Raw genomic sequence first — 115,343 nt, 5'->3', positions numbered from 1 at the left:
TTCAAAACCATTCGTGCGCCGTTTTCGAGTCAGGATTGCAGAAGTAGCTTCCAGGTCAGTACTTCTTTCCCAATACTTCGTTGCAGTGAATAATGCGGTACGTACTGCCAAATCACCATCCATAAATAGCCATTTACTACCCAACTCAAAGGTTTTGCTACGCTCTGGATCTTGAGGAATAGCAGTCAATTGATACAAGTCTGCAGTAGGGCTAAAAGAGTCACTCCAGGTTGCATAATAATGTCGGTCAGGATTTGGCTGCCATGACAGGCCTGATCTGTAGCTATTTTCACCGTAACTTAATTTTGGTGAAGTGGCACTTTGATATGTTGCGTGAAGTTCATCGCGACGAACTCCTGCCAGAACAGTCCAGTTTGGAATGAACTCGATACTGTCCTGCACATATACAGCATAGTTATCAGCATTAAAGGATACAGGTATGCCAGTAATGCTGGCAAAATGCCGATTAAACCCGACACCGTTAGGATTATTCCTGATTGCAGTAGTCAATGCATTACCGGTTTGTGTGTAAATCGCCCCGGTGACTGGATCATATGGTTGTAGGCTATGTCTGTAAGAATCCTCTTTCAGGTATTCAATCCCAGTAACAACCGCATGCTTCATTCCAGCCAGGTCGAATTTGGTACTAAAATCAGACTGAAAATTAACCGTATCATATTCCAGCGTACGCGTTACATTCCCACCAACCCTGTCATTAGCTAACGGCAGTTCATCAGCTGGCGTTTTCGCCCAATATCCACGTTTGTAATTGCCATGACGCAATTGCGTTCTCAATTGAGTATCTTCCGCAAACTTGTGTGTAAAAATACCGGTTGTGACTCTGGTATCGCTATCATCAAAGTTGTTATTACTTCCCCAGAAGGTCCTATCTGTACGGCCATTTGCACTATTATTCAGTGGATGAGTTGCCACAAAACGAACACCAAAATCTGGCACATCACGAGTTTGCGTATAAATATGATTCAGAAAGAACTCATTCTCGGTGCCAATGCCAGCACCAAAACTAATAGCTACACCCTGACGGTCGAATTCCGGCCTGTCTCCCGTAGCCGGGTTTTTACGATAGGTTTCTTCATGCCTATCCATCAAGTTAATACGGACTGCCGCAGTTTCAGTCAATTGCTTGTTAAAGTCAGCTGTAAATTGATGATAGTCATATTCCCCCAAGCTACCAGTAACTACATTTTTGTCACGCAACTCAGCCATTTTAGAAACCTGGTTGATGACGCCCCCTGCTTGACCACGTCCAAATAACATAGCGGCAGAACCACGCAGAACATCAACTTGTTCCAGGTTAAAAGTTTCACGGTTATATTGCGCAGTATCGCGCATGTTATCGAGGTACATATCACCAAAAGTATAGAAACCACGCAGATTGAAGTTATCTCCGGCGCGGCCACCTTCAGCAGCATTGACCGATAAACCAACCACATTACGCAATGCCTCACGCAAGGATCCAATTTGCTGGTCGTGCAATAACTCTTTTGTTAACGTGGTCACTGCTTGAGGCACATCTTGCGGGTCTTGATAAGTTTTACCAACGCGTGTCTTAGAGGCCTGATAGCCCTTGTTTGGCAAATCTTGAATACGTTGTGATTTTACATTTACTTCAGACAGCGTCTGCGCTTTTTGGTCTTCACCTTCAGCATGCGCCATCTGCGCACCCAAGCTAAGCAAGCTGACCATCACTGCGATCGGTCGCATGCGTAGCAAATTATTTTTTATCATCTTATCCCTCTTCATTTTGCTATTTATCATTGCTAATGAGAATACTTCTCATAACCAGTCATGATAAATAAAACAACATTGGGATTTCGTGGGTATTTTGTGATTTTTTTGTGAAGTCTCTAAAAACTGATGGTAAATGTGGAACCTTGCCCAGGTCGCGAAAAGAAACTGAGCTGCCAGCCCTGGTTGTCACAGATGCGCTGTATCAAAGATAAGCCCAGACCTAAACCATCCAATGGCAGGTCATTGCTGCGCACAAAGGGTTGCAAAATCTGGCCCTGCTGTTCAAGAGCGATACCTACACCTGTATCGGTCACAGAAATAGACGTTTTATCGATGATGAGTTCCACCTGGCCATGATGGGTGTAGTTAAGCGCATTCTTAAGCAGGTTGGACAATGCGGTTAACAATAAATCGGCATTAAACAATCGGGAAGCCGGTGCTTGTTTAATAATCAGATTAAACGCTATATTTTTTGCCTGAAAACCGGACTGCCAGCGGTTAAATGCTTCTTTTGCAATTTGTTCGAGTGTTTGTGTGCTGGTTGGATTAGCAGCGGTATGTTCGGCACGGGCAACAATAATTAATGACTCGATCAACTGCTGCATTTCAGAACTCGCCCGCGCGATCCTCTCTATCCTCTCATAATCAGGATCATCCTGCGCTCTGGCCTGCATCAACAATTCACAACTTGATGAAATGACCATCAGCCCGCTACGAAACTCGTGGCTGACATCACTGGTAAATAATCTTTCCCGCCAAAGCGCATCTTTTAGCCTGCCATAGGCCTCCTCAAATGCCTGCGCGAGACTGCCAATTTCGTCATCGGGAAAAGCGTTGGCACTTGGAACTTCGTCCAATGCGCCTAGTTTTCGCTGAGAAAATGCGTTCGATAGTTTAATGATAGGAGAGATAATTTGCCGAGCCAGCAACCAGCCAACCAGCACGCCTAATAGCGTAGTTAATAAAAAACCTGACTTCAAGGCTAGAAATAAATTTCGCTCAAAGCCGTCCTCATACAAAGTTTCGTCCTGCAACAGAATATAGTCCTTTCCATGCAGTGATTGTCTATATATATAGTAACTGGCAGGCTTGTCTTCTACCTCAGTAAACCCGTACTTGAGATCAACCAGGTATTTAGCAATTTCAGGCTCTACCGCTGTGTCTGCAGTGTAAAGATGTAAACCAAGGTCATTCAAAGTCGTTTGCGGATAAGCAGGATTTGCAACGATAAGCTCGAGTTTTGCGTGCATCTCCTGCGAAAGCAACTCGGCTTCCATGGCATGGATGATTTTATAAATCGCCAGGGTAAAAGCGCCAGCGACAAAAAGTGTGATCAGAGTGAAAGCGATCACAATCCGCCACCGGATCGAGACCTTATTCATTCTCCATCCCGATGCGGTATCCGATGCCATGTATGGTGTGTACTAAGGGCACATCAAAGGGCTTATCGATTTCAGTGCGTAGTTGATGTATATGTGCGCGCAAATTATCACCGCGGGTCGCTGCATCGCCCCAGAACTGCTCTTCGAGGTCACTACGCTTAACAGTATGCGGACTATGCTGCATCAGGGTTTCCAGCAGCTTCAGACCCAAAGGCGGGATCTTTAAAATGACACCGGCTCTTCGTACAACCAGCCCCTTCATATCAAAAGTGAGGTCATGCACCATCAATATACTGCTGTTGATGCCTTTACTACGCCGGTAAATAGCCAGGGCACGCGCTTCTAATTCGGCAAGAGAAAATGGCTTTACCAGGTAATCATCAGAGCCGGATTCAAAACCTTTTAACCGGTCGGCTAAAGTATCACGTGCTGTGAGCATGATGATGGGGGTAAAGACATTACCATCGTTGCGCAATCGGCTGGTCAGTTGCAAACCATCTATGCCGGGCAGCATGACATCCAGAATAATCAGGTCAAACTCCTGCGTCACTGCCAAATGCAGGCCGGTCAGGCCGTCCTGAGCACAATCGACTTTGTGCTCTTTTGAAAAGTAATCAACGATATTCGCCAGAATATCCTTGTTGTCTTCAATCACCAGAATACGCATATTCGTTTTTCCTTCACTGGCGGCCTATTTGGTAAAACTTACTTTCCATATTTAAATAAACAGTGTTGAAATTGAATTATTGCATACCGGCATGCGAACCCACGACTGCATGCATGGCTATTGGGCAAGCCATTTCTTCAAGGCTGACCCAATATGACCAACTATGCAAAACCAACTAATGCGTATATCAATGCGAGATTGAACGCACGCGCCCAGGTGCCAGCACTTCTTGCACTATGGCGGAAGATACTTTCCTGGCTCTGCGCTTTTTCAGCCATAGATAGACGCCGGTGACCGAAAGCATGGCCACTACCAGGCCCATCACAGAAATCAGGATACGTCCGGGCACACCCAGGATGCGGCCGGAGTGCAGAGGGAACTGCGCCTGCACTATCACATCGCCCGCCGTGCCTTGCCAGGGGATACGCTTGTTGACGTAGTGTCCATCCAGACCGTCGTAGTACAAGCGCTTATGCCCGGCACCGGCAACGCCATGGTCGGCATCCGGGTAATAAAAATCGACATTAAACAGCTGAAACGCGGCGCTGTATGAAATACGTCCGGCAGGCTCCTGCCAGCCTTGCGCTTTGGCGTCATTGATCGCTAGTGCCAACACCTTGTCAAAATCGACTTTAGGCGGCTGTTGCTGCGCTGGCGACAAACGTGGTCGTAAGTCTGAAGGCGCAGGTGTGAGTGTGAATGCAGACTTCATCACCGGCATAAACACTTCGCGGCGCAGATTCAATGCCAGCGCAGAAAATGCGAGGATGATCAGTAATATCCACGTCCACAAGCCAAATGCTCTATGCATATCGAAATAGCGTTTATGGCTGCTGCTGTTCCATCGCATCTTCCATGCCGGCCACCAGCGTTGCCAGAACGAAGCCTGGTTCGCAGCATGCGTCGCTTGTGCTTTATGCAGGCGGGTCTGCGGTTTTCTGCTTGTTTTTGGCAGGGTCAGGTAAAAGCCGACAAAGCTATCGATCAGCCAAATGATCGCCACCCCACCCATCAGCCAGATACCCCAGCGGTCTATGCCCCACATTTCAGGCAGGTGCAAACTGTAGTGCAGCTTGTAGAGAAAAGAGATGACATTGGTACGGTCTACCGGCCAAACCGCTCCCCATTCGCGTTTGCCTAATTCCTGCCCGGTGACCGGGTCTACGAACACCTGGTTGAACTTGACCGGTGCCAAGCCATCAGGTGGGTTGGGCAAGGGCCTCACCCCTAATGACAGCGTATGGCCAGGCTCCACCGTCAGCGGGATAGAACTCACTTGCACCTGCGGGTAGCGCTCTGCGACCTGCTTAGCCAATACCAGACTGGATTGATGCAAGCCGCTAGACTCGCTATGCATCCATGCCGGGTTCAACAACTCATCGAGTTCGTGATCCCAGGAGATGATGGCACCGGTGAGTCCGGTGAGGAGTAAAAATATGGCACTGGCAAGACCCAGCCAACGATGACAGAGCAATAATGTTTTTCGCCATGAGCCGGTGGCCGCGTTTGATGACTGCATATGCTTTCCAGAGAACATTTAGAAATCGATTGTAGCTGACAATAATAACGTACGTGGCGCAGCGATCGTCAGGAATGTGCCACTTTGCAACCAATAATCCTTATCCAATACGTTTTCAAGGTTGGCGCGGAATACGATAGGCTTGCCAGCCGCCTTGGTTATATAACGGGCACCAATATCCAACCGAGTCCATCCTGGAACACTCACGGTATTGGCACTATCGTAATAGGCAGAGCTGGTACCTATGGCCCTGCTATTGAAACTCAGGCCTTCAACCCAGGGCGTATCCCAATCCAGCCCCAGATTGGCGGTAAAGTCAGGCACGCCGATCGCATCTTTACCATCACTGGTGGCAGAATTACTTTTCACTTTCGGATCGGTGAAAGTAGTGCTCGCCATCATACGCAAACCGCTGGTCACTTCACCATAGGCGGAAATTTCAAGCCCGCGGTTACGTTGTTCACCAGAGTATTCCCTGCGATTAGTCACCGCATCAGTCTCAAGATTAGGCCTTTCGATCTGGAAGACGCTCACTATCGTAGTGATGCGGCCAAAATCGACTTTAACACCCACTTCATTCTGAGTGGATTTATAAGGAGCAAGCGCTTGCCCTACATTCTGGAATCCGGCACCAATGACATCTCCTTGTGTTAGGCCTTTAGTGTGATTCGCGTACACAGAAACGTTGTCTAAAGGCTTGATCACTATCCCCGCCAAAGGCGATGCAGCGCTCTCGTCATAAGTGCCCGTTTTAACACCGCTGGTTGGGTCATAGCTTAGTTGCTCAACCTTTTGATCTCGCACACCCAAGGTGAGCAGCACTTTTTCATCAAGGAAAGACAAGGTATCTGTCAGCACATAGCTGGTAAGCGTCAGCTCCTGGCTTCTTTCAGGAGAGTTTCTGCTACCGGCGATAGGCGGCAATGCAGCCGGATTGCGGATATTGGATGCGACTGTGCCTGCAGACTGCGCATAAAAATACCCGGTTTCCTGATCTAAGCGATTGGCAGCCAACGTCAGCGTATGCCCCACATTGCCGGTCGCAAATTTAAACCGTGCCCCGGCATTGGAAACAAAAGTTTTGCTGTAAAAATCATAATTGGCATTACTTAAGGTGAAGTCGCCACCTGCGCCTATGCCACCGGCTGCCGATGGGAAATTCTGTTTATAGGAGAAATCGGTGTAACCAACTCCACCATAAAGAGTCACGTTCGAATTCACATCGTATTCCAGATTACTCAAAAACGTTTTACCGTTGTAATCCAGCTTGGTGCCGGGGTAAAAGTTTCTTCTAGCATCCGGTGCCGATGGAATTCGGCTCAGGCTACTCGAGATTGTCGCTTGTGGCCGGAATTCACGGATATCATCCGCTTGCACCAGGGCATCAAAAGACCAGCGCAATTTCTCACCCAGATAATCAAGCCCTAAACTCGCCAAACCTGTTTGCTGACTCCCTTTATCGATAGTGCCTTCACCGGAACGCTTCAAGGCATTCACGCGCACACCCCATTCATTGTTTTGGCCAAAACGGCGGCCTGCATCAATGTGCGCAGCGAATTGCGATTCACCCAGATAAGAAGTGGTCAACCTCGTCAGCGGGTCATTGCCTGCACGCTTGGTGACCAGATTCACCGAGCCACCTATGCTGCCACTGGGTGGAATACCATTGACAAAAGTACCCGGGCCTTTAAGCACTTGCACGCGCTCCACCATTTCGAGAGGGACGCGCGTGGTTGAAGTCAGGCCAAACAATCCATTCAAACCGGTATCTTCGTTACCAACGGTATAACCCCTGATCTGAAACTGATCACCGAAACCACCAGGTGCCGTGAGCGCCCGCACTGAAGCATCATTCACCACCACGTCAGCAACACTTCTGGCTTGTTGGTTCTGGATCAATTCAGAAGTGTAATTCACGGTACTGAAAGGCACGTCCATCACATCCTGATTACCTAACACACCCAAACTGCCGCCTTTAGCTACCTGACCACCGGCATAAGGTTTTGCCAGTGCATTATTATCCGCAGCAGATTTAACTTCTACTTCGCCCAAGGTTTCAGGGGTAGAAGAATCCACGGCATTCTTCTTTTCTTCAGCCATCACATGGCTGACACTCAGGGCAAGAAGGACGGCAACTGCAATTTTTTTCGGTGTAAACAACATCAACATACTCTCGTGAAATGACTTGATTAAAACAAAAGAAAAAGGCCGCTTTTGGATAGCAGCCTTTTGTAGATTTTACTTATAGATCAGCGTTTATATGATAATGATTATTATTAAACAATGCAATTCATTTTAGATATAAAAGTTATTCGCCAGCCATCTAGCGCTCATACTTGAACATTAAAAATCAAGTTGTGCACTGACAGTGACTGTGCGTGGTGCACCTAGGACCAGATAGCCAAAGTTAGCTGTATCACTTGCAGAGCCACCTGCTGAAGCCCAATAATCGCGGTCCGTTAGATTATCAATACGGCCACGAACAGTAACCAAATGACCTTTAATATCTGTTGCATATCGAGCGCCGATATCCAGCCTTGTCCAACCCGCTACGAGTTGCGTATTAGTACCATTCGCGTATACATGACCTGTAGTAATCACTCGAGCGTCAAAGGTTAACCCTGGCACCATGTAAGCATCCCACTCCAATCCTAAATTAGCTTGTCGATCCGGTATACCGATTGTTTGCTTATCTTCAGTAGCAGCACTGCCTGTATTTTTCTGTTTAGCATCTAACCAAGTAATACCTCCTAATATGCGCAGACTTGGCAAAAGCTGACCATAAGCCATGAGTTCAACACCCTGATTCTCTTCTTTTCCTTGTGATGTGAAAACATTGGCTGCATTTACAAAGCCACGTGGTTTATCAGTTGTGAAATAAGCAGTAGTAATACGTAACTTACCTAGGTCAAATTTAGCACCAACTTCTTTTTGTTTTGACTCATATGGTGCAAGAGTTTGCCCAACGTTAGCAGCATTTTGTGGTGCAGTTGCTCCTTGTGAGAGACCTTCAATATAATTTGCATACAGAGATATTCCATCCCATGGTTTTACCACTGCACCAAATACTGGGCTGACTTTACTTTTGTCATAACTATTCGTAAGCGCTCCATTATTGCCATCATAGACTGAAGCAATAATTTCCTGATGCCTTACTCCAAGTGTTACTAACAATTGATTGTTAAGCATGGACAAAGTATCGCCTAATGCAACACTTCTCAATATAGTCCTGCCAGTTCTTTTCGGATCACTTAAAACACCAGATCCGCCAGCAGTTGCTGGAGGTGGATCATAATAAACAGGTGCATATAAGTTGTTATTTAAGAAACTACCAAAAGCAAAAGCTGTGTTCTTGTCGTAGTGATATAAATTGGCATTTAAAACTACATCATGACCAATGGAGTCAGTATCAAATTTACCTTTTAACCCGACCTCACCAGTTCTCACTGAGTCTTCTCTTGTATTGTCGAATCTAAAGAAGTTTCCAGCACCGGTTGCAGAATCGTTGACAGTTAAGTTTGCAAGAGCATTTGCTTCATGTGACTCACGGAAACCACCAGCAAAATACGCTGTGACTTTTTCTGTCAAATCATATTCTCCACGGAAAGCTCCGAATGTGTCCCTCTCATTAGAATAAGACCATGGTTGTGCCCAATTTGAATCGCTTCGAGGGGCTCGTGGCACACCAGTTGCACCTAGAGAAACATTAGTTCGCGTTTGCTTCAAATGGTTATCTTGATAGCCTATATCACCGGATAATCGTAATTTTTCACCACGCCAGTCCAAGCCGATTGAGACCAAATCCACATCGGCGTGCTCTTTGTCAATAGCGGTCCCGCCATCCCGTTTGGACACATTTAATCGAATACCGGCGCTATCGTCTGGACCAAAGCGTCTCGCTAAATCGGCTGAATACAATTGCTGATTACCAGAGCTCCAACCAGCAGTAAATAGATTTAGTGGATCATTTGGCGCTCGCTTAGGTAGCAATGAAATCGAGCCACCAATTCCGTCTCCATTAGGGCTAGACCCATTTAAGAATGCGGAAGCACCGCGTAAAACTTCAACACGCTCAAAAAGCTCTGCTGCGATATATTGTCTAGGAAGTAATCCATACAATCCGTTGTAGGCAACGCTATCTGAATAGAGCTGAAAACCACGAATAAAATAAGATTCCTGGAAGTTACCAAAACCACGGGCCACACGCACAGAAGGATCATTCAACAATACATCGCCGACACTACGCGCCTGCTGGTTCTGAATAAGCGCATTAGTGTAAGCATTGATTGAAAACGGTGTATCCATAGCATCTTTATTACCCAACACCCCAACGCGACCACCTTTAGCCACCTGGCCACCGGCGTAAGGTTTCATCAACCCTTTTGCATTGGCGTCAGCAGATGCACTTACTTTTACCTCTTCCAGCTCCACGGTGCCTTCCTTTTCGGACTGCGCATCTTGAGCAAACACAGTGCCAGCTGCAAACGCCAGCATGACCGCGATTGCAGACTTTTTAGGTAACAGCTTGATTGTGGCGCTGCCAAATTTACTTGTTAAGATCATCAAATCTCTCATTATTTAATAAAAATGCACAGGCAATAAAGAAAGGCCACTGATCTCTCAGCAGCCTTTTATAGAAGCTTGGTTGTGCGGCTATAAACTTAAATGTAATGATAATAATTATCATTTATTTAAGCAAACTATTCTATAGAGAAATAGCTGCTTCGATAATCAATGTTGTAAAAATCCAACTCGGCGACACTTATCAATACTTCCATGTAAGCGTAGCTAGCCCATTTACAGGTGGCGCGTAATAGCCCTGACCGGAAGACGAATACCGCAAGCTCGACAAATATTTTTCATCTGTGACGTTATACAAATTAACAGCAACATCCCAATGATCGTCAATTTTGTATTGCGCCATTAAGTTGAGTATCGCGTAGCCATCCTGTGCATAACGCACCGTACCAATATCTACATGAACCGCGCTCTGCCAGTTAAGGCTGGCGCCTACTTTCAGATTTTCAATGTATGGCAGCTTGTATACCGCACTCACATGCGCCAGATGCTTGGGCGTAAAAGTGTTTACACTCTGGCCCTGATCACCTTTGATACTCATCAATCGCGTATATCCTGCATTCAGGCTCAGGCGATCAGTTAGTTCACCTGCTATATCGAATTCATAGCCTTTAGTGGTCGCTTCAATGCCTTTATTAATAGACCTGGTGCCGGAGGTTCCAATTTGCAGCGGTTGATTTTTTTGTTCTGTCCTGAACAGCGAGAATGTACTATTTAACTTTTGATCTAACCATTCGCTCTTCAAACCTATTTCATAGTTTTTGCCTTCAAGTGGTGCCAAAGCCTTCAAATCTACGCCAATGTCATTCTGGGGCATATAGATCTTAGAGTAGCTTGCGTAGACTGAATGCGCATTGTCCAGGTCATATACTGCGCCAATATAAGGAACGAAATTATTATTTTCCTTAGCATCTTGCGTGACTGTATAACTCTCTCCAGTTAACTTATAGCTGAATAAACTACCGCCCAAAGTGACTTTTAAGGCATCAATCGGGTTCAGCTTTGCGGCAGCGTATAAGTTACTAGCTCTTGTTCTGTAATCAGAACTTTTGCTTTCAGGACTAAACACGGGGTAAGGCACATCCCCTGCAGCATCAAAACTGGCGAGCGCTGTGGTCGCCGTCGAACGAGAAAACTCCCTCATAGCGACCCTGCTCATCGTGGCTCCTACTACCAACTCATGCTTGCGTCCAGCCAACTCAAATGGACCATTGGCATAAATATCCGCCACATAATCTTGCGTCTTAAAGGTATAAAAGAAAGGGTTGTTTGTTAAACCCAGACCAGTGATCCGGTTTTCGCTAGCATCTACATAATTGTGCGGGCCCGCTGAAGTCACTGCCTTTTGTGTGAGCTGACCTTTAATTTTCCAGTCATTATTAAAATAATGCGTCAACTCTGCAAAACTGATGTTGGTGTCAACATTTCGATAGCTCCAGCCTGGTGCCGTCGAATCAGATGCTTTGTAATGTCGTTTACTACCATCGGAATATAGCAAATTCAAGCCGCCAAACATGTTACTGCTAGCGTCATTTCTTTGATATGTATGACCGATAGCCAAACTGGTGTTCTCTGTAAGATCTGCTTCTATGATCCCGTACGCAACATCTCTTTCACTGCTATACCGGTCTAGATATGAATTCTTCTCCTGATGGGCCAACACCAGTCGGCCACGGATACTACCGTCCCCATTCAGCGACCCTGAAACATCTGCATCCAGCCGCCGGTTGTCCCAAGAGCCGATCGAAGCATTCGCTTTTGCTTGAAAATCTCGCGTGGTGCGCTTGCGAATGAAATTGATGGTGGCAGAGGGATTCCCAGGCCCAGTTAATAAGCCATTAGCACCGCGCAACACCTCGATACGGTCATAAAGCGCAATATCCAAATCGCCGTAGTTCGTGCCACTAAAGCTTATGGGCGTGCTCAAACCATCTATCTGAAAATTGGTGATGTTAAAGCCACGAGAAGTATATTGAGTACGCTCAGACTCAAACTGCTCAATCTTGATACCGGTTGCGTAAGACAACGCTTCATTCACAGTCAGAACGCGGAAATCATCCAACTGTTCGCGAGTAATCACTGAGATGGATTGTGGCGTCTCGCGTATGCTGGTATTCAAACGTGTAGCTGTTGAAGTAGATTCAACTGTGTAAGACTTTGTTTTTTCTGAAGGCTGATCTTTCTCAGCCTTGGAAGTCACTTTTACTTCGGGCAAAGAATCTACTTTCTCTTTATTGCCTGCTTCTTCTGCAAACAATGGTGCTGAGGGAAAAGCTAGAATTAAAGCGAGTGAGATCGTATTAATACGATGAGAGTGCATAAAGGCTCCGGTAAATATGGCTGCTAGCAGCTGCGTGTGGTGAACACACAGGCTAACAAAACTTAGAATTGATTTTAGATGATAATGATAACAATTATCATTAAATCACTCAAGAGTAGACGCATTGGGTAAAGTTGAGAATGCAAAGTTTTAACGGCTAGTTTTTAAACGTGACTTTGCCTGACGGCTGTGCTGCTTCGATATTCTGTTTGAGTCTTGCTAGGCGCAACAATGATTTCACCGCTGGCACTGACGGCGCTGATCAGGCTGACATCATAAAGGGCTTCTAATAACGGAATGGTCATTTGCTGGCTGCTATAGTCGCCAGTCATGCTGCCATTTTTAATGAATATCAGCCGCTCGAAGCCCTGCAATGCCTGGTTGATATCATGCAGGATAGCCAGAATGGCATGGCCGCGCTGGGCGGCAAAAGTATAAATAGAGTCCATCAGGCTGAATTGCAGGCCTGGGTCCAGCGCCGCTAGCGGTTCATCTACCAGCAACAGGCCTTTTTCAACGTCCCACAATTGTGCAAAAACTCTTGCCATTTGTACGCGTGCCTTTTCACCGCCAGAGAGGGTATCAAAGCGGCGTTCTAACAAATGCCCGGCGCATGCCAGCGCGGCTGACTGACGCACTATGTGCTTGATATCGGGGTCATAGGCACGGGCAACGCGGCCCAGGCCTATCACCAGTTCGACCGGCAAGCCAAAAGCGACTTCGTGTGATTGCGGCAAAATGGCCCGGTGTCGGCTTAAATCGACCAGCGACCATAGTTTGAGGTCACGCTGGCAGAAGGTTGCCTGACCACTGGCGGTGTTTAATTCACGGGCGAGTAATTTGAGCAGTGTCGATTTGCCTGCGCCGCTAGGGCCTAAGATGGCGACTCGTTCGCCGGCTTGAACCGATAGCGTAAACGGGCCGAAGCTGCGTTTGCCGAGGTTGACAGTGACATTGTGCAGGGCGAGCAAAGCCTGGTTAGCACTGGCCTGATTTGCAGTGTGAAGTGACATCAATCATGTTCCCTTGCGTATGCCGGCCAGCAGCACCAGAAAGAACGGTGCCCCCAGCAACGCGGTGAAGATGCCGACCGGGATCTCGGCCGGAATGGCCACAGTGCGCGCGGCGGTATCCGCAACCAGCAGGATGATGGCACCCACCAGCATTGCTAATGGAGCCAGGCGCCGCTGGTCAGGCCCTATCACCAGCCGCACGATATGCGGTGCTACCAGGCCGATAAAACCTATCATGCCGCACCAGGCGACGGCAAAGCCGCACAGTAGCGCGACCAGGATAATGACGCGTGCACGTAGATGACGTACATTGACGCCCACATGCGCCGCCGTGGCTTCGCCTAATGCCAGCGCATTCATCTCGTTCACCAGGCGGCGCACATACCAGATGGCAGCCAGCAGTAGCGCCATTAAGGCTAACAGCAGCGGCCAGCTGGCGCCAGCGAGTGAGCCCAAGGTCCAGAAGGTCAGGCTGCGCAGCTGTTCATCAGTCGCCAGGTAAGTACATAAGCCTATCACCGCGGTGGCCAGCGCATTGAGCGCGATGCCTGTAAGCAACAGCCCGGCGATGGAATCTGCAGTTAACCAGCGGGCGACAGTATCCAGCAGAAAACACACGCCTATCGCGCCGGTGAATGCTGCCAGCGGTAATATCCAGTAACGCAATGAAATAGGGATATCGATGCCACTGTTAGCCAGTAGCACTATGGTTAAAGCCGCGGCACACGCCGCACCGCTGGTGACGCCCAGCAGGCCGGGGTCAGCCAGCGGGTTGCGGAACAGACCTTGCGTCAGCGCTCCGGACAAGCCTAATGCAGCGCCTATCAGCGCGGCAAAAAAGATGCGTGGCAAACGCAGGTTCCACAGCACATAGGCGCCACCGGTCAACGGTTGATCAGTGCCTGAATGCAGCAATGCCAGCCAGTCGCCAGGCAATACCGACACCGCCCCTGCCCAAGCTGCGACCCAGATGCAGATGATCAGGGTCGCCCATAAAAACAAAGCTGGCCGAGACATCAAGCCAGCTGTTAAACGTGACGCCCATGGCGTCACGCTGATCGAAGCAGTCATCCGTTCATCGCTTTCACCAGTGCGTTATCCAGTGCAGCCACTGCCTGCGGCAGACGCGGGCCGAAACCCAGCATAAACATGGCTTCTAGCGAGGCGATGCGGCGTTTTTGTCCGGCCGGGGTTTGCGCCAGGCCAGGCAGTTTCAATGCGCCCTCTATGCCGCCGACTATGCCCAGGCCCTGGTCGGTAAACAACACCACATCCGGTTGTGCCGCGATCACCGCTTCCGGGGTCAATGGTTTAAAGCCGTCAAAACCCTGAATCGCATTGTGTGCGCCTACGTAGTGCATCATGGCTTCGGCACTGCTGCCTTTGCCGCCTACCATAATCTGGCCGGGGCTGTGTGAAAGCACGAACAGCACGCGTGGCATAGGTGTTTTGCGCGCCAGGATAGGCTCGCGCACCTTTTGCCAGTCGGCTTTCATTTTTTCAATTAACTGGCTGGCCTGTGACTGGCGTTCTATCAGTGCACCTATGCGGGTGATACGCTCCAGCACGCCTTCAAATTTATCATTGGCGGCCAGCACGGTGACTGGCACCCCCGCGGCATTGATCTGCCGCAACACGGCAGGCGGGCCGGCATCTTCAGTCGCCAGCACATGGTTAGGTGCCAACGCCAGTATGCCTTCGCTGGACAAGGTTCTGGCATATCCGACGCTAGGCAGCTTGGTTGCGGCTTCCGGGTACAGCGAGGTGGTGTCCACGCCGACCAGCTCGTTATGCGCGCCCAGCGCATAAATGATCTCGGTCAGGCCGCCACCGATACTGACGATGCGGCGTGCCGTTTTTTTCTGGCCTTCCGCCGCCCACAGCATGCTTTGCGGCAAACAGCTGGCAGCGGCCACAGCAGCAAGCTGCAACAGGAATTTACGCCGGGCAGCTGCGGATGCTAAATCCTGCATAGGGTTGTTTAATTCAGACATAGTTCGTGATCCTTGAGCAGGGTTTCTACCAGTGCTCGCCACTGGGCAAGTTCAGGCTTTCCGGGTTTGCGTTCACCAAACAGCATGGCGATCACATTGCCGTCAGCATCAAACAGCTCCAGCGAGGTGACCAGGCCGTTCACAGTTGGCTTACGCACTATCCAGGCACTGGCAATATGGTCTTCACGCAGATGCAGGTTAAAACCTGGGTCCAGCACATTGAGCCAGGGGCCCATCACCGCTACTTTGTGGATCAACCCGGAATGGATCTGCACCATGCCAGGGTTGGCGACAAAGATCATTAAAGCAACGCTGTCGCTGGCTGCCGTTTCAAGCAGTTGACGGGCACTGGCCAGAGCTACCTTCTGCACATACTGCGACTCTGCCAGGCGCATGCTTTGCAGACGTGAAACACCAAACTGCTTGAGTAAGGTAAAAAAGTCGTGCGTATCTTGCAGCGCGCGCCAGGCGGCCTGAAACCCGGCTACGTCAACCTGAGCATCTGCCAGCTCTGCTGGCAGTGCTGGCGCGGGCCTGGTCGTCATGCCCGGCTGCTGGTCTTGGGCTGCATAGTGCTCAACAAAGGCCTGATAAGCCTGGGCATTGCTTTGCGGCTTGATAAATACTTTGTGGATGGCGGTGCCTTGGGCATCAAAAAACTGCAGACTTTGCTGCACGCCTTTTTCAACCGTTCCTGACACAGCAAAGCCATGTGCCCATTGCCCGTAAAATGCGCGCAGATCGATATCGCCACCCAGCACCAGCCCGACATGGCCGGTATTGCTGACATTGCGGTAAACACCGGTTTTCTCATGCACGCACGAAATGTTGCGCGTCAGCGCCATCACTTCGCCCAATGGCTCCAGCGCTTTGATCAGGGCAGGCCAGTCAGCTTGCAACCTGGTCGCACGCAACAGCGGTGCTTCTTGCTGCAAGCTTTCTCCCGGCAGCCCGGCATGCGCAGCGATCAGTTCGCCTTCAGAGATGTGCAGTTTTTCTGCGATATCGCGGTGGCGCGCTTTGGCCGACTGACGTTCTATAGCAAATTGCTGGCGTATGGTTGCCAGGCTGGGCATAGCTAAATCAGCACTGATCAAGGCATTTACCACTTTTTAGGCAAGCTCATCCAGTTTTTGTTGCGCAGATGCGTCTGGCGCAGCGTGGCCCTGGTCATTGCGATGGGTGATCTGCAATAAATCCTGGCCATTCAGGTGGTAAGCTTTGGCAAAACCGGCGACATAACTACCGTGGGTCGGCGTCAACTCCACCATATGAAAATCGGTGAGTTTGCCTATGGCATCCATGAACTTGCCGAATTTTTCATAGAAAAGCGCCATCACTTCGTCAAACTTGGCGCTGTTTCTTTCCACTTCCTGGGCGCTGCATTTGAACACCAGGCGTTTTCTGGCAAACAGGTGTCCGGCATCTTTTTCACTCTCGACAAACATGGCGGAACAAAGACCGGTTTCGCGCAGGTTGGCACAATGGGTGGCCAGTTCACTGACATAGATGTAAAACTTGTTATCGCGCTCTACATAAGCAGCGTAACTGGCCTCTGGCACGCCTTGTGCGTTGACAGTCGCCAGTTGCACGGTTTTGAACAGGCCTTTGAATGCAATGGCTTCTTCGCCTACTGATTGAAGTTTTTCCTGATCGGTCATAAGTATTTCCTTAAATTTCATTCATTGAAGAGGCACGACGTGATAACAAGGATTGCGGGAGTGATGGTTACACGCAAATGGTATTGCACGCCCCTGCTTCAGATTGTTTACGTAGCGATACAGCTAGTCTTGCCGGCACAACAAAAACTCCACCATTGGACCGCAGAATATTCTGATAGATGCTGATAAGTTATAAATTCTTACAGCGGACATTCTACATGAGAAGCATTCCCATTTTCAAGTAGCGCAGATACGGCAACATAGCCTTTGCGTGCGTTAACAATGTGTCACTTGGTAAAAGATGACCAAACAGCCTGCTTAAGCAGGCAGAAAAAAACTCCGCTACCTTGCTGATAGCGGAGTGTAGATAGTACTGCTGGCTGAAAATTAGCTTCGGCAAAGGCCAGCCCAGGTAACAAGCTGGCCAGTGTTAAAAATTAGATCAACTTCAGCGTGCCCTTCATCAGGGAAGCATGGCCAGGGAAAGAACAGAAGAAAACATAGCTGCCTGCCGCGTCCAGTTGTGATGGAGCGAATGAAGCATTAGAAGTTTCGCCACCACCGATCACTTTGGTTGAAGCAACCACGCGCGCATCTTGTGCTTTAACGTATGAATTGGCAACGCCGGCTTTCATGCCGTCTTGCAGAACACCTTGCTCGTCAGCCTGCTTGCTCACCACCAGGTTATGACCCATGATGTTTTTGCTCATAGTGCCAGTGTGCTTTAAGTTGATGGTGAAGGCTTTACAGGCTTTAGGCACTGCGATCTCTTTCACGCTGTAAGTCATCTGGTCTGTGGCATCTACAGTCACATCACATTTGTCAGCCGCTTGTGCAGGTTGCTGCATCAAACAGATTGCGGTACCCGCTACAGCGATCAATTGTTGCCATTGTGTACGTGTTAAATTCATCATTTCTCCGTTTCATCCATAACAAAAAAATAGCTGGCTACTGAAGTTTTCACTCGTTGGCTGGCTCGGCTTTTAAAACTGCCTGAAGCGGACCTGGTTTCAGGCAAGATTAACTGTTTCAGTCTTTTGCGCGTGGCTTTAACCAGTAATAAGCGGCGATCAGTATAGGCAATGCGACTGCCGCATTTGAAACAAGTTCGCGCGCATCATCCACCAGCAAGGCTGTCAGCAAGCCGGTGAAAGACACCACCGCGATGACAGCAGGCCATAGAAAAATCTGTTTTAAAGACTTATTTCGCATACATCACAGCCTTATTAGCTGGCTCTATTCAATATCGGACGCGTGATAGTCACGGCGGTGTAGTGATGGCGTTTTTTCCACCACAGTTTCAGGCCGGTCCATAACACTATGATGCTCAATATATCGAGTATCGCCCAGATGCCCTTGAGGCTCATGCCGCCGTAATCGCCAAAATGCAAGGGTTGCGAAACCAGTAGCGCAACCAGATACCAGGGCAAAGGACGGCTGTCGGTCAATGTGGCGTTCTGTGCATCTACCAATACCGGTTTAAACAGGCGCTTGGTCAACGGGCTGTCGCCACGCATGAAAATGCCATAATGATGCTGGCTGCTATAGTCAGTGCCAGGGAAAGCAATAAAGCCCAACTGCATGTCGGGTTCGGCTTTCTGCGCCACCTCTAGCGATTTCTGCAAAGACGCAAACTGGCTAGGCGGTGGCAGGTTTTTATACGGGGCGATCATTTGCGACATCTGGTCGAATTGCCAGTATTTCACCAGCAGGTCAGACCAGGCGTTGATCACACCGGTTGCGCCCACCACCAGAAACCAGCTCAGGGTGACTATGCCTAGCATATTATGGATATCCAGCCGTTTGAGCTTTTCACCACGCTGGTGCCTTATCTCGCCAAATGGCAGTTTGCGCATGAAAGGCGCATATAGCACCACACCAGAGATGATGGCGATCACCAGCAGAAAGCCCATCAGCCCCAGAAACAGCATGCCAGGCAGACCGGCGAACAGATCCACATGCAGCTTGAAGACGATGTACATAAAGCCTTCTTCAGCGGGTGGCTCACCTAGCACCTGCGCGGTACGCGCATCCATCACCACATATTTGAAACCACTGGTCGCATCAACGGTTTTAGCCATGCTGATGGTCCATTGCAACGGCTCATCATCGTCGCGGTACATATACAGAGGCACGAAGCCCGGATTCTGCTTTTTGGCAGTCGCCAGCAAGCTGTCCATACTCGCCATAGCGCCATCGTGCTGTATGTTGGGGGTGACGATATGATCACCCAGCAAGTCATGGATCTCATGACTGAAGATCAGCGGCAATCCGGTCAGGCACAGCAATAACATGAATACGGTGCAGATCAGGCTGGACCATTTGTGTACCCATGCCCAACGCCGGATAGATTGCTGCGTCATAAACTACTGCCTGCGTTTTTTCGGTTATGGTTGTGGCTGGCTGACAAAGCCGACTTTTTTCATGCCTGCGGTCTGCGCCTGGGCCAACACTTCTGCCAGCACCTGGTAGCGTGTGTTTTTATCGGCACGGATCTGCAACTCGGGCTGCTGCGTTTTGCCACTTTCCTGATTCATGCGGCTGATCAGCGTATCTTTATCGATTTCGGCATCGTTCCAGTACAGTTTGCCATCGGCATCCACTGCCAGATCTATCACTTCCGGCTTTTCTTCCAGCGGTTGCGAGGTCGCTTGCGGCAGGTCTATCTTCACCGCATGCGTCAGCAAAGGCGCGGTAATGATAAAGATCACCAGCAGCACCAGCATCACATCCACCAATGGCGTGGTATTGATCTCGCTCATAGGTTGGGTGTGCTCACCGGCACTGAAAGGATTATTTCCTATCATGAGTTGCCACCTTTATTCACGACACGGGCGTGAATGTCGGTCACATTGGCTGACTTGCTACCTAGCTTTATCATAAGCGGCGCCCCCGTCGTCAGCAGCGTATGCAGGTCCTGGGCAAAACTTTCCAGCTCGGCCATGATGACGCGGTTGGCCTTGATAAAAGCGTTATAAGCCAGCACGGCCGGAATCGCCACTGCCAGGCCGATCGCCGTCATGATCAATGCTTCACCCACCGGGCCGGCCACTTTATCAATGGTGGCAACGCCGGATTGTCCTATTGCTGTCAGGGCATGATAAATACCCCACACGGTACCGAACAAGCCGACAAAAGGTGCAACGCTGCCCACTGACGCCAGTACTGACAATCCACTATCCAGGGTCGCCTGCTCTTGCGATAAAGTACGGCGCAACTGACGCGCAATAAACTCATCCTGGCTACAGGCAGCACCCAGTGATTGCGCGGCATATTGTTGGTGGTGCTGCGTGGATTCCACCGCAGTCAAGGCCAGGCGATAAGCTGGAGATGGCTGCCTGTTTTCCTGCAACGCTTCCTGCAGGGTCGCTTTACGCCAGAACTGACGCACATAAGCATTGACCTCGCGCTTATGCTTGAGCACCTTCCAGGACTTCACCACCACAAAATACCAACTCAATACCGACATGGTCAGCAAAATCAGCGCCACAATCACTGACACCACGCCACCTTCAGTGATAAATGCCAAACCGCTTGTAGATTCCATTAAAAAATTTCCTTTCCGATCAAACTTATATATTTAAATGAGCTATTTAATTGAGTGTAAATGCCAGCGGCACAATGACAGCGGCACTCAGGGGTTTACCGCCTTTGCGTGCCGGCTCAAACCGCCACTGCTTGACTGCATTGATGGCTGCCGTGTCCAGGCGCTCAAAGCCACTGCTTTTAGAGATCTCCACCGTTTCCGGCCTACCATCAATAGACACCAGCACTTTTAACAGTACGCGGCCTTCCTCACCGGCACGCTTGGCCAGCTTGGGATATTCCGGGGGCGGGTTGTTCAGATAAGCGACGCCAAATTTGGGTGGCTCTTCTTTTTCTTCAACGATTTCTTGCTTGGGCGGGGCTGCCGGTGCAGGCGCAGGTTTGGCCGAAGCAGCAGCCGGGGCCTCCATAGGCGGTGCCGCTGGCTGCGTGCTGGCTTCAAAACGTGGCGTATCCGCAGTTGGCTCTACTATGCGCTCAACCACAGGCGTAGGCCTTTCCACTGGCTTGACCGGTGTTTCTTTGGGTTTGATGACAGGTTTTTCAACCGGCTTCTGTTTGATGATAGGGACTATCTCAGGTGCCGGCGCTTCTTCCTTTTTGGCAGGCAGGGTGATCAGGGAGACAGTCATGGGCTCAGGCTTGGGCGGGATCACCACGGTTTCTGTGTGTATGAACACATACCAGATCAGCGTGGCATGCAATAGCACGACAGCCAGCATGCCCAGCCACGAGCCGCTTTGACGCTGCTCACGTTTCAGCCAGGCCTCTGCCGCCAACGCCGGCCAGCCGAAGACACCAGCCAGGGGCTTGGGTTGACGATGATGCAAGCTCAGCTCAGGAACCCCGGCAGCTTGCGCTCGCGCAGGCCTTAAAGGTAATCCCGCTATTGATTCACGCTGAAACATCCACACACATCCTCATACTTGTATAAATAGCTAGAAGGCAAGTTAATGCGCATCATTATCATATCAGTTTACTCAAATACTGACATTTTGAGTGTTAAATAAACATTTTATAACCGTGACCTCATGCCACAGCGCAGACAACTCATCATGGATTTGTTTCACTCAGGGTGAGAAAAGCAACAGACCAAGAGGATAAAAATCAGATGATAAGTCTTTGATAAACACTGATATTGTCATTTGGCATGAGCAACTATCAGTTTTTTGTTCAGTGCAGCTCGCTCATTTGCGCACGACAAATGCAGCTACAGTTTGGCGCTGTTACCAAGCAAGATGACCAGACTTCCGTCACCTCCCAACAATCGCTTAGCATCAACTCTTGCAAATCCGTATACACCTTAGCAAATACGTGCCAAAACTTTTTGCAACGACGAGCTTATACAAAACTTAAACTCATTGGTTGCAATCAATCATGCAATCCTATATGATTGGACCCCAAAAAAAAGCCGACTTACATGCAAAAGCACAGCGGCATCAGATTTCAAGGAACACCCTTACCAGGGGTAATTTGGCGCATAAAAAACAACGCCTATTTGAGCAATGACATGTTGGGGTTAGGAGCATTGCTCAAACTCTTTATTCGAGCAGCCTATGGCTGCTCGAAGCATTTCTTAAACGCGGTTAGCGTAATATTCAACTACCTGCTGCACGTCCAGTGGGAACGGTACATCATCAATCGATGGCAAGTGACCGACCTTCACAGAAGCAGTTGCTGTATCTACAGACACCCACTCAGGTAATGCCAGGCTTGGAGTTGCCAACGCTTCAACCACCATAGGGATCTTGCGGCTTTTCTCTTTCAAAGTCACCACATCACCCACCTTCAGACGGATAGATGGAATGTTGGCTGATTTGCCGTTCAACAAGATATGGCCATGGCTTACCAATTGGCGAGCTGCGATACCTGTTGGTGCAAAACCTGCTCTGAACACTACGTTATCCAGACGGCGCTCCAGCAATGACATCAATTTTTCGCCAGTAGGCTCATTGCCTTTACGGGCTTCCAGCATCAAACCACGCATTTGCTTTTCGCTCACGCCGTAGTTAAAACGGATCTTTTGTTTTTCCACCAATTTCACAGCAAAGTCAGAGCGACGACGACGCGCTGCCTGGTTGCCATGCTGTCCAGGTGGGTTTGGACGGTTTTCGATAGACTTACGTGACAAACCAGGTAATTCGATACCCAATGCACGCATAATTTTCAGTCTTGGTCCTGTGGTTCTCATTGTTTCAAAGCCTTTCCTTTAAAATCTGAAGTGAAATATTAGTCGCTACTAAATTAGTGAACCCTATATTGTAGCGTATTATTGTAAAGTTGAAGAGGGGGTAACAAAATCCGTGACCTCTTGTTGCAAAGAAAATTCACGATGCGCCTGTAAAAGCGCCTGCCAATCCTGTAACAATTGCTTGGCTGCCGACTCAATCAAATGACTTTCCGCATACTCTGGCGCGTTTAGTGTCTGCGCCAAACTGCACCCCAACAATGCAAGGTCTTCGGAAGGATTGATCGCGTAGCGGGTGGCCACACAACTTAACGATACAAGCACAGCACTCGCTGTTGGCAAATCCGGATCAAACAGATCATTTTCCTTGATAGCGAATTCAGCTTGCATTATTTTGTTGACTTTCCTCAATCAGTTCTCAAATGATAATGTTTCTCATTTAGGAAGTCAACAATTATTTGCAAACTCTTTTTCAAATAAACAAATATCTTTTATTCGCCTCTCGCAACAATCCCGATAATCTTGACCAAATTAGTAAAGCAAGCTAATGTATAGGGTTCAACATTAATTAGCATAATAATCAAGATTTTATGGACTCTTCAGCCCACTCTGCGACAGACACTCACGCCAAATCTATGACTGGTGCTGATATCGTCATCAACTGCCTGAATGAAGAAAAAGTCAAATTCGTGTTTGGCTATCCAGGTGGTGCTGTCTTGCATATATATGATGCACTGTATAAACAGAATGGCTTCAAGCACATTCTGGTGCGTCATGAGCAGGCTGCCGTGCATGCGGCAGATGCCTATTCACGCGCCACTGGCGATGTAGGCGTTGCACTGGTCACCAGCGGCCCAGGTGCGACCAATGCCGTGACTGGCATTGCGACGGCCTATATGGATTCCATTCCTTTAGTTGTGATCAGTGGCCAGGTGCCAGTACCGGCTATCGGCATGGATGCATTCCAGGAAGTCGACATGGTTGGCATCACCCGCCCCTGTGTAAAACATAACTTCCTGGTCAAGCATGTTAAAGATATCGCGCCTACCATTAAAAAAGCGTTTTTTATTGCTAAAACCGGCCGTCCAGGCCCGGTAGTGGTTGATATTCCTAAAGATATCACGGCACATATCGCAGACTTCATCTACCCGAAAACGGTAGAGATGCGTTCTTACAGCCCGATATTGAAAGGCCATAGCGGCCAGATTAAGAAAGCGGTTAAATTACTGCTGGGTGCAAAACGCCCTATGATCTACACCGGCGGCGGTCTGGTGCTGGGCAACGGTGCCGCCGAGCTGGTCAAGCTGGCAAAAGCACTGAATTTCCCGGTGACCAACACGCTGATGGGCCTGGGCGGCTACCCTGCCACCGACAAACAGTTCGTCGGCATGCTGGGCATGCACGGCAGTTACGAAGCCAATATGGCGATGCAGCACTGTGATGTGCTGCTGGCAGTTGGCGCGCGTTTTGATGACCGCGTGATCGGCAACCCCAAGCACTTCACCAGCCACAAACGCACCATCATCCATATTGATGTCGACCCTTCCAGCATCTCCAAACGCGTGAAAGTGGACGTGCCTATCGTGGGTGACGTGCAATCCGTACTCGCCGATATGGTAGAGATACTGGCGCAGGAAGAAAACAAAACCACGGACACTGCCGACTGGTGGGATCAGATCAACGAGTGGCGCGGCGTGCAATCGCTGGATTACACCTATTCCGACACCGTGATCAAACCGCAATACGTGGTGCAAAAGCTGTGGGAAGTCACCAAAGGTGAAGCCTACGTGACTTCAGACGTGGGTCAGCACCAGATGTGGGCGGCACAATACTACAAGTTTGATAAGCCACGTCGCTGGATCAACTCCGGCGGCCTGGGCACCATGGGTGTGGGCCTGCCATATGCGATGGGCTGTCAGTTCGCTGATAAGCACGCGCAAGTGGCCTGTATCACCGGTGAGGGCAGCATCCAGATGAATATTCAGGAGCTTTCCACCTGTGCGCAGTATGGATTGCCTATCAAGGTGATCCTGCTCAACAACCGTTACTTGGGCATGGTGCGGCAGTGGCAGGAGTTCTTCTACGAGAACCGCTATTCCGAATCCTATATGGACAGCCTGCCTGACTTTGTCAAGCTGGCAGAATCTTATGGCCACATCGGCATGCAGATCACCAACCCGGCTGACGTGGAAGGCGCATTGCAAGAGGCTTTCGCCAGAAAAGATAAATTCGTGTTCATGGACTTTTTAACCGACCAGGCCGAAAACGTATTCCCTATGGTCGAGAACGGCAAAGGCCTCTCAGAAATGGTGTTAAGCCCATTGAGCGGTGCACGCCTGAAGGGAGAGCAATAATGCGTCACATTATCTCCCTGCTGATGGAAAACGAAGCCGGTGCGCTGTCACGTGTGGCAGGCCTGTTCTCGGCGCGCGGTTACAATATTGAATCACTCACCGTGGCTGTGACAGAAGACCCTACCTTGTCACGCATGACCATAGTCACCACTGGTTCCGATGATGTGATCGAACAAATTATCAAGCAACTCAACAAGTTGATTGACGTGGTCAAAGTGCTGGACCTCAACGATGGCAAGCACATTGAGCGCGAATTGATGCTGGTCAAGGTTAAAGCCACCGGCGTTTATAAAGACGAAATGAAGCGCATGTGCGACATTTTCCGCGGCCGTATTATCGATGTGGCCGACAATAGTTACACCATAGAGCTTACCGGCTCTTGCAGCAAACTGGATGCATTTATCGAAGCCATAGACCGCAGCGCGATTCTGGAAACCGTGCGTACCGGTGCGTCCGGCATTGGTCGTGGCGACCGCATCCTCAAAGTTTAAACACCCCTATTTTTAAATATATATACCTAAGCATTTGTATTGAAAGGCAAAAGCAGACATGAACGTTTATTACGACAAAGACGCCGACTTAAGCATCATTAAAGGCAAAAAAGTGACTATCGTGGGTTATGGCTCACAAGGTCACGCACACGCAGCAAACTTGCGCGACAGCGGTGTAGACGTCACTATCGGTTTGCGTAAAGGCGGCAGTTCATGGGCTAAAGCTGAAGGCGCCAAACACACCACACTCGAAATCGCTGCTGCAGTGAAAGAAGCTGACGTAGTAATGGTATTGCTGCCAGATGAGACCATGGCAGAAATCTTCCATGCCGAGATCGCACCTAACCTGAAAAAAGGCGCTGCGCTGGCATTTGCTCACGGCTTTAACATTCACTACAACCAGATCGTGCCGCGCGCTGATCTGGACGTGATCATGATCGCACCAAAAGGCCCAGGCCACACCGTGCGTTCAGAATACCTTAAAGGCGGCGGCGTACCTTCACTGATCGCTGTCTACCAAAACACTTCCGGCAAAGCCAAAGAAATCGCATTGTCATACGCAGCTGCTAACGGCGGCACCAAAGGTGGCGTGATCGAGACTGATTTCCGTGAAGAAACTGAAACTGACTTGTTCGGCGAACAAGCTGTGTTGTGTGGTGGCGCGGTTGAACTGGTGAAAGCCGGTTTTGAGACACTGGTTGAAGCTGGTTATGCGCCAGAAATGGCCTACTTCGAGTGCTTGCACGAGTTGAAACTGATTGTTGACCTGATGTACGAAGGCGGCATCGCCAACATGAACTACTCCATTTCTAACAACGCGGAATATGGTGAGTATGTGACTGGCCCACAAGTGATCAACAGCCAGTCTAAAGATGCAATGCGTCAATGCCTGGCTAACATCCAGAACGGTAACTACGCCAAACAGTTCATCCTGGAAGGCCGTACCAACTACCCAGAAATGACTGCACGCCGTCGTTTGAACGCAGCTCACCCAATTGAGCAAGTAGGTAACAAACTGCGCGCCATGATGCCTTGGATCGCAAAAAACAAACTGGTTGATCAAAGCAAGAACTAATTAAACCAGCCACAGGCAAAAAGCACAGGCAGATATATCGCCTGTGCTTTTTTATTTGTAGAATCTCAAATCGATAAAATGATAAAACGGATTCTTGTACCAAATCAGCAACGACTGATCAGAGATACAAGAGAATAAGGAAAACAGTGAAGCTCGCCATTCTGCTGCAATACATTGCCCCCAAACAACTGCTGACAGCCGCTGCCGGCAAACTGGCGCACTGGCAAGCCGGTGGCCTGACTACAGCTTTTATCGGCTGGTTCGTACGCAAATATCACGTCAATATGGAAGAAGCACTTAACGGCAATATTGATCACTACAAGACGTTTAACCTGTTTTTCACGCGCCCGCTTAAACCTGGTGCCAGACCATTGGCAGACAATCACTTTGTTTGCCCGGTAGATGGTGCCATCAGCCAGTTTGGCGACATCAAATCCGGCCAGATCTTCCAGGCCAAAGGTCATCAATACACAGCAAAAGCATTAGTAGGAGGCGATGCCACATTAGCTGCCAAATTTGATCACGGCAGCTTTGCCTGCCTGTATCTAAGCCCCAAGGATTACCATCGCATTCATATGCCATGCGCAGGCAAACTGTTGCAGATGACATATGTGCCAGGTGATTTATTCTCGGTGAACCCGACCACTGCTGCCAACGTGCCAGGCCTGTTCGCGCGCAATGAGCGCGTAGTGTGTACGTTTGAATCTGCGCAGCATGGTACCTTCGTACTGGTGCTGGTGGGCGCAACCATAGTCGGCAGCATGGCCACGGTCTGGCACGATGCCAAGGACCATATCATCAACCCGCCACGTCCGGGCAAGGTTTTACATTGGGATTACAGCGACCGAAACATTACCCTGCAACAAGGCGAAGAGATGGGCCGCTTTTTGCTGGGCTCTACCGTGGTCATGCTGTTTGAAAAGGATGTACTGGCGTTTAATGGCAGCTGGCACGCAGGCAAACCGATACGCCTGGGTGAAGCCATGGGACACTAGAACTATTCTCCAGATTATAAACGGGCTAGTTATTTACTAGCCCGTTTACATTTCAACTCTGAACTTCACAAAGGTAGACACATACAAAATCCATTTGCGAAATAGCTTTTTAAACCAACTATTTTTAGGCTCTCCTTGCAATGGGTAGGTTATTGATTCATCGGGACGAAGCAAGTCTCCAGGATAATGTTCATGGCCTAAACAGAGGCTATCATCTATGTTAAATGCTATTACCGCGGCGACGGCTTCTATGCACCAACGACCAAAGTAACTGCCATTGCTAAGCGGGTTTTTAACTGGGTCTCCGTAGATATACCACCAGAGTTCATTATTGCCTTTGCGCTCAAGCTCAGTGTACCAATGCTCAACAAAGTTGCGCAGTTGCTCGGCTTGTTGATGTGGGGGTAACCCTTTGTCCTTGGCTTCTACCGCTTTAAGTAGACGGGCATAGGGTTTTTTATGCAATAGTTTGTCACCAATTTTGCGGTCTGGCTGACGAGATGCAATCACGCGGTCAAGTAGCACGTCTTCACCTTCACCGCCAATCAAAGCTAACAATCGTTGCCATTAATTTTCGGGAATTGCCAGGGCAAGTGCTAAACCTAACAACCAGAAACACCAGTTGTAGTGGTTGAGCCAATTCAACTCGAAGATCCAAGACCGTGGGTCCGTGTGTCCTCGCGAATCGTTAACTATTACAGCGGACGTCAGTAAGTGATTATGATCCCAACCCTCACCTGGTTTTAGATTGGCGTTGAGTTCAGTCGCTAGTTTATTGGAAAGCTCCCAGGCATCAAGTAAACCTTCAAAGTATTGGGTAAGTTCGCGGATGGAATCGCCCCGGGAGTAGCAAAGCAAAATAAGTCTGGTTACGTGTTGGCTATGATTAAACCAAAACTGAGGACCAAACGCAGGATTTTTTGAGGGTTGGCTTAACGTAGATAAATTTTCTTCTATTGCCTTTTCAAACCGCGCTATCCGCCCATCCCAATAAATATTGTCTCCAATAGGTGCACGTATCATGGCTGAGCTCCTGCATTACTCACTTTAAGAATTTTTGAAACATCTACAGTTATAGGCTTAACGTTGCCTAATGTGTCTAAAACTTGTACTTTAGTTTTAGTACTGCGATGAGCATGTTAAGTACTACCCAAGTTTCAGTCCGACCAGCATTAATAGCTTTTGTTATATCTAATGCTATTATCAGTCCTGCCGCTTTTTCAATCCTTTCGCTTCCCGTAATCCAGCTCAGCAACCCTTGTTTTCCATCGCTATTACTGCCCAGTCCTTTATAACAAGTCGGTCAAGCTTTGATTCATTTCTTCCCCAGTGATTACTTCATCGGTATCTTCATATTCAGCAGGTTTGTTGTAGTCATACTCAATCTTGATTTTACCGTCAGGAAACAGCGTAAAGGTTAAACCCCAGATGCGATCGCCGGTGGTGGCAAGAAGGTCGTCACGTAGGAAAAGGGCAGCCCCTCCCCCATCAATACTAGAATCAGGCCAATTTAAAGCTTCGTTAGTTTCAATCCCATTTGACTTCAAGCTCCAACGGCCTATGGCCATTTTGTTATAAATCTGGAATTTACATATTGCCGCATCCCAAGTCCTTCCAGTAACAAAGTCAATGCAACTGTTACCAATTTCACTGTAAGCATCTTCAACAGTAGAAAAATTTTTCACTGTACGGACCTAAACTCTTCAAAAGGGTCTCCAATTTTTGCCAACACCTAAATTCCCTGGTCTCCATCCACCATTAGAAGGATAACCCAACTCTATTTTCACACTCACGGCATAAATGCCTGCCTGCTCTTTGCAACAAGTGCCTAATATGGTAGTTGCTTAAATCGTAGCTCTATTGTTTAAAAAACATATGCTTGATACTTCGTAAGAATGTGCGCTTAGGAGGCACCCAATCTGGCGCTAAGAAATCATAGATATCATCGTAATGGTCTAGCGGCTTTACTGGTAATAATTCCATCGGTACTAAAGGGTGGCCAATTTCTACCTCGATACCTTTTAGCCAGCAGAGTTTTGCTTCTATTGTTGGGATGGGCGCAATCAATCCGCCAATCCAAGGATTATCGGTTTTGTCATTTTTTGCTTTTTCTAGTATTAGATTTTCTAAACCAACTTTGTCCTTGGCAAGTAACAGTGAGAAAAAGTCTTTACCTTCAACCAACTCTTTACGCTTATGCTTTTTTGTCTGCGTTTTGGCTTTTTCAAGTCTTTGTGCAACTTCGTCCATTTTATTGAGCATAACAAGTTGATACATATGCACCCAAAAGTAAATGGATTGCGGCTGATTGCCTGCCGCTCGAATAAAGCGGGGATTAGCCATTCCCACGGCTTGAATGGCTTTGGCGCTATCAGAAAGCAGGGCGAATAAAAGTAAATCCCAAGTCATTTCATCACCACCATAACCTCTGCTTTTAGCTACTAGGTCTGATTGTGCGCACAGATAAGCATTCTGCTTAAAGCCTTGAATATCATAGTCAATAAAGTATTCTTTCACTGCAAGGTGTTCGTGAGCACCTGCCATAAAGGAAATAATGGCACCCCATGAACATTTTTTTCGAGGATTTTTAAAGTAATCCAAATCATCGGCAATTTCTTTTAAACTTCGCTCAGCACTACTAATTATGGATTCTTTTTGCAGTTGAGTTAATTGCATCATTTGAGTTTCACTATTGTTATGCTTTTTGTATCTACCCCTGCTACAACCTTGACCAGTTTTTCATCTTTTATAGCTTGTTTTATTAGTACCGCAGCTTGTTTCATTTGATCTGTACCTTTAGAAAGCTCGTTTAGGCGGCTTTCAATCCATTTATCCGACATTTGTCTAGGTAACGTTTCATCACTCCCAGCATTTTTGACAGGGCCATTCAAGTTGATTGTGCCATTTGCATTAAGCGGCTTCGTCTCCACAACATAAACCGTCCTCCCCTTTACAAACACGCCATCAAAGCAATTTGCAACACACTTACCATTTAATGAGGTGAATCCATTACGCATGAAGTAGTTTTTGACTACGACTTTACGCGCATCGCCTTGCAGGGTTCTATGTTCATTCTCCATACTTCTCCAAGCCCTTCTATTAAGAGTAGCGGATTGAGGAATTAGGTTAATTTATTACCAGCCCCCCCCCAACTTGTTGCAACCAAATGACCGCCTTGCATTTTCACATTAACATTGCTCATAAACGTTTGTATCCATCGAGGCCAGACTTAAGTTGGTGCTGATCTGTTTTGATCTGGATGCAAGTTATTTTTTTGGGAACAAGTCGGTCAAGCTTTGATTCATTTCTTCCCCAGTGATTACTTCATCGGTCTCTTCATAATCAGCAGGTTTGTTGTAGTCGTACTCAATCTTAGTGTTACCCTGAATGGGCAATACGTCTCGATTCAGTTTCGCGATAGCTGTCGTAGTGTCTTTGCCTGTCGTTTAGCTATGCAGCATTGTCTTTAATGGTGACACTGCCGCCCTGACATTACTGACAGTGGTAGAGGGGTTTTATCACTTGCACTTAGTGCGACCGGAACGGTGGCGGAGAATCTTCCTGAACTAGGTAGCGTGGTGCCTGGCACTCTGTTTCCCCCAGCAGATGCTTCCCCCTTCCAGGGTTTTTCTTAAACTGCCGTAACCAACTCTCAGGCTCGTGGAACCAGCTTTATATTCCGCCTTATTCTCAATATTGCGAGTAGTGAGTGTGGTGGTCAGACTGTTTTTTCGATCTCGGATCGCTTGCTCAGTGGAAGCAATCACAGCGCGCTTGAGGTCAGTGTTGCCGTTGACGTTAACCTGGAAGCCGCTATCTCCTGCAAAAACGCAGCGCTAAGCCAGCAATCAGCTATACAAAGCTAGGCCTAGGCACGCCTGGCATATTTTCATAAGCCTTGAGTAGGGTTTCCAAGGGTGTCAGTGTACGATTGTGATGCCAATACACATTCTTAAGCCACATTGCGGCGCAATAATAGTTGCCATAGCCTAGCCATGGATGGTCCTCCAGATTGGCTTGCAACATCTTACGGCCCGCTTCAAGTAAGTCATCAGCACTATATTGAGGATTTATTTCATTTAAGCAGAACGCATAACCATATGCTCTAGGACTTAAGGTTTTTTTAAGCGATATCTTTTTCACACCATAATACTTTTCGTATTCTGTGATGCCAGCTTGATATTGTTCAGATTGGATGCAGTAGCAAAGATAGTCATCTAAGCCTTCTGTTTTTGTTTTATTTCTATAAGCCCCCTCTTCTAAACAAAGCAAATTATATTCTCGGGCTTTTTCCCATACCTCAATCGCAGCATCACCACTTTGAAGCCATAATGCAAGAGCTTTTGCCTGATGCAGTGCTTCACGGTGGATGTTAGGTGCAGGTCTGTTATGTCCTTCATCTTGAGAAATGGCAAGATTCAGCCATTCAATAGCGCGGGGAATAGCGGGAGCGACTTCGCGATTGAGCCCTATAAGCCAGCATGAAATGATAAAGCCCACATGACCTGCTGCCATGCTTCCTAAAGGATCGCCAGCTTTATAAACACTAAGTAATCCAGACAGAAAAGATTTCAGCAAGTAAGCATCTGCTCTGAGCCAGGATTCTTTTTCTAAAAACGGATCAAATTTCATCTAATAACCTCTTAACTTAACAATCGCCATGATTGCAGACTTTCGTAGGTACGCTGTTTCTAACTTGACCAGCTCCTACAGTGTTAGTCTTATAATTGCCTTGAAGCAAGTTTTGCAGGGTTCTGAGCTCATTCTTCATACATGGCCCAGCACCCAATTAAGAATAGCGGATTGAGGAATTAGGTTAACTTATACCCCCCAACTTTCTGCAACCAAATGACCGCCTTCATCAAGTGCATTTCCACATTTCCCATTTACATTGCTTATAAACGTGTCTATCCATTGAGGCAGACTTAAGTTGGTGCTGATCTGTTTTAATCTGGATGCAAGTTATTTTTTGGGGACCAAGTCGGTCAAGCTTTGATTCATTTCTTCCCCAGTAATTACTTCATCGGTCTCTTCATAATCAGCAGGTTTGTTGTAGACGTACTCAATCTTAGTGTTACCCTGAATGGGCAGTACGTCTCGATTCAGTTTCGCGATGGCTGTCGTAGTGTCTTTGCCTGTCGTTTGGCTATGCGGCATTGACTTTAATGGTGACACTGCCGCCCTGACATTACTGACAGTAGTAGAACGGGGTTTATCACTTGCACTTAGTGCGACCGGAACGGAGGCGGAGAAGCCTCCTAAAGTAGCGTGGTGCCCGGCACTCTGTTTCCGCCAGCAGATGCTTCCCATTGCAGAGTTTTGCCTAACTGCCATAACCAACGCTCAGGCTCGTGGAACTAGCTTTATATTCCGCCTTATTCTCAATATCGCGAGTAGTGACTGTGTTGGTGGTCAGGCTGTGTTTATTGTTTTGAATCGCCTGTTCCGTGGAGACGATTATTGCAACTTGAGGTCAGGATTACCGTTGACATTAACCTGGAAGCCGCCCTCTCCTGCAAAAACGTAGCGCTGTGAATGCCAGCAATCAACTAGACAAAGCTAGGCCTAGGCACGCCTGGCATATTTTCATAAGCCTTGAGTAGGGTTTCCAAGGGTGTCAGTGTACGATTGTGATGCCAATACACATTCTTAAGCCACATGGTTGCTCGGTTGTAATCGCCATGACCTAACCATGGATGATCCTCCAGATTGGCTTGCAGCATCTTACGGCCGGCTTCAAGTAAATCATCAGCACTATATTGTGGATTTATTTCGTTTAAGCAGAACGCATAACCATATGCTCTAGGACTTAAGGTTTTTTTAAGCGATATCTTTTTCACACCATAATACTTTTCGTACTCTGTGATGCCAGCTTGATATTGTTCAGATTGGATGCAGTAGCAAAGGTAGTCATCTAAGCCTTCTGTTTTTGTTTTGTTTCTATAAGCCCCCACTTCTAAACAAATAAAATTATATTCTCGGGCTTTTTCCCATACCTCAATCGCAGCATCACCGCTTTGAAGCCATAATGCCAGAGCTTTTGCCTGATGTAGGGCTTCCCGGTGGATGTGAGGTGCAGGTCTGTTATGTCCTTCATCCTGCGCAATAGCAATATTCAACCATTCAATAGCACGGGGAATCACCGGTGCAGCTTCCTGATGTAGGCCGATGAGGTAATATCCAATAACTTCACTTACATCAAAAGTTGCCATATTACCCAAAGGATCACCAGGCTCATAAGTGCTCCTCGATCCTGATACAAGCGAATTCAACAAATAAGCACCTTCTTCAAGGCTAGATTCTCTACGACGAATAGGATTAAATTTCAATTATTGCCCCTTACTTAACATGTTCCATTATTACAAACTTTAGTTATGACACTGTTTCTCGCATTCCCCGCACCAACAGTATTCGTTCCATAATTCCCTTTTCGCAAGTTCGATAATGCCTGACTTCTGATTGAGGGCGGTAGTTTTGCATCGCTAACCGCAACAAGGGCATCTATAAGCGCATTAGGAAGAGCTTTGCCATTAATATGAAACGTCGGTGACTGATCAATTGCACTGTTGCCACTCCTAAATTTACTATCCCACAACGTCACTTCTCCCGTTTTGGTGTTTACAGAAACTACATCAGCACCATGCGTGCCAACTGCATCTCCATATTTTACTACGGCTTGATTAGGCAATCCCGCCACTTCGTTAGCAAGCCGCAGCTCTGCTGTGTATCCATTGATATGTGAGTTTGCAATATTAGGATTAGCGTCATCTAACTTGGCGGGTAGGTAATTTAAACCTGCGGCCGGGTCTGGCAATCTAGCATCTAATTTAACACCATTGACTACACGTGCAATGACTTGTTCGACCCCAGCCGCCTTTGCCAGTTGTGCAAGTTTTGCAGTCGTTCCGACCCCTGCGCCAACCAGTGGAATACTGGCAAGCTGGTTGCCAATAACATTCCCTACAGCATCCCCATCGCCGCGTTTGTATGCATCAGCAAGTTTTGCCCGGTCTCCCTCACTGAGTCCACCGACCAAGGCTTGCCAGTTCCCTGGCACTTTTAAGAACTGTATCAGGCTGGCACCAAACTGGCCTACTTTCTCGTTTGAGGATTCATCCCCACCCAGTGCCGCTATCGCGATATATCCGCCCTTTAAAGCGCTGGCAATACCATCTACGATGGCGGTCCCAAACGCTTTTAACTCAGCACTGTTCAGCCCGGATAAAGTTTGTTGTGCAAATGCAAATGTTTCACCTTTCTCTTGCGCATATCTTGAAACAGAGCCTTGTACGTTCGTTAAAACATACTCTGCAGCAGCGTTTCTGACATCTTGTCGCACAAGATTACATTCAGGGGTGCTTACACTGGCACACCCTTGTAATGCTTGATTACGGGAGTTATCTAATGTGGTCAGGTTAGCAATTTCTTGTTCGCAGGCCGCACTGCATTTACCTTGCATTTTTTTGGATAGCAACTCACCCATACGGCGGGCTTCATCATGTTTAAGATAATTATTCGTAGTCTCGGTGAGTGCACTGCCCGCACCTGCAGTACCACCGACTGTGCTACCAACTGCCGTAGCGGTTGCCATGATTAAACTTTGTTTCAGCGCTTCAGGGATATCTATATCTTTTAGCAGTTCCCCCAGCTTCGGGATCATTGCTGCCGATGTACCTGCACCCAACGCGCCTTCGAGATTGCCGCTTAGCCCTCCAACGATGGTATGCAGTGCTACTCGGTAAACACCGCCGTCCGCCCACTTGGCGGCTTCTTCTTCGTTACCTTGATTCTTTAGTTCTTTGAATTTGCTGCTGGCATAATCACCTACAGCTTTCGGCGCGACGAGGCTAAATGCTTGCGTGATCTGTACTTGTGCATTGAGTTCACGTTGCACTTTGTCATTATTAAAGATTTGGGTGAGAGTGCTTGCAGTTGGATTACCCTGGCTATCCACTGCCTGGCCTTCCGCATTCACTTTTACATCGCGGTTAAGCGTGGCTAGGGTAGTAGCATTGTCTTGGCCAGTGGCTTGCTGCTTGACCGAATCGGTAATAGTGACCGTACCACCACTGATGCCGCTAACTGTAACGCTACTGCTTTCGTCAGATAAATGGCTATTACCTGCACTGGCAGTTGGGCTAGCTTTGAAACCGCCACCATTAGGTTGTTCAGTGACGCCAACACCAGCATTGATACTGATACCTTTGGCATCGTATTCTGCTTTGTTTTCAATATTGCTGGTGGTCAGGGTCTGGGTGGTGAGGCTGTTTTTATTGTCTTGAATCGCTTTTTCAGTGGATGCAATGACCGCTCCTTTGAGGCTGGTGTTTCCGTTGACGTTGAGCTGGAAGCCTCCTTCGCCTGCGTAAATACCAGCTTGTTCATTCACTGAGGCGTAATCACTGTTTATCTTTTGTTTGCCTGAGCTGACACTGCCGCCACTAGGGATGCCATTGGCTCCAAAAGACACTGAAGCACCACTGCTTTTTTGTTTGGATTGATAGGTAGACGTATCTTGCAGGCTTTCAATATTCAGGTTGCCTTGGCCTGATGTACCTACATTAGCGATCACTTGCTTGCCAATCACTTGTGAGCCTTTGAGATTGGTGTCAGTACCGCTACTGAGCGAGACCTTGTTGCTGCCTTGTACAATAGTTTCCGTCCAGCTAGTGTCTTGGCCGTTGGCTTTGCCACGGCTATTGTTAAAACTGGCATTGGGTGTGATTACTCCACCAGTACCCAAGCCGACTGAGACGCCTATGCTGGCACTGGATGACTTGTTACTACTTTGCAAACTTTGGGTGTTTTTAGCAGCAAGTAAGTTGAGTTGATCTTGGGCGCGCAAGTTAAGATCTTGCCCGGCTTGTATCTGACTACCAATTACTGTGAGGTCACTCTTAGTGCCAGCACCAGTGGCTGTGACATTGAGATTTTGACCCGCATTGATGTGGCTGGCTTTGGCAATCGTTTGCTGGTTTTGACTGCTGGATTTTGACTTGGAAGTCCCGATACTGAAGTTAAGGCTAATGCCGCCTGCCTGATCAGCAAGGTTGCCTCCGCTACCAGCTTTGACGGCCTCCGCAGCATTTTTTATACTGAGTGCGGTGGTCGCGGCCGCCAAAGCCTGCATGCGCCGGTCGTCGGTTTTGCTGCCTGCCTTGCGCATCTGATCCGACGTTTGTATGGCGGAAATGACAGGGTTGCTGATGCCTACACTTATCCCGGTCTGCTTATACCTCATCTCCTCAGTGCGCTGGTTTGTCTCATCAGCCGAAGCGATATCCACCTTTTGTGCAGTGATATCAATGTCCCCTTTGGGGGCGATGACATCACTGGCTGTTTGGGTGTAGGTTTTACCTGCTTCTATGCGGACGTCACCCTCTACACTACCGACTGTGCTAGCGGTTTGGGTGGTGGAGGTACTTTCTACATTCTGGTTTAGCTTACTTTTGCTATAGCCTATGCTGGTTCCGCTGGCGCCAAACCCACTTTTCTTAACCTGTTTGCTGTGGGTCTCGTGTTGGGTATTAGTTGCTGAAGTGATGGCAATATCCCCGCCTGCCTGCACAGTAGTGCCATTGGTGGAAACTACATTACTGCCTTGAATACCAATATTGTTGGTAGCCTGTATGGCCACAGTCTCTCCACTGATATTACTGCCAAGTGCGCTGGTCTCGTTAAACGTATTACGACGCTCGGTTTTACTGCTGCTCATAAAGCCGGACTTTTTGGTTTTGCGGTATTGCTCGCTATCCATGGTCGCTTCACCGGCGGTGATATTGACCTCATTCGCTTGCGCAGTGATCTTGCCTTGTTCACTGGTGATGTTTGCAGCGCGCATACTAAGTGCGTTGCCAGCTTGCAGCTGAATTTCATCCGCCATATTGATTTGTGTGCCGACCTCTTCGGTGGTGCTGCGTTTGATGTAGTTCTTGGCTGCGCCAGTGCTGGTACTGAGACTTGTTTGTTGCGTGGTCAGGTCGATACTATCGCCGGCCGAGAGGATGGTGACGCCATTTTGGCTAAGATTGCTGATTTTGGCGGCGTCAAGCTGGATGTTGCCGCCAGCCATGGCGACCAGTACAGCGTTGGCACTGTCAGTGACATACAGGCCGGCCACACGGTCTATGCTTGTGCGCTCTGAGTAACCAAGTTGTCCTTTTTGCTTTCCGGTTTGCGCACTGTTATTGCTGTTAACCGTTGTGCTTTCAATCCGTATGTCTTTACCTGCATTGAGGGTGAGTGCTTGTTGCGCGGTGATTTTTCCGCCCTGGTTGAGGATATCTTGCCGGGCATTCAGGTTCACTTTTTCACCAACCATATTGCCGGATAGATTCTGGATATGATCAGCCTGGATAGCCAGCACCTGCTGGCCGGCCAATGTACCGCTGTTAAACAAGCTGCCGGCATTTGGCTGTGCATTATTATTTAGTGAAGCATTGAGGTTGATATTGAGCGTTTGTCCGGCGATCAAACTGCCTGCACCGGTTAAATCTCCCGCTTTCAAGCGGGTATACACTTGCGGCACCAACGCCTGCGCTGTGCTGCCGTCAGGCAATTTCACGGTTTGTGTGACCAGCCAGACGATATCACTGGTGAGCTGTGCCACTTGCGTGTCACTCAGCGCGACCCCGGGAATCAGTTGGTGGGCATTAGCAAACGTGATGCCGTTATTCATAAGGGCCTGGTATTGCGCCAGATCGCTGCTGTAGCCTGCCAGGAAACGTCTGCCGGTGAGCTGGTTGATCTGCTCACGCACCATCCTTTGCTCATAAAAGCCATCGCCCAGCCGTTTGGTCTGGTAGGCCGGGTCATAACTCAATGCTTTTAACATGTAGTCAGAGCTTAACCATTGCTGATAGTTGGCGAATCGCGGATCTGTTTCAATCAGGTAACCGGCACCGGGGGCAGTCTGGCGATACAGGCTGGTGAGTGTATTTAACAGGGATTCGTCTGGCCGCTGGCTACCCAGGCTGTTCGGGCTCAGGCTTGCGACTGTGCCGTTTTTCCTACTGGTGGTTTGCGCGAGGTACTGTGTCGTTGCTAAAGGCTGGGTGGTCACCGAAGGTGCAGGATTGTAAGGATTAATGCTGACATCGTAACTAAAGCCTTTGCCGCCGCCATCATAATCATAATAATAAGAGGTGCCACTGTAGCTGGTAGTGGTATTGCCGGTGGTATTCTTGTTATTCAAAGTGCCGCCGCTATGCGCTAGTTTGCCACCTGCTATGATGCGGCTATCACTATTGATCACATTGCCGGTGAGATTCAGGTGCTGGCCTGCGATGATCTCGCCCGGCAGGCTGGTTTTTACCCTGGTTTCATGAGTGGTGCCACTGTAGATGTAGCGCCAGTATTCACGGAAGTTGAAAGGTAAATTGTAGTTACTGCCGTAACGCCAGGAAATACCCTCGTTACCGATTTGCCAAATAGGATAATCCTCGGTGTCATACAGACTCGATTGATCTTTGGGGGTGAACTGGTCGAAATTTTCCGTACTGGTAACGACAGTCTCCGTCTTCAACCCTGCATTAAGGTTTTGGGTGGCGGCCATATTTATGTGCATATCGCCATATGCCTCAATGGTGGCATTGCTATTCACCAGGCTGTCACCCTGGCCTATCGCCGCATGCTGCGCATCCAGGCTACGGCCTATCCGCAGACCGCCAAGACTGAAAATCTGGCTTTTAGCCTGATTCACTAGTGCTTCTGACACGCCTAAATCCAGGCGATCACGCGCTGCGATGGTTGCAGCGCGGGGGGTGCCGTTCACGGTCTCAGCCAGGTTATTCAACTTGCCTGCCTGAATCGCCAGGTGATCACCATAAATTCGGCCGCGACCCTTGTTGGTTAATACGTCGGCCTTGATCAAAGTGTCATCACCATCAATCAAGCCCGTATTGGTCAGTGTATTGGCGATATCCAGTTCGGTATCTTCGCCTTTTATGACACTTTCATTAGATAAGGCATGGGCCTTGATAGCTAATTTTTTACCGGCCAGGATATTGGTCTGGGTGAAGATAGCGCCCTTTGAAGAGAGCGACAGATTGCCATCTGCCTGCATCAAGCCGGCGTTTTGCACGTAGTCTTGCTGCAGGTTTACATTGATATTGCCGCCTGCTAATACTTTGCCTTTGCCGGATAGTTGATTTGCTTGAATACTGATATCTTGGGTGGCTCCCAACACTGCATTCGTGTTGCTGATATCACGCGCTTTCACCGTCAATGATTTTGCGGTGATTTTATGCTGATTATCGATATCACCCGTATCGATGCGCATCGCACCGCCGGATAATATGTCTCCGGTATTTGTGAGGCCGGTGCTTTTCAGCGCCATATTGCCCTGCGAAACCACGCTACTTTGATTGGTCAATTGCCCGTTGATGTCAAGGCTTAGCCCCTCGCTGGTGGCACTGATCGCGCCCTGGTTATTCACGCCCAAGCCAAGCTCAGTGCCTATCAGGTGTATCTTGCCAGCATACATCCCGCCCAGCGCCGCCACATCCAATGCTACCTGTGGCGTGGCTTCATTACTTGCGGCGAGCGGGGTCAAGGCGCCCACATCACCATTACTGGCTACATTTACCTGCTGGTTACCTAACACCACATTCAGTTTCTTGGCCCATACCCCGCTATTCGCTACCACGGCCCGACTGATGATATCGGTGTAATCCATCGCACGGGTGTCCAGGCCGGTGCCGAGAAATTTAATCACGCCGCCAGTGACACGATAAGCGCTCAGATCACCGCCAGTAAACACCGGGCTACCCGTCACCAGAGTTGCGCGCCAGGCATTGATAAATCCGCAGCCATTGCAAGTGATTCCGGATGGATTAGCCACGATGACTTGCGCACGGCTACCAGCCACTTCAATAAATCCATTAAGCAGGCTGGGGCGGGAAGAATTCACCTCATTAAGGATCGTACTCGCCACGCCTGCAGCCATATTGGGGTTGCCTTGTACCCAGCCGCCGAGCTGCGTTTGTACATTGTGACGGCTATTGTTGAGGATGACGCCGTTTTGCATCACATCAAACTGTTGATAGGTATTATGTGAAAGACCTTTGCTATCCGGCGTTTGGATATTCACCAATGGCACACCATTGGCAGCATTAATAATAAACGGCTGTTGTTGCGCAGGCGCGAGAGGGTCAGCTACAATATCGGCCTGCACCGGCATAGTGAAAAGCATGCTGCCAAATGCTAGGGCCAGCCAGTTGAAATCGCGCGATGAATCAATGTGCAGTTGGTCTGCCGCTTGAACTTGGCGTGCGCACTTTTCTGTGCGTGGACGTTTAAGTTTGCCTGCGGCGCAAACGTGTTCGGCCACCGCCATCCATGCGCCGCGCAACTGGTTGAAAACAATACGATAGATTTGTGTGTTCATGATCATCTCACCTTGTGTTGCCTGGTCTGTGCAGGCTAAAAGCTGACATTCAAATTAAAACCAGTGACACTGCCATCGGCATTAAAACCATCCGGCACATGTAGTGGTTGCCCCCAGAACAAGTCGTAATTCAATTGGCTGCGCTGGACGGAAAAATTACCGCGCAAGCCGATCACCGCCCCCGCCAGTTGCTTACCCGGCAAAAAACGCGTGGATTGCCCGCCTACTTCACCGTAATCGATGCCTATATAAGTGGCATGGCTACTACTCGCAAATGGCATTAACAGGTCGTTGCGCAAGAACCATCCATGGTCACCAAGCAACAATTGCTCGCCATTAAATCCACGCACGGTATAACGGTTACCGATACTGAAACGGTCTTGCGGTGTAAGGGGGGTATGGTTGCTTTGAGCACGCAGATTGGCGCTGTATTGAAAAGTCTGGGCACCCCAAGGCATAGGTAGCTCAAAAGGCGTTCTGAAATTGATATCCGCCAGCCACAATCTCATGCGAGAAGTGCCCTCCCCATTGGCTTGCTCAGGTGCAGCCAGGCTCTGATATGCACCTGTGCCCCGACGGAAAGCCAGGCGATAATCAAGCACAGCCTGACCTAAATACCAACTTTGTTCTAGCCCATATTCAAAGCCTGCAACACGGCGGTGCTGGGTCTCGATTTCAGTGTCATTAATATAATTACTGGAGCTACGGACAAAGGTTTTGACTGACAGCGAGGTTTTATTAAATGCATTACGAAATACCATGCGGCCTAGTTTGGCTTCTATGTTTTCACTCTCGCCGCTGAAAATATAGCTTTGGTTAATACCTGCCACCTGCTGGTAAAATTCACTGTTAGAGGCGCTAACACCGAACATCCAGTAATCCCAAGGAATGGCATAACTAACGGTAGTGCTTTTATTGCCACGCCGGCCATCCTCGCCCCCACCCAGATCCTGGTTATGGCTGACATATAGCAAATCATTCAGCGTGGTGACACTATCCAGTGAAATGGTGACACCACCTTGATAGCGCCCGGTCGAACGCACGCCACCATCATCAGCACTCAATGTCACCCTCGCCGGAAACTGGCGCTGATATTGAATCACGACATCACTAAAACCCGGCCCCTGCTCTTCATCGGCACTTGCTGGTTCAATGCGGATATCCGCATCAGCAGTGGGAACGCGCTTAAGATTCTCCAGTGCCTGTTCAATATCGCGCAGGTTTAACAGATCTCCCGGCTGCATAGGCAAAGCGTTCCATAACGAAACATGCGGATTGGCGCCCGCCGCCAGTTTTATCTTGTGAATAAGGCCAGGAACCACAGTGAGTGCTAACTGCCCGCCACTTAAATCCTGCGGCCCGACCAATACCCTGGTTGTGACATAACCACGGGCAATAATGCGATTCTGCACCCTGGCCACTACAGCATTAATGCCTTCTACCCCCAGGCAACGACCTAATATTGGCTTGCCTTTTTCCCCGGCCTTTAGCGTTTCATCGAGCGCAAATTGAAACGGTGTGGTTGTAGGCAAGGTTGAGTTAGCCGTCGCCATGCTGATTGCCTGGATAACAAAACAAGGTGACTCTTCAATAGGGATGACTACTGAAGGTTGCATGGCTGATTTCTTTAATTGCTCGCCAGCATCCCTGGCATCTACATTAGGTTGTTGCTGTTGATCAATCTGCCGCAAACGTTCCTGCTGGCGCAAGTATTGTTGGGCGTTCTCATCAGGTAAATTAAGAGGTTCAGCTGCTAAAGCCACAAAGGAAAATCCAGAGCAAATGCTAATTAATAAAAGTATTAAGGCATTCACTAGACTTGTGGGTGATGGCGCAAAAGCTCGAATCTTCTTTTGTGGAAATACCCCGATTGATGGAAGCATGCCGTACATACAAAAGTTAAACTATGTTAAAAAAGCAAACCATACCATTGATTAACTTTAATAACAAATATTAACAATTGATAATCCAATCTCAGTCAGGCATTAACTATCAATGACGCAAAAAATAAAAGGGAGGCGATTGCCTCCCTTTTCAAACATCCCAGTTATTTTTAAGCGTTAAGACTTTTGCTCACAATCTCAAACACATCACCTGATAAGTTTGGCGTTGCTTGTATTGCTTCTAGCGCTGCTTTCATCAGTGCCTGCAAGGCAGGTGTATAGCGTTTCCACTCGCGCAGCGGTGTGACCATACGCGCGGCGATTTGCGGGTTGATGGTATTCAGTTCAATGATCACGTCGCGTAAAAAGGCGTAGCCTTTGCCACTAGGATCGTGAAATTTCACCGGGTTGTTGATGGCGAATGCGCTATAGAGGGAACGCACACGGTTAGGGTTTTTGATATTGAAATCCGCATGGTTTCGCAACATGGTCAGATCTTCAAAAATCTGCTCACGGTTGGCGATGGCTTGCAGCGAGAACCACTTATCAACCACTAAAGGGTAATCTTTAAAGCGCTTGTAGAAATCGGCCAGCACCTCAGCCCGCTGCGGCTGGCTGCTATCAGACAAACTCGCCAGGGCAGTGACCCTGTCAGTCATATTATCCGCCGCATCGTAATGTGCTTTGGCGCGTGCAGCACAACCGGTGCCATTGGTGGATGTGAGTATCTCCAACACTGCAGCCTGCAACGCCCTGCGGCCCATGGCTTCAGGGGTGATGGAGAAGCTGCCCGGATTACCATTCGCGTCATACAGCGCCGCCAATGCCTCTTTATGCGCACGTTTAATCTGGTGGACGATAGCCGTGCGTGCGGCATCGATCGCAGCCGGGTCTATCACCGCCTGATGCTGGGCGATCACGCCTATCATAGGCAAGGTCAGTGCACGTGCCAGCAAAGCTTTATCGCCAATGCCTTGCAGGCCTTGTGCTATCAACGCGCCCACATCAGCGACGTATTGCGAGATATCTGCAGCCGGATCTTTCATCACGCGCTCAATGGTGCGCAACGCCAGGGTCTGGCCTGCTTCCCATTTGTTAAAGCCATCGCTGTCATGCACTTGTAGCAGGCGCAAGTCATCATCGCTCAGATCAGTTTCCAGTTTCACCGGTGCCGAAAAGCCGCGCAAAATAGAAGGCACAGGCCTGCCGGGCAGATCAGTGAAAGTGAATGTTTGCTCTCGCGCTGTCAATTCCAGCACCTGGGTTGGCAATACTTCCTTGCCGTTGGCATCCAGCAGACCAACCGCGACTGGAATATGCAAAGGCTGCTTATTGGTTTGTTCAGGCGTATCCGGTTGTGATTGCTTAAACGTCAGCGTATAGCTTTGTTTTGCTGAGTCATAAGCACTACTGAATTGCACGGTAGGCGTACCGGCCTGTTTATACCAGCGGAAAAACTGTGACAGGTCGCGGCCGGACGCATCCGCCATGCACTGCACAAAATCGTCGCAGGTCACGGCGTGTCCGTCATAGCGGTCAAAGTACAGATCGGTGGCTTTGCGGAAAGTCTGTGCGCCAAGCAAAGTATGCTGCATGCGTATCAGCTCAGAGCCTTTTTCGTAGATGGTCTTGGTGTAAAAGTTGCTGATCTCGATAAACTGGTCGGGCTGAACCGAGTGTGCCAGCGGGCTGCCATCTTCAGGAAACTGCAAGCGGCGCAAGCCATTGACATCGTCGATACGCTGCACCGCACGCGAGTTGAGGTCAGCACTGAACTCCTGATCGCGGAAAACGGTAAAGCCTTCCTTGAGCGAGAGCTGGAACCAGTCGCGGCAAGTCACGCGGTTACCGGTCCAGTTGTGAAAATACTCGTGAGCGATCACGCCTTCCACACTCATAAAATCACTATCGGTGGCGGTTTCCTGATGCGCCAGTACAAGCGCGGTATTGAAAATATTCAGCGAGGTGTTTTCCATCGCGCCCATATTGAAATCACTGACGGCGACGATATTGAACAAGTCCAGCTGGTACTCGCGGCCATAGACTTCCTCGTCCCACTTCATGGATTTTTTCAGTGACTCCATGGCATGGCCGCACTGTTTTTCGTCCCCCGCCCGCACATAGATATGCAGGTCCACCTGGCGGCCAGACATGGTCGTAAACGTATCCGCCACACGCTGCAAATCGCCGGCCACCAGCGCAAACAGATAACAAGGTTTGGGGAAAGGGTCATGCCAGACACGGAAATGACGCCCATCCGGCAAACCGCCCTCTTCCTGCAAATTACCGTTTGAGAGCAACACCGGATACAACTTGGCATCCGCCTCAATCCGCACGGTGAACACACTCAGCACATCAGGGCGATCTTGATAGTAGGTAATCCGCCTGAAGCCTTCGGCCTCGCACTGCGTGCAATAGTTACCCTGCGATTGATACAAGCCTTCCAGCGCAGTATTCGCCGCCGGGTCTATCTCGCTGATGATGGTTAAGATGAATTCATCGCCGGGATTCACTATCCTCATCTGCCCATCTTCTATGGTATAACTTTCAAACCGCTGACCATTCAATGCCACCGAAAGAATGTTTTGCTCTTCACCATCCAGCACCAAGTCATTTGAAACGCCCGCAGGATTTTTCGCGTATTTCACTTCAGATGTGACTATGGTCTTGCCCGGCAACAGGTTAAAACTCAGATTCACATACGCGGCTTGATAAGGCGCAGGGGTATAGTCTTTGAGGTAAATGGTTTTGGGTGCTACTGCGTTTTCTGTGCGCATGGGAATGGCCTGAGAATAGAAAATATAAAGGATTATATTTGAGAGTTGGCTCAGGCCAATTGGTTTAATGCAATTGCATGCAAATGTTGCTACAAATTATCATGAATCGGGCAGCAGTTATCCATTTTGGCTAGCCAATGCTGCTATTTGGTAATTTCAAGCTCATCCACAACGCCGTCATTAACGACAAATTCAGACACCGGATGCCCGCCCTGATAAAGCTTAGCCACATTGGCATCAGTGGCAGGCACGGTAATGCGGGAATTATTGATCATAAAAACGGTGAAGTACTTGTTGGCGTTTTTATCGTAGTGTTCCCAAACAGAAAATACATCTTCAAGATACAAGCCAGCGATCTCCAACCCATCCAGGTGGAGATCTGTTTTATTAAAATTGTTCATTACATTCGATTCAGAGAGTTAACTTTGCAGCGGTGAAACCAGTTTGATAACGACGAAGCTACTTAGTTGCGAGAAATATCTTTAGTCCTGGTGTGCGATACCGCTTTCAGTATGCCGATACCTGTGAGAATCACAGAAGCAATAATGATGTACAAATGCGGTACCCCTGCTTCAACCAACGCCCATGCAATCCCGCCAATCAAGATAGCGAAGCCGATAAGATATAGAACGAACGATGACATACAGCCTCCTCATTAATTAGATTTTTAGCACTTAAATGATAGTTTTTACGAAAGATAGTGGTATCAGACAGATGCTGAAAACAATGTAGGAAAAATGGAAACTGTCTAAAGCTTGAATAGATGTGTTTAGCTGGATTAAGGAAGTGATTTAGTCAACAAAAATAACGCAAATTGTTTTTTTCAAAACAAATTGCTAAGATGAATTAAATTTATATTAATGCAAATTTTAAAGCTAACTCATTATGCTAACTAAAATAAATAAAATAAATGACTTTGGCGTTTTCAAGAATATTACAAGTGTAGCTACTCCAGAATTCAAAATTTTCAATCTTATATATGGATGGAATTACTCTGGTAAAACAACTCTTTCCAGAGTTTTTCGTTGTCTAGAAAAAGGCCAGCTACATCCAGACTATCTATCGGCCACTTTTGAATTTCAAGGCGATCCAAATACAACCTATACACATAATTTTGGCCTAATTCCGAATATACGAGTTTTTAACTCTGACTTCATTAAAGAAAATTTAAAGTGGGACTTAGATGATTTTGAACCTATTTTCTTATTGGGCGCTGCAAACATCCAATTACAGGCTGAGCTAAAAGCAAAAGTAGAGGCTTATGATCAAGAAGGTAAAGATATTCATGATGCTAAAAAAACTCGCAGTGAACGACAAGCTAAAATTAACAAGTCCTTAACGGACAAAGCCCGTGAAATATCATCACTACTAAACTTAGGTAGGAATTTTGATCGCGATAAGCTAAAGCAAGTTGTCGAATCAACAATCATATTGGAAACAAATTTCAAACTTTCAGAAAATGATTTTAATAAATATAAAGTACAGGCAATCTCTAGCGAGCAAAAGCCTTTGATTGGTGAAATTCAAATTGCAATTAGTGAACTGCAATCACTTATTAACAAGGCTCAATCCACTCTACGCACGCAACTTTTAACAAGCAATAAAATAGAAAAGCTCATTAATAACAAAGAGCTTAGTGATTGGGTTGAATCTGGACGAAGCTTGCATGAAAACAAAGTCAATTGTGAATTTTGTGGCAACACGTTGCCTCCTAGCCTATTATCAAGATTAAATGAACACTTTTCTGAAGATTATGACAATTTGAAATCAGATATACAAACTCAACTTCAAAAGCTTCATCAGGCTCTAATAACCACAATCCAAATTCCTGCAGAGACGGCTTTCTATACTGATCTTGTAATTGAGCTAAAAGAAATAAAAAAATCTTTTGAAGAAGAATTGGCTTTTTTTAATCAAACTATTCATCAAGTTATCTTTCATTTAGATAAGAAAAAAGACAAGCCTTTTGATAAAGTAGAATTACCTTCCCAGCTTGACAACTCACTGGCATTAAAAAAATCCCTAATCGCGTTAAATGAGCTAATTAATCGGAATGATAAAAGAACCTCAGAGTTCACGTCTGAAAAGAATCTTGCAGTACAAAAACTGAAGGAACACTTTGGAGCCCTCTTTGAAGAAACAGAGCAATACTCAAAAATAACGACAGAGATAGATAAAGAAGAAAAAAATATCCAAAAAAGGGAAAGAGATAATCAGGAGCTAGCTCAAAACATTAGACTTATTAGGTCACAGCTTGACGACACCGTAAAAGGGGCTGTGAAAATTAATGAACACTTAAAAAAATTCTTTGGTAAAGATGACATTGAAATCATACCCACACCAGAAAAAAAATTTAAATTGATCAGGGGTACCGTACCAGCCAAAAATCTCAGCGAAGGTGAAAAAACTGCAATAGCATTTGCCTACTTTATTGCAAAACTTGAAGAGCAAAATAATATACTTTCGGACACAATTATTTATATTGACGATCCAGTATCAAGCTTAGATTCAAATCATTTATTCAATATTTACTCATTCATAAAGAATACATTTTACGAAATAGTTATAGATCCAATTACTAAAAAAGGATCTCACACGGTTAAATGTAAGCAACTATTTATTTCAACTCACAACTTCGATTTTCATAATTTGATTGTTGATTGGTTTTCAAAAACAAAAACTACAATGCATTCATACTTTGTAGTTGAAAGACACAAAAATCAACATACTGATGCATCGTCTATAAAACCCAATACAAATCTTTTAACGGCATTTAATTCAGAATATAACTACCTCTTTTATTTGCTTCGCAACTTTCAGAAGAACCCTGTCGATACTTATGAATTCCTCTATCACTTACCAAACATTGCAAGACGATTTGTTGAGACCTTCTTAAACTTTAAATACCAAAGCCATATGAATATTGACTCAAGTATTTATAAATTAATACTTGACCCAGTCGAATGTGAAAGAACAAGAAAATTTTTGCATTATCACAGCCATAGCTTAACAACGGACAAGTTAATAAAGTACGCGGACTTATCTGAATGCCAAGATGTAATTACCATCATAATGAATTCAATAAAAACTAACGATCAAACTCATTACGACTCTTTAGAGGATGCAATTAGTAATGCTTAACCGCCTTTGTCAGGTCTGCTTCACCAATTCCAATTTCAACTTCATCGCGCCTAAGACATCAATCTTGCAATCGATATCGTGATCGCCATCGACCAGGCAAATATTTTCCACTTTAGTACCGACCTCCACCACTGATGAAGATCCTTTGACTTTAAGGTCTTTGATCACGGGGATGATATCGCCATCTTGCAACACATAGCCGTTTGCATCACGTACAACTTCACGTCTTCTGAACAGCTATTCTAAGGGTGCCGATTGAATGACTTTCTTGTTTATCAATCTAGCTTAAATCTTATGAATCATTTGTAGGCGTCACCCCGACTTCTTTATTGCATCGCTTAGACTACACTTCAGCATTTCTGCATCTCGGTTTATGACTCTCCCATGACTTTTGCAAACATGCGTTTGATGACAAATATAAGCCTTTCTCAAAACGCAGCCACATTCATCACGTTGCTGCTGGGTCTGCTCACTCAAAGCTGTGCCGTGATCCCTGATCACGAACGCGCACTTGAGAAAATCAACCCGCAGGCTCAGCAGATTGAGATCGTCGGTGCAAAAGATACCCTCTCCCAAGCCAAGGTTGATAAGGCGCTGCAAAAGCTCTCGCCTGACGAGCAGATTCGGGCTTCACTTGAGAATCACCTCAAGATAGAACAAAGCATCTCTGATAGTCACTTGTTTGCCGATAATGCATTCACATTGCTGGTGGATGGCGAAACTACCTTTGGCAAAATGAAAGAATTGATAGGCCGCGCCGAGAAAAACATACATCTGGAATATTTTACTTTTGAAGATGTGGATCTGGGTGGGGTGACACTCAAGCCATTATTGCTTGAAAAGCTGGCTAAAGGTGTTGAGGTGCATGTGATTTATGATGCTTATGGTTCGCAGCAAACGCCGCCCGAGTTTTTTGAATCTCTGAAAAAAGCTGGTGCCAAAATCACGGTGTTCCATCCGCTGGAAGGCGCATCACTCAAGCAAATGAACCAACGCGACCATCGCAAGATATTGATTGTAGATGGCAAGGTGGCGATCATAGGTGGCGTGAATCTGAGCAAAACTTATCAGAGCAAGGGCTCATTCAAAACCTATAAAAAGGAAACGCCCAACCCTTTAACCGATGCGGCCTGGCGCGATATGGATGTGCTGATTCAAGGCCCTATTCTGGCTGACATTCAGCGCGTATTTCTGGAAAACTGGGATCAGACACAACCATTAGACCAGACACACTTCTTCCCCAAGTTGAGCAAACAGGGCAGCCAGTTTGCACGTGTCATCGCCACACCAGCGACCAAACGTAAAGATACCGACTCGCCTTATTACCTCTCCATGCTTTCAGCCATTGAAAGTGCCGAAGACCGCATCCTGATCAACGCTGCCTATTTCGTACCGACCAAGGCGCAATTAGAGGCGTTGGTGAAAGCGGCCAACCGTGGCGTGCGTGTGGAATTAATGGTACCCAGTTTTACTGATTCCAGCTTGTCACTATTGGTACAGCGTTCCAGATACAGCCTGCTGCTGGAAAACCACATTGCGATTTATGAAATGCAAGGCCAGGTGTTACATGCCAAGACCATCACTATTGATGGTGTGTGGTCCGCCATCGGCAGTTCAAATTTTGATTACCGCAGTGCCGGCATCAATGCAGAAGTAGACGTTGTGATTTTGGGCAAAGAAATCGCCAGGGGACTGGAAGACCGTTTTAAAGAAGATATGAAAGATGCAAAAAAGATAACGCTGGAGGAATGGCAAAAACGAGGTCTTCTGGAGCGGATCAAACAGCGATCAGCGCGGATCTTTGAAGGCTTTTTGTAGCATGCTATACCTTGCAAGCCAACTTGAGTTAAGCCTTTTTCACAAACTCTGACTTCAGTTTCATCGCGCCAAAACCATCGATCTTGCAGTCTATATCGTGGTCGCCATCCACCAGGCGGATATTTTTTACTTTTGTGCCTACTTTCACTACCGACGAAGAGCCCTTCACTTTCAGGTCTTTGATGACGGTGATGCTGTCGCCATCCTGCAGCACATTGCCGTTGGCATCGCGCACGACTTTCACTTCATCTGCAGCGGCCGTTGTGACTTTGCTCCACTCATGTGCGCATTCCGGGCATATGTACTGATCGCCATCTTCATAGGTATATTGAGACTGGCATTGTGGGCAGGCTGGGTAGGACATAAGAGCTTTCTGAATACTTTAGTTTTAAACCGGGATTTTACTTGGTAATTAAATAATTACCTTGTGCTTGATCAACTCTGCACAGATAGATCGACTAAACAGCCTTTAATACCGCTTAGGTTTTGGCAGGGCTGCTTTGGCTTCTGCCAAACGCATTTGCCGCGCGGCTTCTTCATCGCGCGCCGCGTCTATCACCCGCACTACACTGTTTAAGTCGACCGGCTGTTGATCGGCTTTGAAATGGCCGGTCAGCACGGTTTCTGATGTCAGTTCGCCGTGCGCATATAATGCCCAGATCTCCTGGCCATATTGTGTGTCCAGCAGCTCAGGCGCGAACTGGCCGAAAAAATCCGCCAGATTCCTCACATCACGTTCCAGCATGCTCTTAGCGTGATTATTGCCCGCAGCATCTACCGCCTGCGGCAAGTCTATGATCACCGGGCCAGCGTCGCTGAGCAGGATATTGAATTCGGAAAGATCGCCATGTACGATACCGGCGCACAGCATGCGCACCACTTCTGTCAGCAGGGTCTGGTGATGCTGCCTGGCCTCTGCAGCGCTAAACACCACATCGTTAAGCCTGGGCGCGGCATTGCCTTCGGCGTCAGCCACCAGGTCCATGATCAAAACGCCTTCGTAGAATTGATATGGCGTTGGCACGGTGACGCCGGCTGCGGCTAGCCTGTACAGGGCATCGACCTCTGCGCTCTGCCAGGCTTGTTCTTGTGCCTGCTTGCCATATTTTGAACCCTTGGCCATGGCCCGCGCCTGACGGCTGCTTTTGACTTTGCGGCCTTCGGTGTAATCAACACTCTGGCGAAAGCTACGTTTATTCGCTTCTTTATACACCTTGGCGCAGCGCGTTTCACCGCCACAGCGCACCACGTATACCGTGGCTTCTTTGCCGCTCATTAATTGGCGTATCACCTCATCGATGATGCCGTCTTCAAGCAGTGGTTGTAATCTTGGCGGGGTTTTCATAGCGTATGCGAATAAGAGAGGTGCTCAGGGTAACATTAAACTGCTGGCAGATAGGGTGATAGCGTAAGCATCAATAAAAAAACCGCTTCCTGGGAAGCGGTTTTTTAAACTGCGAATCTGTTTAATTACAGAACAGATTTAACAGTGTTGACTACGTTTTCAACTGTGAAACCGAAGTGTTTCATCAGTGCGCCGCCTGGAGCGGATTCGCCGAAGGTATCGATACCAACAACTGCACCTTCCAGACCAACATATTTACGCCAGAAGTCTGGGTGAGCAGCTTCAACCGCTACACGAACAACGCCTGGAGTCAGAACGCTGTCTTTGTAAGCCTGGTCTTGGCGGTCAAATACGTTAGTAGATGGCATTGAAACCACACGCACTTTAGTACCGGCAGCGTTCAACTCAGCAGCAGCTTTCACAGCCAGATCCAGCTCGGAACCGTTAGCGATGATAATCACTTGTGCTCCAGCTACATCAGAGAATACGTAACCACCCTTGCGGATCGCTTCGAAGTCTTTAGCGTCGTGCTTGATACCTGGCAGGTTTTGACGAGACAGCACCAAGCTGGTCGGGCCGTCTTTCTTCTCAACTGCAGCAACCCATGCAACGGTTGTTTCAGTTGCATCAGCTGGACGCCATACATCCATACGTGGGATGTAACGCAAGCCAGATGTGTTCTCAACTGGTTGGTGAGTCGGGCCGTCTTCGCCTTGACCGATAGAGTCATGGGTCAGCACGTAGATCACACGTTGATGCATCAACGCAGACATACGCATGCCGTTTTTCATGTAGTCAGAGAACATGTGGAAAGTACCGCCGAATGGCAACAAGCCACCGTGCAGTGCTACACCGTTCATGATCGCAGCCATACCGAATTCACGTACACCGTAAGAGATGTAGTTACCTGGTTCTTTCGCATCTACGTGTACAAAGCTACCAGTTGAAGTCAGGTTAGAACCAGTCAGGTCAGCTGAACCGCCGAGGAATTCTGGCAACAATGGAGCCAAAGCGCCGATCGCATTTTGTGAAGCTTTACGTGAAGCAACACCTTCTGCTTTTTCGTTGATCGCAGCGATGATCTTGTCTGTTTCTGCTTTCCAGTTAGCTGGCAGGTCGTTGTTCATACGACGTTTGAACTCTGCTGCTTCAGCTGGGAATGCTTTTTCGTAAGCTGCGAATTTGTCATTCCAGTCAGCTTCGCGCTTAGCACCTTTCACTTTTTGGTTCCAGCCTTCGTAAACGTCAGCAGGAATCACGAATGGCTCATGCGCCCAGCCGATTTCAGCACGTGTAGCAGCAACTTCAGCGTCGCCTAATGCAGAACCGTGGCAGTCATGTGAGCCAGACTTGTTTGGTGAACCTTTACCAATGATTGTTTTACAGCAGATCAATGAAGGTTTGTCGGTGACTTTTTTCGCTTCGTCGATCGCTTTTTGGATTGCGTCCTGGTCGTGACCGTCAACAGAAACAACGTGCCAGCCGTAAGCTTTGAAACGGCCTGCTGTGTCGTCTGTGTACCAGCCTTCGATGTGACCGTCGATAGAAATACCGTTGTCATCCCAGAAAGCAACCAGTTTGCCCAGGCCCCAGGTACCAGCCAGAGCACACGCTTCGTGAGAAACGCCTTCCATCATACAACCGTCGCCCAGGAACACGTATGTGTAGTGGTCAACGATGTCATGGCCTGGCTTGTTGAACTGGTTAGCCAGCAGTTTTTCAGCCATGGCAAAGCCAACAGCGTTAGCGATACCCTGACCTAATGGACCGGTAGTGGTTTCAATGCCTGGTGCATAGCCGAATTCTGGGTGACCAGCACAGCGTGAGTGCAATTGACGGAAAGTCTTGATATCTTCGATACCTAAATCGTAACCTGTCAGGTGCAGCAATGAATAAATCAGCATAGAGCCATGGCCGTTAGACAAAACGAAGCGGTCACGGTTAGCCCATTGCGGGTTAGTAGGATTGTGGCTCAAATTGTGGTTCCAAACCACTTCAGCGATCTCCGCCATGCCCATAGGTGCGCCTGGGTGACCGGAGTTTGCTTTTTGTACAGCATCCATGCTCAAAGCACGGATAGCATTGCACAAGTCGACACGTGTTGCCATTGTTTTCTCCCAAATGAAAATAAGAGCGGTCTTACACAAAAAGCTGCAAAACCTTGATTGAATTCTTTAAAAAGGGCGAGAAACCGGCCCTTTTACGGAAAGGGTAGATTATTCCTTAGAACCCGTTTTTCATCAAGGGTTAAAGCCATTTAATTGTTGCCGGCAACGGTAGCAGTGAAATCTAAAAGCTGTTAAATCACCGGCTGGCGATAGCCATGCCTGGCGTTTTCCCCTACCATGTAAAAAACGTATTGATCACAAAGGAGTATGTAAATGTCTGACGATAGAATCATTATGCGTGTGGGTGAAGCCCTGGTTGCTGGCGGCCCACCGGGAACCGCAGCCGAGCCGGAAGTCGCCATTGGCGAAATGAATGGCCCTATGGGCACTGCTTTTGCCAACCTGCTCGGCGACCAGGTCAAAGGCCACACCCGCGTGTTGGCGATCATGAACACCGACATCATGGTGCGCCCGGCGACACTGATGGTCAGTAAAGTGACGGTGAAAGACCCGCGCTATACCAATATCCTGATGGGCACTGTGCAAGGCGCGATCGCCAATGGCGTGCTCGATGCGGTGCGTAGTGGCGATATCCCCAAAGAAAAAGCCAATGACCTCGGCATTATCGTTTCAGTCTGGTTAAGCCCGGCCATCCTGGAACAGGAAAAGATAGACCATAAAGCCTTGTTTGATATTCACCGCGAAGCGACTTTCAAGGCGATCCAGAAAGCGTTACGCAATGAGCCCAGCATAGACTGGTTGCTGGAAAACCAGGAAAAGATCGTGCATAAGTATTATCAGATGGGTCTGGACAATAAAATCTAGTCCGGCCATAGCGCAATAAAAAAGGATGCCTGAGCATCCTTTTTTTATTTTTAAACCTATTGATCCTTAAGCGCAGCAATCACCATTTCAATCGCCCGGCAATTGCCTTTGGCATCTTCAAACGTCAGCAATGGCGCTTTGTCATTTAGCACACAGTCGCTGAAATGCTCGATCTCGAGGTTAAAGTGATTGGCTTTAGGCAACACCAGGGTTTCCGATTTGCCCCCTGCCTCCCAGCTGATCACCGGGTCATCGGTCGGATAGCTCCACATATTGTGGCACTTGATCCAGCCTTTATCGCCTATCAGCTCATATTCGGCTTTGCGGCTGCGCTCAAAGCTCACATCAAACTGGCCAAAACGCGCCCGCCCTTGCGCATCCGGCCCAAAGTCCAGCACGCCGCTGGCGACCACGTCGGCACCATGCTCATTTAACTTGCCGTATGCGACGACATTGTTCGGCTCGGCAGGTGCATCGCCGCCGCCAAAACACCAGCGCAAGGCGTGAATCGCATAAGGGCCTATATCCCACAAGGCACCGCCACCATTAGCCATACTGCGGTTGATGCGATACATGCGGGCTGGTGGCATCAGGAAAGAAAAGCTGGCGCGGCAGGAAAGCACATCGCCGATCAGGCCTGAATCTACCAGCGCCTTGATTTTGGCATGCTGCGGATGAAAGCGGTACATAAAGCCTTCCATCACTTTCACGCCTTTAGCTTTGGCGGCGGCCTCGATCTTGTCTATATCTGCCAGCTTGGTGGTCATGGGTTTTTCAATCAGGATATGCTTGCCGGCATTGATGGCTTTCAGCGCCCACTCGGCATGCTCCTCGTTGGCCATAGGGCAATACACCGCCTGCACATTGCTGTCGTTGATCAGGCTATCCATATCGTCATAGCAAGTGACACCAGTGGCATCAGGCGCGTATTTATCGAGTATGGCTTTAGCGGCACCGGCACGGCGGCTGCCTATCGCCACCAGTTGTGAATTTTTCGCCGATACGATGGCTGGCAGCAAACGCTCATTGACACGTGCGGCACCTAAAATGCCCCATTTAAGTTTAGTTGTCATGGATACTTTCCGGTTTTTTATTTGCATGGATTATACCCCGCAAAAAGACGGGATACCGGCAGCTAAAAAACAGCGCCATGATGAGCAGACAAAAGCTGGCACAAATAAGTGCCAGCAATTGCAGATTAAATCAGCCCCATTTTCTGCGCACTGATCGCTGCCTCGGCACGGGAGGAGACATTGAGTTTGCGGTAGATTTCCTTGACGTAACCGGCGATGGTATTGCGTTTGAGACCCAGCATATTGGCGGTTTCTGCCATGGTCATGCCTTTGGCGATGATAGAAAGCACTTCTTTTTCGCGCTCAGTCAGCAACTCTTGCGACGGCTGGCTATAGGGTTCATGAAAGTGGCGCAATAATTTTCTGGCGATGGCTGGCGACAATGGTGGCTGGCCGGTGACAATGCCGTTCAAAGCCTGCACCAGCGCATGCTGCGGCTGATCCTTCAGCAGATAGCCATGTGCACCAGCGCGCAATGCCGGGAAAATATGCCTATCGTCGTCAAAAATGCTGGCAACTACACAAATCGTGTGCGGAGAGTGGCGATTAAACCATTCAATCACCGTAATGCCGCTGCCATCTGGTAGACTTAAATCTATTAAAGCGATATCGACTGGCGGGCCAGTAGAAATGACAGCGATCGCCTGGGCGATATTATTTGCAGCAGCAATCGAAATGCCGGCAAAGCTCTTGTGTAATACTTCTGATAACCACAGTTGTGACTCTGGCGTATCTTCAAGTATAAATGCGGTTTTCATCGGGTGGCCAGCTCGTGTGCGCTCTAACAAATTAGAGTGACTATATACGAATTTAAAATGAATACACTCCCGCAAACGTGGGGGCTTACATACAAACAACAAAAATAATCAGCACCATGACCTACCTATACACGCAAGTCGCTAAGATGCACCCGCCAGCATGGCTGATGTTATGCGCGTCATCCATCGCCGCCCCGCATGCTTTTGCCACTGAGAATATCCCCACCGCGTCCTATTTTGCACTCGATACCATGGCGCCCGAAAGCAGCTGGGCTATCCGTTTTGAACAGCGCAGCAGCCATTTCGATGCGCGTTATGATGACCGTGGCCATCTATCACCGCTAGGCAGCAGTTTCGATAACATCAACCTGAATGCCAGCATGTTTCCCGCGCTGGCAGCACTAGGGCCAGGCGCTTCGCTGGGCAGCACGCGTTTTGATCACAAAACCGAAAACCGCATCAGCATCCTGACCATAGGCTATGGTTTGACGCCCAACCTGACCATAGGCGCAATCATCCCTTATGGCATTTCGCAATCGCGGGTCAATTTTGCGGTCGATGGTGGCAATGTCGGCTTTAACCCGGCTTTCAATGCCAGCCAGCCTATAGGGCCTGGCAACTTTCCGTTCGCCCCGGCCGGTGGCGGCATTGCGCCCATGGGCACTGCCGGCGTGCAAAACATTTTGACCAACCCTGCGTTCGGTTATCAATATAAAGCGCTGAAAGACAGCCGTAGCGAAGGCTTTAGCGACCCTACGCTGGGCCTGTTATGGCGCGCGGTGAAATCACCGGCTGAAAGCCTGATCCTGGGCCTGGGGCTACGCATGGGCCTGGCAAAAAAAGATGACCCGGATAATTTACTCGATACACCCTTAGGTGATGGCAGCACTGACATACGCAGCCGGGCGGAATATTTTTATGACCTGGGTAGCAACTTTGATTTGCGCCTGCTGGCCGATTACAACTGGCAATTCTCGGACAAAGCGCGCATGCGCATTCCAGCATCCAGTCAGGGGCTGGCATTGGCAAGTTCAAAACAAACACTGGATCGCGATCTCGGAGATTATTACGAGGCAGATATTGAAGTAGGCTATCGCTGGTCGAACTGGCGATTCGCCACTACCTGGCATAGATTCCAGAAGAAATCAGATGAGTATCGCTCCACCCTGGGTACGGATACTGCACCGCTGGAAGCTTACACTGACCGGCGCGCAGATCAATACCGCGTCAGCGCGACCTGGAGCGGCGTGCAGGCATGGCAGCAGGGCAAATTAGCTTTACCGGTGATCGTAAAACTGGAATTCCAGGATACCTATGGCGGCCGTAACTTTGTCGATGTGCAGGATATTTATCTGCAAGTGATCACCCTGTTCAAATGAAAAAACGTACGCAATTGCAATCCTGGATACTCATTATTGGCTGGTTGCCAGGCTTGTTGCTGAGCCTGAACTCAGCGCTGGCCGATGACGCGCCTGCACATTTACCGGGGATAGAAATAAGCCAGGCAGCATTTACCCTCAGCGATAGTGAAATACCGCCCGAGGTACAGGCGGCCTGGTCTCCCGCCAGCTTGCCAGACCTATGGAAGCTGTCGCACCCTGACACTTTCGGCACGGGCTGGTACCGCTTTCAGTTCAATTACCCTGGCCTGGATACTCAACAAATTTACGCCTTATACCTTTCGCGCTTGAGCCTGAATGCCGAGGCCTACCTGAATGGCAAGAAGATAGGCTCCGGTGGCTCATTCAGCGAACCGGTGTCGCGTAACTGGAACCGTCCGCTGTTATTCACCATCCCGCCCGACACCTTGAAAGCAACGGCTAACACGCTATATATCCGGGTGATCGCGCCGCAGCACTCGCAGGGCATGCTCTACCCGCCGCAAATCAACCAGTTGCACCTGTTGCAGCCGCAATATGAGAAGGCGCGATTTATCCGCATCACCCTGAACCAGACTTCCAGCCTGCTGATCGTCGGCATAGGCCTGCTGATGCTCAGCCTATGGTGGCGGCGTAAACAGGACACCGCTTACGGCCTGTTCGGGCTGGCGGCTTTTGTCTGGGCACTGCAATCGCTCAATTTCTACATCATCACGGCGCCACTGCCCACCCCGCTGTGGGAGATACTGGTGAATGCCAGTTTCCAGGCGATCGCTACCTTGTGGCTGATCTCACTGCTGGACTTTGTCGGCATCCGTTTGCAAAGTTTTAATCAACTGTTGTGGGGGATATTGATTCTGGCCCCGCTGACCTTGCTGCTCACCCCAGCAGACTACTTTATGCTGGCGACCGATTTCTGGCATCTGATTACCATGCTGGTAGTGATCTTTGGCCTGGCCTTGCTGGCAAAAACCGGTTTTATTGACCGCAATAAAGACGCCAGACTATTGCTGCTGACGCTGAGTATCATCCTGCTGTTTGCTTTTCATGACTGGCTGATACACACCAATGTGCCCGGTATCAATGCCTGGCTGATCACCGAAGAAGAGTATCTGATGCAGTTTTCAGCACCGGTGCTGTTCCTGATCGTCGGGCTGATGATGACTTCACGCTATGTGGGTGCGCTCAACAATTATGAGCAGCTGAACCAGGAGCTGGAACAACGCGTGATCTCCAAACACCAGGAGCTCAACGATAACTTTCAGCAACTGCAATCAATACTAAAAGAGCAGGCCACGCTGGAAGAGCGTGAGCGCATCTACCAGGACCTGCACGATGACCTGGGTGCCAAACTGCTGACGCTGGTCTACCGCGCACAAAACCCTAACAATGCCGAGCTGGCGCGCTCTGCGTTGCAGGATCTGCGTGATGTGGTATCACGTGCCGGCGATGAAAGCAGCGCATTGAACGACATCATGGCCGATTACCGCATTGAATGCGAAAAGCGGCTGGCTGACGTACAGATACAACTGCTGTGGGACAACCAGATAGCGGATGCCAGCTGGCAGCTCACGCAACCGCAGGCCTTGAATCTGGGCCGTATCATCCGCGAGACCATCTCCAACGTCATCCGCCATGCGCAAGCCACCCAACTGGCGGTCGCCTTGCAGTCCACCACCCATCACCTGCTGCTGCAGATAGAGGACAATGGCATAGGCTTGCCTGCAAACAGCGACAAATCGGCCGGGCGCGGTTTAAGCAATATCCAGAAACGTGCCGCATTACTCGGTGGAGAAGTCCACTTTGCCGCCAGCGCCAGCGGCGGCTTAAAACTCAGCATTTACCTGCCGTGGCAACTCATCTCGCGGCAGCCGGCCTGATGCAGCTGGGCTAGCCTCACCCTACCCGGTTATCCAAGTTCACCCCCCTGTTCTGGGGGTGCACGTTTCACACGCTATCCGTTACCCTTATCAGTAAATTAGAACAATGCTAACGGCTACTTATGAGAGAGGATGGCAATATGGATCGCACAACACCAGGATTATCGCTGTGGGGGATGGCATTCAGCCTGCTGCTGCCTTTCGCCTCGCATGCCAGCGAGATCGCGACCAATATACAATACACCTTCAGTGAAACCGCTGATTTCAGCGCCGGCATAGACAAAGCGATCACGCTGGATGCAGCTAAGATAGACGCGCGCTTGCTGAACAGCCGTTTAGGTACCTTCAGCAGCGGCGATCTGGTGTTCACTCTCAATGCCAACCACAGTGTCTCCATCAACGACCCCGGCGTCGCCACATTCCCCAGCGAAGCGCGGAACCTGATCCAGGTCAACGGCGCTGCATCAGCCTCAGGAGCATTGCTGCCTGAAGCGGAATCGCTCAACATAGGCGCGACCTGGTTCTGCGCTTCGACTTCGCTGCAGTGTAATAGCAACCAGGCTTTTAGTACGCTAAGAACCAGCACACAAAGCCTAAGCCTGCCGGCAGACCCGGCCACACTGCTCACGCCTATACGCTTGCAATCGGGCATCAGCTCGGTGACGCCGCTGGGAGACAGCACTCTCAATTATGGCAAGCTGCATTTGAACGGCTCCTTGCAGCTCAATGCGCTGTTCACGGCCAAAACTACTAGCCAATATGTCAGTGACGCCTTGCAAGCGACGGCAAGCAGCAGCGGCAGCCAGCGCTGGGGCGCAGCCGCAACCGATATCCAGGCCTTGCGCAATGGCAGCTGGACCGATGTGGCCGTCGCCAGCAACCTGCAAGCCAGCAAGACACCGAGCCTGGAAGCCGCACACCGTTTACTGGCCATTGCGCGCGACAGTGCCACCATCTTAAACAGCGGCAGCACTACCGGTGCCAGCTTTAACTCTGACTTTACGCTGACCAAACAGCTATGGAATGTCGCCGCGACGGCTGAGCCAGCGCTAGGGCGTGATGTGGCGGGCAGCAGCAGTGTTAGCTTCGATACCACGGACCTGGCGGCAGAGATCGCCGTGCTGCGTATGGTATTGGATGGCGCGGATGACACCAGCTTTGTGGCCGGGGTAGCGCATGCACTGAACAACCCTTTGAACACGGGCTCAGCGCCGGTATTGTCGTTTGACGGCTCGCTGATCGGCCTCGCAGGTGCCACCATGTCAGTGTTTTATCTGGGTGACAGCAGTGGCCGGGTCGAAGTCGAACTGGGCGCGGCAGATCGCTACGCATTCTGGCGCACGGCTTACAGTTTCGACAGCATCGCTTTTCTGCAAGGTGCGCAACAAGGCGTCACCGTCATTGGTGGCAACTCTGGCGGCACCCAGATTGGCCTGGGCGAATATGGATATGTGGGCGAGATCTACAACGACGAATTGTTTTATTTGAGTGGCAACCAGGCTGCGGCGCGCCTGCAATTAAACAACTTCTATGACAACAAGCTTTTAGTGGTTGCCAGCTGGGCGGTGACGGCGGTGCCTGAACCCAGTGTTTACTGCCTGCTGCTATTCGGCCTGGTGCTGGTCGGGCGCATGAGATCGGGCGCATCAGAAAGATCAGCTGAATACATGTTTCACCAATAACAATAAACTGATGTTACTTAGCTGCAGCAAGCTTTAGCAGACCCTGGTGGCCTGCTAAAGCTTGCAATTTTTTCTGCTGCCCCACACCACTGCCCTCCTCACTCATCTCAAGCCGGCTGACAAACCTGCACCCGGTTTGCGCTGTATCAAACATATGCCAGCGGATGCCAGCTAAACTGAGCCATTCGCTTTTGCAGTATAGGATGTCATATGCAGCAATTCATTCAGATGCCGCCGCCCGGTAAAAAAACACCTGCCGGCAGATTCGCCTTATTCAATCTCGGTTTCCGTCCGTTTTTCCTGCTCGCCTCTGCCTTTGCCGCCATTTCTATCGCTGCCTGGATGTGGTCATACCTGCGCTTTACCCTGCCACCCTTATTCTATGTCTCTGCCTCGCAATGGCATGCGCATGAAATGCTGTATGGCTTTGCCTTTGCAGTGATCGCCGGCTTTCTGCTCACCGCAGTCAAAAACTGGACTGGCAGGCAGACATTACAAGGGCAGGCTTTAGCCGCACTGGTGGCCTGCTGGGCAGGGGCGCGTGCGGTGATGCTGATAGCCCCCGACCTGATCATACTCGCCGCTGTGCTGGACCTGACTTTCAACTTGTGGCTGATGCTGGCGATCGCCCACCCTATCATTCAAGTGAAACAGTGGCGGCAACTGGGTGTGCTAGCAAAAGTGGCGGTGCTGACGCTGGGCAATGCGGCGTTTTATGCCCAGGCCCTGGGCTGGTCCATGAATGGCGCGCATGCCGCCATATGGATAGGCCTGTTGCTGAATGTGAGCCTGATCCTGGTGATCAGCCGCCGTATCCTGCCGGGTTTTATAGAGCGAGGCGTGCAAGAACAGGTCACCCTCAAAAACATGGCATGGCTAGACCGGTTATTGATGCTTTTGCTAGTGGTTTTATTGTTGAATATTCTGACTGCAGATTCGCCCATGGCTAACATGGTGTTAGGGCTCACTATAGCCACAGCCAATAGTATACGTTTGTTGCGTTGGCACACGCCTGGCTTATGGCGAGTGCCCTTGCTATGGAGTTTTTACAGTGGGCTGTGGCTGATCACTGCCGGCTTTTTCTTGTATGCATTGAGTTTTACCAATAGCGGCGTGGCGTTGATACTCGCCATCCATTGCTGGGCCATAGGTGGCATAGGGGTCATCACACTGGCGATGATGGCGCGCGTAGCATTGGGCCATACCGGCCGCAATATACACAAGCCGCCAGCCAGTGTGGCCTGGATATTTGGCTTGTGTATCGCCGCAACTTTATCCAGAGTATTTTTACCATTGCTATGGCCTGAGACTTACCGTTTATCAGTGATGTTGGCGGCAACTTGCTGGATAGTCGCATTTACCTGGTTCTGCATCTGCTACTGGCCTATCCTGAGCAAGCCGCGCATTGATGGCACGCCGGGTTAAACAACCATCACGCTTTCCACTTGATAGAACAACCTATGCTCTGCACCTGCGCTTTTGGCCCATGGCCAGTCTGGGCGACTTGCTTCATGGCCTTGAATAAATCGCGGCTGCTATCGGGCGCAGTTTCCTTGCGGCTTTCGTCAAAGCGGCCACGGTATTGCAACTCGAAGTTTTTATTAAATCCAAAAAAGTCTGGCGTACATACTGCATCATATGCCCGCGCGACCTGCTGGGTTTCATCAAACAGGTAGGGGAAAGGCAACGCCAGTTCTTCAGACAGTTTTTTCATATTCTCCGGGCTATCTTCCGGGTAATCAGCCGGGTCGTTGGACATGATAGCGACAGTATTGATGCCTAATGCCTGCAACTCAGTCACATCAGCTATCAGGCGCGGCAAAATCGCTTTGACATACGGGCAATGGTTGCAGATAAACATGACCAGCAGGCCTTTGGCACCCATGCTGCTTTCAAGATCGACCAGCTTGCCATTGACATCCGGCAGCTTGAATTGCGGGGCTTTCCAGCCAAAATTGCACACAGGGGGGCTAATACTCGCCATCATCTCTCTCCAGCAAAATAACAAAAAGTGTATGGTACGTGATTAAGTGGCGTAGGGGTATGCCGCCAGCCAATGTAAGCAGTCGGCATTTTGGTTACAATGTCGGGCATGAGTAACTTACGTTTTTACAGCCCCGTACCGCTCGCCATAGGCAATACCACCGCACTGAGCGAAAATGCTGCCGCACATGCCATACGCGTCATGCGGCTCAAAGCAGGTGATACGCTGGTTTTATTCAGTGGCGACGGCTTTGATTACCAGTGTGTACTGACGGATATCGGGAAAAAAGCCGCTTATGTGGCAGTCCAGAGCCGCACAGCGGTCAGCAATGAATCGCCACTGAATATTCGCCTGCTACAGGGCATCTCCAGCGGCGACCGCATGGATTACACCATACAGAAAGCGGTTGAATTAGGGGTGACGGAGATCTTTCCGCTGACAACCGACCGCAGCGTGACCAAGCTGAGTGGCGACCGTGCCGAGAAACGTGTAGAGCACTGGCAAGGCGTAGCGATTGCCGCCTGTGAACAAAGCGGCCGCGCCTTACTGCCGCTGGTGCATGCGCCTGTGACACTGACACAATGGCTGGGCCAGCATGAGACACAGGCCAGCCTCAATATTCTGTTAAACCCGGTGGGGGCGAAACGACTGGCGCAACTTGAGCAACCATCCGGCCATATCCACCTATTGATAGGCCCCGAAGGCGGCTTAAGTGGTAACGAAATCACACTGGCTACACAACACCATTTTCAATCTATCGTATTGGGGCCAAGAATCCTGAGGACTGAAACTGCCGCAGTGACTGCAATCGCCAGCATGCAAACCTTGTGGGGCGATTTCTAGCTGGCTCAGACTTTTCTTGGTTTAAACATATGGTTGCAAGTCTGCACACCAGTGTAGCCATACAACAACCTTATCGCCATGCCCTGTAGAGGTCATTTATAAACTTCCCTGCGATGTGCGATACGGATGACCAAAATGACCAACTGGGCATCCTGCACTTCATACACAATCCTGTAATCGCCTACTCTTATCCTACGCAATCCGGAAAACTCGCCCTTGAGCACACTGCCCGCTGTGGGGCTGATCTTTAACTTTTCAATGGCTTCTATCAGACGTTGCCTGTGGGGTTTGTCTATCCGGGCAAGCGCTTTGAACGCGCTTTCTTTGATGCTAACCGAGTAGCTCATTTTTCACCGACTCCCAATCAAGCACTGGGTCAGAAGGATCGCGTAATACGTGTATGGCTTGATTGATATCTTCAAAGTCTTCAAGATAATATTCTATGGCTTGGCGTACCACTTCAGCGCGAGTGCGACGTAACTGCACTGCTGCATGGTCAAGTGAAGAAACCAATTCATCCGGTAATCTTGCAGTAATCTGACTCATAACTGTCTCCTGACATTTAATGAAGTTCAATGAATGTCATTATAGGCACGCATAGAAATATGTCAAACGTGTTTGTCATCACCAACTACAAACTTGAACATTAGACGTTTAAGTCAATTGGCCTAATGATGTGATGCGGCTATGATAGCTTTAGCGGATGGCGGTATTGTCCATACTGCAAAAGCGCATGCTCATGTAGCCAGATTCAGGGCCAGCCGCTTTGGCAGTACTCCCTTAGATTTATCAGTGTTAGGAAGTTGTTCTCATGCTTCAAGTCATGCTACAAATGGCGCTGCTGATCACTGCAGGCATTGCCTGGCAGCGGTTCGCGCCTGACCATATCTCAGCCACCTCGCACCGACGGGCGCTAACCGATCTGGTGTTTTATATCCTGCTGCCGGCATTAGTCATAGATGTGCTGTGGCAAGCACCATTGGATGCGGATACTTTCAGCATCCAGCTCACTGCCATCACTAGGCTGGCCACTGCGGCAGGGTTGATGTGGTTATGCCTGCAAGTGTTTAACCGTTTTAAACCACTGTCACGTGCACAGCAAGGCGCGCTGATGCTGGCGGCCACGTTTCCCAATGCGACTTATCTGGGCTTGCCGGTGACCAGCGAAGTGCTGGGCGACTGGGCACAGGAGATGGTGCTCAAGTTTGACCTGTTTGCCTGCACGCCTATCCTGTTATCCGTAGGCATGCTGATGGCACAGGCTTATGGCAAGCGCGAAGAAAAGTCTAACCCGTTGCGAGAACTGCTGCGTGTGCCGCCGTTGTGGGCGCTAGTGCTTGCGTGCGTGCTCAACCTGGCGCAGGTGGCGCAACCGGAGATGCTGGGCCATGCATTGCACACGCTGGCGGGTGGCGTGATACCGCTGATGCTGATCGCCCTGGGCATGAGCATACGCTGGGACAGTTTTCAGCTGGCACTGCTGCCCAAGTTATTACCGGTGTGCGTCATAGGCCTGCTGCTGGCGCCGCTGGCTGCCATGCTGGTGGCAGAGCAACTGGGCCTGGGCGGGCACACGCTGACAGCCATCACTTTGTTGAGCGCCATGCCGACCATGGTGTTCGGGGTCATCATCTGCGAACGCTACCATTTAGATGGCGCACTATATGCCGCCGCCGTGTTCTCCACCACCTTGATCAGCATTTTCACGCTGCCGCTGTGGTTTCAGTTTCTCTCGCATTAATGGCTGCTGCCGGTAGAACAAATCTCGCCATCGCCGGTCTATCCACATACGTTATATAACGAGTATTCAGGCCATCTGCTAGGGTTTAAGCTAGCGCTGAATACTGTGTGATCTGTATGCGTTTTGGAGGAGTTTCACCGCGATGCCAAAAACTACAATGAATCCTTTCGTGGCGCAACAGCCTGCGCCGCCAGAAACCCTGGTCAGGCTGCTGGGTAAGACTGGCGTCACCATCAACGGCGACGCGCCGTGGGATATAAAGGTCTATGACGAGACTGTGTATCGCGATGTGCTCACACGCGGCACACTGGGTTTAGGCCAGGCCTATATCGAGGGTCGCTGGGACTGCAGCCGCCTGGATGAATTCTTCACCCGCATGATGCGCGCCGACATTGATGAAGAAATGGGCGGCTGGGGCAAACTGCAACTGTTAGGCGATATCCTCAGGCATGCCCTGTTCAACCTGCAGGCCCCTGAGCGTGCCTTCCAGGTCGCGCAACTGCACTACGATATCGGCAATGACGTGTTTGAAGCGATGCTGGATTCGAGCATGAGCTACTCCTGCGCCTATTGGGAAAACGCGCACACGCTGGAAGAAGCACAGACGCACAAGCTGGATATGATATGCCGCAAGCTGGACCTGCAACCAGGCGAGCATGTACTCGAGATCGGTTGTGGCTGGGGCGGGCTGGCCAAACATATGGCGCAACATTACCAGGTCAATGTGCTCGGCATCACCGTGTCTGTCGAACAACAGGCCATGGCCAAAGAGCGTTGCGCCGGCTTGTCGGTAGATATTCAGCTGCTGGATTACCGCAAGTTGCAGGGGCAGTTCGACAAAATCGTGTCTGTTGGCATGTTTGAACATGTAGGGCCAAAAAATTACCCGATCTATTTTGCAACCGTGCACAGGCTGCTAAAAGATAACGGCCTGTTTTTGCTGCACACCATAGGCAACCACAAGACCGCACTTTATACCGACGCCTGGATAGACCGCTATATTTTCCCTAACGGCAAGCTGCCTTCTGCCAGCGAGGTGAGCAATGCCATAGAGAAGAAATTCCTGATCGAGGACTGGCATAATTTCGGCCCGGATTATGACCGCACGCTGATGGCTTGGTGGGATAAATTCAGCCGTGCCTGGCCAGAACTGCAGTTTAAATATGATGAAAGTTTTTACCGCATGTGGAAATACTACCTGATGTGTTGTGCCGGGTATTTCCGCTCGCGGCAAGGCCAGCTTTGGCAACTGGTACTGAGCAAGCGGCAGAGCAACCGCATTTACCGCTCGATACGCCCGGGAGCCAATAGTTGATGTAAACGTCGTCTCTCTCTGTATCACTTAATATGACGGCTTAGGCCGTCATTTTTTATGTTTAATTTGCATAAAAAACCAAATTGATTTATTGTTTTGCAAATTAAATCAGTAAACTGCGCGGATGATAGGCTCAAACATCAGAAATTTGCGAAAATCGCAAAATCTAACTTTACAACAGCTGGCAGCCCGCATGGGCACCGACACCAGCAATCTGTCGCGCATAGAACGCGGTGAGATCGGTATTTCTGACGCCTTGTTACGCGCAGCCGCTCAGGCCATGAGCACCACGCCAGGTCGTTTATACGACGCCGACCTGACGCCCAGCAACCTGACCAATACGCCACCGGCTATCCTTTCCAGCGCCAACAGCAAAGACTTTGTGCACTGGTTCCGCTCCGCTGCGCCGTATATCCATGCGTTTGGCGGCAGCACCTTCGTCATCGCCTTTGGCGGCGAAGTGGTCAGCGAACAACAGTTTATCGCGCTTTCACACGACCTCAACCTACTGGCCAGCCTGGAGGTGCGCCTGGTGCTGGTGCACGGTGCACGCCCGCAGATCGAGCACAGACTCAAGCGCGACAATCTGATCCCCAAAATGCATAACGGCTTGCGCATCACCGATGATACGGCGATGGAAGCGGTAAAAGAAGCCAATGGCACGGTGCGGGTAGAGATAGAATCACTGCTGTCTATGGGCATTTCTAACTCGCCTATGGCAGGCAGTGATATCCGGGTGGCGAGTGGCAATTTTGTCACCGCCAAACCGCTGGGTGTGCGCGACGGCGTAGACCTGCAACATACCGGCGAGGTGCGCAAGATCGATGCGGTCGGCATCCAGAAACGGCTGGACGATGGCGAACTGGTGCTGCTCTCGCCCATGGGTTATTCGCCCACCGGTGAGATCTTCAACCTGACACTGGAAGATGTGGCAGTCAGCGCGGCGATCGCACTGGATGCAGAAAAACTCATCTTCCTGATGGGCTCGGAAGGCATACACAATCTGCGTGGCGAATTATTGCGCGAGATGACCTCGGCCAAAGCCAAGAACATGCTGCGCAATGTGCAGGAGAGCGATGAGCCTATCAACATTTCGGAAGATGTGAATTACTACCTGCCCGCTGCCGTACGCGCCTGCGAGCATGGTGTCGCCAGGACGCATCTGATCTCCAGGCATATAGACGGCGCCATCATCCAGGAGCTGTTCACGCGGCAGGGCATAGGCACCATGATCACCGAGCTACCACTGGAAACCATGCGCCAGGCCAATATCGATGACGTTGGTGGCATACTCATGCTGATAGAGCCGCTGGAGAATGAAGGCATACTGGTGCGGCGCGGACGTGAACGGATTGAAATGGAGATCAATTATTTCTATGTCATGGAACATGATAACCGGGTGATAGGGTGCGCCGCCTTATACCCTTTCCCGGCTGAGAAAATGGTCGAATTCGCCTGCCTGGCGATAGACCCGGCCTATAGAGGTGGCGGGCGCGGTGACAAACTGTTCAATTACTGCCAGGAGCAGGCAAAAGCCATGGGGCATCAATGGCTGTTCTGCCTGACGACACGCACCGAGCACTGGTTTCTGGAGCGCGGCTTTACTGAACAGACGGTGGATCAGTTACCGCACGCAAAACAGCAACTGTATAACCTGCAACGTAAATCCAAAGTGTTTGTGAAAGTACTGAGCTAATAAATGGCTGGCGCTCTCGCCAGCCATTTAAACTTTTGCAGCTTAAGCGCTGGCCGCGTCTTAATTGCTTCATCTAAAGCGAATAAAGTTGAACAAAGTCGGCAAATCGACTTCTTATTCAACATCCTGAGCAAAATTAACCGCACTATGCATTCACTGTTTAACTTTCAGCAGATAGAATACGCATATTCTTGATCGCAAATCCATATGATGAACATTTCAAAAGCCGCCCACAAGGCGCAAACTCTCGCCGAAGCCCTGCCTTACATCAAACGCTTTTTCGATAAAACCATAGTCATCAAATACGGCGGCAACGCCATGACTGATGACCGCCTGAAAGAATGCTTCGCCCAGGACGTGGTGTTGCTGAAACTGGTGGGCATGAACCCGGTAGTGGTGCATGGCGGTGGCCCGCAGATCAACGAGATGCTGGACAAGCTCGGCAAAAAAGGCGAGTTTATCCAGGGCATGCGCGTGACCGACGAAGAAACCATGGACGTAGTGGAAATGGTGCTGGGCGGCCAGGTGAACAAAGAGATCGTCAACCTGATCAACCGCCATGGTGGTAAAGCGGTCGGCCTGACCGGCCAGGATGGTAATTTTATCCATGCCCAAAAACTGCTGATGGAAGACCTCACAGACCCCAGCAAAATGATAGATGTCGGCCAGGTGGGGGAGATCACTGCGATAGACCCCAGCATCATCACCTTCCTCGACACTGGTGACTTTATCCCGGTGGTGGCACCTATCGGCGTAGGCCGCGAAGGTGAAACTTACAATATCAATGCCGATGTGGTGGCTGGCAAGCTGGCTGAGATCCTCAATGCCGAAAAATTGATTTTACTGACCAACACGCCCGGCGTGCTGGATAAGCAAGGCCAGTTACTGACTGGGCTGACCCCCAGGCAGATCGATGACCTGGTCGCCGACGGCACTTTGAGCGGCGGCATGCTGCCTAAGATCAGCTCTGCCCTCGATGCGGCACGCAGCGGCGTGAAGACCGTGCACATCATTGATGGCCGGGTCGAGCACGCCTTGCTGCTGGAAGTGCTGACCGACGAAGGTGTAGGCACCTTGATCAAAGCCAAGTAAGCGACCACTCACTTTAGTCATATTCATCATGTCGCGCAGGGTGTGGATTTTTGATCTGGATGACACCCTGCACGATGCTTCCTCGCATATCTTCCCGGTCATGAACCTGTCCATGACGCGTTACATCATGGACCTGCTGGCACTGGAAGAACCGGCAGCCCACCAGTTACGCCAGCATTACTGGCGTATTTATGGCGCCACCCTGAAAGGGCTGATGCGCCACCACGGGGTAGACCCGCACCATTTCCTGGCCGAAACCCACGCTTTTCTCACTGACGATATGGTGCAGACGACCAGACAATTACGTCAGTTATTGCAGCGCCTGCCTGGTCGCAAATGCGTGTTCACCAATGCGCCGCGTGCCTATGCGGTAAAAGTGCTAGATGTATTGGGCATCAGTGACTGTTTTAACCTGGTGTTCAGTGTGGAATCATCGCGCTTTCATGCCAAGCCTTCGGTACGCGGTTTTCGCATGCTGTTGCGCCAGTTGCGTTGTTGCGCTGCCGACTGCACCTTGTTTGAAGACAGCCTGCCAGCGCTGATGACGGCAAAACGGCTAGGCATGCGCACCGTGTGGATCAGCCGCCGCCTGCACAAGCCAAACTTTGTGCAATATAGATTGCCGCATGTGTTGGCACTCACTCACAGTGGATTGAAAAAACACGCTGGCTGCATTCCCGCCCCAGGCGAATCCGGTTAAAATAGCCGCAAAATAACAACACGCATTCTGAGATTCAGGGACACATCATGGCGACGACCAACAAAGAAGTAAGAGCAAACCGCAAACAGCAAATCCTGGAAACACTGGCCAGCATGCTGCAAACACCACGCGGCGAAAAGATCACCACCGCCGCCCTGGCCGGCAAACTGGAAGTCTCCGAAGCAGCGCTGTACCGCCACTTTGCCAACAAAGCCAAAATGTTTGAAGGCCTGATCGAGTTTATTGAAGGTGCACTGTTTGGCGTGATCAATAAAATCACCAGCGATGAAACCGACGGCCTCAAGCAAGTGCAACTGATGCTGCAAACCATGCTGAAATTCGCCGAACGTAACCCCGGCATGTCACGTGTACTGATAGGCGATGCCCTGGTCAATGAAGATGAAGCCTTGCAGGCACGTATCAACCAGTTGATAGACCGCCTGGAAGCCAGCGTCAAACAATCGCTGCGTATCGCCGAGGCCCAAGGCAACCAGATCACCAATGCCGGTGTTGCCGCCAACACCATGATCAGCTTTGTGGTCGGCCGCTGGCACGCGTTCGCCAAAAGCGGTTTCAAGCGCAAACCCAGTGAAAATCTGGAACAACATATTACGCAGCTGATCACAGCCAGCCTGCAATAAGCGTGAAGACAACGCAATACTTTCAGCATAGCCGCCTGCGCCCAGACCGCGCAGACATCAAAGATGAATGGATTGCATACGTCATCAACCACCCAGAAAAAGAGCTTATCCAACAGGATGGTCGTATTCGCCGCTGGGCTAAAATTGATGAAATGGGCGGCCGCTACTTGCGGGTAGTGCTTTTGGAAAATGGCGAAACCGTGCACAATGCCTTCTTCGACAGGAGATTTATTCCATGAAAATCAAATACTTTCAGGACACCGATACGCTGCATATTGAATTTACCGATGCAGATATCTTTGAAACCAAAGACCTGGATGAAAACATGCTGCTTGATATAGATGCCAACGGCAATATTTGCGGCATCACCCTTGAACATGCAAAACAACGCGCGGATTTTCCTCACTTTTCGTTCGAGCAAATAGCCGCTTAAGCAACCTCACAGACATAGAGCTTTCATAAGATGGAAAACACGATTTTTGGCATGACCGAAGCCCAGCTGACTGAAGTCGGCATGACATACGGCCTGGCCGCCCTGATACTTTTTTTGATCTTTATCGTCGGCAACCTGGCCTGGAAAGCAAAGGCTGGCAAGGTGGGCACATTTGCCTTGTTCCTGGCGCTGACGTTGGGTATGGTCGGCTTTCTGGCCAAGCTGGTCATTCAACACTTTCTGAATATTAACTAACGCAAAAAACGTTACGGCCCATGAATGTCCTTAAGATCTTCGGGCTTGTGTTATTGGCGAGTGCGGCTTATCTGTTGCTGGATGGCTGGCTGCTGCCCTGATTAAGCGCCAGGCAAACCCAGCACCTGATAGCGGTTGAACAGGCCCCCGCCCGTTTTAGCCGGCCGGCCAACGTTGAGGCTGCACCTGAGACGCCAGTGCCAGCAAACCGTCGCTGTGATGGCCGCATACATTGTTCGCAAATGACTTCCTGTGCAGAAGCCCATTTCTTTCTGGCAAACTGCCCTGGCACCGAAATGGATGGCGATCATGATGGCATCCCTTGCGAGCGCCAGTGGTGCTAAAGTGCTAGGGCCTTGTGATGGCCAGAAAAGTTAACCCTTTCTTACCTGAATAGACTTGGCGGGCTATTGCTTAGTGTTAGTCAGTTGGGTAACCTGATTCACATATTGTGATAAAGAAGTGCGCGAAATGCATACACCGCCCGCTGAAACTGATAACACCATTTACAAGACCCTGCTTGAATCCACCAAAGCCATTCCCTGGAAGATAGACTGGGCCAGCAAACAGTTTGCCTATATAGGCCCGCAGATAGAGCAAGTACTTGGCTGGTCGCAAGACAGCTGGAAAACAGTGGATGACTGGGTAAACCGCATTCATGAAGACGAGCGCGAGCGTATCTTTAACTTTTGCGTGGAACGCTCTTTGCAGGGCGAAGACCACGAAGCCGATTACCGAGCGCTGACCAAAACCGGCGACTATGTCTGGATCAGGGATGTAGTGCATGTGGTACGCACCCCCAGCGGTGAGCCGGAAGCGCTGATAGGATTTATGTTTGATATCAGCGAACGTAAAAAGACCGAAGAGCAATTGCTCATCATGCAAAAAAAGCTGGAAGAGTTTTCTTACAAAGACGGTCTGACCGGCGTCGCCAACCGCCGCATGTTTGACACGGTACTGGAACGAGAATGGCTGGAAGCCAGACAAAATCAGCACCCCTTGTCATTGATCATGATAGATATCGATTACTTCAAGCAATTCAATGACTTTTATGGCCATTTGCAAGGCGATCAAGTGCTTAAGCAAGTAGCGAACACACTGACGCAGGCTGGTGTGCGTGCTAAGGATTTCTTTGCCCGTTTTGGTGGTGAAGAGTTTGCCTTGATTCTGCCTGAAACCAGTGCACTGTCAGCCAGCAAAATCGCCGAGCGTTGCCGCAACCTGGTGTTCAAGGAACAAATTCCACACGCCAAGTCAGAAGTCAGCCACATACTGACCATCAGTGTCGGTGCCGGCAGCATCACGCCCCAGCAAAATGACGATCTTAAATCATTCGTAGAGTCTGTAGATGCCCTGATGTATGAAGCCAAACGAAGCGGTAGAAACCGGACAGTGGTAAATAATCGCTAATAAAACATAGCCAGAATGTCTCTGGCACTGCATCACCGGGACTGTACATAAAAAAGAGGCAGCTATTGCTGCCTCTTTTATTACCATACATCCTGCAAGCGCTACTTAAAAAAAGTAATTTGCGCCGACTGTAAATGCATTCACTTCGATATCTAAAGATTCACCAGCTGCTTTTACCAGCCTTGCACTACCCACATCGCGATACTCACCAGTCAACTGCCAGTTTTTAGTCAAATTATAATTTGCCCCTATCCCTAAGACAGGCACGACATCTGACCTGTTTTCACGCCCGCTGACAAATTCATCATCGCTATTGATGTAACGTGCTTTTGTGCGCGTCTTAGCGAATAGCACTCCTGTTCTGGCATACACACTAAACTTCTCATTAAATGGATAACTCCACAGGGCACTAATGGTAGCACCTGAGGCACTAGCTGTCCCTATGCCATAAGAGTCTGCCTTTGCAGTGTAATCGCCTAGATCCAGATAACCGAGCTCAGCTGCAATATAGGAATTAAATTTATAGCCAATCACGGCATCCAAAATCGTGTCTTTGCGATCAATTGACACTTTTCTTTCCTGCTCATCCTCAACTTTACCAATACCACCACTGGAAAGATCAAAATTTACATGAGAGCGGCCAATTTTGCCACCGACGTATATCTTATGCTGCCATTCATCCTCAGCATAAACCGAACTCACCAACAACGTGAGTGGAAATACCAAACAAATTGCCAATTTCATAAACCCCTCCAAATGTTAATTTAAGTAAGTTTATGTTATCACAATTGTAAATTGAAACTACCGTCCATTTAGATTTAAATATCTAAAGTTGATCTAAAAGCTCAAAAAAGCGCTTACATTGCTGAGAAATGTAGGTAAAGGACTAAAGGAGGTCTAAAGATAAGAAATATGAACGGCAATGTGAGCCAGTCAACTAATGAAGGTAATTCTAACTGCGCAGCTCGCAAGCAAGGTGCTGCGGCAATCATTCAACCAGCGATGTTTGCTTTTCTAAACCATGGAACAGATTGGAAAAAACAGGAAAGCTTCAAGCAACTCGCGCGCGACAGTCGTCATCAAGTGCCAAGTGGGCTGATTCAATACCCGCCAGTATTTACCTTGCCTGTGCTTGTATCTGGTGGGCGAGTGACTTAAAAGAGCGCTGCCTCAATCGCATGGGTCCTGGCATCGGCCACTGCCTGTTTGATCGCAGCGGGACTACTGCACTGCTTTGCGATGGCGCCCGCATCAACAGCCAGGGCGGCCTGCAAAGCCTTGCGCAGATGCTCTGCATCATCCAGCGGGCAGTTCTCCAGCCCCAGGCGTCCGCGGCTGTCGCTTTCGCAGGCCAGCAGAAAGTCATCGAAGCGTGAGCGTTGCCTGAACGCATCCAGCTGTTCAAGAAAATTCAACAAGGTGCTGGCTTTCATTTCTCTGGCGGCGTGCAGTTTGCCGTGAAACTTTGCTACTACCAGCGCCAGGTCCTTGCAATCATTGGGTACTTTGAGCCGTGCCACCACGTCGCGGATCTGGTCTACACTGCGTAATTCATGCCCTATATGCCTTGGCAGTACGTCTGCCGGAGTAGTGCCCTTGCCGAGGTCATGCGTGAGGGCGGCAAAGCGCACCGGCAAGCTGAAGCCTTGTTTGGCGGCGTAATCTATCACCATCATGACATGCACGCCAGTATCGACTTCGGGGTGGTAAAGGGCAGTCTGCGGTACTCCCCACAGGCGCGCCAGCTCGGGCAGTATCACCTGCAAGGCACCGCAGTCGCGCAGCATTTCAAACATGCGGCTGGGTTGTTTTTCCATCAGGCCTTTGGCGATCTCCTGCCACACCCGCTCCGGCACCAGGGCATCGACTTCGCCAGCGGTGACCATTTCGCGCATCAGCGCCAGCGTTTCAGGCGCTACGGTGAAATCGGTGAAGCGGGCCAGAAAGCGGCCTGCGCGCAAGATGCGCACCGGGTCTTCGCTGAAGGCGGCGGTGACATGGCGTAACAGCTTGTTCTCAATATCCTGCTGCCCGTGGAAAGGGTCTATCAGTGTGCCATCTTCGGCCATAGCGATGGCATTCATGGTGAAGTCACGCCGGGCGAGGTCTTCTTCCAGCGTCACTTCTGGCGCGGCATAGACGCTAAAGCCTTTGTAACCCTTGCCGGTTTTACGCTCGGTGCGCGCCAGTGCGTGTTCCTGCTGGGTATCGGGGTGGAGAAAGACCGGGAAATCCTTGCCGACTGCGCGGTAACCGGCCGCCAGCATCTGCTCGGGCGTGGCACCGACGACGACATGATCGCGGTCTTTGACCGCCAGGCCTAACAGGCCATCGCGCACTGCACCGCCTACCTGGTAGATTTTCATAGGCTGGTGTTGTGTATGATCGCTATGCACGTGGCAGCTGGCACATCAGCGCCTGGCGTTGATGACGCGACCAGCGGCAGCGCGAAACTGGTCATAAGCACCACGCGGATTATTTTCCACCAGATAGCCGGAAATCACCGCAAACATATCGGTAGGCACGACGCCGAGCTCATTGGCCATAGGCTGCTGGCAGACGTTATCGACCTGCATGGATTTGACATTGTCACGGGATAACAGCTTGATAGGCAGCAACTGCATAAAACTGCCTTGCAGCAGTGAAAGCCTGGTGCTCAAGCCTATGATAGGCCGCTGCACGCCTGTGGTTTTCATCACGGCTTCCATCACCTGTTGCAAGGTCATGATGGCCGGGCCACCCAGTTCGTAGATCCGGCCATAGGTGGCGGGCTCATCCACCGCATTGACGAAGGCCGCGGCGACATCTTCTACCCAGATAGGCTGGAATTTGGCTTGAGGCATCGCCAGCGCCAGCACCGGAATATACTGTATCAGTTTGGCAAACAGGTTGATAAAACGGTCGCGTGCGCCAAAGATCACCGAAGGACGGAAGATAGTCACCTGCAGTTTTTTGCTGCATTCCATCACCGCTTCATCACCGGCCGCCTTGCTGCGCAGATATTCACTAGGCGCACTGACTGCAGCCTGCAAGGCGCTCATGTGCAGCAGCCGCGGGATGCCCAGCTCGACACACAGTTGCGCCACGCGCCGTGGCAGCTGATGGTGCATCTTCTCAAAGCCATTGTCGCTGGTCTGGTGCAGTATGCCTATCAGGTTGATCACAACGTCGCTGCCGGTCAGCTGCGCGCGCAATGCACCATGGTCGTTGACATCGCACTCGACCACTTGCACAAAAGGTAACAATATCAGGTGCTTGGCCTGCTCCCGGCGGCGCGTCAATACCTTCACCTGATAGCCGGCCTGATCCAGCCTGGCCACCACACTGCTACCGACAAAACCGCTACCACCCAATACTGTGACTGTCTTCATATTGCTGATTCCTGATGCATGTTGGTAAATAAGACACTGCGCAAAGCTGTCTTCATCGTTATCACTTGCTTAGAGAGATTGTACAGAAAAATGCCGCATTAGCTTACTCCTGCTCTGAAATGGTGATGGTGGTGGTCACCGTTTCCGCCTCGGCGATGCCCGAACTACGGGCCGGGATAGTGCCCAGGCGATTTTTAAGGGTGATGACAGGCAAGCCCAGTCTGGGCGCATACATGTGCGCGTTTGCCAGCACTTTTTTCACGTAGTTTCGTGTTTCGCTGAACGGGATGGTTTCTGCATAAATCGCGCCTTCCAGCGGCGTGTTGCCCGCCCAGCGTCTGGCGCGGCTGGGGCCTGCGTTATAGGCGGCTGTCGCCATCGCCTCCTGGCCGTTAAAGGTATCCAGCGTATAGCGCATGTAATAAGTGCCCAGGTTCACATTGGTGTCTATGTCATGCAACATGGCATCACTGTAGCTGCTCCAGCCCAGTTTTTTGGCTATCCACTTGGCGGTGGCGGGCATCACTTGCATCAGGCCGCCGGCGCCTACCGATGACTTGGCATAGTGCATAAAGCGGCTTTCCTGGCGGATGATGCCGTAAACCCAGGCTTCATCGATGTCGCGCGCTTTCGATGCTTTTTGCAGATAATCGCGGTACGGCGTGGGGTAGCGCAACTCGAAGTTGTGCGTACGGCTGGTCTTATCCGCTGCCAGCACGGTCAGATCGTACCAGCCCTTGAGCAAGGCATATTGTGCGGCAACGATGCGCGTAGGGTCATCCAGTGCTTCTAGCAGATACAGCCACTCCAGCCTGGCTTCATAGCGGGCGTCGGCGTCAAATAATGCTTCCATGCGCTTGATCGCCGGCAACCTGGCGAACTGGCGCACCTCATCATCGGCGGGCTGGTAAGTCGCCATAGGCTCACCGGCCACCGGGCCCAGCTCTTCAGCCGCTAGCCAGCCATAAAAATGGCGTTCTTGTGACAGCTTTGCCAGTAGCAGGTTGGCTTCGGTGACCTGTCCCTTGCTCTTGAGCGCACGCGCTTTCCAGTAGCGCCAGGTGTGCTCGTCTGCCAGCGCATTGGGCATATTGCCTATGATTTTCAACAGTACAGGCCAGTCCTGCTCGCGCAAGGCACTGCGCGCATACCATTCCCACTGCTCATTGCTCAGGCTGGCCGGCTCTACTCTGGCAAACGCTTTGAGCGCCTCTGGCTCGTGCTTACGCGCTGATTCGAGCGCGATATACGCTTGCATAAGCTGTTTTTCTTCGTTGTTGAGCACTGCGCTGTATTTCTGAAAACTGCTTTGCGCCAGCGCGATATCTGCCTTGGCCTGGCGATGTATGGCGTACAGATACATCGCGCGGCCATAAGCCGATTTATCCTGCACATTGTTCTTTTTTAGCACCAGCGCCGGGTTCTGCGCCACGTCATCTATCTGTTTCAACAGCGTGGCATCGGTTTTGCGGCTGCGTTTGGCCAGGGTCTTGGCCATGCCGGGCTTGTTGGCAAACAAGGCATTACGGTATATGGTCAGCAGAAACGCCTCATCCAGCACGCCCACCTGCTGCAAGGCTTCCAGCATGCCCTGGCAATCGGCTGACAGCTCCTTGCCCGACAGCAACAGCGTTTTGCCATCGTCGTAAGCCGTCGGGTCATCCAGCGCGATGCCGGCCTGCACCTGGAAACACTGGTTACCGGTGTCGTTCAGGGTGTAATAGTTGGGGATCTGCGCCCGCATCTCGACAAACTGGTCCCAGAACTGCACCCTGCCCAGCCGCTTGAGCCAAAGCTCGCGTACCCGTTGTGCCAGCAGGGTGTCGTTGTTCTCCTGCAGAAAGGCCTGCACCTGGTAATAAGACAGCTGATCCATGGTCAGTATCATTTGCCAGTATTGCAGATAAGGTGCCAGCGGTGAGCGGCGCTGGCGCAGCGTCTCCAGCGACTCGGTCAGCAAGGGCAGGTTTCTGCTCTGGTAGGCCTGTTTGGCCTGCAGGTAAGTCTCGCTATCGCCGGCGCGCGCAGCAGTCGTCAGCACCAGCAGGCTGGCGCCTAACAGACAGGCAGCAAAGGAAAGCAAAGGGCGGAATATAGTCTTCATGAGTCAATTAATCACAGGGTCTTGCTATGCTCACGTCCGATTGAATATTTACCTGCACGCAAGCGCGGGCCAGGCATCATGTAGATTTAGAGGGTGGCGCTCAAATTCTGGCCAGGCGACTCAGAAAGAAAAACAATAACAACAGTAGCAAGACGACAAAGCCGCCTTTCCATATTTTTTTCAGCCATTGCCAATAGCGTGCGTTGCCAGTCTGCCAGCCTAGCAGGGCCAGCACCAGGGTACTCAGCACCAGCACCGCAAATAATATCCGTATCCACCACATAGTCTTGATCTACGCCTTAAGCCGCAGGCAAAAATGGCGTCGGGCTGAAATAATCACGCTGCCGCACAAAACCGACCGGCGCCTGGCTGTCGTCAAAGGTACAGTACTCCCAGGCGGTGTCGTCCTGGAGCAAGGCACGTAGCAATTGATTGTTGAGTGCGTGGCCGGATTTGAAAGCAGAGAACTGGCCGACGATGGGGTAACCGAGGATATATAGATCACCTATCGCATCCAGCACTTTGTGCTTGGCAAATTCATCTTCATAGCGCAAACCGCCGCCATTCAGCACTTTGTACTCGTCGAGCACGATGGCGTTATCCAGGCTGCCACCTTTGGCCAGGCCATTGGCGCGCAGGTACTCCACCTCGTGCATAAAGCCAAAGGTGCGCGCACGGCTGATCTCGTCCACATAACTCTGGCTGTCATAATCTATGGTCACGGTCTTGCCGGAGAATTCGAACACCGGGTGTGCGAAATCAATGGTGAATTCGGCTTTAAAACCATGATGCGGCGTAAACTTTGCCCATTTATCGCCTTCTTGTACTTCTACCGGTTTCAGGATGCGCACGAATTTCTTAGGCACATCCAGCTCGGCCAGGCCTGCCGTTTGCAACAGATAGATAAACGGCCCCGAACTGCCATCCATGATGGGCACTTCGGCTGCCGTTAATTCTATCAATATATTGTCTACCCCCAGGCCAGCCAGGGCAGACATCAAATGCTCCACAGTAGCAACGCGCGCACCTGAGAACTCTAGGGCGGAGCTCAGGCGGGTGTCGTTGACTGCCGTCGGGGTAACCCGCATGGCAGGCGTATCGGGCAAATCGATGCGCTTGAACACGACACCATGATCAGCAGGCGCGGGCTTGAGCGTGAGCGTGACTTTCTCACCGCTGTGCAGGCCTACGCCGGTCGCGCTAATCTGTTGTTTAAGCGTGCGTTGCTTTAACATGGTTTTCTCTTTTATCAGTGTCTGACTACTATTATAAGCCAATCCCACTGCTTAGCCGACAGGCAATCACTGCCAGAAGGTTAATCAGCCTGCTTACGCAAGAAAGCCGGGATATCGTACTCTTCTATCCCTGAATTCTTCATCGCCTCAACCTGGGCACGACGGCTGTTGCTGGTAAACACCGCTGGCTCATCTTCTTCAACCACATTCTGGAAGATAGGCTGGTTGGTGGTACCGTCACGCAATGTGCTGCTAGTCATGACTTTCAACTCCGGTTTGGCCTGGCGTTTGCCGATAGAACCGTTCAAACCGGTGGCGACCATGGTCACACGCAGGTTATCACCCATGGCTTCGTCCATGACGTTACCAATGATCACAGTCGCATCTTCTGCGGTGAATTCTTTGATCGTGTTCATCACATCATAGTATTCACGCATCTTGAAGCTGGTGCTGGCAGTGATATTCACCAGTACACCACGCGCATTGGCCAGGTTCACATCTTCCAGCAACGGGCTGGCAACTGCCTGTTCAGCGGCGATACGCGCACGGTTTGGCCCGGTGGCTTCAGCAGAACCCATCATCGCCATACCCATTTCAGACATCACGGTGCGTACATCGGCAAAGTCGACGTTGACCGTACCCGGGCAGTTGATGATCTCGGCAATGCCGGAAACCGCATTCTGCAATACATCATTGGCCGCGCGGTAAGCTTCTACTACGGTCACATCTTCACCCAGCACATCCATCAACTTTTCGTTAGGGATAACGATCAGAGAGTCTACATACTGTGAAAGTTCTTCCAGACCTTCCTGGGCGACTTTGGCGCGTTTGCCTTCAAAAGCAAATGGTTTGGTCACCACAGCGACGGTCAAGATGCCCATTTCACGCGCGACTTCGGCGATGATAGGCGCAGCACCGGTACCTGTACCGCCACCCATGCCGGCGGTGATGAACAGCATATCGGCGCCATCTATGGTCTCGGCGATACTGTCACGGTCTTCCAGTGCGGCTTCACGGCCGATCTCCGGCTTGGCACCAGCACCCAAGCCTTTGGTGATATCAGAACCTATCTGCAATACCACTTTGGCATTGCTCTTTTTCAAGGCCTGCATGTCCGTATTGGTGCAAATAAACTCCACGCCCGGTACCATCTTGGTCATCATGTGCTCAACGGCGTTACCACCGCAACCACCAACACCAATTACCTTGATGACAGCGCCTTCATTCTCTTTATCAAAAATTTCAATCATACTAACCCTCCATTGCCTAATTATTTGAGTGATTGGTTTGCCCCGCACACTCGCCCTAAAAAAAGTTAAAAATTACCTGTAAACCAACTCTTCATTCTCTCCAGCAGACGGCCGACCGAGCCCGACTGCAAATTGCCTACCATTTGTTTTTCTACCTGCTGTTTGGCCATCAGTAACAAGCCTATGCCGGTGGCATAACGCGGGTTACCGACTACTTCAGACAAACCTTCTACATAACGCGGCACACCCAGGCGCACCGGCGTATGAAAAATCTCTTCTCCTAGCTCGACCATGCCGCGCATCTGTGCCGCGCCACCGGTGATGACGATGCCGGAAGCGATCATGGATTCCATGCCGCTACGGCGCAGCTCCTGCTGCACGAACTCGTAAATCTCTTCTACGCGGTCCTCTATCACCTCGGTCAATGCCTGGCACGACAACTGGCGCGGCTCGCGGCCATCCACCGCCTGCACTTCCACCACTTCACGCGGGTCTGCCAGCTGGCGCAGTGCACAGCCGTGCTTGACCTTGATCTCTTCGGCTGACTGCGTAGGTGTACGCAAAGCCACTGCAATATCATTGGTGATCTGGTCACCGGCGATAGGAATGACTGCGGTATGGCGGATAGCGCCATTCTTGAACACCGCGATATCGGTGGTGCCGCCGCCTATATCCACCAGGCAGACGCCCAGCTCCTTTTCATCTTCTGTCAGCACCGACTCACTTGAAGCCAGCGGTTGCAAAATCAGGTCACTGACTTCCAGCCCGCAACGCTTGATGCATTTGACGATATTCTGTGCCGCCGCGATCGCACCGGTGACGATATGCACGCGCACTTCGAGGCGTATGCCGCTCATGCCCAGTGGCTCGCGCACATCTTCCTGGCCGTCGATGATGAATTCCTGGGTCAGGATATGCAGTATCTGCTGGTCGGCGGGCAAGGCGATGGCACGTGCGGTATCCACCACGCGGTCTATATCGCTTTGCGAGACTTCGCTCTCTTTAATCTTGACCATGCCATGTGAATTCAGGCTTTTGACGTGGCTACCGGCAATGCCGGAATAAACGGTGTTGATCTTGCAATCCGCCATCAACTCCACTTCTTCGATCGCGCGCTGTATCGCCTGCATGGTGGAATCGATATTCACCACCACGCCTTTCTTCAGGCCGCGTGAGGCATGCTGGCCCACCCCTATGACCTTGAGCGTGCCTTCCGGCAATATTTCAGCCGCAATCGCCACGATCTTGGATGTCCCGATATCCAGGCCGACGATTAAATTTTTATCTTCTCTGACTCTACTCATGTTTTTTCCTTGCTTGCGGCCATCCCTTAAGCGCCATTACGTGGCATACGTAATGCAAAACCATTGGGATAGCGTAAATCTGCATACCGCCAGTCACTTTCAGCGATGGCTGGCTGTTGGCTGTAAGCGGCCACAAACTGTTGTAATCGTTGCTTGGCCGCTTCGCGGCCCAGCATCATCTGCCGTTTATCGGTGGTCCTGATCTCCCAGGCGCGCCGTGACGACAGGCTCAACTGCTGTATCTGCAGCGAGGTCACCGACAAGGTCTGCGCAAAACTGGCATAGCCTTGCGCCAGTTCTTTCACTGCATCACCCGGGCCGTAAAACACCGGCAACTGCTCGTCAGACGCCGCCTGGAACAACTCGCCATGCCGGTTGACCAGGGCAACCCCACCCCAGCGGCCCAGCGCCTGATGCTCTTCTATCTGTACCACTATGGTGTCTGGCCACTGGCGGCGCACACTGACCTTGCGTGCCCACGGCAGTTTTTCAAAAGCGGTACGCGTGCGCTGCAGATCCAGCGTATAAAAATTACCTTTTAAATACTTGCTGACTATCAGCTGGATCTGCTCATGGTTGACATGGTCCAGATTGCCTTCTACCTGCACGTGCTTGACCGGGAAGATAGGCAAGTGCAGCACCACGAATAACAAGGCGTACAGCAGCAACACCACTGCCAGTGAAAACAGCAGGTTGGCAGTCCAGTTCAGCAATGTCGGCCTATTCCACATCGTCTATTCCGTTAAGCCTTTAATGTTTGTTGCAAAATGCGCACCACCAGTGCATCAAAATCCAGGCCGGCAGCCTTGGCCGCCATAGGCACCAGACTGTGGTCTGTCATGCCCGGGCTGGTGTTCACTTCCAGGAAATAATGTTTGCCCGACTCATCCATCAAAAAGTCCACCCGGCCCCAGCCGCTGCAGCCCAGCACTCTAAATGCCTGCAGTGCTTCAGCCTGTATCTGTTGCTCCTGTGCGGCGGATAAGCCGCTAGGGCAACGGTATTCGGTGTCGTCACGCAGGTACTTGGCTTCGTAATCGTAATATTCGTTCTTGGGCACTATGCGTATCACCGGCAATGCGCTATCACCGAGTATGCCTACCGTATATTCACCACCACCGACAAACTGTTCGGCCAGCACCAGAGGGTCAGAAGCTTTGGCCAGCGTGTAGGCTGCAGCCAGCTCGCTGGCCTGCTTGACCTTGCTCACGCCTATGCTTGAACCTTCATTGGCCGGTTTCACAAACAGCGGCAGGCCCAGTTTGGCCACCACGGCGTCGGCTGACGTAGTGTCATCCATCAGCACGTAATCAGGGGTGACTACGCCCGCCGCAGTCCACAACAGTTTGCTGCGCCATTTGTCCATGCCCAGGGCCGAGGCCATCACGCCGCTGCCGGTGTAAGGGATATCCATCAACTCCAGCGCGCCCTGGATAGTGCCATCTTCACCATAGCGGCCATGCAAGGCGATAAAGGCGCGGTCAAACGCTTTCAATGCCGAGAGCTCCTGCGTGGCCGGGTCAAAGGCATGCGCATCCACACCCTGGCGCAGCAAGGCTGCCAGCACCGCAGCGCCGCTCTTGAGCGAAACTTCACGCTCGCCGGAACGGCCACCGAATAACACTGCCACCTTGCCAAAATTATGCTGTGTCGCACTCATACTTTAGTTACGCTTTCTCCGATGACTTTTACTTCTTGTATCAATTCCACACCCTGCTTCTCGTGCACGGTGGCTTTCACACGCGCGATCAGCGCTTCTATATCTGCCGCACTCGCATGCCCCAGATTGACGATGAAATTGGCATGCTTTTCTGAAACCTGTGCCCCACCTATGGTGGTGCCCTTTAAACCTGATGCTTCTATCAGCCTGGCGGCAAAATCGCCTTCCGGGTTACGGAAAGTCGAGCCGGCACTGGGCATATTCAGCGGCTGGCTCGCCAGACGTTTGGCCAGCAACTGCTTGATCTTTTCGGCAGAGGCTTTGCCATCGCCCGGCGGCACGGCGAACCAGCCACCCAGAAACCACTCATCTGCCACCGGATGCGTCACATGCCGGTATACCGGCTGGTACTCTGCGCGGTCGCGTACCTGCACCGCACCGCTGCGGTGTATGGTTTTCACTTGGTCTACCCATTGCCAGGTCTCCCCGCCGTAGCAACCGGCATTCATCGCCAGTGCACCACCTACCGTGCCGGGAATACCCGCCATGAATTCGGCACCGGCTCTGTCATGGCTGGCGGCAAAGCGGGCCAGTTTGGCGCAGGTGACGCCGGCATCGGCATACACGCGCTCGCCTTGCATCTCCAGTTGTTGCAAAGCCTGGTGCATGACCACCACGGTGCCGCGTACGCCACCATCGCGCACCAGCAGGTTGCTGCCCAATCCTATAAAGGTCAGCGGCTCACTGGCGGGCAGTTGCTGCAAAAACTGCTGCAACTGTGCCACGTTGTCGGCCAGCACCAGTTGGTCGGCCACACCACCTACACGCCAGCTGGTGTAGCGGGTCAGCGGTTCGTGCTGTAAAACCTGTAATGCGGCCGTAGTCATAGCACTGCCAGCTCCCGGGTTTTTGCCGCCACACTGCCGATATTGCCGGCGCCCATGACCACGATCACATCATCCGGTAACAGGCTTTCCAGGATCGCCTGTGGCAATTCTTCAGAAGTCTCTACAAAGCGTGGCTCCACTTTGCCATTGACGCGCACAGCCCGGATCAGGCTGCGCGTATCGGCGGCCACGATAGGGGCTTCGCCCGCGGCGTAGACTTCGGTCAATAACAGCGCATCCACCGTGGAGAGCACTTTCACAAAATCTTCAAAGCAGTCACGCGTGCGGGTGTAGCGATGCGGCTGGAATGCCAGCACCAGGCGCCGGCCGGGAAAGGCGCCACGCGCAGCGGCGATCACCGCCTGCATTTCCACCGGGTGATGGCCGTAGTCATCCACCAGGGTGGCATGGCCGTTCGCCACCGGGATTTCGCCATAACGCTCGAAACGGCGGCCTACGCCCCTGAACTCGGCCAGCGCTTTGAGGATGGCCGCGTCTGGCACATTCAGCTCGGTGGCGATCGCGATCGCGGCCAGCGCGTTCAGCACATAGTGATGGCCGGGCAAGTTGAGCGTGACTTCATTGCGTACTGTGGTGCCATTCTTGCGGATCAGCGTGAAATGCATACGGCCGCCATCGGCGACGATATTCTCGGCGCGTATGCTGGCTTCTTCATGCGTGCCATAAGTGGTGACCGGACGCGTGACGCGCGGCAGGATCTCACGCACGTTGGCGTCATCTATGCACATCACCGCCATGCCCCAGAACGGGATCTGCTGCAGAAATTCGACAAAAGCTGTTTTCAGCTTGTCGAAGCTGTGCTCGTAGGTATCCATATGGTCCTGGTCTATATTGGTGACCACTGCCAGCACCGGATTCAGGTGCAGGAAAGAAGCATCAGACTCATCCGCTTCTACCACTATCCACTCACCGGTACCCAGGCGGGCATTGGCACTTGCCGCTTCCAGCTTGCCGCCTATGACAAAAGTCGGGTCCATATCCGCTTCTGCCAATATGCTGGCGATCAGGCTGGTGGTAGTCGTTTTACCGTGCGTACCGGCCACGGCGATGCCCTGCTTAAAGCGCATCAGCTCAGCCAGCATCAGCGCACGCGGGATCACGGCTACCTTACGCGCACGGGCGGCGATGATTTCCGGGTTTTCTTCATTGATGGCACTGGAGACCACGACCACATCGGCATCACCCAGGTGTTCGCTGGCATGACCCTGGAACACGGTGGCACCAAAACCTTGCAGGCGCTTGGTGGTGACGTTGCTGGCCAGGTCAGAGCCGCTCACTTCAAAGCCAAGATTCAGCAATACCTCGGCAATGCCGCTCATGCCCGAGCCGCCTATGCCGACAAAATGAATTTTTTTGACTTTATGTTTCATAGCGAACTTTGCTTCATCGTTGTTTTGGCTGCCGCCAGTTGCTGGCAGATGTCTGCCACCTGGCGCGTTGCATCCGGCCTGGCCAGTGCGCGTGCTTTTTGTGCCATAGCCAGGCAGGTGTTACGGTCCAGCGTTTTCAAAATATTTGCCAGCTGCGCCACATCCAGATCCCGTTGCTGGATCAGCAACGCAGCACCCGCTTGTTGCAGGTAAGCAGCATTGGTGGTCTGGTGGTCATCCACCGCAAACGGGAACGGCACCAGTATGCTGGCGGCACCTACATTCGCCAGTTCGGCCACCGTCAGTGCACCGGCACGGCAGATCACCAGGTCAGCCCAGGCATACACTTGTGCCATATCCTGGATAAAGGCACGGCAATCGGCCGCTACACCAGCGGCTGCATAGGCCTGCTTCAGTGCCTGGATATGTTTTTCACCTGCCTGGTGTATGATCTGCGGCCGCGCATCTGCCGGCAGCAGCGCGAAAGCTTTGGGCAACTGCGTATTCAATGCGGCTGCACCCAGACTGCCCCCCACCACCAGTATGCGTAACTCACCTGCATGCTCAGCAAAGCGCACTTGCGGTACTGGCAAACTGCTGATGTCCTCACGTACCGGATTACCTACCATCTCGCCTTTGCTACCCAGTGCCTGCGGGAAACCGGTTAAGACACGGTCAGCGATCTTAGCCAGTGACTTATTGGTCAGCCCGGCCACAGAATTCTGCTCATGGATGACCAGCGGCACAGCTGCCAGTTTCGCCATCACGCCACCAGGAAAAGCAGCAAAGCCGCCCATGCCCAGCACCACATCAGGCTGGTGCTGTTGAATAGCCTGCCTGGCCTGGCTGAATGCACGCAGCAGTTTCAGCGGCAATGTCAGCCAGCCGAGCAGGCCCTTGCCGCGCACGCCCTGCATGGTCATCATGGCTTTGGCATACGGTTTATCGGCGATCAGGCGATTTTCCATGCCGCCCGCGGTCGCCAGCCAGACGATGTTCCAGCCTTGCGCGTGCAAGGCATCTGCCACCGCGATCGCCGGATATACATGACCACCAGTGCCGCCAGCCATCACCATCAATGTGTAAGGCCGGCTCATGTCGTCAAGCCTTTCTGCAAACGGTGATTTTGGCTCCGGCCGCTACGCTTAACTTGCTCAGCATGCGCTGAACAAGTTAGCCTGCGCCGAAATAAACGGCCGTTTTCCATATTCATGTTCTTGAAAATTTCCGACTGCTTCATGTCGTCAACCCTTTCTGAAGCCGTCTATTTTCAAAATCTATGCGCAGCAGCACCGCCATGGCGATGCAGTTGGCCAGTATGCCGCTACCGCCATAAGACAACAGCGGCAGGGTCAGGCCTTTGGTCGGCAGCAAGCCCATGTTGACGCCCATATTGATAAAGCCCTGCACGCCTATCCAGACCCCTATGCCCTGTGCCAGTAGTGCAGCGTAATAACGTTCGTTGGCTACAGCTTCCTTGGCGATACTGAAAGCGCGTATCACCAGCCAGGCGAACAGCAGCACTACCACCATGACGCCTACATAGCCTAATTCTTCAGCCACCACTGCCAGCAGGAAATCGGTATGCGCTTCTGGCAGGTAGAGCAGTTTTTCCACGCTGCCGCCCAGGCCTACGCCCCAGAACTCGCCGCGGCCGAAGGCGATCAGCGCGTGTGACAGCTGGTAGCCGGTATCAAACGGGTCATCAAATGGGTTGAGGAAGCCTTTCATACGCTCCAGCCGGTACGGCTCCATCACCACCAGCCCGACCACTGCCAGCGGTAACGCCGCCAGCATGGCCAGGAATATCTTGATATGCACCCCGCCCAGCCACATGATAGAGAAGGCGATGGAGGCGGTCACGGCAAAGGCACCGAAATCCGGCTCGCGCAACAGCAATACGCCGACAAACACCATCACGCCCAGCATGGGCAAAAAGCCTTTGGTGAAACTGTGCATACTGCTGGCTTTGCGCACTGCATAATCAGAGGCATACATGGCAATAAACAGTTTCATCAATTCTGACGGTTGCAGGTTCATGATCAGCAAAGAGATCCAGCGCCGGCTGCCGTTGACCACTTTGCCTATGCCGGGGATAAGCACCAGCACCAGCAACACGATGCCAAACACAAACAGGTAGGGCGACATTTTTTGCCACCAGGCCATAGGCACCTGGAACACGATCACGGCCGCGACCAGCCCTACCGCGATATACAGCGCCTGGCGCATGAGGAAATAGGTACTGTTATGGCCGAACATCTTGCTGGCATCGGCATAGGCGATAGAGGCCGAGTAGACCATGACCATGCCGAACGCCAGCAATGACAACACCACCCACAGCAGCGACATATCGTAGCTGGGGGAGTTGTAGCGCTCGCGGGTCATCATCAGCGGACCAAGCATGCGGCCTCCATGGCTTTGACGGCTTCAACAAATACTTGCGCTCTGTGCTCATAGTTCCTGAACATATCGAAACTGGCGCAGGCGGGTGACAGCAACACGGCGTCACCGGCTTCAGCCAGCGTCTTGGCGATATGCACGGCTGCGGCCAGGTCCACGGCATCCACCACCGGCACCTGCACGTTCTGCAGCACCTGCTGGATCTTGGGTCCATCACGCCCTATCAGCACTACCGCGCGCGCGTGTTGCACCACCGCCTCCCGCAACGGGCTGAAATCCTGGCCTTTACCATCACCACCGGCGATCAGCACCACTTTCTGCGGTTTGCCATGTTTGAGCATGCCGCTGATAGCCGCGGTGGTTGCGCCTACATTGGTGCCTTTGGAGTCGTCATAAAAGTCGACTTCGTCGATACTGGCGACCCATTCCACACGGTGTGGCAGCCCGGTGAATGACTGCACGGTGTGCAGGATAGACACTTTGTCCACGCCTATGGCCTGGGTCAAAGCAATGGCCGCCAGCGCATTGGCAATATTGTGTTTGCCACGGATACGCAAACTGTCGGCTTCGATATAGTGCCTGTGCCCGGCGCACAACCAGCCCAGGTCATTCAAACCATAATCGTTGATGCTGGGTGCCGGGTTCACGCCAAACGACACCTGTGGCAACTGGCCGGCCAGAGCGGCACTGGCAGGGTCATCGCGGTTGACGATGGCGATGCGGGCATGCTGGTAGATACGCGCCTTGGATTGCGCGTAATCGTCCATGCCGCTATACCTATCCATATGATCTTCAGACAGGTTGAGCACCGTTGCCGCGTCCACCACCAGTTGATGCGTGGCTTCCAGCTGAAAGCTGGACAGCTCAAGCACGTAGACATCCGGCGCTGTCATCTGCAGGGTATCCAGCACCGGCACGCCTATATTGCCTGCCACTATGGTATTGAGCCCGGCCTGTTTGCAGATCTCGCCGACCAGGGTAGTGACCGTGGTTTTGCCGTTAGAGCCGGTGATGGCGATCACTTTGGCATAGGGCGCACGGAAACGGGCGAACAACTCGATATCACCGATCACGCTCTTGCCCTGCGCCAGCAACTGTTGCAGCACCGGCTCTTTCAGCGAAACGCCGGGGCTAGTGACTATGGTATCCATGGCGGCTAGCAGTGCCGCATTGAATGGCCCCAGATGGCATTCCACACCAGGGAATTCTTCGAGCAATCTGTCCTGCCCCGGTGGGTGCAGGCGTGAGTCGAACATCACCACTTCGGCACCCATCTGACGCAGCCAGCGCAAAGCAGAGAAGCCGGTGTCACCCAGTCCTATCACTGCTACGCGCTGTTGTTCAAATTGTTTTTTCATGGCTATGTTCTAATGAATCCTGTTTTATATTTATGCTACTTATCTGAGTTTCAGGGTGGCTTATCTGAGTTTCAAAGTAGATAGTCCCACCAGTACCAGCATCATGGTGATGATCCAGAAGCGCACCACCACTTGCGTCTCTTTCCAGCCTTTTTGTTCATAGTGATGATGCAAAGGCGCCATCAGAAAGATACGTTTGCCTGTGCCTGTCATTTTTTTGGTGTATTTGAAATACAGCACCTGGGCCGCCACCGAGAAAGTCTCCACCACGAACACGCCGCCCATGATGAACAGCACGATCTCCTGGCGCACGATGACAGCGACCACGCCCAGGGCGGCACCCAGCGCCAGCGCGCCTACATCACCCATGAACACTTCGGCCGGATAGGCGTTGAACCAGAGAAAGCCCAGCCCGGCACCGGCCATGGCGGCACAGAACACCATCAACTCGCTGGCGCCTTCTACATAAGGGATACCCAGGTATTTGGCGAACACGATGTGGCCGGCAACATAGGAAAACAGCGCCAGTGCCGCGGCCACCATCACGGTAGGCAGAATGGCCAGGCCATCCAGGCCGTCGGTCAGGTTGACGGCATTGCTGCTACCGACGATCACCAGGTAGGTCAGCACGATGAAACCAACCGCGCCTAGCGGCAGCACCAGGTGTTTGAAAAACGGCACGATCAGGGTGGTCTCTACCGGCGTGGTGGAAGTCGCATATAAAAATATGGCGACGCCAAAACCGATCAGGCTTTGCCAGAAATATTTTTCTTTGGCGGACAGGCCTTTAGGGTTTTTGTAAACCACTTTGCGGTAATCATCGACCCAGCCCACTGCACCAAAACCCAAAGTGGTGATCAGCACAACCCAGATAAAACGGTTATGCAGATTGCCCCATAACAGGGTGGAGATGGCGATCGCCACCAGTATCAGCGCGCCACCCATGGTCGGTGTGCCGGCTTTGACCAGATGGGTCTGCGGGCCATCATCACGTACCGCCTGGCCCACTTTGTATTCAGTCAGCTTGCGTATCATGGCTGGCCCGACCAGAAAGGAGATCGCCAGTGCCGTGAGCGTCGCCAGCACCGCGCGTAGCGTGATGTAATCAAATACATGGAACCCACGTACATCTGACGACAACCACTTTGCCAATTCCAATAACATAAGCTTCCCTATTTCCCCACCAGTTCGGTGGCTTGTGTTTCCACCAGCGCATTGACTACGCGTTCCATCTGCATGAAACGTGAGCCTTTCACCAGTACGATGTCTGCTGCGCCTGTATTTGCCTGTAATGCAGCTATCAATGCTTCTAAGCTGTCGAAATGCTGGCCCTGGCTGCCAAAAGCATGCACCGCCGCCTGGCTGTGTTTGCCCATGGCGTACATGGCATGCACGCCATGCGCTTGGGCATAACGCCCGATCTCGGCATGCATGGCTTCAGCGTCAGCACCGAGTTCGCCCATATCGCCCATCACGAATACAGTGCGCTTGCTGTCGTTATGCAGACAGTAGTTGTGCAACACGTCCAGTGCCGCTTTCATAGAATCCGGGTTGGCGTTGTAGGTGTCATCTATCACCCTGGCACCATTGACCGCTGTTTTCTGTTGCAAGCGGCCTTTCACACCACCAAAGCCCTGCAAGCCCTGCGCAACTTCATCTAGTGTCGCGCCAGCGGCCAGGCTGGCAGCAGCCGCCGCCAGGGCGTTCATCATATTGTGTACGCCAGGCACCGCCAGCGTCAGCGTGACTGCAGCCTGCTGGTAATGCAGTTTGAAACCACCCTGGTCCAAAGCCTCGGCGCGCACATCGGCGGCAGCATGCAAACCAAAGGTCAGCACGCGGCGGGTGCTGTTGAGGCCACGCCAGTAGTCTGCAAATTCGCTGTCGGCATTGATCACCGCGATACCGTCAGCAGCCAGCCCACTAAAAATCTCACCTTTGGCTTTGGCGATGTTTTCACGCGAGCCCAGCTCACCGATATGGGCGGTGCCGGCATTGTTGATGACAGCCACGTTAGGCCTTGCGATGCGGGTCAGGTAATCTATCTCACCGAGGTGGTTCATGCCCATCTCGATCACGGCGCTGCGGTGGAAAGGCCGCAGGCGCAGCAAGGTCAAAGGCATGCCGATATCGTTATTAAAGTTGCCGGCAGTCGCCAGCACCTTGTCGGCACCACCCACATGCAACTGCATGATGGCAGCTATCATTTCCTTGGTGGTGGTCTTGCCGTTGCTGCCGGTCACCGCGATCAGCGGCGTGCCCAGATGCTGGCGCCAGTAAGCAGCCAGCTCACCCATGGCCAGCCGCGTATCCTGTACTTCTACCACGGCTAATTCGGTTTGCACGGCGTGCGACACCAGTGCAGCAGAAGCACCAAGGGCAGTGACCTGTGGCAAAAAGTCATGCCCGTCGAATTTTTCGCCAGGCAAGGCGACAAACAGCTGGCCCGGCTGCGCGCGGCGGCTATCGGTGTCTACCGAGCTGACCATGACATCTGCTCCATGCAGTGTGCCTTTTGTTACCTCAGCAATGGTTTGTAGTGACATCATGCCTGCGCCCTCTTTTTCAGCGCGTTGAGCACCCACTCGGCATCGCTGAACGGATAGCGTATGCCTTGAATCTCCTGATAGTCTTCATGGCCTTTGCCCGCCACCAGCACCACATCGCCCTTGCCCGCGCGCGAGATCGCCAGCGCGATCGCTTTGGCACGGTCGGTCTCCATGGTGAAATCACGGCTCAGGCCTTCGGAGATGGCGGCGATGATGGCATAAGGGTTTTCACTGCGCGGGTTATCGTTGGTCACGATCACACTATCAGCCAGCGTACCGGCGATGCGGCCCATCTCACTGCGTTTGCCGCTATCGCGGTCACCGCCACAACCAAACACGCAGCTTAATTTGCCACGCGCCTGCACGCGCAGGGTATCCAGCGCTTTTTCCAGCGCATCCGGCGTATGTGCATAATCGACCACCACCAGTGGCAGGTCACCGCCACCGAACATCTGCATGCGGCCAGCCACCGGCACCAGGCCAGAGACCGCTTGCAAAGCGGCGGGCAAGGCGACGTCGTGCACCAGCAGACAGGCCAGCACCGCCAGCACGTTATAGATATTGAACTGGCCGAGGGCATGCAATTGCACCACGCCATCACCTTGTGGGGTGCGCACCTGGACCTCAAAGCCGGTCGCATGCATGGTCACCGCCGTGGCGCATACATCGGCCTCATGCATGCCGTAACTCAGCACAGTCTTGCCTTGCAGACGCAGGCGCTCTATCAGGGTCACACCAAACGCATCGTCGGCATTGATCACTGCGGCACTCAAGGTCTGCCAGTCAAACAGTTTTTGCTTGGCTAACTGGTAGGACTCCATGGTCACGTGGTAATCGAGGTGGTCACGTGTCATATTGGTGAACACCGCCACGTCGAACGACACGCCGTTGACTCTGCCCTGGTCCAGGCCATGTGAAGACACTTCCATCGCCACCATCTGCACGTCTTCGAGCAGGAAATTGGCCAGGATCTTTTGTACTTCCACCGGGCCAGGCGTGGTATTTTGGGTAGGCTGCAGGTCATCCAGCGCGCCATTGCCCAGCGTGCCTATCACCGCTGACCGCTGTTGCAAAAAGCGGTAAGCCTGTGCCAGCCAGTGGGTGACAGTGGTTTTGCCATTAGTGCCGGTGACGCCTACACACCACAGCTGCTCTGAAGGGTCTTTATAGAACTGGCTGGCAATATGGCCGACCTGGAACTTCAGGTCAGGGATGGCGATATTGTGTACCGTCCACTCCGGGTTCCAGTCAAAGCCCTGGCTATCCCAGATCACCGTATTGGCACCTTTGCCTATGGCGTCAGGTATATACTCGCGCCCGTCGCCATGCTGGCCTGGATAGGCCAGGAACAAACCATGTTTTTCCACCTGGCGGCTATCTGCGGTGATGCCATGTACCGGCGCGGGAATGATGTATTTACTCACATCGCCTCCGGTACAGCATTCGCTTCGCTAGGTGTTGCCAGCGGCACGGCATTGCCATCCTGCGGGATAGCCAGCATGCGCAACACATCATTCATCACGGCACTGAACACCGGGGCGGCGACACTGCCACCGTAATATTCGCCATTGCTCGGCTCATCTATCATCACCGCCATGATCAGGCGCGGGTTTGACGCAGGCACCATACCGACAAACGAACCCACATATTTGTCATGCTCATAGCCATGTGCCCCCAGCTTGTGCGCGGTGCCGGTCTTGCCGCCGACGCGATAACCGGTGACCTGGGCTTTCAGCGCAGTACCTCCCGGTTGCACCACCAGCTCCAGCATATCTTTTACCGCGTTGGCCACCTTGGCAGAAAACACCTGGCGGCCCACTGGCGGCTCAGGCAGTTTGGTCAGCGTCACTGGCAGCAATTCGCCTTCATTGGCGAATACGGTATAGGCTCTGGCCAGTTGCAACAGGGTGACACTGATGCCGTGACCATAAGACATGGTCGCCTGCTCGATAGGACGCCAGGTTTTGTAATCGCGCACCTTGCCTGAGGCCTCGCCCGGAAAGCCTATCTTGGTCGGCGCGCCAAAACCAAGCTGGATATAGGTGTTCCACAACTGTTCGCGGTTAAGCTCCAGCGCCATTTTGGCAGAGCCAACATTAGAAGACTTCTGTATGATCTGCGACACGCTCAGCATCTGATTAGGGTGGGCGTCATGTATGGTGGCAGTGCCTACGCGCAGATAGCCTGGCGCGGTCTGTATCTTGGTATCCGGCTGGTAAGGGCCGAACTCCATCGCGGCGGCGGCCGTGACCGGTTTCATGGTAGAGCCGGGCTCGAAAATATTGACGATGGCAGAATTGCGCAGCTTGCTGGCGACATTGCCCGGGTTATTCGGGTTATAGGTTGGGATATTCACCAATGCCAGCACTTCGCCGGTCTTGGCATCCAGCACCACTGCAGCGGCGGCCTTGGCCTTGTGCTTTTCTACCGCGCGTGACAGCTCCCTGTGCACCACGTATTGCACGGTGCGGTCTATGCTCAGCACCAGGTCCTGGCCATCGTGCGGCAACTTGATGGCGACCAAGTCTTCCACCACATGGCCTTTGCGATCACGCACGAAATCGCGCTTGCCGGAAGTGCCGGAAAGCACGCTGTTGCGGTAGAGCTCCATGCCCTCGACGCCGGTGTCATCAACACCGGTGAAACCGACGATATGCGCCGCCACTTCTGCCGCAGGGTAGAAGCGTTTGTATTCCTTCTGACTGAATACGCCGGGCACTTTCATCGCCATCACCAGTTTTGCCACATCGGGCGCTACTCTCCGTTTGATATATACAAATTCTTTTTTCTTTTGCTGCACTTTTTGCTGCAACTCTTTTGGCCGCATTTCCAGCAATTTGGCCATCTGCTTCAACTGCGCCGCCGAGATATTCACATCGGTCGGGTTCATCCATAACGACTCCACCGGCAAGCTGATCGCCAATGGCTTGAAGTTACGGTCATAGATCTTGCCGCGGTGCGGCATCAGCTCTACTTTGCGACGCGAAAACGCCTCGCCTTTTTTAATCAAGTAATCCTTATGCAGGGTTTGCAGGTAAAACCCGCGACCCAGCAACAGCACAAAACTCAGCAGCACCAGCACCAGCAGCGTCCTTCTGCGCCAGGCGGGCAACTTGACCAGCTTGTGTTGACTCTCTTTAAGCAGCATGTGCACTCACCGCTTTACGGCGCTGCCGGCGCAACCACAGGGGCTGCCGGCAGGTCTATAACCATCACCTGCGTTTGCTGCATGCTGGGGCTGTGCATATGCAAACGCGCCGTGGCGAATTCTTCCAGGCGCGAATGCATGGCCCAGGTACTCTGTTCTATCTGCAACTGGTCATACTCTGTCATATATTGCTTGGTCAGCATTTCCTGCCGGTCCAGCTCAAAATACAACTTGCGCGCTTTGTACTGCGCTGTCACCACGCCCAACGCCATGGCGATGGTGACAGCAAATAAGATCAGGTTCAGGCGTATCATTTAGTCACTGCACCCGTTACTGCACGTGCGTGCGTTCAGCCACGCGCAACACCGCACTGCGTGAACGCACATTAGCCGACACCTCGGCCTTGCCTGGCTTGATGGCTTTACCTATGGCCCGCAAACGCGGCTGCGGCAGGTCTACGGCACGCACCGGCAAGCCACTGGGCAAGTTATCCCTATCCATTTCGGACTGGATGAAACGCTTGACGATGCGGTCTTCCAGCGAGTGAAAGCTGATCACTGCCAACCGGCCATGCTCACGCAACAGGCGCAGACAATCCGGCAACACTAGCGAGAGTTCCTCAAGCTCTTGATTGACGAAAATCCGTAAAGCCTGAAATGTGCGCGTTGCAGGGTTCTGGCCCGGCTCAACCTTGTGGATGGCGCCTGCCACGATCTTGGCAAGTTGTCCCGTAGTGGTGATGGCATGCCCATCTTCGCGCTCCTTAACAATCGCCCTTGCAACCTGCTTAGCAAACCGTTCTTCACCATAATCCCTTATCACCTCACCCAATTGCTTCTCTGAAATAGTCGCCAACCACTCGGCGGCAGTTTTGCCACGACTCTGATCCATACGCATATCCAGCGGCCCGTCAAAACGGAAACTGAAACCGCGCTCACCTTCATCTATCTGCGGTGACGAAATGCCCAGGTCGAGCAAAATACCATCTACCGCGTCTATACCCAGCTCAGCCAATACCGCTGTCATGCCGGAAAAATGCACATGGGCGATGCTGAACCGCGCATCGTCTATTGTTTTTGCGTGTGCGACCGCTGCCAGATCGCGATCCAGCGCGATCAGACGGCCTTTGGCACCCAGCTTGGAGAGTAACAGGCGGCTGTGGCCGCCACGTCCGAAAGTGCCGTCGACGTAAACGCCATCGGCACGCACATTGAGCGCAGCGACAGCCTCATGCAATAACACCGTGATGTGGCTGGCGGCTGGCGACACAGACGTTTCCGTCGAAGACGCGGGCGCTGACTTCGCGCCCGTCATCATAGTGAGAATCCCTCTAGTTCTTGCGGGATCTGCAGTTGATCAGTGGACATCAGTTTTTCCAACTGCTCATCCCAGGCGGCGACATCCCATAGCTCAAAATGGCTACCCTGGCCGACCATCATCACGTCTTTATCCAGATGGGCGAATTTGCGCAGCACGGCATTGACCAGCAGGCGGCCGGCAGAATCGAGATGCATGACATCGGCCTGGCCGACTATCATGCGCTGTATACCACTGATCTGAGGATTGAAACTAGACAAACTGGTCAGTTTGGTTTCTATGGGTTCCCAGGCGGCCTGGGGGTAAAGGATAAGGCATCGGTGCGGGTGCGCGGTAAGCACCAGCTCACCCTGGCCACCCGCAGTCAGGGCGTCCCTATGCTTGGCTGGCACACTGAGCCGACCTTTAGCATCCAAACTTAACTGTACCGCACCGCGAAACATGTTTACCTGACTGTCCTTTTTCACACCTTGCGTTCGTTTATGAGAAAATTTCCCACAATTCAACACAAAATCACCCTTTTGCACACTATAGATAAAATAAAAGTGCTTGGCAAGCACTTTGGTGGAAAAATTTCTTTAAAGACAAAGACTTACGACATTTTAACAAGTCAATTTAAATCAACACATTGGCGCATTAAACAAACAAATTCGTTTAATAAAAATAGCTATCCCATTGAAAATATTGAATAATTAAAAAATTTTAGTTTTACTGCCATTTTTTAGCTTAAAACTGGTCGAATCACTGGTCGAATACTCAGCTTGGAAGCTAAGACTGCACCCACACATATGTCACACAAATTGAAGTTTTTTCTGGTAGGCCTAGGTATCCTGCTCGCCATGGAATGGCGAGGCCTGCTGTATTACCTTGCGCCAGCGCCGGACTTTGGCCAAGGCGAGGTGACGCTATACGCGACCGACTGGTGTCCGTACTGCGAAAAAACCCGCGCCCTGCTGGCGCAAAAGCAGGTGCCATATAAGGAATACAATATAGAGACTTCGGAACAGGGGCGTAGCCAATACCAGCGCCTGGCCGGAAATGGTGTACCGGTATTGCTGATAGACGGAGAAGTAGTACGCGGTTACAACGAGAAAACCATCGTTGCCGCGCTGACGCAGTGGCAAAACCGACAGACGGCGGAAAAGCAGACCAAGTGACAAAAAAAGAAAGTAAAGCCAACCGATAAGCCGGGTTCTGTATCCACTTGCGTGGCGACAGTCATTCCTCTAGGCGCGCAATTACTCACACGCTCAAGCTATCTACCCGCTGGCAGCGCGAGCCACGCCTTATTACTTGCGTAAAATGCCAGCCTATTTGATATTGCTGCAGATGGAGGTTACCGCGTTTCACCGTAACTTAATACGCTCGTCTCTGTGGCCCTATTCCTCACCTTATACTGTTACCAGCTTTCAGCGTACGGCCGTTAGCCGTCATCCCGCTCTGTGCAGCCCGGACTTTCCTCCCCCTAGCAATTGCTAAGCGGCGACTGTCTGGTTGGCTTCAGGCGGCAGTTTAACACGAAGCAAAAAACACTTGCCGGCCTATTCACTAAAGAATTACACTCATTGAGCCTGATCCCGCTCAAACAGGCGGCAGGCAGAGCGATCGATTCAAGTGTTATTGAGCGTCTGCACCGTTTGCAAGGTTAGCGCTATGCAAGGCCCATTTAAAAGAGAAGACAGAACTTACTACCTGAGCGATGAGCGCATGGCGGCGTTCAGAGCGCTGACACCGGCGCAACGCCTGGCATGGGTAGAGCAAGTGGCAGCTTTCTTGCGTAAGGCTGCCATCGCTAGACAAAATCAGCTTAAAGATTAAACAGACGCACCTTAAAAAGCAGTTTCTTAGCAAAAAAATCAAGATGACTTCAGCAGAAAAAACCGGTCAACTCCACCCCTCATGGCAAGCAAAAATTGGCGATGAACTCGACAAGCCTTATATGCTTTCGCTCAAGGCGTTTTTGCAGCAGGAGAAAGCGGCAGGCAAAACCATATACCCTCCCGGGCCGCTTATTTTCAACGCTTTTAACCATACGCCGTTTGATCAGGTGCGCGTGGTCATCATAGGGCAGGACCCTTACCACGGGCCGGGGCAGGCGCATGGCCTGAGTTTTTCAGTGCAGACAGGCGTGGCTTTACCACCCTCACTGATGAATATCTTCAAGGAGATACAGGCAGATATAGGCATACGCATGAGTGGCAGTGGCGATCTGACGCCGTGGGCAGACCAGGGCGTGCTGCTGCTGAATGCCACCCTGACGGTGCAGATGGCGACTGCCGGTTCGCACCAGAACCGCGGCTGGGAGCAATTCACCGATGCGGCAATCACCGCTCTCAATGCAGAGCGCGAGGGCCTGGTGTTTGTGTTGTGGGGCAGTTATGCGCAGAAAAAAGGGGCCATGATAGACCCGGCTAAACATTTGATTTTAAAGTCCGTGCATCCGTCACCATTGTCGGCGCACCGCGGATTCTTTGGCAACCGCCCATTTTCACAGATCAACGACTACCTGGTGTCGCGCGGGCAAACGGCCATTAACTGGCAGCTGTAGAGCTCAGTTACCTGGCAGCAGCGCCGGCAAAGTGCAAGCAGCTGGCACTGCCAGCAACTTTTATAGCAGCTTCCAGGCGATGGACTGACCGGCACGCAGTGGCACCAGCACATCATCGGCAAACGGTATAGTCTCCGGCACCAGCCAGCTTTGTTTGCTTAAAGTGACCTTATCAGTGTTGCGCGGCAGCTGATAGAAGTCCGGCCCGTAAAAACTGGCAAAACCTTCCAGCTTGTCCAGCGCGCTTGCCGCTTCAAAGGCTTCGGCATACAACTCGATGGCGGCATGGGCGGTATACATACCGGCACATCCGCAACTGGCTTCCTTGGCCGATTTTGGATGCGGCGCGCTATCTGTACCCAGGAAGAACTTGGCTGAACCGGAGATCGCCGCCTTGACCAGTGCCTGCCTGTGCGTTTCGCGCTTGAGCACCGGCAGGCAGTAATGGTGCGGGCGTATGCCGCCGGTGAACATAGCATTGCGGTTCATAAGCAAATGATGCGCGGTGATGGTAGCCGCCAGATTGCCAGGGCCTTGCGCCACAAACTCGGCGGCATCTTGGGTGGTGATATGTTCAAACACCACTTTCAGGCCGGGAAAATCTTTTAGCAAAGGCTGCAAATGGCGGTCTATAAACACTTTCTCGCGGTCGAACACGTCTATCTCGGCATCCGTGACTTCACCGTGTATCAACAATGGCAGGCCCAGCTTTTCCATCTCTGCCAGCACGGCGGCACATTTGGCCAGGCTGGTGACGCCGGAATCACTGTTGGTGGTGGCACCGGCCGGATATAGTTTGACCGCCTTGACTACGCCATACTGGTGCGCGCGCGTGATCTCTTGCGCCGCCATATTGTCGGTCAGGTACAAAGTCATCAGCGGCTCGAAATCCAGGCCGGCCGGCAAGGCTTGTTTGATACGCGCATGATAGTCACGCGCAGCCTCTGCGCTTGCCACCGGCGGGCGCAGGTTGGGCATGACGATGGCGCGGGCAAACTGCCTGGCGGTATCGGGCAGAACTGCTTTTAAAGTGTCGCCATCGCGCAGGTGCAGATGCCAGTCATCGGGGCGGGTGATCGTCAGTTGGGTAGTCATGTTTGCATCATCGTCTTAAAAAGTTATACAGCGGCCTTGTATGCCAGTGCCGCTTCATAGAGTTCGTTTTTCTTGTGGCCGGTGATATCCGTGGCGAGGGCGACCGCCTGTTTCAGCGGCAGCTCCTGCAGCAGGCGCTTGAGTATACGTTGCGTGTTCTCATCCAGCCCCTCCTGCTTCTCAACCGGGGCCGGGTGTATCAGCAACACGAACTCGCCGCGCTGCTGGTTGCTATCTGCCTGTAACCAGTCCACCGCGCCGGCCAGGTGACTGGTGTGTATGGTCTCAAAGGTCTTGGTCAGTTCACGCGCCACGGTCAGCATACGCTCGCTGCCAAAAACGCTGAGCAAGTCTTGCACGCACTCGACGATACGGTGCGGGGCTTCGTACAGCACCAGGGTGACAGTCACCGCTTTCAGGCTTTCCAGCCGCTTGCGGCGTTGCGAGCCGCTGGCGGGCAAAAAACCTTCAAAGCAGAAGCCGGCCTGGGTGATACCAGAGGCTGATAAGGCCGCGATCACTGCACTGGCGCCAGGGATAGGCACCACTTTCAAACCGGCGGCGCGCACGGCCTGCACTACCACGGCACCGGGGTCACTCACTGCCGGGGTACCTGCATCGGTGACCAGCGCGATAGACTCGCCGGCCTGTAGGCGCTTAAGCAAAGCTTCGGCCGAATGCTGCTCGTTATGCTCATGCACGGCGATCAGGGGTTTGCTGATGCCAAAATGCCGCAACAAGCCCACACTATGCCGGGTGTCCTCGGCGGCGATCGCATCCACCTGTTTCAGGGTTTCCAGCGCGCGCAGGGTGATATCGCCCAAATTGCCTATCGGTGTTGCCACCACATATAATGTACCCGGTTCACTCATGGCGGTATTTTAAGGCATAGCGGGCGTTTCGCTAAGTAATATAGAAATGGCAGCATACAAGCGGGAGCTAAAAATGCAGAGCAGACCAGGATCATCAGCAGCTAAGCAGGATGAAGCTTAACCAGAACAACAAAGGTATCGCGGCAGAAGCGGCGGCGGCCAGGTTTCTTACCCGGCAGGGCCTGGTGTTGCTGCAACAGAACTATAGTTGCCGCTTTGGCGAGATAGACCTGATCATGCGTGACAATCAGGAGCTGGTATTTGTAGAGGTCAGGCTGCGTAGCAACCTTAAATTCACCAGTGCCGCCGACAGCATACACCCGCACAAGCAGCAAAAACTCATACGTGCGGCCCAGCACTACCTGCAAAATCTTAACGCCAGCAGCCCGTGCCGCTTTGACGTGGTGCTGTTTGACAACGACAGTTACGACTCACCCAACTGGATTCGTAATGCAATAGACACATAAAAAGCGTAGAATTTTATTTATTACCTGCTGTCACACTACTCATTGTCACGATTCATCTCGTGATCCTAAGTTTTTATCGTAGAACAAGGAAACTCATGAATCAAAAAATCCACGCCAAAAAAATCTCTGTTATTGCCATGTTACTGATCAGCACACAGCTGAGTGGCTGTTTTCCCGCTATCGTGGGCGGTGCAGCTGCAGGTGGCGCCATGGCCGCTGATCGCCGCTCTTCTGGCATTTACGTTGAAGATGAGAATATAGAATTAAAAACCTTGAAACGCATCTCGCAATATATGGATAAGTCTTCACATATCAACGTGACCAGTTACAACCGCATCGTGCTGCTGACTGGCGAAGTGCCGAATGCAGGCCAACAGGCGCAGGCAGAAACGCTGACCCGCGAGGTCGCCAATGTGCGTGACATACACAATGCCATCACCGTAGGTTTCACTTCTTCTATCAGTGACCGCAGCAATGACGCCTATATCACCACCAAAGTGAAAGCGCGCTTCCTCAGTGAAAACCTGTTCCCGGCCAATGTGGTGAAAGTGGTGACTGAAGCAGGACTGGTCTACCTGATGGGTATAGTCTCGGAAAAAGAAGCCAATGATGCGGTGGAGATCGCCAGAACCACTGAAGGCGTGAGCAAAGTGGTTAAAGTGTTTGAATACTCTAAATAAATTTTATTTTAAATAAATTTTCAATAGCCTAAGCTTTAAGGAAACTGAATGGAAGACCAGGAAATCATCATCCAAGGCATCACACTTGCCGGAAAACCCTTTCGCCCCAGCGACTGGGTGGACCGCATGTGCAGCACTTACGCCAGCTTTGGCGTGGACAAGAAACTACGCTACTCGCCTTACTTAAAGCCCAAGCTGGTGAATAATGTGCGCAGCCTTTCAGTAGACATGAAACTGAAACAGGTCAACCCGGAAGGTTTCGAGCAATTGATACAGTTTGCCAAGGAAAACCAGCTCAGCATCATTAACCCGGCTGGTGAAGCGGTGACTATCGAGGCTTAAGCTCTCCGGTATCCGCAGCCGCGGCGTCTTTCAGCAACTGCTCCAGCCAGTGCTTGCTGACAGCGCCGCGCTTTACTTTATAGAGCCGCCCATCGGGATGGTAGATATAAGTCGTAGGCAGTACTTCAGGTTGCGGCACTGCCTTGTTTTGAGCGTCACCTAAAATGACCGGGAATGAGATCAGCATATCTTCGGCAAAATCCCTGACTGATTTTTCACTCTTGTACTGCACCGCCACCCCCAGCACCATGACATTTTGCCGGCGGTGCTCGTCATAAAAGGCCACCAGTTCCGGCATCTCCTGCAGGCAGGGCGGGCACCAGGGCGCCCAGTAGTTGACCACCAGCCAGCGGCCTTTATATTGAGACTGCTGATGGCTGTGACCGGCAGTGTCCTGCATCACCCATGCCGCGGGCAGTTCGGCCAGCAGGCTATTGGCCCACAGCAGGCCCAGCAAACCCATGATCCATAGTCTGTAAATGTTATGTTGCATTAAATACCATCAGTTGGAATTAACAGCCTGCTCTTGAAAACCACACTATTGCTACCATCATAGTATATGTATAGAAAAAGACTTGATTCTGCTGGAAATGTGTTGCTATACTTATCGCAAACACATTTAGTAATTTCATATTTACAGCAAATTACTAACTCAAACAATTTAAGCCCAACAATTTTTAGCGCCACTAATCAGAATTTTTCTGTTTAATTCCACTCTATTTATTCTCCACCCATTCTTACGAGGCAATAATGAGCGACAACATTACCCATTTAAGCGATGCCAGCTTTGAACAGGAAGTCCTGCAATCTACGGTTCCCGTATTGGTTGATTACTGGGCAGAGTGGTGTGGCCCTTGTAAAATGATTGCGCCTATTCTGGATGATATCAGCAAAGAATACGCTGGCCGCCTCAAAGTTGCCAAACTGAATATCGATGATAATCAGAATACGCCGCCTAAATACGGCATCCGTGGTATTCCTACTTTAATGCTGTTCAAAAACGGCAATGTAGAAGCCACCAAAGTAGGCGCACTCTCCAAGTCCCAACTCAGCGCGTTTATCGATAGCAATATTTAAGACACCCTACCCGGTTTCAACAGCCTAGAAACCGGGTTTTTCTTTCCCACTCTCCGGCGTCTCTCAATCTAGCGAGTCACTCATGCACTTATCCGACCTCAAACACCTCCCTGTTACCGAACTGGTAGAAATGGCCACCAGTAACGAAATCGAAAATGCTAGCCGCATGCGCAAGCAGGACCTGATTTTTGCCATCCTGAAAAACAAAGCAAAAAAAGGCGACAGCATTTTTGGAGACGGGACGTTAGAAGTATTGCCTGACGGCTTTGGTTTTCTGCGTTCGCCAGATACTTCTTACTTGGCCGGGCCGGATGACATTTATGTCTCGCCTTCGCAGATCCGCCGCTTCAACCTGCATACCGGTGACAGCATACAGGGTGAGATCCGCACACCTAAAGATGGCGAGCGTTATTTTGCGCTGGTCAAAGTCGATAGCGTCAACGGCGAAGCGCCTGAGAACACCAAACACAAGATCCTGTTCGAGAACCTGACCCCATTGTTCCCGACCGTACCGCTGACACTGGAGCGCGAGATCCGCGGTGAAGAAAACATCACCAGCCGCATGATAGACATGATCGCGCCTATAGGCCGCGGCCAGCGCGCTTTGCTGGTTGCCAGCCCCAAGAGTGGTAAAACAGTAATGCTGCAGAATGTGGCGCACGCCATCACTGCCAACCATCCTGACTGTGTGTTGATCGTGCTGCTGATAGACGAACGCCCGGAAGAAGTGACAGAAATGACCCGCTCGGTGCGTGGCGAAGTCGTCGCCTCAACCTTTGATGAACCGGCGACCCGTCACGTGCAAGTGGCGGAAATGGTGCTGGAAAAAGCCAAGCGCCTGGTTGAGCACAAAAAAGATGTGGTCATTCTGCTTGACTCCATCACCCGTCTGGCCCGTGCTTACAACACGGTCATCCCATCTTCTGGCAAAGTATTGACCGGTGGTGTGGATGCCAACGCACTGCAAAAACCCAAGCGTTTCTTTGGTGCGGCGCGTAACGTAGAAGAAGGCGGCTCACTGACCATTATCGCGACTGCGCTGGTAGATACCGGCTCGCGTATGGATGATGTGATCTACGAAGAATTTAAAGGTACCGGCAACATGGAAATCCATCTGGATAGACGCATGGCCGAAAAACGTATCTACCCTGCCATCAACGTCAACAAATCCGGTACCCGCCGCGAAGAGCTGCTGCTGGACAAAGATGTGCCGCAAAAAATCTGGGTGTTGCGCAAATTGCTTTATCCTATGGACGACCTCGAGGCGATGGAGTTCTTGCTGGACAAAATCAAGGCCACTAAAACCAATAACGACTTTTTTGACAGCATGCGCAGAGGCTAAACCGCCAGCGCGTCAAAATTATTTCCCTGCATCTATTGCTTAATGCAATGAATTGGGTGATAATCGCGCGCTTACCGCAACTGCTTAAAGATTAGAGAGAAAGCATGAAAGCCGACATTCACCCAACATATCCTGAAATTAACGTCACCTGTAGCTGTGGCAATAAATTCAAAACCCGTTCTACCAGCAGCAAAGACTTGAACATCGAAGTATGTTCACAGTGCCACCCGTTCTACACTGGCAAACAGAAGATCGTGGATACCGCTGGTCGCGTTGAGAAATTCCGCCAGAAATACGGCATGTAATTGGGTGTCAGCACTATCAAAAAGGCAGCATGGCTGCCTTTTTTGTTTTCAACGCATGCTGGCTAGTCTTGATGTTTACGTTAAGATACAGCCTGAAATACCATAAAACGAGCTGACAGATGCAGTTTTTTATTGATCACGACTGGCAGGAAAACATGGCCACCCCGCGCGCCAAAGTGGGGGAACGCGCCAAAACACATCTGCTGATCCTGCTGTGTGCCATCTGGCTGTGTGTAGGCCTGATCGGTCACTCGCCGTGGAAGCCGTATGAGTCCCAATCTGCCAGCATCATCCAGAGCCTGATAGACCACCCTTTCCTTTCTGCCGGCAGCTGGACTGATGGCCACTGGGTCGCGCCGGTCTCTGCCGGCCATCCGACACTGGAAACACCGCCACTGTTCTACTGGGTAGCCACCGGGTTTGCACAAGCCCTGTCGCCGCTATTGCCTATACACGATGCCGCCAGACTCAGTGTCGGGGTGTGGATGCTGGTCACACTGCTGATGATGGGCCTGAGTGGCCGCGAATTGTGGAACCTGGGCGCCGGGCGCCAGACCAACTTTATTTTTATCGGCTGTCTGGGGCTGGTGGTCAGCGCGCATACCATCATGCCGGAAGTGGCCGCGCTCAGCGGCATCAGCATGGCGTTTTATGCGCTGACCCTGGTGCTGCGCAAACCAGCACGCGCCATGTGGCTGCTCGCCGGCGGATTACTGATCGCCTTTTTAGCGGCCGGCCTGCTACCAGCCACCATGATCATAGCCACCACCATAGCAGTGCTGTTTTTACCTGTGATCTGCCAGCATGCGGCCGCCAAACGTGCATTATTGTCAGGCCTGGCACTGGCTTTGCCGGGTATATTGATCTGGTGCTGGTTATGCCAGCAGTGGGCGCCAGCCTTATGGGCGAGCTGGTGGCCGACCCAGGTGAGCATACAGATACCTAGCAAGCACGTATATTTTATGCGCACGCTGGCCTGGTATGCCTGGCCGGCTTTACCGCTGGCCATGTGGGGCATCTGGCGCTTCAGGCATGCAGTGCTGCACACCTATCGCTTTCAGCTTTGCCTGATCTTCTTTGTGCTGGCGTTTATCCTGATCGGTTTTTTTAGTGACCGCAGTGAAGTGAATGCCCTGCCTCTGCTGATCCCGCTCACCGCACTGGCGGCAGGCAGCATAGAAACGCTGAAACGCGGCGCCGCTGGCGCATTGAACTGGTTCGGACTGATCTTATTCGGCCTGTTGATCGCCATCGCCTGGCTAGGCTGGTGGGCCATGCTCACCGGCAACCCGGTCAAACTTTACCAGCGCCTGGCTTATTTATCCGGCCTGCAAACCATACAACTCAGCGTGCTGTACGGCACCATCGCGGTGGCGGTGACCCTGATCTGGTTATCTGGCGTGATACGTTCCAAACACTCCAACCGCTCCAGCGCCACCAACTGGGCGATAGGCATGACCTGCGCCTGGACGGTATTCATGAGTTTATGGCTGCCTATGATAGAAGCGGCACGCACCTACCAGCCTATCTTTGCAGATTTGCGCCAGCACATGCCCGCTGAATATCGTTGCATCAGCAGCCATAATATCGGCTCTTCGCAAGCTGACCTGCTGCACTATCATGCCGGCATACGCCTGACAGCGGCATCTGGCAACTGTGACCTGTTACTGATAGAGGACCAGCCTGGCAAACGCCATGCGTCACCGGGCGGAGAATGGTCGCTGATCTGGGAAGGTGAACAAAGCCGCCAAAGCAGGGAGTCTTACCGCCTGCTACAACGGCGCTAGTTTACGGGCGCGACTGCAAGAATTCAGGCCTGCATATGCTGCTGAATAGCAGCGAGTACTTTAGGGTGTAAACCCGCGCCTTGCTGCTGTTGCACATGCGCCACCAGTGATTTGATCATCACCGAGTTCCAGAACTTTTTAAGATGCCCGGCGATCTCCAGCTTGGCATCTTCAGCGTCGGGGTTGCCCTCAAAAAAGTCACCGATCTGGTTGGCCATTTTGATTAATTTATCTACTTCCATCTCGTGCTCTTTTCAACTCAACAATTGATTAGCGCCAGCTGTCAGCCTAATGCCGCCAATGCGCCGTGGTAGACCACACACTGGCCAGGCCTGGCGAAACCGACCAGTAAAAAATCGTATTCCTGAGCCAGGCTGACGGCCAGCGCGGTCGGGGCTGAAATAGCCACCAGCGCCCGGCCACCGGTCATGGTCACTTTCTGCACCATTTCGTAACTGGCGCGGCTGGTGGTCAATACCCAGTGCTGGCGCCATAGTTTGGTGAAATCAAGTTCGCCTGAATCGCCGGATTGCCGCAGCAATGACCCTATCAGCTTATCCAGTGCATTGTGCCTGCCTACATCCTCACGCACCTGTAATACCTGCCCCTGGTGATTCACAATGGCACAGGCATGGGTGGCACCAGTGAGCTGCTGTAGCGGTTGCAGTGTTTTCAGTTGTGCCATGGCGGCATCGATGACCTGCAATGACAAGGCGGGCACAGGTATGTTGGCTTGCGCCGGCATTTTAAATACCTGTTCCAGGCTTTCCGCGCCGCATAAACCGCAGCCGGTACGCCCGGTCAGATTGCGCCGTTGCTCCTTGAGCGCTGCAAACTGCGCGCTGGCGAGCTCTATATGCAACTCAATGCCACGCAACTGGCCGTTGCCTTGCTGGTGGATAGCTTTGGCGTCTATGCCGTAAATCTGCGACCGTTCGCTGATAATGCCTTCGGTGTATGAAAAACCGTAGGCAAAATCTTCGAGGTCGGCCGGGGTCGCCAGCATGACCACATGCGAAATGCCGTTATAGACCAATGCGACCGGCACTTCCTGCGCCAGCGTATCGACGACCACAGCTGACGATTCACCGTCACGCCAGCGCGTCACTGCAAATTCACGGCCGGTTTGCTCGGCGGCCAGCGGCTGCCAGTCACTGTCTGCATCAGTCATGGCACAGTCCTGCAATTCAGCTGCCACAGGGCCCATCAGGAAACGACCGTCTGCGGGTCCATGCCGGACAACTCGATCTGCGTATCGCTGAAATTGCGGTAGTCTTTCTGCCATTCGGACAACTGATTTACCTTGCTGACCTGCACCGCCGTCACTTTATATTCCGGGCAATTGGTGGCCCAGTCAGAGTTGTCGGTAGTGATCACATTAGCACCAGATTCGGGATGGTGGAAAGTGGTATAGACCACACCAGGCTGCACCCGCTCGGTGATCTTGGCCCGTAACACGGTTTGGCCAGCACGGCTGCTCACGCCTACCCAGTCACCTTCCAGGATACCTCTATCTTCAGCATCATGCGGGTGGATCTCAATCTTGTCTTCAGGGTGCCAGACTACATTCTCGGTACGGCGTGTCTGCGCCCCTACGTTGTATTGCGACAGGATACGGCCAGTCGTCAGGATCAGCGGGAATTTGCCATTGACCTTTTCGGTGGTCGGCACATATTGCGTGACAAAGAATTTGCCTTTACCGCGCACGAACTCGTCCACATGCATGGTGGGGGTGCCTGCAGGTGCCTCATCATTACATGGCCACTGTATGCTGCCCAGTTCGTCCAGTTTTTTGAAACTGACGCCTTTAAAAGTAGGTGTCAGAGCGGCGATCTCATCCATGATATCGCTGGCATGCGCGTAGCGCATGGGGTAACCCAGGGCCTCGGAGAACCTGGCGGTGATCTCCCAGTCTTCCAGGCCGGCTTCGTGTTTGCCATCCTCCCTGAGGCCATTTTTTGGCGACATGACTTTGCGCACCGGTGAAATACGGCGCTCGGCATTGGTAAAAGTACCGTTTTTCTCCAGGAAAGAAGCGCCGGGGAAAAACACATGGGCAAACTTGGCAGTCTCGTTGAGGAACAAGTCCTGCACGATCACACACTCCATGCTTTCCAGCGCATGCGTGACATGCTGGGTATCCGGGTCGGATTGCGCAATATCCTCGCCTACGCAATACACCGCTTTAAAACTGCCTTCTGCTGCCAGGTCCAGCATGTTCGGGATACGCAAGCCAGGGTCTGCGCTCAAGGTCACGCCCCAGGCGGCTTCAAACAATGCGCGCGTGTCATCATCAGACACATGGCGGTAGCCGGGGAACTCATGCGGCATGGAACCCATATCGCAAGAGCCCTGTACGTTATTCTGCCCACGCAGCGGGTTGACGCCTACGCCTTCGCGGCCGATATTGCCGGTCGCCATCGCCAGGTTGGCAATACCCATCACGGTGGTTGAGCCCTGGCTATGTTCAGTCACGCCCAGGCCATAATAAATCGCGGCATTGCCGCCAGTCGCAAACAGGCGTGCCGCTTCGCGTACTTTTTGCGGTTCCAGCCCCAGATCTTTGGCCAGCGCCTCAGGTGAGTTTTCCGCTTTGGCTACAAAATCACGCCAGGCGACGAAAGAATCCCATTCGCAACGTTCTTTAACGAAATCTTCTTTGACCAGGCCTTCAGTCACCACCACATGCGCCAAGGCACTGATCAGCGCCACATTGGTACCTGGGCGTAAATTGAGGTGATAGTCGGCGCGGATATGCGGTGAGTTTTCCACCAGGTCTATCGCACGCGGGTCGGCAACTATGAGTTTGGCGCCTTCACGCAGGCGGCGTTTCATCAAGGAACCGAATACCGGGTGACCATCGGTGGGGTTGGCACCCATGACAAAGATGACGTCGGATTTCATCACCGAATCAAAGGTCTGCGTACCGGCAGACTCGCCCAGTGTCTGTTTCAGGCCATAGCCGGTCGGGCTGTGGCAGACGCGTGCGCAGGTATCTACGTTATTGCTGCCGAATACGGCGCGTATCAGCTTCTGCGTCACATACACTTCTTCGTTGGTACAGCGGCTGGAGGTGATACCACCGACCGCATCTTTACCATATTTGGCCTGAATACGCTGGATTTCACTGGCGGCGTAGTTGATGGCTTCGTCCCAGCCTACTTTTTGCCATGGGTCATGTATGCTCTTGCGTATCATGGGCGTGGTGATGCGGTCAGCATGCGTTGCATAACCCCAGGCGAAACGACCTTTGACGCAGCTATGGCCATGGTTGGCACCACCGGCTTTAGTCGGCGTCATACGCACCACTTCTTCGCCTTTCATTTCGGCGTCAAAGCTGCAACCCACCCCACAATAGGCACAAGTGGTGGTCACGCTATGCTCTGGTGTACCGGCGGCGATCACGGTTTTTTCCATCAGAGTGGCAGTGGGGCAAGCTTGTACACAGGCACCACAGGACACACATTCGGATTCAAGGAAATTCTGGTTACCGGCAGATACTTTGCTGTCAAAGCCACGGCCCTGTATGGTCAGGGCAAAGGTGCCCTGGGTTTCTTCACAGGCGCGCACACAGCGTGAACAGACGATGCATTTTGAGGCATCAAACGTAAAATAAGGGTTGGATTCATCTTTGGCCTGGCCCAGATGGTTCTCACCTTCATAACCATAGCGGACTTCGCGCAAGCCTACTGCCCCCGCCATGTCCTGCAACTCACAGTCACCGTTGGCGGCACAAGTCAGGCAATCCAGCGGATGGTCGGAAATATACAGTTCCATCACGCCACGGCGCACATCGGCCAGTTTGGGCGTTTGCGTCTTGACCTTGATGCCGGCAGCCACCGGTGTGGTGCACGAGGCCGGATAGCCGCGCCGGCCTTCGATTTCAACCAGGCACAGGCGGCAAGAGCCAAACGCTTCCAGCGAGTCGGTTGCGCACAGTTTAGGCACGGTCACGCCACCCAGCTGCGCGGCATGCATGATAGAGGTGCCTTCCGGCACTGTCACATCCACACCGTCTATGTTCAGCGTCACCATCACATCACTGTCAGACCTGGGCGTGCCATAGTCTTTGTCGGCATCGTATTTCAGGGCCGCTGGCCGGGTAGGGGTATATTTGATGTCATCCATAATGTCACCTCCGCTGCCTAGGCAGCCGCTTCTTTATTACTCAGACCAAAATCTTCAGGGAAATGATTGAGGGCGCTCAGCACCGGGTAAGGTGTCATGCCCCCCAAAGCACATAAAGAACCATTTAACATGGTGTCAGACAGATCACGCAGCAACTGTACATTTTGCGGGTGGTTCTTGCCCGCGACTATCTTGTCCATCACTTCTACGCCACGCGTAGAGCCTATGCGGCAAGGGGTGCATTTACCGCAGCTTTCCACGGCACAGAACTCAAACGCATAGCGGGCCATTTTGGCCATATCGGCGCTATCATCAAATGCGACTATGCCGCCGTGGCCCAGCACCGCCCAGATCTTGCCAAATTCTTCATAATCCAGCGGCGTATCAAACTGCTCTTGCGGCAGATAGGCACCCAAAGGCCCCCCCACCTGCACCGCACGTATAGGCCGGCCGCTGGCTGAACCACCACCATAGTCGTAGAGCAACTCACGCAGCGTGGCACCAAAAGCCAGCTCAACCAGCCCGGTTTGTTTCAGGTTACCCGCCAGTTGTATAGGCAGGGTGCCGCGTGAACGGCCCATGCCGTAATCGGCATAAAATTGTGCGCCCTTATGTAGAATGATAGGCACAGTGGCCAGTGAGATCACATTATTGACGACGGTAGGCTTGCCAAACAGGCCTTCTATGGCCGGCAATGGCGGTTTGAAGCGCACCAGGCCGCGCTTGCCTTCCAGGCTTTCCAGCAGCGAGGTTTCTTCACCACAGACATACGCCCCGGCCGCACGGCGGACCTCAAGATGAAAAGCCTTGCCCGAGCCGAGGATGTTTTCACCGAGGTAACCGGCCACGGTCGCCCTGCGTATGGCTTCATTCAAGGTGTTAAGCGCATGTGGGTATTCACTGCGCAAGTAGATATAGCCCTGGGTGGCACCGACTGCGATGCCGGCGATGGTCATGCCTTCGATCAGGACAAAAGGGTCGTCCTCCATGATCATGCGGTCAGAATAGGTGCCGGAATCGCCTTCATCGGCATTGCACACCACATATTTCTGCTCCGCAGGCGCGTTGAGTACGGTGTTCCATTTGATGCCGGTGGGGAAAGCCGCACCGCCACGACCGCGCAGGCCGGAATCAGTCACCGCCTTGACGATATCGGCACCGCTCAGCGCCAGTGCATTTTTTAATCCCAGGTAGCCGTCATGCGCCAGATAATCATCCAGCGACAGCGGATCGGTGATGCCGACACGGGCGAAGGTCAGGCGCTGCTGTTTTTTCAGCCAGGCCAGTTCTTCGGTCAGGCCCAGATATAAAGGATGCGCTTGAGCGGATTCGGACTGGGCATTGATAAAATCGGCATCGAACAGGCTGGCGACATCTTTGGGCTGTACCGGGCCGAACGCGACACGGCCTTGTGGCAGTTCGACCTCGACCAGCGGCTCTAGCCAGAACAGGCCGCGCGAACCATTGCGCACCAGCTGGATATCAATGCCGCGCGCCTGCGCTTCACTGGCGACCGCCTTGGCTGTGCGCGCTGCACCCAGCGAGAGTGCGGTCGAGTCTATAGGCACATAGATCTTAACCATGGCACACCTCGTCTATCAATTCGGAAACTTTTTCGCTGCTCATGCGGCCATGCACTTCGTCATCCAGCATCACTGCCGGTGAACAGCCACAGTTGCCCAGGCAATACACCGGTAACAATGTGAGCTGGCCGTCTTGTGTGGTCTGGTGGTAATCCACACCCAGTCTGGATTTGAGTTCGGCCTCGAGCTTTTCAGAGCCCATGGCCTGGCAAGATTCAGCGCGGCAGATCTGCAGTATATGTTTGCCTACCGGATGGGTGCGGAAGTGATGATAAAAGCTGACCACCCCGTGCACTTCGGCGACTGACAGGGCCAGTGCACTGGAGATGTCAGGATAAATGGCTTCTGGCACATAGCCGATATCATCCTGGATCGCATGTAAAAGCGGCAACAACCCGCCCGCTACAAGACGATGTGCTTGAATATGCGCTTGAATGCGCGTTTGCTGCTCATGGCTCAGTATCTGGTTCAAACCAACCTCGCATTTACAATTCAGTTACATTCTATCACCATCGAATAATAACCTCTATTTATGCCTTGTTAAAGCAGGAAAAGGGCATAATATATTGATTACTTTAAGATTCATGAGTTTCATGACCCCTGTGAATAATATTCCTAGCCAGTTGATCGACCAGTTTGGCCGTCGTGTGGACTATATCCGCCTGTCGATCACAGACCGGTGCGATTTCCGCTGCCAGTACTGCATGGCCGAAGAAATGACCTTTCTGCCGCGTGACGAGGTACTGTCGCTGGAAGAATGCGCACGCCTGGTTAAATTATTTGTGCGCATGGGGGTGAGCAAAGTGCGTATCACCGGCGGCGAGCCGCTGGTGCGCAAAAATGCCATGTGGTTATTTGAAGAGATAGGCCATCTGCCCGGGCTGCAAGAATGCCTGCTCACCACCAATGGCAGCCAGCTAGACCGTTTCAGCCTGGCGCTGAAAACTGCCGGGGTCAACCGTATCAATATCTCGCTGGACAGTCTGGATGAGCAACGTTTCCGCACCATCACCCGCGTAGGCGAGCTGGCTAAAGTGCTGTCCGGTGTGGAGCATGCCGTACAGGCCGGCTTTGATAATATCAAACTCAACACTGTGCTGATGCGCGGCATCAATGACGATGAAGCATTCGATCTGGTCAACTTTGCCATCAACAAACAGATAGACATCAGTTTTATTGAAGAAATGCCTTTGGGTGAGGTCAACCATGACCGCGAAAACAGTTGCTTGAGCAATAACGAAACGCTGGCGCAACTCAAAAGTAAGTTCTCACTCACCCCCAGCACTCACAAGACTGGCGGCCCGGCGCGCTACTGGCAGGTCAATGGCCACAAAACGCGCATAGGGTTTATTTCGCCGCATAGCCATAACTTTTGTGAAAGCTGCAACCGCGTGCGCATCACCTGCAAAGGCGAATTGTTTTTATGCCTGGGCCAGGAACAC

105 protein-coding genes, 1 other RNA gene and 1 pseudogene (2 of these 107 running past the window's edge) are annotated in these 115,343 nt (G+C 51.4%); 35 read left to right on the top strand and 72 right to left on the bottom strand.

Annotation, left to right across the window (positions count from 1 at the left end):
• From ACFQ1Z_RS11160 to ACFQ1Z_RS11065, 20 genes are all read right to left on the bottom strand, one after another.
• Positions 1-1,725: the 5' portion of a TonB-dependent receptor gene (locus ACFQ1Z_RS11160; RefSeq protein WP_379058005.1), read on the bottom strand. The gene continues 492 nt to the left of window position 1, outside the view; the window shows 1,725 of its 2,217 coding nt (coding positions 1-1,725); its start codon is at positions 1,723-1,725; its stop codon lies beyond the left edge, outside the window.
• Positions 1,726-1,868: 143 nt separating this feature from the next.
• Positions 1,869-3,134 carry a sensor histidine kinase gene (locus tag ACFQ1Z_RS11155; RefSeq protein WP_379057660.1) on the bottom strand — a complete coding sequence of 422 codons (1,266 nt, stop codon included), beginning with the start codon at positions 3,132-3,134 and terminating at the stop codon, positions 1,869-1,871.
• A complete protein-coding gene (locus tag ACFQ1Z_RS11150; RefSeq protein WP_379057658.1) occupies positions 3,127-3,801 on the bottom strand; it encodes a response regulator transcription factor in 675 nt (224 codons plus the stop codon). Before ACFQ1Z_RS11150 ends, ACFQ1Z_RS11155 begins: the two co-directional genes overlap by 8 nt.
• 187 nt (positions 3,802-3,988) lie before the next feature.
• Positions 3,989-5,320: a PepSY-associated TM helix domain-containing protein gene (locus ACFQ1Z_RS11145; protein WP_379057657.1), complete on the bottom strand. Its 1,332-nt coding sequence runs from the start codon at positions 5,318-5,320 to the stop codon at positions 3,989-3,991.
• 18 nt (positions 5,321-5,338) lie between these two features.
• Entirely contained in the window at positions 5,339-7,483 is a 2,145-nt protein-coding gene (locus tag ACFQ1Z_RS11140; RefSeq protein ID WP_379057655.1) for a TonB-dependent receptor, read from the bottom strand.
• 180 nt (positions 7,484-7,663) lie between these two features.
• A complete protein-coding gene (locus ACFQ1Z_RS11135) occupies positions 7,664-9,883 on the bottom strand; it encodes a TonB-dependent receptor (protein ID WP_379057653.1) in 2,220 nt (739 codons plus the stop codon).
• Between the two features lie 202 nt (positions 9,884-10,085).
• Positions 10,086-12,218 (bottom strand): TonB-dependent siderophore receptor, encoded by a 2,133-nt coding sequence (locus ACFQ1Z_RS11130; RefSeq protein WP_379057652.1) that lies wholly within the window; start codon positions 12,216-12,218, stop codon positions 10,086-10,088.
• 164 nt (positions 12,219-12,382) lie between these two features.
• Positions 12,383-13,231: an ATP-binding cassette domain-containing protein gene (locus tag ACFQ1Z_RS11125; protein WP_379057651.1), complete on the bottom strand. Its 849-nt coding sequence runs from the start codon at positions 13,229-13,231 to the stop codon at positions 12,383-12,385.
• Between the two features lie 3 nt (positions 13,232-13,234).
• Entirely contained in the window at positions 13,235-14,302 is a 1,068-nt protein-coding gene (locus tag ACFQ1Z_RS11120) for a FecCD family ABC transporter permease (RefSeq protein WP_379057650.1), read from the bottom strand.
• A complete protein-coding gene (locus ACFQ1Z_RS11115) occupies positions 14,299-15,225 on the bottom strand; it encodes a heme/hemin ABC transporter substrate-binding protein (protein ID WP_379057649.1) in 927 nt (308 codons plus the stop codon). Before ACFQ1Z_RS11115 ends, ACFQ1Z_RS11120 begins: the two co-directional genes overlap by 4 nt.
• On the bottom strand, positions 15,213-16,301 hold the full coding sequence (locus tag ACFQ1Z_RS11110) for a hemin-degrading factor (protein WP_379057647.1): 1,089 nt from the start codon (positions 16,299-16,301) through the stop codon (positions 15,213-15,215). Before ACFQ1Z_RS11110 ends, ACFQ1Z_RS11115 begins: the two co-directional genes overlap by 13 nt.
• 36 nt (positions 16,302-16,337) lie before the next feature.
• Positions 16,338-16,886: a HugZ family pyridoxamine 5'-phosphate oxidase gene (locus ACFQ1Z_RS11105; protein WP_379057646.1), complete on the bottom strand. Its 549-nt coding sequence runs from the start codon at positions 16,884-16,886 to the stop codon at positions 16,338-16,340.
• A gap of 437 nt (positions 16,887-17,323) precedes the next feature.
• Positions 17,324-17,797 carry an azurin gene (azu, locus tag ACFQ1Z_RS11100; protein ID WP_379057645.1) on the bottom strand — a complete coding sequence of 158 codons (474 nt, stop codon included), beginning with the start codon at positions 17,795-17,797 and terminating at the stop codon, positions 17,324-17,326.
• 118 nt (positions 17,798-17,915) lie between these two features.
• Entirely contained in the window at positions 17,916-18,098 is a 183-nt protein-coding gene (locus tag ACFQ1Z_RS11095) for a hypothetical protein (protein ID WP_379057644.1), read from the bottom strand.
• Positions 18,099-18,112: 14 nt separating this feature from the next.
• Entirely contained in the window at positions 18,113-19,249 is a 1,137-nt protein-coding gene (locus ACFQ1Z_RS11090) for a PepSY-associated TM helix domain-containing protein (RefSeq protein ID WP_379057643.1), read from the bottom strand.
• A gap of 24 nt (positions 19,250-19,273) precedes the next feature.
• Positions 19,274-19,693, bottom strand: a complete 420-nt coding sequence (locus ACFQ1Z_RS11085; protein ID WP_379057642.1) for an ExbD/TolR family protein — start codon at positions 19,691-19,693, stop codon at positions 19,274-19,276.
• Positions 19,690-20,433 (bottom strand): MotA/TolQ/ExbB proton channel family protein, encoded by a 744-nt coding sequence (locus ACFQ1Z_RS11080; RefSeq protein WP_379057640.1) that lies wholly within the window; start codon positions 20,431-20,433, stop codon positions 19,690-19,692. Before ACFQ1Z_RS11080 ends, ACFQ1Z_RS11085 begins: the two co-directional genes overlap by 4 nt.
• Positions 20,434-20,479: 46 nt before the next feature.
• Positions 20,480-21,262 carry an energy transducer TonB gene (locus ACFQ1Z_RS11075; protein ID WP_379057638.1) on the bottom strand — a complete coding sequence of 261 codons (783 nt, stop codon included), beginning with the start codon at positions 21,260-21,262 and terminating at the stop codon, positions 20,480-20,482.
• 746 nt (positions 21,263-22,008) lie between these two features.
• Entirely contained in the window at positions 22,009-22,623 is a 615-nt protein-coding gene (gene rpsD, locus ACFQ1Z_RS11070; protein ID WP_379057636.1) for a 30S ribosomal protein S4, read from the bottom strand.
• A gap of 78 nt (positions 22,624-22,701) precedes the next feature.
• Complete coding sequence (locus ACFQ1Z_RS11065; protein ID WP_379034616.1) at positions 22,702-23,010, bottom strand: hypothetical protein; 309 nt, start codon at positions 23,008-23,010, stop codon at positions 22,702-22,704.
• Positions 23,011-23,210: 200 nt separating this feature from the next.
• Here ACFQ1Z_RS11065 and ilvB point away from each other — a divergent pair, with 200 nt between their 5' ends.
• From ilvB to asd, 4 genes are all read left to right on the top strand, one after another.
• Entirely contained in the window at positions 23,211-24,974 is a 1,764-nt protein-coding gene (gene ilvB, locus ACFQ1Z_RS11060; protein ID WP_379057635.1) for a biosynthetic-type acetolactate synthase large subunit, read from the top strand.
• Entirely contained in the window at positions 24,974-25,465 is a 492-nt protein-coding gene (ilvN, locus tag ACFQ1Z_RS11055) for an acetolactate synthase small subunit (RefSeq protein WP_055828089.1), read from the top strand. Before ilvB ends, ilvN begins: the two co-directional genes overlap by 1 nt.
• Positions 25,466-25,523: 58 nt before the next feature.
• Positions 25,524-26,540, top strand: a complete 1,017-nt coding sequence (gene ilvC, locus ACFQ1Z_RS11050; RefSeq protein ID WP_379057634.1) for a ketol-acid reductoisomerase — start codon at positions 25,524-25,526, stop codon at positions 26,538-26,540.
• A gap of 146 nt (positions 26,541-26,686) precedes the next feature.
• Positions 26,687-27,535, top strand: a complete 849-nt coding sequence (asd, locus tag ACFQ1Z_RS11045) for an archaetidylserine decarboxylase (protein WP_379057632.1) — start codon at positions 26,687-26,689, stop codon at positions 27,533-27,535.
• A 45-nt stretch (positions 27,536-27,580) separates the two neighbouring features.
• On the opposite strand, the gene ACFQ1Z_RS11040 is transcribed toward asd, so the two are convergent.
• The 12 genes from ACFQ1Z_RS11040 to ACFQ1Z_RS10985 all read right to left on the bottom strand — a co-directional run bounded on the left by ACFQ1Z_RS11040 (position 27,581) and on the right by ACFQ1Z_RS10985 (position 46,225).
• Positions 27,581-28,093 carry a PoNe immunity protein domain-containing protein gene (locus ACFQ1Z_RS11040; protein WP_379057631.1) on the bottom strand — a complete coding sequence of 171 codons (513 nt, stop codon included), beginning with the start codon at positions 28,091-28,093 and terminating at the stop codon, positions 27,581-27,583.
• Between the two features lie 9 nt (positions 28,094-28,102).
• Positions 28,103-28,558 (bottom strand): PoNe immunity protein domain-containing protein, encoded by a 456-nt coding sequence (locus tag ACFQ1Z_RS11035; protein ID WP_379057630.1) that lies wholly within the window; start codon positions 28,556-28,558, stop codon positions 28,103-28,105.
• A gap of 266 nt (positions 28,559-28,824) precedes the next feature.
• On the bottom strand, positions 28,825-29,220 hold the full coding sequence (locus ACFQ1Z_RS11030) for a hypothetical protein (RefSeq protein WP_379057629.1): 396 nt from the start codon (positions 29,218-29,220) through the stop codon (positions 28,825-28,827).
• A 172-nt stretch (positions 29,221-29,392) separates the two neighbouring features.
• Entirely contained in the window at positions 29,393-30,214 is an 822-nt protein-coding gene (locus ACFQ1Z_RS11025) for an Imm49 family immunity protein (RefSeq protein ID WP_379057628.1), read from the bottom strand.
• A complete protein-coding gene (locus ACFQ1Z_RS11020; protein ID WP_379057627.1) occupies positions 30,211-30,615 on the bottom strand; it encodes a hypothetical protein in 405 nt (134 codons plus the stop codon). The genes ACFQ1Z_RS11025 and ACFQ1Z_RS11020 overlap by 4 nt, the downstream gene beginning before the upstream one ends.
• Positions 30,616-31,387: 772 nt before the next feature.
• Complete coding sequence (locus ACFQ1Z_RS11015; protein ID WP_379057626.1) at positions 31,388-32,167, bottom strand: hypothetical protein; 780 nt, start codon at positions 32,165-32,167, stop codon at positions 31,388-31,390.
• A 917-nt stretch (positions 32,168-33,084) separates the two neighbouring features.
• The gene (locus ACFQ1Z_RS11010) at positions 33,085-33,864 is read right to left on the bottom strand and encodes a hypothetical protein (RefSeq protein ID WP_379057624.1); all 780 of its coding nucleotides are present in this window, start codon (positions 33,862-33,864) and stop codon (positions 33,085-33,087) included.
• A 14-nt stretch (positions 33,865-33,878) separates the two neighbouring features.
• Positions 33,879-40,922, bottom strand: coding sequence for a hemagglutinin repeat-containing protein (locus ACFQ1Z_RS11005; RefSeq protein ID WP_379057623.1), 7,044 nt, complete (start codon positions 40,920-40,922; stop codon positions 33,879-33,881).
• Positions 40,923-40,957: 35 nt separating this feature from the next.
• A complete protein-coding gene (locus ACFQ1Z_RS11000) occupies positions 40,958-42,814 on the bottom strand; it encodes a ShlB/FhaC/HecB family hemolysin secretion/activation protein (protein WP_379057622.1) in 1,857 nt (618 codons plus the stop codon).
• A 161-nt stretch (positions 42,815-42,975) separates the two neighbouring features.
• Positions 42,976-45,582, bottom strand: a complete 2,607-nt coding sequence (gene pepN / locus ACFQ1Z_RS10995; RefSeq protein WP_379057621.1) for an aminopeptidase N — start codon at positions 45,580-45,582, stop codon at positions 42,976-42,978.
• 143 nt (positions 45,583-45,725) lie between these two features.
• A complete protein-coding gene (locus ACFQ1Z_RS10990; protein WP_379057619.1) occupies positions 45,726-45,983 on the bottom strand; it encodes a hypothetical protein in 258 nt (85 codons plus the stop codon).
• Between the two features lie 62 nt (positions 45,984-46,045).
• Entirely contained in the window at positions 46,046-46,225 is a 180-nt protein-coding gene (locus ACFQ1Z_RS10985; RefSeq protein WP_379057618.1) for a hypothetical protein, read from the bottom strand.
• Positions 46,226-46,467: 242 nt separating this feature from the next.
• On the opposite strand from ACFQ1Z_RS10985, the gene ACFQ1Z_RS10980 reads away from it, so the two are divergent.
• Positions 46,468-48,723 (top strand): AAA family ATPase, encoded by a 2,256-nt coding sequence (locus tag ACFQ1Z_RS10980; RefSeq protein ID WP_379057617.1) that lies wholly within the window; start codon positions 46,468-46,470, stop codon positions 48,721-48,723.
• 9 nt (positions 48,724-48,732) lie between these two features.
• Here ACFQ1Z_RS10980 and ACFQ1Z_RS10975 read toward each other — a convergent pair.
• A pseudogene (locus tag ACFQ1Z_RS10975) lies at positions 48,733-48,945 on the bottom strand (zinc ribbon domain-containing protein YjdM); the annotation flags it as partial.
• Between the two features lie 186 nt (positions 48,946-49,131).
• On the opposite strand from ACFQ1Z_RS10975, the gene ACFQ1Z_RS10970 reads away from it, so the two are divergent.
• Positions 49,132-50,541: a phospholipase D-like domain-containing protein gene (locus ACFQ1Z_RS10970; RefSeq protein ID WP_379057616.1), complete on the top strand. Its 1,410-nt coding sequence runs from the start codon at positions 49,132-49,134 to the stop codon at positions 50,539-50,541.
• 28 nt (positions 50,542-50,569) lie between these two features.
• Here ACFQ1Z_RS10970 and ACFQ1Z_RS10965 read toward each other — a convergent pair whose 3' ends face one another.
• From ACFQ1Z_RS10965 to tkt, 3 genes are all read right to left on the bottom strand, one after another.
• Complete coding sequence (locus ACFQ1Z_RS10965; protein WP_379057615.1) at positions 50,570-50,905, bottom strand: zinc ribbon domain-containing protein YjdM; 336 nt, start codon at positions 50,903-50,905, stop codon at positions 50,570-50,572.
• A 105-nt stretch (positions 50,906-51,010) separates the two neighbouring features.
• On the bottom strand, positions 51,011-51,886 hold the full coding sequence (locus ACFQ1Z_RS10960; protein ID WP_379057614.1) for a PA4780 family RIO1-like protein kinase: 876 nt from the start codon (positions 51,884-51,886) through the stop codon (positions 51,011-51,013).
• Between the two features lie 125 nt (positions 51,887-52,011).
• A complete protein-coding gene (gene tkt / locus ACFQ1Z_RS10955) occupies positions 52,012-53,994 on the bottom strand; it encodes a transketolase (protein WP_379057612.1) in 1,983 nt (660 codons plus the stop codon).
• 273 nt (positions 53,995-54,267) lie between these two features.
• Between tkt and fae the strand changes: the two genes are divergently transcribed.
• The gene (gene fae / locus ACFQ1Z_RS10950; RefSeq protein WP_049639931.1) at positions 54,268-54,819 is read left to right on the top strand and encodes a formaldehyde-activating enzyme; all 552 of its coding nucleotides are present in this window, start codon (positions 54,268-54,270) and stop codon (positions 54,817-54,819) included.
• A gap of 56 nt (positions 54,820-54,875) precedes the next feature.
• On the opposite strand, the gene ACFQ1Z_RS10945 is transcribed toward fae, so the two are convergent.
• Both ACFQ1Z_RS10945 and ACFQ1Z_RS10940 read right to left on the bottom strand, forming a co-directional pair.
• On the bottom strand, positions 54,876-55,892 hold the full coding sequence (locus ACFQ1Z_RS10945) for a Gfo/Idh/MocA family protein (protein ID WP_379057610.1): 1,017 nt from the start codon (positions 55,890-55,892) through the stop codon (positions 54,876-54,878).
• 125 nt (positions 55,893-56,017) lie between these two features.
• A complete protein-coding gene (locus ACFQ1Z_RS10940) occupies positions 56,018-56,650 on the bottom strand; it encodes a response regulator (protein WP_379057609.1) in 633 nt (210 codons plus the stop codon).
• A 116-nt stretch (positions 56,651-56,766) separates the two neighbouring features.
• Here ACFQ1Z_RS10940 and ACFQ1Z_RS10935 point away from each other — a divergent pair, with 116 nt between their 5' ends.
• From ACFQ1Z_RS10935 to ACFQ1Z_RS10920, 4 genes are all read left to right on the top strand, one after another.
• Positions 56,767-58,029: a hypothetical protein gene (locus ACFQ1Z_RS10935; RefSeq protein WP_379057607.1), complete on the top strand. Its 1,263-nt coding sequence runs from the start codon at positions 56,767-56,769 to the stop codon at positions 58,027-58,029.
• Positions 58,026-59,909 carry a sensor histidine kinase gene (locus tag ACFQ1Z_RS10930; protein WP_379057606.1) on the top strand — a complete coding sequence of 628 codons (1,884 nt, stop codon included), beginning with the start codon at positions 58,026-58,028 and terminating at the stop codon, positions 59,907-59,909. Before ACFQ1Z_RS10935 ends, ACFQ1Z_RS10930 begins: the two co-directional genes overlap by 4 nt.
• Positions 59,910-60,049: 140 nt before the next feature.
• Positions 60,050-61,591 (top strand): PEP-CTERM sorting domain-containing protein, encoded by a 1,542-nt coding sequence (locus ACFQ1Z_RS10925; RefSeq protein ID WP_379057604.1) that lies wholly within the window; start codon positions 60,050-60,052, stop codon positions 61,589-61,591.
• Positions 61,592-61,801: 210 nt separating this feature from the next.
• Positions 61,802-63,016: an NnrS family protein gene (locus tag ACFQ1Z_RS10920; protein ID WP_379057602.1), complete on the top strand. Its 1,215-nt coding sequence runs from the start codon at positions 61,802-61,804 to the stop codon at positions 63,014-63,016.
• A gap of 7 nt (positions 63,017-63,023) precedes the next feature.
• Here ACFQ1Z_RS10920 and ACFQ1Z_RS10915 read toward each other — a convergent pair whose 3' ends face one another.
• On the bottom strand, positions 63,024-63,575 hold the full coding sequence (locus ACFQ1Z_RS10915) for a thioredoxin family protein (RefSeq protein ID WP_379057600.1): 552 nt from the start codon (positions 63,573-63,575) through the stop codon (positions 63,024-63,026).
• 108 nt (positions 63,576-63,683) lie between these two features.
• Here ACFQ1Z_RS10915 and ACFQ1Z_RS10910 point away from each other — a divergent pair, with 108 nt between their 5' ends.
• Positions 63,684-64,418, top strand: coding sequence for a 16S rRNA (uracil(1498)-N(3))-methyltransferase (locus ACFQ1Z_RS10910; RefSeq protein ID WP_379057599.1), 735 nt, complete (start codon positions 63,684-63,686; stop codon positions 64,416-64,418).
• Positions 64,419-64,510: 92 nt separating this feature from the next.
• On the opposite strand, the gene ACFQ1Z_RS10905 is transcribed toward ACFQ1Z_RS10910, so the two are convergent.
• Positions 64,511-64,765: a type II toxin-antitoxin system RelE family toxin gene (locus tag ACFQ1Z_RS10905; protein ID WP_379057598.1), complete on the bottom strand. Its 255-nt coding sequence runs from the start codon at positions 64,763-64,765 to the stop codon at positions 64,511-64,513.
• The gene (locus ACFQ1Z_RS10900) at positions 64,749-64,964 is read right to left on the bottom strand and encodes a ribbon-helix-helix protein, CopG family (protein WP_379057596.1); all 216 of its coding nucleotides are present in this window, start codon (positions 64,962-64,964) and stop codon (positions 64,749-64,751) included. The genes ACFQ1Z_RS10905 and ACFQ1Z_RS10900 overlap by 17 nt, the downstream gene beginning before the upstream one ends.
• A gap of 265 nt (positions 64,965-65,229) precedes the next feature.
• Between ACFQ1Z_RS10900 and ACFQ1Z_RS10895 the strand changes: the two genes are divergently transcribed.
• The 11 genes from ACFQ1Z_RS10895 to ACFQ1Z_RS10845 all read left to right on the top strand — a co-directional run bounded on the left by ACFQ1Z_RS10895 (position 65,230) and on the right by ACFQ1Z_RS10845 (position 73,701).
• The gene (locus tag ACFQ1Z_RS10895; RefSeq protein ID WP_379057595.1) at positions 65,230-66,159 is read left to right on the top strand and encodes an AEC family transporter; all 930 of its coding nucleotides are present in this window, start codon (positions 65,230-65,232) and stop codon (positions 66,157-66,159) included.
• 142 nt (positions 66,160-66,301) lie between these two features.
• Positions 66,302-67,474: a cyclopropane fatty acyl phospholipid synthase gene (gene cfa / locus ACFQ1Z_RS10890; protein WP_379057594.1), complete on the top strand. Its 1,173-nt coding sequence runs from the start codon at positions 66,302-66,304 to the stop codon at positions 67,472-67,474.
• 124 nt (positions 67,475-67,598) lie between these two features.
• Positions 67,599-69,170 (top strand): amino-acid N-acetyltransferase, encoded by a 1,572-nt coding sequence (gene argA / locus ACFQ1Z_RS10885; protein ID WP_379057592.1) that lies wholly within the window; start codon positions 67,599-67,601, stop codon positions 69,168-69,170.
• 207 nt (positions 69,171-69,377) lie between these two features.
• Entirely contained in the window at positions 69,378-70,262 is an 885-nt protein-coding gene (argB, locus tag ACFQ1Z_RS10880) for an acetylglutamate kinase (protein WP_379057590.1), read from the top strand.
• 28 nt (positions 70,263-70,290) lie between these two features.
• Positions 70,291-70,962 carry a pyrimidine 5'-nucleotidase gene (locus ACFQ1Z_RS10875; protein WP_379057589.1) on the top strand — a complete coding sequence of 224 codons (672 nt, stop codon included), beginning with the start codon at positions 70,291-70,293 and terminating at the stop codon, positions 70,960-70,962.
• A 47-nt stretch (positions 70,963-71,009) separates the two neighbouring features.
• Positions 71,010-71,603 carry a nucleoid occlusion factor SlmA gene (gene slmA / locus ACFQ1Z_RS10870; RefSeq protein WP_379057587.1) on the top strand — a complete coding sequence of 198 codons (594 nt, stop codon included), beginning with the start codon at positions 71,010-71,012 and terminating at the stop codon, positions 71,601-71,603.
• 2 nt (positions 71,604-71,605) lie between these two features.
• Positions 71,606-71,842: a hypothetical protein gene (locus tag ACFQ1Z_RS10865; RefSeq protein WP_379057585.1), complete on the top strand. Its 237-nt coding sequence runs from the start codon at positions 71,606-71,608 to the stop codon at positions 71,840-71,842.
• Positions 71,839-72,036, top strand: a complete 198-nt coding sequence (locus tag ACFQ1Z_RS10860; protein WP_379057584.1) for a DUF2283 domain-containing protein — start codon at positions 71,839-71,841, stop codon at positions 72,034-72,036. Before ACFQ1Z_RS10865 ends, ACFQ1Z_RS10860 begins: the two co-directional genes overlap by 4 nt.
• 30 nt (positions 72,037-72,066) lie before the next feature.
• Positions 72,067-72,291: a DUF2788 domain-containing protein gene (locus ACFQ1Z_RS10855; RefSeq protein WP_379057582.1), complete on the top strand. Its 225-nt coding sequence runs from the start codon at positions 72,067-72,069 to the stop codon at positions 72,289-72,291.
• Positions 72,292-72,533: 242 nt separating this feature from the next.
• Positions 72,534-72,635, top strand: a complete 102-nt coding sequence (locus ACFQ1Z_RS10850; protein WP_379057580.1) for an excalibur calcium-binding domain-containing protein — start codon at positions 72,534-72,536, stop codon at positions 72,633-72,635.
• 127 nt (positions 72,636-72,762) lie between these two features.
• Complete coding sequence (locus tag ACFQ1Z_RS10845; protein ID WP_379057578.1) at positions 72,763-73,701, top strand: GGDEF domain-containing protein; 939 nt, start codon at positions 72,763-72,765, stop codon at positions 73,699-73,701.
• 105 nt (positions 73,702-73,806) lie between these two features.
• Here the strand turns inward: ACFQ1Z_RS10845 and ACFQ1Z_RS10840 are convergent, their stop codons facing one another.
• Positions 73,807-74,445 (bottom strand): outer membrane beta-barrel protein, encoded by a 639-nt coding sequence (locus ACFQ1Z_RS10840; protein WP_379057576.1) that lies wholly within the window; start codon positions 74,443-74,445, stop codon positions 73,807-73,809.
• 168 nt (positions 74,446-74,613) lie between these two features.
• Here ACFQ1Z_RS10840 and ACFQ1Z_RS10835 point away from each other — a divergent pair, with 168 nt between their 5' ends.
• Positions 74,614-74,859 carry a hypothetical protein gene (locus tag ACFQ1Z_RS10835; RefSeq protein ID WP_379057575.1) on the top strand — a complete coding sequence of 82 codons (246 nt, stop codon included), beginning with the start codon at positions 74,614-74,616 and terminating at the stop codon, positions 74,857-74,859.
• Here ACFQ1Z_RS10835 and ACFQ1Z_RS10830 read toward each other — a convergent pair.
• The 21 genes from ACFQ1Z_RS10830 to mraZ form a co-directional block, all read right to left on the bottom strand.
• Entirely contained in the window at positions 74,856-76,067 is a 1,212-nt protein-coding gene (locus ACFQ1Z_RS10830; protein ID WP_379057573.1) for a multifunctional CCA addition/repair protein, read from the bottom strand. The genes ACFQ1Z_RS10835 and ACFQ1Z_RS10830 overlap by 4 nt on opposite strands.
• 45 nt (positions 76,068-76,112) lie before the next feature.
• Positions 76,113-77,072, bottom strand: coding sequence for a complex I NDUFA9 subunit family protein (locus ACFQ1Z_RS10825; protein ID WP_379057571.1), 960 nt, complete (start codon positions 77,070-77,072; stop codon positions 76,113-76,115).
• 103 nt (positions 77,073-77,175) lie between these two features.
• Positions 77,176-79,176: a transglycosylase SLT domain-containing protein gene (locus ACFQ1Z_RS10820; protein ID WP_379057570.1), complete on the bottom strand. Its 2,001-nt coding sequence runs from the start codon at positions 79,174-79,176 to the stop codon at positions 77,176-77,178.
• A 100-nt stretch (positions 79,177-79,276) separates the two neighbouring features.
• Positions 79,277-79,459 carry a hypothetical protein gene (locus tag ACFQ1Z_RS10815; RefSeq protein ID WP_379057569.1) on the bottom strand — a complete coding sequence of 61 codons (183 nt, stop codon included), beginning with the start codon at positions 79,457-79,459 and terminating at the stop codon, positions 79,277-79,279.
• Between the two features lie 16 nt (positions 79,460-79,475).
• The gene (gene lpxC / locus ACFQ1Z_RS10810) at positions 79,476-80,411 is read right to left on the bottom strand and encodes a UDP-3-O-acyl-N-acetylglucosamine deacetylase (RefSeq protein ID WP_379057567.1); all 936 of its coding nucleotides are present in this window, start codon (positions 80,409-80,411) and stop codon (positions 79,476-79,478) included.
• An 80-nt stretch (positions 80,412-80,491) separates the two neighbouring features.
• Positions 80,492-81,661 carry a cell division protein FtsZ gene (gene ftsZ, locus ACFQ1Z_RS10805; RefSeq protein ID WP_379057565.1) on the bottom strand — a complete coding sequence of 390 codons (1,170 nt, stop codon included), beginning with the start codon at positions 81,659-81,661 and terminating at the stop codon, positions 80,492-80,494.
• Positions 81,662-81,726: 65 nt separating this feature from the next.
• Positions 81,727-82,965: a cell division protein FtsA gene (gene ftsA / locus ACFQ1Z_RS10800; protein WP_379057564.1), complete on the bottom strand. Its 1,239-nt coding sequence runs from the start codon at positions 82,963-82,965 to the stop codon at positions 81,727-81,729.
• Positions 82,966-82,991: 26 nt separating this feature from the next.
• Entirely contained in the window at positions 82,992-83,696 is a 705-nt protein-coding gene (locus ACFQ1Z_RS10795; RefSeq protein WP_379057562.1) for a cell division protein FtsQ/DivIB, read from the bottom strand.
• A gap of 11 nt (positions 83,697-83,707) precedes the next feature.
• The gene (locus tag ACFQ1Z_RS10790) at positions 83,708-84,625 is read right to left on the bottom strand and encodes a D-alanine--D-alanine ligase (RefSeq protein ID WP_379057560.1); all 918 of its coding nucleotides are present in this window, start codon (positions 84,623-84,625) and stop codon (positions 83,708-83,710) included.
• Entirely contained in the window at positions 84,622-85,512 is an 891-nt protein-coding gene (murB, locus tag ACFQ1Z_RS10785) for a UDP-N-acetylmuramate dehydrogenase (RefSeq protein ID WP_379057559.1), read from the bottom strand. Before murB ends, ACFQ1Z_RS10790 begins: the two co-directional genes overlap by 4 nt.
• The gene (gene murC / locus ACFQ1Z_RS10780) at positions 85,509-86,903 is read right to left on the bottom strand and encodes a UDP-N-acetylmuramate--L-alanine ligase (RefSeq protein WP_379057557.1); all 1,395 of its coding nucleotides are present in this window, start codon (positions 86,901-86,903) and stop codon (positions 85,509-85,511) included. Before murC ends, murB begins: the two co-directional genes overlap by 4 nt.
• Positions 86,900-88,000: an undecaprenyldiphospho-muramoylpentapeptide beta-N-acetylglucosaminyltransferase gene (gene murG, locus ACFQ1Z_RS10775; RefSeq protein WP_379057555.1), complete on the bottom strand. Its 1,101-nt coding sequence runs from the start codon at positions 87,998-88,000 to the stop codon at positions 86,900-86,902. Before murG ends, murC begins: the two co-directional genes overlap by 4 nt.
• 139 nt (positions 88,001-88,139) lie before the next feature.
• Positions 88,140-89,306 (bottom strand): putative lipid II flippase FtsW, encoded by a 1,167-nt coding sequence (ftsW, locus tag ACFQ1Z_RS10770; RefSeq protein WP_379057553.1) that lies wholly within the window; start codon positions 89,304-89,306, stop codon positions 88,140-88,142.
• Positions 89,291-90,661 carry a UDP-N-acetylmuramoyl-L-alanine--D-glutamate ligase gene (gene murD / locus ACFQ1Z_RS10765; RefSeq protein ID WP_379057552.1) on the bottom strand — a complete coding sequence of 457 codons (1,371 nt, stop codon included), beginning with the start codon at positions 90,659-90,661 and terminating at the stop codon, positions 89,291-89,293. Before murD ends, ftsW begins: the two co-directional genes overlap by 16 nt.
• Before the next feature lie 60 nt (positions 90,662-90,721).
• The gene (gene mraY / locus ACFQ1Z_RS10760; protein ID WP_379057551.1) at positions 90,722-91,825 is read right to left on the bottom strand and encodes a phospho-N-acetylmuramoyl-pentapeptide-transferase; all 1,104 of its coding nucleotides are present in this window, start codon (positions 91,823-91,825) and stop codon (positions 90,722-90,724) included.
• 8 nt (positions 91,826-91,833) lie between these two features.
• Positions 91,834-93,210: a UDP-N-acetylmuramoyl-tripeptide--D-alanyl-D-alanine ligase gene (locus ACFQ1Z_RS10755; protein ID WP_379057550.1), complete on the bottom strand. Its 1,377-nt coding sequence runs from the start codon at positions 93,208-93,210 to the stop codon at positions 91,834-91,836.
• On the bottom strand, positions 93,207-94,634 hold the full coding sequence (locus tag ACFQ1Z_RS10750) for a UDP-N-acetylmuramoyl-L-alanyl-D-glutamate--2,6-diaminopimelate ligase (RefSeq protein WP_379057548.1): 1,428 nt from the start codon (positions 94,632-94,634) through the stop codon (positions 93,207-93,209). Before ACFQ1Z_RS10750 ends, ACFQ1Z_RS10755 begins: the two co-directional genes overlap by 4 nt.
• Entirely contained in the window at positions 94,631-96,358 is a 1,728-nt protein-coding gene (locus ACFQ1Z_RS10745) for a peptidoglycan D,D-transpeptidase FtsI family protein (RefSeq protein ID WP_379057547.1), read from the bottom strand. The genes ACFQ1Z_RS10750 and ACFQ1Z_RS10745 overlap by 4 nt, the downstream gene beginning before the upstream one ends.
• 14 nt (positions 96,359-96,372) lie before the next feature.
• Positions 96,373-96,672, bottom strand: coding sequence for a cell division protein FtsL (ftsL, locus tag ACFQ1Z_RS10740; RefSeq protein WP_379057546.1), 300 nt, complete (start codon positions 96,670-96,672; stop codon positions 96,373-96,375).
• Positions 96,673-96,688: 16 nt separating this feature from the next.
• Positions 96,689-97,675: a 16S rRNA (cytosine(1402)-N(4))-methyltransferase RsmH gene (gene rsmH, locus ACFQ1Z_RS10735; RefSeq protein ID WP_379057545.1), complete on the bottom strand. Its 987-nt coding sequence runs from the start codon at positions 97,673-97,675 to the stop codon at positions 96,689-96,691.
• Positions 97,672-98,118, bottom strand: a complete 447-nt coding sequence (gene mraZ / locus ACFQ1Z_RS10730) for a division/cell wall cluster transcriptional repressor MraZ (protein ID WP_379058004.1) — start codon at positions 98,116-98,118, stop codon at positions 97,672-97,674. The genes rsmH and mraZ overlap by 4 nt, the downstream gene beginning before the upstream one ends.
• A 345-nt stretch (positions 98,119-98,463) precedes the next feature.
• Between mraZ and ACFQ1Z_RS10725 the strand changes: the two genes are divergently transcribed.
• The gene (locus tag ACFQ1Z_RS10725; protein ID WP_379057544.1) at positions 98,464-98,832 is read left to right on the top strand and encodes a glutaredoxin family protein; all 369 of its coding nucleotides are present in this window, start codon (positions 98,464-98,466) and stop codon (positions 98,830-98,832) included.
• 10 nt (positions 98,833-98,842) lie between these two features.
• On the opposite strand, the gene rnpB is transcribed toward ACFQ1Z_RS10725, so the two are convergent.
• An RNA gene (gene rnpB / locus ACFQ1Z_RS10720) (RNase P RNA component class A) lies at positions 98,843-99,177 on the bottom strand.
• A gap of 151 nt (positions 99,178-99,328) precedes the next feature.
• Between rnpB and ACFQ1Z_RS10715 the strand changes: the two genes are divergently transcribed.
• Both ACFQ1Z_RS10715 and ung read left to right on the top strand, forming a co-directional pair.
• On the top strand, positions 99,329-99,493 hold the full coding sequence (locus ACFQ1Z_RS10715; RefSeq protein WP_379057543.1) for a hypothetical protein: 165 nt from the start codon (positions 99,329-99,331) through the stop codon (positions 99,491-99,493).
• Positions 99,494-99,536: 43 nt separating this feature from the next.
• Positions 99,537-100,223, top strand: a complete 687-nt coding sequence (ung, locus tag ACFQ1Z_RS10710; RefSeq protein ID WP_379057542.1) for a uracil-DNA glycosylase — start codon at positions 99,537-99,539, stop codon at positions 100,221-100,223.
• Between the two features lie 60 nt (positions 100,224-100,283).
• Here ung and pyrC read toward each other — a convergent pair whose 3' ends face one another.
• Positions 100,284-101,318 (bottom strand): dihydroorotase, encoded by a 1,035-nt coding sequence (gene pyrC, locus ACFQ1Z_RS10705; protein WP_379057540.1) that lies wholly within the window; start codon positions 101,316-101,318, stop codon positions 100,284-100,286.
• A 23-nt stretch (positions 101,319-101,341) separates the two neighbouring features.
• The gene (gene rsmI / locus ACFQ1Z_RS10700; protein ID WP_379057539.1) at positions 101,342-102,190 is read right to left on the bottom strand and encodes a 16S rRNA (cytidine(1402)-2'-O)-methyltransferase; all 849 of its coding nucleotides are present in this window, start codon (positions 102,188-102,190) and stop codon (positions 101,342-101,344) included.
• A gap of 110 nt (positions 102,191-102,300) precedes the next feature.
• Here rsmI and ACFQ1Z_RS10695 point away from each other — a divergent pair, with 110 nt between their 5' ends.
• The 3 genes from ACFQ1Z_RS10695 to ACFQ1Z_RS10685 all read left to right on the top strand — a co-directional run bounded on the left by ACFQ1Z_RS10695 (position 102,301) and on the right by ACFQ1Z_RS10685 (position 103,679).
• A complete protein-coding gene (locus ACFQ1Z_RS10695) occupies positions 102,301-102,657 on the top strand; it encodes a YraN family protein (RefSeq protein ID WP_379057538.1) in 357 nt (118 codons plus the stop codon).
• A 95-nt stretch (positions 102,658-102,752) separates the two neighbouring features.
• The gene (locus tag ACFQ1Z_RS10690) at positions 102,753-103,337 is read left to right on the top strand and encodes a BON domain-containing protein (RefSeq protein WP_379057537.1); all 585 of its coding nucleotides are present in this window, start codon (positions 102,753-102,755) and stop codon (positions 103,335-103,337) included.
• 48 nt (positions 103,338-103,385) lie between these two features.
• A complete protein-coding gene (locus ACFQ1Z_RS10685) occupies positions 103,386-103,679 on the top strand; it encodes a DUF3579 domain-containing protein (RefSeq protein WP_379057536.1) in 294 nt (97 codons plus the stop codon).
• Here ACFQ1Z_RS10685 and ACFQ1Z_RS10680 read toward each other — a convergent pair.
• The gene (locus tag ACFQ1Z_RS10680; protein WP_379057535.1) at positions 103,666-104,172 is read right to left on the bottom strand and encodes a TlpA disulfide reductase family protein; all 507 of its coding nucleotides are present in this window, start codon (positions 104,170-104,172) and stop codon (positions 103,666-103,668) included. The genes ACFQ1Z_RS10685 and ACFQ1Z_RS10680 overlap by 14 nt on opposite strands.
• A 257-nt stretch (positions 104,173-104,429) precedes the next feature.
• On the opposite strand from ACFQ1Z_RS10680, the gene trxA reads away from it, so the two are divergent.
• The 4 genes from trxA (at position 104,430) to ACFQ1Z_RS10660 (ending at position 108,190) form a co-directional block, all read left to right on the top strand.
• Positions 104,430-104,756, top strand: coding sequence for a thioredoxin TrxA (gene trxA / locus ACFQ1Z_RS10675; RefSeq protein WP_019883507.1), 327 nt, complete (start codon positions 104,430-104,432; stop codon positions 104,754-104,756).
• Positions 104,757-104,838: 82 nt separating this feature from the next.
• Positions 104,839-106,098: a transcription termination factor Rho gene (gene rho / locus ACFQ1Z_RS10670; RefSeq protein WP_379057534.1), complete on the top strand. Its 1,260-nt coding sequence runs from the start codon at positions 104,839-104,841 to the stop codon at positions 106,096-106,098.
• Between the two features lie 104 nt (positions 106,099-106,202).
• Positions 106,203-106,403 carry a 50S ribosomal protein L31 gene (gene rpmE, locus ACFQ1Z_RS10665; protein ID WP_379034476.1) on the top strand — a complete coding sequence of 67 codons (201 nt, stop codon included), beginning with the start codon at positions 106,203-106,205 and terminating at the stop codon, positions 106,401-106,403.
• A 119-nt stretch (positions 106,404-106,522) separates the two neighbouring features.
• Positions 106,523-108,190 (top strand): ArnT family glycosyltransferase, encoded by a 1,668-nt coding sequence (locus ACFQ1Z_RS10660; RefSeq protein WP_379057533.1) that lies wholly within the window; start codon positions 106,523-106,525, stop codon positions 108,188-108,190.
• 23 nt (positions 108,191-108,213) lie between these two features.
• Here the strand turns inward: ACFQ1Z_RS10660 and ACFQ1Z_RS10655 are convergent, their stop codons facing one another.
• From ACFQ1Z_RS10655 to ACFQ1Z_RS10635, 5 genes are read right to left on the bottom strand one after another with little or no spacing between them, the layout of a single operon-like run.
• Positions 108,214-108,432: a formate dehydrogenase subunit delta gene (locus ACFQ1Z_RS10655; RefSeq protein ID WP_379057532.1), complete on the bottom strand. Its 219-nt coding sequence runs from the start codon at positions 108,430-108,432 to the stop codon at positions 108,214-108,216.
• Positions 108,433-108,473: 41 nt separating this feature from the next.
• On the bottom strand, positions 108,474-109,361 hold the full coding sequence (gene fdhD / locus ACFQ1Z_RS10650) for a formate dehydrogenase accessory sulfurtransferase FdhD (RefSeq protein WP_379057531.1): 888 nt from the start codon (positions 109,359-109,361) through the stop codon (positions 108,474-108,476).
• Positions 109,362-109,396: 35 nt separating this feature from the next.
• Positions 109,397-112,318: a formate dehydrogenase subunit alpha gene (fdhF, locus tag ACFQ1Z_RS10645; RefSeq protein WP_379057529.1), complete on the bottom strand. Its 2,922-nt coding sequence runs from the start codon at positions 112,316-112,318 to the stop codon at positions 109,397-109,399.
• A gap of 17 nt (positions 112,319-112,335) precedes the next feature.
• A complete protein-coding gene (locus tag ACFQ1Z_RS10640; RefSeq protein WP_379057528.1) occupies positions 112,336-113,901 on the bottom strand; it encodes a formate dehydrogenase beta subunit in 1,566 nt (521 codons plus the stop codon).
• A complete protein-coding gene (locus ACFQ1Z_RS10635) occupies positions 113,894-114,361 on the bottom strand; it encodes a formate dehydrogenase subunit gamma (protein WP_379058003.1) in 468 nt (155 codons plus the stop codon). The genes ACFQ1Z_RS10640 and ACFQ1Z_RS10635 overlap by 8 nt, the downstream gene beginning before the upstream one ends.
• A 133-nt stretch (positions 114,362-114,494) precedes the next feature.
• Between ACFQ1Z_RS10635 and moaA the strand changes: the two genes are divergently transcribed.
• A protein-coding gene (moaA, locus tag ACFQ1Z_RS10630) for a GTP 3',8-cyclase MoaA (protein ID WP_379057527.1) crosses the window boundary here: on the top strand, positions 114,495-115,343 show its 5' portion. The gene runs 162 nt beyond the window's last position; 849 of the gene's 1,011 nt are visible here — the first part of the coding sequence; it begins with the start codon at positions 114,495-114,497; its stop codon lies beyond the right edge, outside the window.

Origin of the sequence: Methylophilus luteus, assembly GCF_042676265.1 — a bacterium.
In the GTDB taxonomy this organism is placed as follows: Bacteria; Pseudomonadota; Gammaproteobacteria; order Burkholderiales; family Methylophilaceae; genus Methylophilus; species Methylophilus luteus.
Note: the sequence above shows the minus strand (reverse complement) of the source record. Positions and strands in the feature narration are given on the sequence as shown.

Coding starts and splice junctions, on each gene's coding strand:
- ACFQ1Z_RS10660 (WP_379057533.1), top strand. CDS start 106,523: ATGCAGTTTTTTATTGATCACGACTGGCAGGAAAACATGGCCACCCCG.
- argA (WP_379057592.1), top strand. CDS start 67,599: ATGATAGGCTCAAACATCAGAAATTTGCGAAAATCGCAAAATCTAACT.
- ACFQ1Z_RS10960 (WP_379057614.1), bottom strand. CDS start 51,886: ATGAAAACCCCGCCAAGATTACAACCACTGCTTGAAGACGGCATCATC.
- ACFQ1Z_RS10695 (WP_379057538.1), top strand. CDS start 102,301: ATGAAGCTTAACCAGAACAACAAAGGTATCGCGGCAGAAGCGGCGGCG.
- ACFQ1Z_RS10795 (WP_379057562.1), bottom strand. CDS start 83,696: ATGTGGAATAGGCCGACATTGCTGAACTGGACTGCCAACCTGCTGTTT.
- ACFQ1Z_RS10980 (WP_379057617.1), top strand. CDS start 46,468: ATGCTAACTAAAATAAATAAAATAAATGACTTTGGCGTTTTCAAGAAT.
- lpxC (WP_379057567.1), bottom strand. CDS start 80,411: ATGTTAAAGCAACGCACGCTTAAACAACAGATTAGCGCGACCGGCGTA.
- fdhF (WP_379057529.1), bottom strand. CDS start 112,318: ATGGATGACATCAAATATACCCCTACCCGGCCAGCGGCCCTGAAATAC.
- ACFQ1Z_RS10680 (WP_379057535.1), bottom strand. CDS start 104,172: ATGCAACATAACATTTACAGACTATGGATCATGGGTTTGCTGGGCCTG.
- ACFQ1Z_RS10905 (WP_379057598.1), bottom strand. CDS start 64,765: ATGAGCTACTCGGTTAGCATCAAAGAAAGCGCGTTCAAAGCGCTTGCC.
- ACFQ1Z_RS10965 (WP_379057615.1), bottom strand. CDS start 50,905: ATGTCCTACCCAGCCTGCCCACAATGCCAGTCTCAATATACCTATGAA.
- ACFQ1Z_RS10830 (WP_379057573.1), bottom strand. CDS start 76,067: ATGAAAATCTACCAGGTAGGCGGTGCAGTGCGCGATGGCCTGTTAGGC.
- fdhD (WP_379057531.1), bottom strand. CDS start 109,361: ATGACTGATGCAGACAGTGACTGGCAGCCGCTGGCCGCCGAGCAAACC.
- ACFQ1Z_RS10840 (WP_379057576.1), bottom strand. CDS start 74,445: ATGAAATTGGCAATTTGTTTGGTATTTCCACTCACGTTGTTGGTGAGT.
- ACFQ1Z_RS10725 (WP_379057544.1), top strand. CDS start 98,464: ATGTCACACAAATTGAAGTTTTTTCTGGTAGGCCTAGGTATCCTGCTC.
- rpmE (WP_379034476.1), top strand. CDS start 106,203: ATGAAAGCCGACATTCACCCAACATATCCTGAAATTAACGTCACCTGT.
- mraZ (WP_379058004.1), bottom strand. CDS start 98,118: ATGTTTCGCGGTGCGGTACAGTTAAGTTTGGATGCTAAAGGTCGGCTC.
- ACFQ1Z_RS11125 (WP_379057651.1), bottom strand. CDS start 13,231: ATGTCACTTCACACTGCAAATCAGGCCAGTGCTAACCAGGCTTTGCTC.
- mraY (WP_379057551.1), bottom strand. CDS start 91,825: ATGTTATTGGAATTGGCAAAGTGGTTGTCGTCAGATGTACGTGGGTTC.
- ACFQ1Z_RS11135 (WP_379057653.1), bottom strand. CDS start 9,883: ATGATCTTAACAAGTAAATTTGGCAGCGCCACAATCAAGCTGTTACCT.
- murG (WP_379057555.1), bottom strand. CDS start 88,000: ATGAGCCGGCCTTACACATTGATGGTGATGGCTGGCGGCACTGGTGGT.
- ACFQ1Z_RS10655 (WP_379057532.1), bottom strand. CDS start 108,432: ATGGAAGTAGATAAATTAATCAAAATGGCCAACCAGATCGGTGACTTT.
- ftsA (WP_379057564.1), bottom strand. CDS start 82,965: ATGAGTAGAGTCAGAGAAGATAAAAATTTAATCGTCGGCCTGGATATC.
- ACFQ1Z_RS10875 (WP_379057589.1), top strand. CDS start 70,291: ATGTCGCGCAGGGTGTGGATTTTTGATCTGGATGACACCCTGCACGAT.
- ACFQ1Z_RS11145 (WP_379057657.1), bottom strand. CDS start 5,320: ATGCAGTCATCAAACGCGGCCACCGGCTCATGGCGAAAAACATTATTG.
- ACFQ1Z_RS11105 (WP_379057646.1), bottom strand. CDS start 16,886: ATGACCGATCAGGAAAAACTTCAATCAGTAGGCGAAGAAGCCATTGCA.
- ilvC (WP_379057634.1), top strand. CDS start 25,524: ATGAACGTTTATTACGACAAAGACGCCGACTTAAGCATCATTAAAGGC.
- ACFQ1Z_RS10930 (WP_379057606.1), top strand. CDS start 58,026: ATGAAAAAACGTACGCAATTGCAATCCTGGATACTCATTATTGGCTGG.
- ACFQ1Z_RS11150 (WP_379057658.1), bottom strand. CDS start 3,801: ATGCGTATTCTGGTGATTGAAGACAACAAGGATATTCTGGCGAATATC.
- ACFQ1Z_RS10820 (WP_379057570.1), bottom strand. CDS start 79,176: ATGAAGACTATATTCCGCCCTTTGCTTTCCTTTGCTGCCTGTCTGTTA.
- ACFQ1Z_RS10825 (WP_379057571.1), bottom strand. CDS start 77,072: ATGAAGACAGTCACAGTATTGGGTGGTAGCGGTTTTGTCGGTAGCAGT.
- ACFQ1Z_RS10815 (WP_379057569.1), bottom strand. CDS start 79,459: ATGTGGTGGATACGGATATTATTTGCGGTGCTGGTGCTGAGTACCCTG.
- ACFQ1Z_RS10845 (WP_379057578.1), top strand. CDS start 72,763: ATGCATACACCGCCCGCTGAAACTGATAACACCATTTACAAGACCCTG.
- ACFQ1Z_RS11065 (WP_379034616.1), bottom strand. CDS start 23,010: ATGCAAGCTGAATTCGCTATCAAGGAAAATGATCTGTTTGATCCGGAT.
- murD (WP_379057552.1), bottom strand. CDS start 90,661: ATGAAAAAACAATTTGAACAACAGCGCGTAGCAGTGATAGGACTGGGT.
- pepN (WP_379057621.1), bottom strand. CDS start 45,582: ATGCGCACAGAAAACGCAGTAGCACCCAAAACCATTTACCTCAAAGAC.
- ACFQ1Z_RS10935 (WP_379057607.1), top strand. CDS start 56,767: ATGACCTACCTATACACGCAAGTCGCTAAGATGCACCCGCCAGCATGG.
- fae (WP_049639931.1), top strand. CDS start 54,268: ATGTCTGACGATAGAATCATTATGCGTGTGGGTGAAGCCCTGGTTGCT.
- ACFQ1Z_RS11005 (WP_379057623.1), bottom strand. CDS start 40,922: ATGAACACACAAATCTATCGTATTGTTTTCAACCAGTTGCGCGGCGCA.
- rpsD (WP_379057636.1), bottom strand. CDS start 22,623: ATGAGAACCACAGGACCAAGACTGAAAATTATGCGTGCATTGGGTATC.
- ACFQ1Z_RS11000 (WP_379057622.1), bottom strand. CDS start 42,814: ATGTACGGCATGCTTCCATCAATCGGGGTATTTCCACAAAAGAAGATT.
- ACFQ1Z_RS10690 (WP_379057537.1), top strand. CDS start 102,753: ATGAATCAAAAAATCCACGCCAAAAAAATCTCTGTTATTGCCATGTTA.
- trxA (WP_019883507.1), top strand. CDS start 104,430: ATGAGCGACAACATTACCCATTTAAGCGATGCCAGCTTTGAACAGGAA.
- ACFQ1Z_RS11110 (WP_379057647.1), bottom strand. CDS start 16,301: ATGCCCAGCCTGGCAACCATACGCCAGCAATTTGCTATAGAACGTCAG.
- ACFQ1Z_RS11020 (WP_379057627.1), bottom strand. CDS start 30,615: ATGGAGAATGAACATAGAACCCTGCAAGGCGATGCGCGTAAAGTCGTA.
- azu (WP_379057645.1), bottom strand. CDS start 17,797: ATGAATTTAACACGTACACAATGGCAACAATTGATCGCTGTAGCGGGT.
- ACFQ1Z_RS10850 (WP_379057580.1), top strand. CDS start 72,534: ATGACTTCCTGTGCAGAAGCCCATTTCTTTCTGGCAAACTGCCCTGGC.
- ACFQ1Z_RS10745 (WP_379057547.1), bottom strand. CDS start 96,358: ATGCTGCTTAAAGAGAGTCAACACAAGCTGGTCAAGTTGCCCGCCTGG.
- ACFQ1Z_RS10945 (WP_379057610.1), bottom strand. CDS start 55,892: ATGACAACTAAACTTAAATGGGGCATTTTAGGTGCCGCACGTGTCAAT.
- ACFQ1Z_RS11140 (WP_379057655.1), bottom strand. CDS start 7,483: ATGTTGTTTACACCGAAAAAAATTGCAGTTGCCGTCCTTCTTGCCCTG.
- ACFQ1Z_RS11120 (WP_379057650.1), bottom strand. CDS start 14,302: ATGACTGCTTCGATCAGCGTGACGCCATGGGCGTCACGTTTAACAGCT.
- rho (WP_379057534.1), top strand. CDS start 104,839: ATGCACTTATCCGACCTCAAACACCTCCCTGTTACCGAACTGGTAGAA.
- ACFQ1Z_RS10895 (WP_379057595.1), top strand. CDS start 65,230: ATGCTTCAAGTCATGCTACAAATGGCGCTGCTGATCACTGCAGGCATT.
- ACFQ1Z_RS11095 (WP_379057644.1), bottom strand. CDS start 18,098: ATGCGAAATAAGTCTTTAAAACAGATTTTTCTATGGCCTGCTGTCATC.
- ACFQ1Z_RS11080 (WP_379057640.1), bottom strand. CDS start 20,433: ATGGAATCTACAAGCGGTTTGGCATTTATCACTGAAGGTGGCGTGGTG.
- ACFQ1Z_RS10835 (WP_379057575.1), top strand. CDS start 74,614: ATGAACGGCAATGTGAGCCAGTCAACTAATGAAGGTAATTCTAACTGC.
- rsmI (WP_379057539.1), bottom strand. CDS start 102,190: ATGAGTGAACCGGGTACATTATATGTGGTGGCAACACCGATAGGCAAT.
- ACFQ1Z_RS11115 (WP_379057649.1), bottom strand. CDS start 15,225: ATGTCTGAATTAAACAACCCTATGCAGGATTTAGCATCCGCAGCTGCC.
- ilvN (WP_055828089.1), top strand. CDS start 24,974: ATGCGTCACATTATCTCCCTGCTGATGGAAAACGAAGCCGGTGCGCTG.
- ACFQ1Z_RS10755 (WP_379057550.1), bottom strand. CDS start 93,210: ATGATGTCACTACAAACCATTGCTGAGGTAACAAAAGGCACACTGCAT.
- rsmH (WP_379057545.1), bottom strand. CDS start 97,675: ATGATGACGGGCGCGAAGTCAGCGCCCGCGTCTTCGACGGAAACGTCT.
- ACFQ1Z_RS10990 (WP_379057619.1), bottom strand. CDS start 45,983: ATGAACAATTTTAATAAAACAGATCTCCACCTGGATGGGTTGGAGATC.
- pyrC (WP_379057540.1), bottom strand. CDS start 101,318: ATGACTACCCAACTGACGATCACCCGCCCCGATGACTGGCATCTGCAC.
- ACFQ1Z_RS10910 (WP_379057599.1), top strand. CDS start 63,684: ATGAGTAACTTACGTTTTTACAGCCCCGTACCGCTCGCCATAGGCAAT.
- ACFQ1Z_RS10925 (WP_379057604.1), top strand. CDS start 60,050: ATGGATCGCACAACACCAGGATTATCGCTGTGGGGGATGGCATTCAGC.
- ACFQ1Z_RS11130 (WP_379057652.1), bottom strand. CDS start 12,218: ATGCACTCTCATCGTATTAATACGATCTCACTCGCTTTAATTCTAGCT.
- ftsZ (WP_379057565.1), bottom strand. CDS start 81,661: ATGATTGAAATTTTTGATAAAGAGAATGAAGGCGCTGTCATCAAGGTA.
- ACFQ1Z_RS10640 (WP_379057528.1), bottom strand. CDS start 113,901: ATGGTTAAGATCTATGTGCCTATAGACTCGACCGCACTCTCGCTGGGT.
- ACFQ1Z_RS11015 (WP_379057626.1), bottom strand. CDS start 32,167: ATGAAATTTGATCCGTTTTTAGAAAAAGAATCCTGGCTCAGAGCAGAT.
- argB (WP_379057590.1), top strand. CDS start 69,378: ATGATGAACATTTCAAAAGCCGCCCACAAGGCGCAAACTCTCGCCGAA.
- ACFQ1Z_RS10855 (WP_379057582.1), top strand. CDS start 72,067: ATGGAAAACACGATTTTTGGCATGACCGAAGCCCAGCTGACTGAAGTC.
- ACFQ1Z_RS10860 (WP_379057584.1), top strand. CDS start 71,839: ATGAAAATCAAATACTTTCAGGACACCGATACGCTGCATATTGAATTT.
- ACFQ1Z_RS10715 (WP_379057543.1), top strand. CDS start 99,329: ATGCAAGGCCCATTTAAAAGAGAAGACAGAACTTACTACCTGAGCGAT.
- ACFQ1Z_RS11035 (WP_379057630.1), bottom strand. CDS start 28,558: ATGATACGTGCACCTATTGGAGACAATATTTATTGGGATGGGCGGATA.
- ung (WP_379057542.1), top strand. CDS start 99,537: ATGACTTCAGCAGAAAAAACCGGTCAACTCCACCCCTCATGGCAAGCA.
- ACFQ1Z_RS10915 (WP_379057600.1), bottom strand. CDS start 63,575: ATGGCGAGTATTAGCCCCCCTGTGTGCAATTTTGGCTGGAAAGCCCCG.
- ACFQ1Z_RS11155 (WP_379057660.1), bottom strand. CDS start 3,134: ATGAATAAGGTCTCGATCCGGTGGCGGATTGTGATCGCTTTCACTCTG.
- tkt (WP_379057612.1), bottom strand. CDS start 53,994: ATGGCAACACGTGTCGACTTGTGCAATGCTATCCGTGCTTTGAGCATG.
- ACFQ1Z_RS10985 (WP_379057618.1), bottom strand. CDS start 46,225: ATGTCATCGTTCGTTCTATATCTTATCGGCTTCGCTATCTTGATTGGC.
- ACFQ1Z_RS10685 (WP_379057536.1), top strand. CDS start 103,386: ATGGAAGACCAGGAAATCATCATCCAAGGCATCACACTTGCCGGAAAA.
- cfa (WP_379057594.1), top strand. CDS start 66,302: ATGCCAAAAACTACAATGAATCCTTTCGTGGCGCAACAGCCTGCGCCG.
- ftsL (WP_379057546.1), bottom strand. CDS start 96,672: ATGATACGCCTGAACCTGATCTTATTTGCTGTCACCATCGCCATGGCG.
- ftsW (WP_379057553.1), bottom strand. CDS start 89,306: ATGCTTGGTCCGCTGATGATGACCCGCGAGCGCTACAACTCCCCCAGC.
- ACFQ1Z_RS11085 (WP_379057642.1), bottom strand. CDS start 19,693: ATGATAGGAAATAATCCTTTCAGTGCCGGTGAGCACACCCAACCTATG.
- ACFQ1Z_RS10940 (WP_379057609.1), bottom strand. CDS start 56,650: ATGAAAACCGCATTTATACTTGAAGATACGCCAGAGTCACAACTGTGG.
- ACFQ1Z_RS10970 (WP_379057616.1), top strand. CDS start 49,132: ATGACAAATATAAGCCTTTCTCAAAACGCAGCCACATTCATCACGTTG.
- ACFQ1Z_RS11090 (WP_379057643.1), bottom strand. CDS start 19,249: ATGACGCAGCAATCTATCCGGCGTTGGGCATGGGTACACAAATGGTCC.
- murB (WP_379057559.1), bottom strand. CDS start 85,512: ATGACTACGGCCGCATTACAGGTTTTACAGCACGAACCGCTGACCCGC.
- ACFQ1Z_RS10900 (WP_379057596.1), bottom strand. CDS start 64,964: ATGAGTCAGATTACTGCAAGATTACCGGATGAATTGGTTTCTTCACTT.
- ilvB (WP_379057635.1), top strand. CDS start 23,211: ATGGACTCTTCAGCCCACTCTGCGACAGACACTCACGCCAAATCTATG.
- murC (WP_379057557.1), bottom strand. CDS start 86,903: ATGAAACATAAAGTCAAAAAAATTCATTTTGTCGGCATAGGCGGCTCG.
- slmA (WP_379057587.1), top strand. CDS start 71,010: ATGGCGACGACCAACAAAGAAGTAAGAGCAAACCGCAAACAGCAAATC.
- ACFQ1Z_RS11025 (WP_379057628.1), bottom strand. CDS start 30,214: ATGATGCAATTAACTCAACTGCAAAAAGAATCCATAATTAGTAGTGCT.
- ACFQ1Z_RS10920 (WP_379057602.1), top strand. CDS start 61,802: ATGCAGCAATTCATTCAGATGCCGCCGCCCGGTAAAAAAACACCTGCC.
- ACFQ1Z_RS10790 (WP_379057560.1), bottom strand. CDS start 84,625: ATGAGTGCGACACAGCATAATTTTGGCAAGGTGGCAGTGTTATTCGGT.